110 protein-coding genes and 2 riboswitches (1 of these 112 only partly in view) are annotated in these 115,343 nt (G+C 36.6%); of the genes, 73 read left to right on the top strand and 37 right to left on the bottom strand.

The genetic code is table 11. The features are described from left to right. The 6 genes from JF75_RS09680 to JF75_RS09655 form a co-directional block, all read left to right on the top strand. Positions 1-1,279, top strand: partial view of a glycoside hydrolase family 125 protein gene (locus JF75_RS09680; protein WP_141639335.1) — the 3' portion only. Its footprint begins 623 nt before the window's first position; the window shows 1,279 of its 1,902 coding nt (coding positions 624-1,902); its start codon lies off the left edge, out of view; the stop codon is at positions 1,277-1,279. A gap of 1 nt (position 1,280) precedes the next feature. Next, positions 1,281-1,760, top strand: coding sequence for a PTS sugar transporter subunit IIB (locus tag JF75_RS09675; RefSeq protein ID WP_045928833.1), 480 nt, complete (start codon positions 1,281-1,283; stop codon positions 1,758-1,760). After that, a complete protein-coding gene (locus JF75_RS09670; protein WP_187160788.1) occupies positions 1,757-2,554 on the top strand; it encodes a PTS mannose/fructose/sorbose/N-acetylgalactosamine transporter subunit IIC in 798 nt (265 codons plus the stop codon). The genes JF75_RS09675 and JF75_RS09670 overlap by 4 nt, the downstream gene beginning before the upstream one ends. After that, the gene (locus tag JF75_RS09665; protein ID WP_379854800.1) at positions 2,532-3,371 is read left to right on the top strand and encodes a PTS system mannose/fructose/sorbose family transporter subunit IID; all 840 of its coding nucleotides are present in this window, start codon (positions 2,532-2,534) and stop codon (positions 3,369-3,371) included. The genes JF75_RS09670 and JF75_RS09665 overlap by 23 nt, the downstream gene beginning before the upstream one ends. Positions 3,372-3,380: 9 nt before the next feature. Further along, positions 3,381-3,797 (top strand): PTS sugar transporter subunit IIA, encoded by a 417-nt coding sequence (locus JF75_RS09660; RefSeq protein ID WP_045928830.1) that lies wholly within the window; start codon positions 3,381-3,383, stop codon positions 3,795-3,797. Positions 3,798-3,955: 158 nt separating this feature from the next. After that, on the top strand, positions 3,956-4,663 hold the full coding sequence (locus JF75_RS09655) for a DUF975 family protein (protein WP_052726921.1): 708 nt from the start codon (positions 3,956-3,958) through the stop codon (positions 4,661-4,663). 71 nt (positions 4,664-4,734) lie between these two features. Here the strand turns inward: JF75_RS09655 and JF75_RS09650 are convergent, their stop codons facing one another. Continuing rightward, positions 4,735-4,968: a hypothetical protein gene (locus tag JF75_RS09650; RefSeq protein ID WP_046332832.1), complete on the bottom strand. Its 234-nt coding sequence runs from the start codon at positions 4,966-4,968 to the stop codon at positions 4,735-4,737. A 149-nt stretch (positions 4,969-5,117) separates the two neighbouring features. Between JF75_RS09650 and JF75_RS09645 the strand changes: the two genes are divergently transcribed. From JF75_RS09645 to JF75_RS09625, 5 genes are all read left to right on the top strand, one after another. Beyond that, positions 5,118-6,425 carry a PTS sugar transporter subunit IIC gene (locus JF75_RS09645; protein WP_046333016.1) on the top strand — a complete coding sequence of 436 codons (1,308 nt, stop codon included), beginning with the start codon at positions 5,118-5,120 and terminating at the stop codon, positions 6,423-6,425. Further along, positions 6,418-7,284 (top strand): alpha/beta hydrolase, encoded by an 867-nt coding sequence (locus tag JF75_RS09640; RefSeq protein ID WP_046332831.1) that lies wholly within the window; start codon positions 6,418-6,420, stop codon positions 7,282-7,284. The genes JF75_RS09645 and JF75_RS09640 overlap by 8 nt, the downstream gene beginning before the upstream one ends. Then, positions 7,284-9,815, top strand: coding sequence for an AAA family ATPase (locus JF75_RS09635; protein WP_046332830.1), 2,532 nt, complete (start codon positions 7,284-7,286; stop codon positions 9,813-9,815). The genes JF75_RS09640 and JF75_RS09635 overlap by 1 nt, the downstream gene beginning before the upstream one ends. A gap of 208 nt (positions 9,816-10,023) precedes the next feature. Then, the gene (locus JF75_RS09630) at positions 10,024-12,120 is read left to right on the top strand and encodes an ATP-dependent Clp protease ATP-binding subunit (RefSeq protein WP_046332829.1); all 2,097 of its coding nucleotides are present in this window, start codon (positions 10,024-10,026) and stop codon (positions 12,118-12,120) included. A gap of 254 nt (positions 12,121-12,374) precedes the next feature. After that, on the top strand, positions 12,375-13,397 hold the full coding sequence (locus tag JF75_RS09625) for a branched-chain amino acid aminotransferase (RefSeq protein ID WP_046332828.1): 1,023 nt from the start codon (positions 12,375-12,377) through the stop codon (positions 13,395-13,397). A 102-nt stretch (positions 13,398-13,499) separates the two neighbouring features. On the opposite strand, the gene JF75_RS09620 is transcribed toward JF75_RS09625, so the two are convergent. Beyond that, positions 13,500-14,057, bottom strand: a complete 558-nt coding sequence (locus JF75_RS09620) for a TetR/AcrR family transcriptional regulator (RefSeq protein WP_046332827.1) — start codon at positions 14,055-14,057, stop codon at positions 13,500-13,502. A 101-nt stretch (positions 14,058-14,158) separates the two neighbouring features. On the opposite strand from JF75_RS09620, the gene JF75_RS09615 reads away from it, so the two are divergent. After that, positions 14,159-14,908 carry a sulfite exporter TauE/SafE family protein gene (locus JF75_RS09615; RefSeq protein WP_046332826.1) on the top strand — a complete coding sequence of 250 codons (750 nt, stop codon included), beginning with the start codon at positions 14,159-14,161 and terminating at the stop codon, positions 14,906-14,908. 83 nt (positions 14,909-14,991) lie between these two features. On the opposite strand, the gene JF75_RS09610 is transcribed toward JF75_RS09615, so the two are convergent. Further along, positions 14,992-16,842, bottom strand: coding sequence for a glucose PTS transporter subunit IIA (locus JF75_RS09610; RefSeq protein ID WP_046332825.1), 1,851 nt, complete (start codon positions 16,840-16,842; stop codon positions 14,992-14,994). A 19-nt stretch (positions 16,843-16,861) separates the two neighbouring features. Continuing rightward, positions 16,862-18,337, bottom strand: coding sequence for a glycoside hydrolase family 1 protein (locus tag JF75_RS09605; protein ID WP_046332824.1), 1,476 nt, complete (start codon positions 18,335-18,337; stop codon positions 16,862-16,864). 120 nt (positions 18,338-18,457) lie between these two features. On the opposite strand from JF75_RS09605, the gene JF75_RS09600 reads away from it, so the two are divergent. The 3 genes from JF75_RS09600 to JF75_RS09590 all read left to right on the top strand — a co-directional run bounded on the left by JF75_RS09600 (position 18,458) and on the right by JF75_RS09590 (position 21,743). Beyond that, positions 18,458-19,453 carry an AraC family transcriptional regulator gene (locus JF75_RS09600; RefSeq protein ID WP_052726920.1) on the top strand — a complete coding sequence of 332 codons (996 nt, stop codon included), beginning with the start codon at positions 18,458-18,460 and terminating at the stop codon, positions 19,451-19,453. 227 nt (positions 19,454-19,680) lie between these two features. Then, the gene (locus JF75_RS09595; RefSeq protein WP_045928809.1) at positions 19,681-20,571 is read left to right on the top strand and encodes a DUF3737 family protein; all 891 of its coding nucleotides are present in this window, start codon (positions 19,681-19,683) and stop codon (positions 20,569-20,571) included. A 5-nt stretch (positions 20,572-20,576) separates the two neighbouring features. After that, positions 20,577-21,743: a MalY/PatB family protein gene (locus tag JF75_RS09590; protein ID WP_046332822.1), complete on the top strand. Its 1,167-nt coding sequence runs from the start codon at positions 20,577-20,579 to the stop codon at positions 21,741-21,743. Here JF75_RS09590 and JF75_RS09585 read toward each other — a convergent pair. From JF75_RS09585 to JF75_RS09555, 7 genes are all read right to left on the bottom strand, one after another. Beyond that, positions 21,691-21,945 carry a hypothetical protein gene (locus JF75_RS09585; protein ID WP_046332821.1) on the bottom strand — a complete coding sequence of 85 codons (255 nt, stop codon included), beginning with the start codon at positions 21,943-21,945 and terminating at the stop codon, positions 21,691-21,693. The two genes, JF75_RS09590 and JF75_RS09585, sit on opposite strands and share 53 nt — an antisense overlap. A gap of 561 nt (positions 21,946-22,506) precedes the next feature. Next, complete coding sequence (locus JF75_RS09580; RefSeq protein WP_046332820.1) at positions 22,507-22,992, bottom strand: hypothetical protein; 486 nt, start codon at positions 22,990-22,992, stop codon at positions 22,507-22,509. Continuing rightward, a complete protein-coding gene (locus tag JF75_RS09575; RefSeq protein WP_046332819.1) occupies positions 22,985-23,803 on the bottom strand; it encodes a DUF3100 domain-containing protein in 819 nt (272 codons plus the stop codon). Before JF75_RS09575 ends, JF75_RS09580 begins: the two co-directional genes overlap by 8 nt. Before the next feature lies 1 nt (position 23,804). After that, positions 23,805-25,070, bottom strand: coding sequence for a M20/M25/M40 family metallo-hydrolase (locus tag JF75_RS09570; RefSeq protein WP_046332818.1), 1,266 nt, complete (start codon positions 25,068-25,070; stop codon positions 23,805-23,807). Between the two features lie 250 nt (positions 25,071-25,320). Further along, positions 25,321-25,878 (bottom strand): hypothetical protein, encoded by a 558-nt coding sequence (locus tag JF75_RS09565; RefSeq protein ID WP_046332817.1) that lies wholly within the window; start codon positions 25,876-25,878, stop codon positions 25,321-25,323. Positions 25,879-25,987: 109 nt separating this feature from the next. Further along, the gene (locus JF75_RS09560; RefSeq protein WP_046332816.1) at positions 25,988-26,248 is read right to left on the bottom strand and encodes a hypothetical protein; all 261 of its coding nucleotides are present in this window, start codon (positions 26,246-26,248) and stop codon (positions 25,988-25,990) included. A gap of 251 nt (positions 26,249-26,499) precedes the next feature. Further along, entirely contained in the window at positions 26,500-26,865 is a 366-nt protein-coding gene (locus JF75_RS09555) for a DUF805 domain-containing protein (RefSeq protein WP_046332815.1), read from the bottom strand. A 160-nt stretch (positions 26,866-27,025) separates the two neighbouring features. Here JF75_RS09555 and JF75_RS09550 point away from each other — a divergent pair, with 160 nt between their 5' ends. The 5 genes from JF75_RS09550 (at position 27,026) to JF75_RS09530 (ending at position 31,253) form a co-directional block, all read left to right on the top strand. Then, positions 27,026-27,913 (top strand): SDR family oxidoreductase, encoded by an 888-nt coding sequence (locus tag JF75_RS09550; protein WP_046332814.1) that lies wholly within the window; start codon positions 27,026-27,028, stop codon positions 27,911-27,913. Between the two features lie 144 nt (positions 27,914-28,057). Then, positions 28,058-28,543, top strand: coding sequence for a GNAT family N-acetyltransferase (locus JF75_RS09545; protein WP_046332813.1), 486 nt, complete (start codon positions 28,058-28,060; stop codon positions 28,541-28,543). 45 nt (positions 28,544-28,588) lie between these two features. Next, positions 28,589-28,981: a cytidine deaminase family protein gene (locus tag JF75_RS09540; protein ID WP_046332812.1), complete on the top strand. Its 393-nt coding sequence runs from the start codon at positions 28,589-28,591 to the stop codon at positions 28,979-28,981. Further along, positions 28,981-29,424 carry an ASCH domain-containing protein gene (locus JF75_RS09535; RefSeq protein ID WP_046332811.1) on the top strand — a complete coding sequence of 148 codons (444 nt, stop codon included), beginning with the start codon at positions 28,981-28,983 and terminating at the stop codon, positions 29,422-29,424. The genes JF75_RS09540 and JF75_RS09535 overlap by 1 nt, the downstream gene beginning before the upstream one ends. 275 nt (positions 29,425-29,699) lie before the next feature. Further along, positions 29,700-31,253, top strand: a complete 1,554-nt coding sequence (locus tag JF75_RS09530; RefSeq protein WP_046332810.1) for an ATP-binding cassette domain-containing protein — start codon at positions 29,700-29,702, stop codon at positions 31,251-31,253. Here the strand turns inward: JF75_RS09530 and JF75_RS09525 are convergent. Beyond that, positions 31,240-32,361: an SLC13 family permease gene (locus JF75_RS09525; RefSeq protein ID WP_046332809.1), complete on the bottom strand. Its 1,122-nt coding sequence runs from the start codon at positions 32,359-32,361 to the stop codon at positions 31,240-31,242. The two genes, JF75_RS09530 and JF75_RS09525, sit on opposite strands and share 14 nt — an antisense overlap. A gap of 213 nt (positions 32,362-32,574) precedes the next feature. Between JF75_RS09525 and JF75_RS09520 the strand changes: the two genes are divergently transcribed. Further along, positions 32,575-33,303: a gamma-glutamyl-gamma-aminobutyrate hydrolase family protein gene (locus JF75_RS09520; RefSeq protein WP_046332808.1), complete on the top strand. Its 729-nt coding sequence runs from the start codon at positions 32,575-32,577 to the stop codon at positions 33,301-33,303. A 9-nt stretch (positions 33,304-33,312) separates the two neighbouring features. After that, positions 33,313-34,716: an APC family permease gene (locus tag JF75_RS09515; protein WP_046332807.1), complete on the top strand. Its 1,404-nt coding sequence runs from the start codon at positions 33,313-33,315 to the stop codon at positions 34,714-34,716. 59 nt (positions 34,717-34,775) lie between these two features. On the opposite strand, the gene JF75_RS09510 is transcribed toward JF75_RS09515, so the two are convergent. After that, a complete protein-coding gene (locus JF75_RS09510; protein WP_046332806.1) occupies positions 34,776-35,672 on the bottom strand; it encodes an alpha/beta hydrolase in 897 nt (298 codons plus the stop codon). Positions 35,673-35,801: 129 nt separating this feature from the next. Further along, complete coding sequence (locus tag JF75_RS09505) at positions 35,802-36,719, bottom strand: LysR family transcriptional regulator (RefSeq protein WP_046332805.1); 918 nt, start codon at positions 36,717-36,719, stop codon at positions 35,802-35,804. Between the two features lie 138 nt (positions 36,720-36,857). Between JF75_RS09505 and JF75_RS09500 the strand changes: the two genes are divergently transcribed. The 3 genes from JF75_RS09500 to JF75_RS09490 are packed head-to-tail and all read left to right on the top strand — an operon-like array spanning position 36,858 to position 40,886. Next, the gene (locus JF75_RS09500) at positions 36,858-38,111 is read left to right on the top strand and encodes an MFS transporter (RefSeq protein WP_046332804.1); all 1,254 of its coding nucleotides are present in this window, start codon (positions 36,858-36,860) and stop codon (positions 38,109-38,111) included. A 9-nt stretch (positions 38,112-38,120) separates the two neighbouring features. Next, positions 38,121-39,608, top strand: a complete 1,488-nt coding sequence (locus JF75_RS09495) for an FAD-dependent oxidoreductase (protein ID WP_046332803.1) — start codon at positions 38,121-38,123, stop codon at positions 39,606-39,608. A 39-nt stretch (positions 39,609-39,647) separates the two neighbouring features. Then, complete coding sequence (locus tag JF75_RS09490) at positions 39,648-40,886, top strand: MFS transporter (protein ID WP_084605788.1); 1,239 nt, start codon at positions 39,648-39,650, stop codon at positions 40,884-40,886. A gap of 74 nt (positions 40,887-40,960) precedes the next feature. On the opposite strand, the gene vprA is transcribed toward JF75_RS09490, so the two are convergent. Continuing rightward, the gene (gene vprA / locus JF75_RS09485; RefSeq protein ID WP_046332801.1) at positions 40,961-42,400 is read right to left on the bottom strand and encodes a vinyl phenol reductase; all 1,440 of its coding nucleotides are present in this window, start codon (positions 42,398-42,400) and stop codon (positions 40,961-40,963) included. A gap of 102 nt (positions 42,401-42,502) precedes the next feature. On the opposite strand from vprA, the gene JF75_RS09480 reads away from it, so the two are divergent. Next, the gene (locus tag JF75_RS09480; RefSeq protein WP_046332800.1) at positions 42,503-43,393 is read left to right on the top strand and encodes a LysR family transcriptional regulator; all 891 of its coding nucleotides are present in this window, start codon (positions 42,503-42,505) and stop codon (positions 43,391-43,393) included. A 200-nt stretch (positions 43,394-43,593) separates the two neighbouring features. Here the strand turns inward: JF75_RS09480 and dapF are convergent, their stop codons facing one another. Together dapF and JF75_RS09470 are read right to left on the bottom strand one after the other, a co-directional pair. Beyond that, positions 43,594-44,580: a diaminopimelate epimerase gene (gene dapF, locus JF75_RS09475; protein ID WP_046332799.1), complete on the bottom strand. Its 987-nt coding sequence runs from the start codon at positions 44,578-44,580 to the stop codon at positions 43,594-43,596. A gap of 21 nt (positions 44,581-44,601) precedes the next feature. Further along, entirely contained in the window at positions 44,602-45,951 is a 1,350-nt protein-coding gene (locus tag JF75_RS09470; protein WP_046332798.1) for an aspartate kinase, read from the bottom strand. A gap of 281 nt (positions 45,952-46,232) precedes the next feature. Beyond that, positions 46,233-46,411, top strand: a riboswitch (Lysine riboswitch). An 84-nt stretch (positions 46,412-46,495) separates the two neighbouring features. On the opposite strand from JF75_RS09470, the gene lysA reads away from it, so the two are divergent. From lysA to JF75_RS09405, 13 genes are all read left to right on the top strand, one after another. Continuing rightward, a complete protein-coding gene (gene lysA / locus JF75_RS09465; RefSeq protein ID WP_046332797.1) occupies positions 46,496-47,809 on the top strand; it encodes a diaminopimelate decarboxylase in 1,314 nt (437 codons plus the stop codon). Between the two features lie 9 nt (positions 47,810-47,818). Further along, positions 47,819-48,529, top strand: a complete 711-nt coding sequence (gene dapD, locus JF75_RS09460) for a 2,3,4,5-tetrahydropyridine-2,6-dicarboxylate N-acetyltransferase (protein ID WP_046332796.1) — start codon at positions 47,819-47,821, stop codon at positions 48,527-48,529. Between the two features lie 8 nt (positions 48,530-48,537). Further along, positions 48,538-49,677, top strand: a complete 1,140-nt coding sequence (locus JF75_RS09455; RefSeq protein ID WP_046332795.1) for an N-acetyldiaminopimelate deacetylase — start codon at positions 48,538-48,540, stop codon at positions 49,675-49,677. Between the two features lie 18 nt (positions 49,678-49,695). Further along, positions 49,696-50,616 carry a 4-hydroxy-tetrahydrodipicolinate synthase gene (dapA, locus tag JF75_RS09450; protein ID WP_046332794.1) on the top strand — a complete coding sequence of 307 codons (921 nt, stop codon included), beginning with the start codon at positions 49,696-49,698 and terminating at the stop codon, positions 50,614-50,616. A gap of 1 nt (position 50,617) precedes the next feature. After that, positions 50,618-51,376 (top strand): 4-hydroxy-tetrahydrodipicolinate reductase, encoded by a 759-nt coding sequence (dapB, locus tag JF75_RS09445; RefSeq protein ID WP_046332793.1) that lies wholly within the window; start codon positions 50,618-50,620, stop codon positions 51,374-51,376. Positions 51,377-51,394: 18 nt separating this feature from the next. Further along, positions 51,395-52,582, top strand: a complete 1,188-nt coding sequence (locus tag JF75_RS09440) for an aminotransferase class I/II-fold pyridoxal phosphate-dependent enzyme (RefSeq protein ID WP_046332792.1) — start codon at positions 51,395-51,397, stop codon at positions 52,580-52,582. After that, positions 52,579-53,646 carry an aspartate-semialdehyde dehydrogenase gene (locus JF75_RS09435; RefSeq protein WP_209423250.1) on the top strand — a complete coding sequence of 356 codons (1,068 nt, stop codon included), beginning with the start codon at positions 52,579-52,581 and terminating at the stop codon, positions 53,644-53,646. Before JF75_RS09440 ends, JF75_RS09435 begins: the two co-directional genes overlap by 4 nt. Before the next feature lie 264 nt (positions 53,647-53,910). Next, complete coding sequence (locus tag JF75_RS09430; RefSeq protein WP_046332790.1) at positions 53,911-54,741, top strand: ABC transporter permease; 831 nt, start codon at positions 53,911-53,913, stop codon at positions 54,739-54,741. Next, entirely contained in the window at positions 54,734-55,522 is a 789-nt protein-coding gene (locus JF75_RS09425) for an ABC transporter permease (protein ID WP_045928780.1), read from the top strand. Before JF75_RS09430 ends, JF75_RS09425 begins: the two co-directional genes overlap by 8 nt. 12 nt (positions 55,523-55,534) lie before the next feature. After that, positions 55,535-56,578 (top strand): ABC transporter ATP-binding protein, encoded by a 1,044-nt coding sequence (locus JF75_RS09420; RefSeq protein WP_046332789.1) that lies wholly within the window; start codon positions 55,535-55,537, stop codon positions 56,576-56,578. A gap of 25 nt (positions 56,579-56,603) precedes the next feature. Next, entirely contained in the window at positions 56,604-57,656 is a 1,053-nt protein-coding gene (locus tag JF75_RS09415; protein WP_046332788.1) for an ABC transporter substrate-binding protein, read from the top strand. Between the two features lie 60 nt (positions 57,657-57,716). Further along, positions 57,717-58,772, top strand: coding sequence for an ABC transporter substrate-binding protein (locus JF75_RS09410; RefSeq protein ID WP_046332787.1), 1,056 nt, complete (start codon positions 57,717-57,719; stop codon positions 58,770-58,772). Positions 58,773-58,828: 56 nt separating this feature from the next. After that, positions 58,829-60,529 (top strand): adenine deaminase C-terminal domain-containing protein, encoded by a 1,701-nt coding sequence (locus JF75_RS09405; RefSeq protein WP_046332786.1) that lies wholly within the window; start codon positions 58,829-58,831, stop codon positions 60,527-60,529. 109 nt (positions 60,530-60,638) lie between these two features. Here the strand turns inward: JF75_RS09405 and JF75_RS10455 are convergent, their stop codons facing one another. The 4 genes from JF75_RS10455 to JF75_RS09385 all read right to left on the bottom strand — a co-directional run bounded on the left by JF75_RS10455 (position 60,639) and on the right by JF75_RS09385 (position 64,193). After that, entirely contained in the window at positions 60,639-61,652 is a 1,014-nt protein-coding gene (locus JF75_RS10455; protein WP_084605786.1) for an SLAP domain-containing protein, read from the bottom strand. A 46-nt stretch (positions 61,653-61,698) separates the two neighbouring features. Further along, positions 61,699-62,301 (bottom strand): hypothetical protein, encoded by a 603-nt coding sequence (locus JF75_RS09395; protein ID WP_046332785.1) that lies wholly within the window; start codon positions 62,299-62,301, stop codon positions 61,699-61,701. A 43-nt stretch (positions 62,302-62,344) separates the two neighbouring features. Continuing rightward, positions 62,345-62,890, bottom strand: coding sequence for a hypothetical protein (locus JF75_RS09390; protein WP_046332784.1), 546 nt, complete (start codon positions 62,888-62,890; stop codon positions 62,345-62,347). A gap of 310 nt (positions 62,891-63,200) precedes the next feature. Then, positions 63,201-64,193: a GMP reductase gene (locus JF75_RS09385; protein WP_046332783.1), complete on the bottom strand. Its 993-nt coding sequence runs from the start codon at positions 64,191-64,193 to the stop codon at positions 63,201-63,203. Between the two features lie 194 nt (positions 64,194-64,387). Here JF75_RS09385 and JF75_RS09380 point away from each other — a divergent pair, with 194 nt between their 5' ends. From JF75_RS09380 to JF75_RS10845, 11 genes are all read left to right on the top strand, one after another. Next, positions 64,388-65,677, top strand: a complete 1,290-nt coding sequence (locus tag JF75_RS09380) for an adenylosuccinate synthase (RefSeq protein WP_046332782.1) — start codon at positions 64,388-64,390, stop codon at positions 65,675-65,677. 3 nt (positions 65,678-65,680) lie between these two features. Continuing rightward, positions 65,681-66,976 carry an adenylosuccinate lyase gene (purB, locus tag JF75_RS09375; RefSeq protein ID WP_046332781.1) on the top strand — a complete coding sequence of 432 codons (1,296 nt, stop codon included), beginning with the start codon at positions 65,681-65,683 and terminating at the stop codon, positions 66,974-66,976. A gap of 188 nt (positions 66,977-67,164) precedes the next feature. Continuing rightward, entirely contained in the window at positions 67,165-68,976 is a 1,812-nt protein-coding gene (locus JF75_RS09370; RefSeq protein ID WP_046332780.1) for an FAD-binding protein, read from the top strand. Between the two features lie 230 nt (positions 68,977-69,206). After that, positions 69,207-69,860: a deoxyribose-phosphate aldolase gene (deoC, locus tag JF75_RS09365; protein ID WP_046333014.1), complete on the top strand. Its 654-nt coding sequence runs from the start codon at positions 69,207-69,209 to the stop codon at positions 69,858-69,860. A 196-nt stretch (positions 69,861-70,056) separates the two neighbouring features. Continuing rightward, positions 70,057-72,135: a BglG family transcription antiterminator gene (locus JF75_RS09360; RefSeq protein ID WP_046332779.1), complete on the top strand. Its 2,079-nt coding sequence runs from the start codon at positions 70,057-70,059 to the stop codon at positions 72,133-72,135. A 21-nt stretch (positions 72,136-72,156) separates the two neighbouring features. Further along, positions 72,157-72,462 carry a PTS sugar transporter subunit IIB gene (locus JF75_RS09355; protein ID WP_046332778.1) on the top strand — a complete coding sequence of 102 codons (306 nt, stop codon included), beginning with the start codon at positions 72,157-72,159 and terminating at the stop codon, positions 72,460-72,462. A 23-nt stretch (positions 72,463-72,485) separates the two neighbouring features. Continuing rightward, a complete protein-coding gene (locus JF75_RS09350; RefSeq protein ID WP_046332777.1) occupies positions 72,486-73,817 on the top strand; it encodes a PTS sugar transporter subunit IIC in 1,332 nt (443 codons plus the stop codon). A gap of 21 nt (positions 73,818-73,838) precedes the next feature. Beyond that, positions 73,839-74,276: a tetratricopeptide repeat protein gene (locus JF75_RS09345; RefSeq protein WP_046332776.1), complete on the top strand. Its 438-nt coding sequence runs from the start codon at positions 73,839-73,841 to the stop codon at positions 74,274-74,276. A 45-nt stretch (positions 74,277-74,321) separates the two neighbouring features. Further along, positions 74,322-75,164: a class II fructose-bisphosphate aldolase gene (locus tag JF75_RS09340; protein ID WP_046332775.1), complete on the top strand. Its 843-nt coding sequence runs from the start codon at positions 74,322-74,324 to the stop codon at positions 75,162-75,164. A gap of 5 nt (positions 75,165-75,169) precedes the next feature. Next, positions 75,170-75,778, top strand: coding sequence for a P-loop nucleotide/nucleoside kinase family protein (locus tag JF75_RS09335; protein ID WP_071196439.1), 609 nt, complete (start codon positions 75,170-75,172; stop codon positions 75,776-75,778). 114 nt (positions 75,779-75,892) lie between these two features. Continuing rightward, complete coding sequence (locus JF75_RS10845) at positions 75,893-76,153, top strand: hypothetical protein (RefSeq protein ID WP_141639334.1); 261 nt, start codon at positions 75,893-75,895, stop codon at positions 76,151-76,153. A 102-nt stretch (positions 76,154-76,255) separates the two neighbouring features. Here JF75_RS10845 and JF75_RS09325 read toward each other — a convergent pair whose 3' ends face one another. Together JF75_RS09325 and JF75_RS09320 are read right to left on the bottom strand one after the other, a co-directional pair. After that, on the bottom strand, positions 76,256-76,573 hold the full coding sequence (locus JF75_RS09325) for a type II toxin-antitoxin system PemK/MazF family toxin (RefSeq protein ID WP_046332774.1): 318 nt from the start codon (positions 76,571-76,573) through the stop codon (positions 76,256-76,258). A 12-nt stretch (positions 76,574-76,585) separates the two neighbouring features. Then, the gene (locus JF75_RS09320) at positions 76,586-76,858 is read right to left on the bottom strand and encodes a type II toxin-antitoxin system RelB/DinJ family antitoxin (protein ID WP_046332773.1); all 273 of its coding nucleotides are present in this window, start codon (positions 76,856-76,858) and stop codon (positions 76,586-76,588) included. A 269-nt stretch (positions 76,859-77,127) separates the two neighbouring features. On the opposite strand from JF75_RS09320, the gene JF75_RS09315 reads away from it, so the two are divergent. The 4 genes from JF75_RS09315 to JF75_RS09300 are packed head-to-tail and all read left to right on the top strand — an operon-like array spanning position 77,128 to position 79,563. Further along, the gene (locus JF75_RS09315) at positions 77,128-77,589 is read left to right on the top strand and encodes a LytTR family DNA-binding domain-containing protein (protein ID WP_046332772.1); all 462 of its coding nucleotides are present in this window, start codon (positions 77,128-77,130) and stop codon (positions 77,587-77,589) included. Continuing rightward, complete coding sequence (locus JF75_RS09310) at positions 77,589-78,350, top strand: LiaF transmembrane domain-containing protein (RefSeq protein WP_046332771.1); 762 nt, start codon at positions 77,589-77,591, stop codon at positions 78,348-78,350. The genes JF75_RS09315 and JF75_RS09310 overlap by 1 nt, the downstream gene beginning before the upstream one ends. 15 nt (positions 78,351-78,365) lie before the next feature. After that, complete coding sequence (locus tag JF75_RS09305; protein ID WP_046332770.1) at positions 78,366-78,701, top strand: hypothetical protein; 336 nt, start codon at positions 78,366-78,368, stop codon at positions 78,699-78,701. A gap of 22 nt (positions 78,702-78,723) precedes the next feature. Then, a complete protein-coding gene (locus tag JF75_RS09300; protein WP_046332769.1) occupies positions 78,724-79,563 on the top strand; it encodes a hypothetical protein in 840 nt (279 codons plus the stop codon). A gap of 47 nt (positions 79,564-79,610) precedes the next feature. Here the strand turns inward: JF75_RS09300 and JF75_RS09295 are convergent, their stop codons facing one another. Next, the gene (locus tag JF75_RS09295) at positions 79,611-80,342 is read right to left on the bottom strand and encodes a LysR family transcriptional regulator (RefSeq protein ID WP_052726918.1); all 732 of its coding nucleotides are present in this window, start codon (positions 80,340-80,342) and stop codon (positions 79,611-79,613) included. A 104-nt stretch (positions 80,343-80,446) separates the two neighbouring features. Between JF75_RS09295 and gap the strand changes: the two genes are divergently transcribed. Beyond that, positions 80,447-81,466: a type I glyceraldehyde-3-phosphate dehydrogenase gene (gap, locus tag JF75_RS09290; protein ID WP_046332768.1), complete on the top strand. Its 1,020-nt coding sequence runs from the start codon at positions 80,447-80,449 to the stop codon at positions 81,464-81,466. A gap of 101 nt (positions 81,467-81,567) precedes the next feature. On the opposite strand, the gene thiE is transcribed toward gap, so the two are convergent. Genes thiE through thiM form a run of 3 tightly spaced genes read right to left on the bottom strand, consistent with a single transcriptional unit; the run spans position 81,568 to position 83,847 of the window. Then, positions 81,568-82,233 (bottom strand): thiamine phosphate synthase, encoded by a 666-nt coding sequence (gene thiE / locus JF75_RS09285; protein WP_379859268.1) that lies wholly within the window; start codon positions 82,231-82,233, stop codon positions 81,568-81,570. Positions 82,234-82,243: 10 nt separating this feature from the next. Continuing rightward, positions 82,244-83,047: a bifunctional hydroxymethylpyrimidine kinase/phosphomethylpyrimidine kinase gene (gene thiD, locus JF75_RS09280; protein WP_046332766.1), complete on the bottom strand. Its 804-nt coding sequence runs from the start codon at positions 83,045-83,047 to the stop codon at positions 82,244-82,246. An 11-nt stretch (positions 83,048-83,058) separates the two neighbouring features. After that, complete coding sequence (gene thiM / locus JF75_RS09275; RefSeq protein ID WP_046332765.1) at positions 83,059-83,847, bottom strand: hydroxyethylthiazole kinase; 789 nt, start codon at positions 83,845-83,847, stop codon at positions 83,059-83,061. Between the two features lie 75 nt (positions 83,848-83,922). Then, positions 83,923-84,021, bottom strand: a riboswitch (TPP riboswitch). Positions 84,022-84,220: 199 nt separating this feature from the next. On the opposite strand from thiM, the gene tenA reads away from it, so the two are divergent. The 6 genes from tenA to JF75_RS10620 all read left to right on the top strand — a co-directional run bounded on the left by tenA (position 84,221) and on the right by JF75_RS10620 (position 88,439). Then, a complete protein-coding gene (gene tenA, locus JF75_RS09270) occupies positions 84,221-84,880 on the top strand; it encodes a thiaminase II (RefSeq protein ID WP_046332764.1) in 660 nt (219 codons plus the stop codon). Positions 84,881-84,986: 106 nt separating this feature from the next. Continuing rightward, positions 84,987-85,226, top strand: a complete 240-nt coding sequence (locus JF75_RS09265; protein WP_046332763.1) for a hypothetical protein — start codon at positions 84,987-84,989, stop codon at positions 85,224-85,226. A 123-nt stretch (positions 85,227-85,349) separates the two neighbouring features. Next, on the top strand, positions 85,350-85,766 hold the full coding sequence (locus JF75_RS09260; protein ID WP_046332762.1) for a hypothetical protein: 417 nt from the start codon (positions 85,350-85,352) through the stop codon (positions 85,764-85,766). Between the two features lie 1,162 nt (positions 85,767-86,928). Further along, positions 86,929-87,351 carry a helix-turn-helix domain-containing protein gene (locus tag JF75_RS10450; RefSeq protein ID WP_084600369.1) on the top strand — a complete coding sequence of 141 codons (423 nt, stop codon included), beginning with the start codon at positions 86,929-86,931 and terminating at the stop codon, positions 87,349-87,351. Continuing rightward, entirely contained in the window at positions 87,344-88,039 is a 696-nt protein-coding gene (locus tag JF75_RS09250; RefSeq protein ID WP_071196438.1) for a Fic/DOC family protein, read from the top strand. Before JF75_RS10450 ends, JF75_RS09250 begins: the two co-directional genes overlap by 8 nt. Positions 88,040-88,301: 262 nt before the next feature. Further along, entirely contained in the window at positions 88,302-88,439 is a 138-nt protein-coding gene (locus tag JF75_RS10620) for a hypothetical protein (protein ID WP_167334219.1), read from the top strand. A gap of 249 nt (positions 88,440-88,688) precedes the next feature. Here JF75_RS10620 and JF75_RS09240 read toward each other — a convergent pair whose 3' ends face one another. Next, positions 88,689-89,366, bottom strand: coding sequence for a type 1 glutamine amidotransferase (locus JF75_RS09240; protein WP_046332761.1), 678 nt, complete (start codon positions 89,364-89,366; stop codon positions 88,689-88,691). A gap of 65 nt (positions 89,367-89,431) precedes the next feature. Continuing rightward, positions 89,432-90,244, bottom strand: a complete 813-nt coding sequence (thiD, locus tag JF75_RS09235) for a bifunctional hydroxymethylpyrimidine kinase/phosphomethylpyrimidine kinase (protein ID WP_046332760.1) — start codon at positions 90,242-90,244, stop codon at positions 89,432-89,434. Positions 90,245-90,391: 147 nt separating this feature from the next. Between thiD (JF75_RS09235) and glpK the strand changes: the two genes are divergently transcribed. The 12 genes from glpK (at position 90,392) to JF75_RS09175 (ending at position 105,715) form a co-directional block, all read left to right on the top strand. Beyond that, a complete protein-coding gene (gene glpK, locus JF75_RS09230; RefSeq protein ID WP_046332759.1) occupies positions 90,392-91,894 on the top strand; it encodes a glycerol kinase GlpK in 1,503 nt (500 codons plus the stop codon). Between the two features lie 26 nt (positions 91,895-91,920). Continuing rightward, positions 91,921-92,694 (top strand): tyrosine-protein phosphatase, encoded by a 774-nt coding sequence (locus JF75_RS09225; protein WP_046332758.1) that lies wholly within the window; start codon positions 91,921-91,923, stop codon positions 92,692-92,694. A gap of 12 nt (positions 92,695-92,706) precedes the next feature. Further along, positions 92,707-93,657 carry a LacI family DNA-binding transcriptional regulator gene (locus JF75_RS09220; RefSeq protein ID WP_046332757.1) on the top strand — a complete coding sequence of 317 codons (951 nt, stop codon included), beginning with the start codon at positions 92,707-92,709 and terminating at the stop codon, positions 93,655-93,657. Between the two features lie 280 nt (positions 93,658-93,937). After that, on the top strand, positions 93,938-95,605 hold the full coding sequence (locus JF75_RS09215) for an alpha-glucosidase (RefSeq protein ID WP_046332756.1): 1,668 nt from the start codon (positions 93,938-93,940) through the stop codon (positions 95,603-95,605). Positions 95,606-95,616: 11 nt separating this feature from the next. Further along, entirely contained in the window at positions 95,617-97,341 is a 1,725-nt protein-coding gene (locus JF75_RS09210; RefSeq protein ID WP_046332755.1) for a glycoside hydrolase family 13 protein, read from the top strand. Positions 97,342-97,485: 144 nt separating this feature from the next. After that, a complete protein-coding gene (locus tag JF75_RS09205) occupies positions 97,486-99,759 on the top strand; it encodes a glycoside hydrolase family 65 protein (protein ID WP_046332754.1) in 2,274 nt (757 codons plus the stop codon). After that, entirely contained in the window at positions 99,744-100,421 is a 678-nt protein-coding gene (gene pgmB / locus JF75_RS09200) for a beta-phosphoglucomutase (RefSeq protein WP_046332753.1), read from the top strand. Before JF75_RS09205 ends, pgmB begins: the two co-directional genes overlap by 16 nt. A gap of 4 nt (positions 100,422-100,425) precedes the next feature. Continuing rightward, positions 100,426-101,532, top strand: a complete 1,107-nt coding sequence (locus tag JF75_RS09195) for an ABC transporter ATP-binding protein (RefSeq protein ID WP_046332752.1) — start codon at positions 100,426-100,428, stop codon at positions 101,530-101,532. Between the two features lie 70 nt (positions 101,533-101,602). Beyond that, positions 101,603-102,826, top strand: coding sequence for an extracellular solute-binding protein (locus tag JF75_RS09190; protein ID WP_046332751.1), 1,224 nt, complete (start codon positions 101,603-101,605; stop codon positions 102,824-102,826). Positions 102,827-102,892: 66 nt separating this feature from the next. Beyond that, positions 102,893-104,251, top strand: coding sequence for a carbohydrate ABC transporter permease (locus JF75_RS09185; RefSeq protein ID WP_046332750.1), 1,359 nt, complete (start codon positions 102,893-102,895; stop codon positions 104,249-104,251). 2 nt (positions 104,252-104,253) lie between these two features. After that, positions 104,254-105,111 (top strand): sugar ABC transporter permease, encoded by an 858-nt coding sequence (locus JF75_RS09180; RefSeq protein WP_045928744.1) that lies wholly within the window; start codon positions 104,254-104,256, stop codon positions 105,109-105,111. Positions 105,112-105,208: 97 nt separating this feature from the next. Beyond that, positions 105,209-105,715 (top strand): O-acetyl-ADP-ribose deacetylase, encoded by a 507-nt coding sequence (locus JF75_RS09175; protein ID WP_046332749.1) that lies wholly within the window; start codon positions 105,209-105,211, stop codon positions 105,713-105,715. A gap of 166 nt (positions 105,716-105,881) precedes the next feature. Here the strand turns inward: JF75_RS09175 and JF75_RS09170 are convergent, their stop codons facing one another. The 8 genes from JF75_RS09170 to JF75_RS09140 form a co-directional block, all read right to left on the bottom strand. Next, positions 105,882-107,498: a glycoside hydrolase family 13 protein gene (locus JF75_RS09170; RefSeq protein WP_046332748.1), complete on the bottom strand. Its 1,617-nt coding sequence runs from the start codon at positions 107,496-107,498 to the stop codon at positions 105,882-105,884. Positions 107,499-107,581: 83 nt separating this feature from the next. Continuing rightward, a complete protein-coding gene (locus tag JF75_RS09165) occupies positions 107,582-108,655 on the bottom strand; it encodes a P1 family peptidase (RefSeq protein WP_046332747.1) in 1,074 nt (357 codons plus the stop codon). A gap of 109 nt (positions 108,656-108,764) precedes the next feature. After that, the gene (locus tag JF75_RS10235) at positions 108,765-110,723 is read right to left on the bottom strand and encodes a MucBP domain-containing protein (RefSeq protein WP_052726917.1); all 1,959 of its coding nucleotides are present in this window, start codon (positions 110,721-110,723) and stop codon (positions 108,765-108,767) included. Positions 110,724-111,023: 300 nt separating this feature from the next. Continuing rightward, a complete protein-coding gene (locus tag JF75_RS10230; RefSeq protein WP_052726916.1) occupies positions 111,024-112,730 on the bottom strand; it encodes an SLAP domain-containing protein in 1,707 nt (568 codons plus the stop codon). A 163-nt stretch (positions 112,731-112,893) separates the two neighbouring features. Further along, positions 112,894-113,043 carry a hypothetical protein gene (locus JF75_RS10825; RefSeq protein ID WP_167334223.1) on the bottom strand — a complete coding sequence of 50 codons (150 nt, stop codon included), beginning with the start codon at positions 113,041-113,043 and terminating at the stop codon, positions 112,894-112,896. Between the two features lie 3 nt (positions 113,044-113,046). After that, the gene (locus JF75_RS09150; RefSeq protein WP_280682953.1) at positions 113,047-113,835 is read right to left on the bottom strand and encodes a MucBP domain-containing protein; all 789 of its coding nucleotides are present in this window, start codon (positions 113,833-113,835) and stop codon (positions 113,047-113,049) included. 2 nt (positions 113,836-113,837) lie between these two features. Further along, positions 113,838-114,410 carry a BspA family leucine-rich repeat surface protein gene (locus JF75_RS09145; protein ID WP_046332745.1) on the bottom strand — a complete coding sequence of 191 codons (573 nt, stop codon included), beginning with the start codon at positions 114,408-114,410 and terminating at the stop codon, positions 113,838-113,840. A 292-nt stretch (positions 114,411-114,702) separates the two neighbouring features. Then, positions 114,703-115,343, bottom strand: a 641-nt coding sequence (locus tag JF75_RS09140) for a MucBP domain-containing protein (RefSeq protein ID WP_046332744.1), incomplete at its 5' end; no start/stop codon positions are given.

Here is a 115,343-nt window from a genome sequence, read left to right as displayed (position 1 = left end):
TACCCCGGCAACTGAACAAATTTGGAACAAGGATATGTTTTATTCGACACTGCCTTCCATTTTCTTTGATGCTAGATTATGCCGAAAACAGATTTTATGGTTTACCAAATACGGTGTGAGATTCAAAAGTAAGAAATTTAAAGGTGGGATAGAACACTCTTTAAGTAATTCTATGTCAGCAATTATTCTTGCAGGACTTTATTACGAATATACCAATGACCTTTCATTTTTTGTAAATCATCCAGTTATATTACAAAAAGCTCGCCAAATTATAGATACGGAAGTCAGCACGAAAGTTCCAGGGGATGTAATGCTATTTTCCTCTACTTGGATTAGTGATGCTTATTCATTAGGTAAATATCATACTGGTAGCAATATCTGCTTTTGGAAGGCATGTGATTCACTGGCAAGAATCTATCAAGGTTTAGGAAAAGTAGAACTTGCAAACTATTATGAAAAAATTGCCTGCAAAGTAAAAAAAGCCATTTTGGAAAATATGACTTTTAAAGGCCATTTTGGCGAACAGTTTTTGGAAGGAATTGGGGATCAAGAAAAAGAATTTTATGACGTCAATAATTATGATAGACCGATTTTAGATCAAGGTATGATTTTTCTGACTGACGTTATTAAAGACCAAAAAATAGATTTAAAAATGCATGATGGTGAAGAATCAGACACTACGATGATTCCCTTTTACGGCTTTTTAGATTTGAAAGATCCGAAATATCAAAATTCTATGAAATTTGCTGCAAGTACCTATAATCCAACCTATGGAGCAAATATTAGAGGAATACGATGGGGAGATAAGTCCGGTGCAACCTTCCCGGGCTTCGTCACTGTTCTTATGGGTTTTATCAATGATAAAGAAGAAAGAACAAAGCAACTGACCGAATTACTGCATTTATCTGATCTTGATGGTTCATGGTGGTGGTGGCCATATGATATTAATGGCAAACCTGGGGATGTTTATAGAGATATTGGCTGTGGTAAGTGTGGCTGGGCTTCTGGAACATTTGTTAGCTTATTTATTACACAATTTTTAGGCATACAAGTAAAAAACAACACTTTAAATATTCGGCCACTGTCGCATTTTAATTATTGTTGGGAAAATGCCCATATAGGCAATATCACAGCAAATATTAGTTGTCACGATAACGAAATAATAGTTACAAATCTTTCAGGCCATGACATAAATATCAGTCAATGTAACGAGAGTGAGCAATATTTGTTGCAATTAAAAGATAAAAAAACTGTGAGTTTCAAAAGAAGTGAGAAGTAGTATGACAGTAGTATTAGCAAGAGTTGATCAAAGACTGGTTCACGGAGTAATAGTTAATGCTTGGTATCAGTACTTGCAAGTCAACAGATTTATGGTTATTGATGATGAAGTTAGTAAAAATGAAAATATGAAAACAAGTATGAGAATTGTGAAGCCGGCTGGTACAGGGATGTCAATAATTGACACTGAAAAAGCGCTTAATAATTTCAAAGCTGGAAAATATGATAATCAACGAGTACTTGTTTTGGTAAAAGAGCCAGAAACTATAGTTAAAATGCTTGAAGCAGGTATCAAAATACCCAAGGTAAATTTGGGAATAATTTTTAAGTCGGATGATCGTACGCAAATTACTAAATTTATCGCATTAAATGAAAAAGAAAAAGCTGATTTAAATAAAATCCATGAATATGGTGTTCCGATAAAATTACAATTTGTTCCTAATGATCCTGAGAAAGATTATTTCGATAAAAAAGGAGAATAATAATGGAGATTTTACAAGATATCCTGATCATTATTTTAGCTGGATACATGACTATGGATGAAGATGGGATAGTTTTATTGACATATTTTCCCGTAATAGTCGGTTTGGCCACTGGTTTAATTATGGGTGATTTACATACAGCTATGGTTGTTGCAGGTACATTCCAGTTAATGATGTTAGGGGTCGCAGCTTTAGGAGGAGCTTCAGTTCCTAATTATGGGTTAGCAACTATTGTAGGTGCATTTGTCGCAATTAGAACAGGTACAGGTTTAAAAACTGCCATTGCTGTTGGCATACCTGTTGGCTTATTAGCAATTCAGTTAGAAGTTTTACGGAGAATTATAGCCAACTTTGTTGCTCATAAAATGCAGACTCTTAATGAAGAAAAAAAGTGGAAGCAAATGCTACGCTGGGGATACGCAGGACCCGTTTTATGTTTTGTTGAGACAGCTTTACCTACTGCAATAGTAGTTTTAGTTGGACCAACTGCAATTAAAATGATTTTGAAATTTATACCTACTTGGATAACAGATGGATTAACAGTTGCTGGTGGCTTATTACCTGTAGTTGGTATTGCAATGCTGCTACACTATATGCCAGTGAAAAAGTTCTTACCTTTTCTAGTTGCGGGATTTGTTTTGGCAGCTTTTATCAAAATACCAATAATTGGTATAGCATTATTAGGTTTAGCAGCAGCATACTGGTACTTTAATTCTGAGATTGACAAAAATAAATATAGCCAAAACCAAGCAGTAGCTAAAAATGATACAACTGGAGAAGATTATGATGAATAAAAATGTTGAAAACAAATCAAGCTACCACGTTACAAAAAAAGATTTGACGTGGGCATCGTTACGATTTAATTGGATATGCGTGAATCTATTTAATTATGAGTCACAACTGGGCCCGTCACTAGTATGGTCTATGGCTCCGCTATTGCGTAAAATTTATCCGAAAGATTCAGATTACCAGGCCTCACTAAAAAATCACTTTAACTACTTTAATACTACTCCGTATTTAGCAAATATAGTGCTAGGTACCACGGTAGCTATGGAAGAAAAAGATGGAGTCAAGGCATTGCCAACAGTTCAATCTTTTAAAACTAGTATTATGGGACCGTTAGCGGGTATTGGTGATACAATATTCTGGGTACTATGGCCCACTATTATGGGATCAATCGCTGGATATATGGCTTTGCAAGGTAATCCGCTTGGAGCAATAATTTGGTTTTTGGTTAATATTTTATTTAATATTATGAAAGTTTGGCTGTACCATGTTGGCTATTCATCTGGAACAAGACTAATTGACACTTTAGGAGATAAGATAAATACTTTTACCGAGGCTGCATCAGTAATGGGGGTCACAGTTATAGGTGCCTTAGTTGCTACGGTAGTCAAAGTTTCAGTACCGTATGTCTTTAAGTTTGGTAAAGTATCAATGAATATTCAAACCGACATTTTAGATAAAATAATGCCAGCATTATTACCAGCTGTGTTTACTTTCTTTATTTATAAATTATTGGATAATAAAAAATGGACTCCAACTAAGATTATATTTTTAGTTATCTTAATAGCACTCGTTGGAACCTTTTTAGGAATTTTTAAAGCTTAAGGTTATTGAATGGATAGAAAAATTGTAATTGCTTCACATCATGCTATGGCTAAGGGTATTGAGGATACTTTAAAGTATTTGACCCATACAGATCTTGATGTTTGTGTACTATGTGCATATATGGAAAACAAAAAAATCGATTCAGAAGTTGCAAATGTAATGAGTAAATTTAAAAAAGAAGATGAGGTCTTCATTTTTACGGATATTGCATCTGGTAGTGTGAACCAAAAATTTTATAAGTATATTAATCGACCGCATACTCACATAATAGCTGGAATGAATTTGCCTATTATAATGAGTGTAGCTTTAAATAGTTCGCAGGAATATTTTAGTGAAGAAGCAATCAAGAAGTTAGTTAATCAAGCAAAAGATTCTTTGGTTTATGTTAACCAAAGTAAAAAAAGCTTGGATAAAGAAGACGAATAAATGTAAAATTTCTATAATGTGGTCAGTAATGGTGACACAAACACTGTGTGAGCTTAGTTCCGATGTTGGTGGAACTAGGCTTTTTTTGTGTTTTCTTTGCTAACTGCTATTGCTAGGGGGTAAAATATATTTAATATATACTAGATAAGGAGATAAGTATGAACAGAGCAGAACTAAAACTAGAAGCTAAGAATCAACTGCGTCATAACTGGGGCTGGGCTATTAGTATTGGTTTCGTAATGACGCTATTTGTTGGTTTCTTTTTTGCCAGACCAGTAGTAAATGGTTCGCTTAAGACTGTGAATAGTGTGAATGATGTCATGGGAACTGGCTCAATTGATTCGCTGTTTAAGCCAGCATTTTGGGCAGGACAATTAGGTCCTGATACGGGTTTAACTTTTATTGGCAGCTTTTTTATGCTGAGTATGGTAGTTACTTTCTTACATTTTGCTCGTGGAGAAAGACTAGGCTTTTTTAAAGGTATTTTTTCTGCTTTTACTGATGGCCGGTTTGTACCGGAATTTTTGAATTATCTTTGTGGGTATATTTTTCAATTTCTGTGGTCTCTATTATTAGTTATCCCAGGCTTAATTAAGTCTTATTCTTATGCCATGACGCCATATATTGTTAATGACTTAGTGGAAAGTGGACAAGAAGTTCACGCAACAACAGCGATTACTGCAAGTCGCCAGTTAATGAACGGGCATAAATGGGAATTATTTGTATTAAATTTAAGTTTTATTGGCTGGTATCTTTTGAGTGTACTAACTTTAGGCATTGGTTATATTTGGTTAGTTCCGTACGAGCAGACAACTAAAGCTAATTTTTACCGCAGGCTAGCCGGTGATCGTTATTTAAAAAAATAAATTGATAACAAAACAAATTAAAAGAGCAAGATGTTCATTATCTTGCTCTTTTTAAGTGTCCATTTAAAAAATTAGTATTTGTTCAAGTCTTCAATACTTTCCTGAAACCATTTGCCAGCGTATTTAGAGTTAAAATCATCGGTCTTTTTAAGGGCTTCTTTGATTTGACTGGAATTCAAGTGATCCATCAGGTATAGCTTTAATGCCTTGTTAATTAAGTCATTAAAATCGGTATCGTTAACTTCTAAATATTTTTCTGTTAACTTTGCTACTTTTTCAGTTAATTCGATTTTCTTTCTGCTCATTTTTAAACCCCTTAAAATATACATTCATTATACCATTTTATTCATAACTAATAAGAAAAAATAATTAACGGCATAAAAAATAGCTAGCAATAAAAAAATAGAGTATTATTTTATTTTAAATACAATATTCAATGTTAGGATCAGAATTAATGAAAGAATTTACTATCGATATCGTAGCACGTATGCAGGAATTTTCTTTTTTTCGTGCGACAAGACATACCATGGCAATACTGATGCCGATTGCAGTGGTTGGCTCATATTTTAAGCTGTTTAATGATCTGATTTTTACACCCAATGGTCTGATTTATAATATTTTTAATTTAGATACAGTTTTATCAGATCACATTTGGTATGGTGGTTCTTTTGTATGTCGCGGAATGGTAGAAATTACTTTTGGTGTTTTTGGCGTCTATGCCAGTTATTTTATGGCCCGTTATACTGCACGGCTTTACCATAAAGATTCAACCATGGCCGGCTTAACAGCGGTTTTAATTATGCTTTTTTGTTCATATGCATCTAGTAGTGGTCGTAATGCCCGCATGCCGTTTACTGCCAGTTTGTTACAAATTAATGCGGTTTTTATAGCCTTAATTATAGGATATTGTGTGGGACAAATATTTCATTTATTAGGGAAAGATTTTTCTTACGTAAAAGATGAGGGAACAAAGATAATTCAAAAAAGGGCAGGGGATGCTGCTTTACCTAGTGGTATTTCATTAATGCTGGGCATTCTTTTGGGTATTTTGATATATGAACTACAACTTAAGTTGCTTAACTCTGCCAGTTTTAATGAAATTGTCAGTCGAGTTCAGACAACTAATAATTTTGGCGAAGTATTAATACTTTCTGCCGTAATTACTTTTTTAGACTGGCTTGGGATTGGTTATCCGTTGCGGTCTTTATCGGGAACGGTTAACAATGCTTTTACCGCTGAAAACTTAACTTATACATTAAAACACGGTAATTCTTGGAATGTGCCGTATAAATACTTGGGCAGTTCACTCATTAACAGCTATGGCATAATGGGTGGTGCTAGTGTTGCTTTAGCTGTGATTGTATTGCTTTTAATAAGGCGAGGTAATAGAGAAAATGAAATAAATGCTAAAATTAATTTATTACCAGCTGCTTTTGGTTCTACCTTAGGGTTTACAATTGGTTTGCCTTTAATCTTAAATCCTGTGTTCGTATTGCCTAGTGTTTTAATTCCGATTATTAATATGACCTTGGCTGCTTTCGCTATCAGCGTACATATTATTCCTGTTAGTGTTTATCAAATATTAAAAGGAACCCCGGGAATTTTAGTTTCATTTTTCGGTACTAATGGTAATTGGCCAACGCTGATTTTTACATTACTGCTGTTTCTGTTAGATATAATTTTGCTTTTGCCAGTAATTAGAATTAATGAAAAAATCGGAATAAGAATTGCTTATCAGAAGAAGGAACGATCAGATGAGTAAAAATCCTAATTATAAATGGTTAGTCTTGGTCATAATTGTTTTAATTATGCTGGCTGTCCCCAGTTTCTTTTGGATGAAAAAGGATAATAAATCAAGAGCAGAACTTAGCAAGTCGCTGCTTTCGCCTGTAATAATGGTACCTGGCTCCAGTGCTACAACTGAACGTTTCAATGATTTAATTGATGAGTTGAATAAAACTACTCTCAATAGACACAGTGTAATAAAAATTAAAGTTTCACGTGAAGCAAAACTAACTTACAGTGGCTCTATTGGTAAAAACGATTTGGAGCCCTTTATTATTATTGGCTTTGATAACAATAAAGACGGTTATACAAATATTAAAAAACAGGCAAAGTGGTTGGATGTGGCATTTGAATCACTAATTCAAAACTATAAGTTTAATAATTTTAAAGCGTTTGGTCATTCTAACGGTGGTTTGATTTGGACTTACTGGCTGGAACATTATTATTCTGAATATTCTGATAACATTAAGATAAAGAAGTTAATGACTTTAGGAACTCCTTATAATTTTACGGAAAGTAATATTAATAACCGGACGCAAATGCTAGCAGATTTTATAAAAAATCGTGAAAAACTACCAGCATTTTTAAAAGTTTATTCTCTTTCTGGGGGCAAAAATTATGAATCAGATGGGATCGTACCCGAAACAAGTGTTGCGGCCGGAAAATTTATTTTTCAAAATCAGGTCAAGAACTATACTGCAATAACAGTCACGGGTGAAAAAGCTGATCATTCAGACTTGCCGCAAAATAAGCAGGTAATTCAAGCAATTAGGCAATACTTGTTGAAGAAACCCAATAAGCCATTAAAGCCAATTAAAAGAAAGGATAATCATTAATGAAGTACCAAGAACAACCGTCAAAAATTGAAGTTATCGGTGGTAGAGTTAATAATCTCAAAAATATTAACGTTAATATTCCCTTACATAAATTTGTAGCCATCTCTGGCTTAAGCGGTTCTGGAAAATCCAGCTTAGCAATGGGTATTCTCTATTCAGAAGGTGCTAGACGTTATCTTGATTCTCTAGCAGCCTATACTAGGCGACGAATTAGTCAAGTTGGTCGTGCACAAGTTGATGAGGTCAAGCATATTCCCTCAGCACTGGCATTAAGACAGCGACCGGCTGTTCCGGGAGTGCGCTCAACTGTTGGCACAGTAACGGAAGTCTTTAATATCTTACGATTAATTTTTTCCCGTTTAGGTTCACCTGTATGTCCTAATGGTCATAGGGTTCCACCAACCATAAAAATTGCTGAAGCAATGGATTTAACTGGGAAAGCAATGGGTCGCTTGACGTGTCCTACATGTGGCGTACAATTTTATGCTTTCAGCGCTGAAGACTTTGCGTTTAATTCAGATGGGGCGTGTCAAAAATGCCAAGGTCTAGGAACAGTTGAACAGATCGATGATAGTAAAATTATTGCTGATGAAAATTTATCACTTGAAAAAGGTGCAGTAGCCACTTGGCAAATTCCTGGTCGAAATTGGATGTGGCGTATTGCCCGTGAACTAGGTGTACGGACTGATATTCCATATAAAGAATTGAATGCTAAAGAAAAAGATATCGTGCTCCATGGTAAAGAAAGAAAAATCCCCATTGACTTGCCAACTTCAACTGGTCGGGTTTATCATCTTGATGCGCTATATGAGAATGCCTATAATGCGGTGGCTAACTCGCGTAAAACTACAAAGTCGGAGCGAGGATTGCAAAGAATTAACTCTTTTTATAAATTTAGCACTTGCCCACGCTGTCATGGCTATCGGATTGATCCTAGTCGCTGGCAGCAGCTAGTTGCCGGTAAAAATATTGTTGAAGCTGAGAAACTGACTTTAGGTGAATTAGAGCACTATATGGATAAGATTTTAGCTAGTTTGCCACAAGACATGCAGGACTTAGCAGCAAATTTAACTGGTGAATTGCTGCACCAAGTAAAGCCTTTATTAAAATTAGGACTAGATTATTTGAGCATAGATAGACAAGCAAGCAGTCTTTCCACTGGGGAACTTCAACGTATCCAGCTTGGCAGAACGCTACGTACCGAAACTACAGGAGTGCTCTATGTTTTAGATGAACCATCGGTCGGCTTACACCCAGACAATGTAGCCGGGCTAATTGACGTATTTCATGAATTGGTTAATCAAGGCAATTCCTTAGTTGTTGTTGACCATGAAACTGCCATTATTAATGCGGCTGATTGGGTAATTGAAATTGGTCCAGGTTCAGGTAGTCAGGGTGGAAAAATTATTTCCCAGGGAATACCTAAAGAGATAGAACATGACAAAAGATCTTTGATTGGGCCTTATTTAACTGGTAAGGCACCACTATTTGTTCGCCCCAGGGCTGATAAAAACCAAATTTTTAAACGCGGCAAAGTAGAACTTGATGTTACTGAACGTTTTAACTTAAGAAACTTGCATGTGCAAATACCTGTCAATCGTTTAACTTCTGTTACTGGATTTTCGGGTGCTGGTAAAACTACTTTAATTCTTGATTCCTTAATTCCAGCGCTTAAAGCACAGAAAAATCAAAATGATGGGCCTAGTTGGGTTAAGAACTTAAAGAATGGTGACATTAAAAATATAGTTAGTGTTGATTCTACGCCAGTTGGTAAAAATCAGCGCTCAACTGTTGCAACATATACAGATGTTATGGACAACTTGCGTAAGCTTTTCGCCAAACAACCATTGGCTAAAAAGTTAAAATATCGCGCATCTCATTTTTCATATAATAATAAAGAAGGTGCATGCCCTGCATGCGGTGGCACGGGAGTGATTGCGCTTGATATCCAATATTTGCCTGACATTGTTGAAACATGTTCAGTCTGTGGAGGCCATCGCTTCAATCAAGATGTCTTACAGGTAAAATGGCATAATATGAGTATTGCTGATGTTTTGGACTACTCGGTAGATGATGCCTTAAAAGAAGAAATTTTTAAAGAGGAGCCAAAAATTAATAAAACAATTACAACATTGCATGACATGGGATTAGGTTATCTTCATTTAGGAGAATCTACTCCGGCTTTGTCAGGAGGAGAAGCACAGCGTTTAAAGTTAACGAGCCATATTCATCAAAGACAAAAAGGTACTTTATTTGTTTTTGATGAGCCAACAGTAGGTTTGCATCCACAAGATGTTAGAACTCTCTTACAAGTGTTTCAAAGACTGCTTGAACAAGAAGGCACTATTATTACTATTACGCATGACCTGGATATTATGGCTAACAGTGACTATATGATTGATATGGGACCTAGAGGAGGACAACAAGGAGGAAAAATTATTGCAAGTGGTGTACCTGTGGATATTTCTCGAAAATCTAATAGTTTGACTGGTAAATATTTAGCAAAGCAGTTTAATTTATATCAAAAATAGAAAACAAAAGCCTTAAAAGAAGTGATCAAATAACCTTTTAAGGCTTTTTCTGATCTTCTGTGGAAAAATATCAAAAACTGTGGAAAAAGTTAATCAAAACTATTGCTTTCTGTGGATAACCTGCTATAATATTATATGTAAGTAATTAGCAGTCGAACACATCGAGTGCTAATTACAAGTTTATAACCTATCAAAGGGGTGTTTACATATGGCATATTTTGATAATGATTTTGACGATTTATTTAACGAATTAAACAATTCTTTCTTTAACAATACTAATGATAATGGTGGAGCTATTCCTATTCACTACTCTAGTAGCATGAATATCTCACCGCAAGACTTAAATCAAAACGGACAAATGGGACAAAAGCAAGGACAAAAGCCAATTGGCGTTGACCTGGTTGAACAAGCTAAAAAGAATAAATACGATCCTGTAATTGGGCGTGACGAGCAAATTCAGGAAGTAATAGAAATTTTAAGCCGGCGTAAAAAGAATAACCCAGTATTAGTTGGGCCGGCTGGAGTTGGTAAAACTGCTATAGTTGAAGGATTAGCACAAAAGATCGCTGCAGGAGACGTTCCTGACAAAATGAAAGACAAGCATATTATTGCAATCAACATTAATGATATGGTTGCTGGATCAAGTTTGCGTGGTAGCTTTGAAGAGCGCCTGAAAAAAGTGATTGATGAAGCTAAGAAGAACCCAAATATTATTTTGTTTATTGATGAATTGCATAATATTGTTGGAGCAGGTTCTACTGATTCTGAAAATAACAATGGTGATGCCGCTAATATTTTGAAGCCAGCTTTAGCTAGTGGTGACTTGAACTTAATTGGTGCAACGACTACAAGTGAGTACCGCAGAATTGAAAATGATGCGGCACTGGCACGTCGGTTCCAACCAGTACAGGTTCCAGAACCATCAGCTGCAGTGACTGTCAAAATTTTGGAGGGTCTCAAAGATAAGTACGAAGCTTTCCATCATGTGAAATATAATGATAGTGCCTTAAAGCTTGCAGTCACATTGTCACAACGTTATATTCAAGGACGCTATTTACCTGATAAAGCTATTGATTTAATGGATGAAGCTGGTGCTAAAAAAGGCCTTGACACGCTTCCTAGTGATGAGGCAACTTTAAAGAAAAAGATTAAGAAACTGGAAGATGAAAAAGAAGAGGCTGTCAAAAAGGAAGATTACAGTAAAGCAAGTGAGCTGAAAAAGCAGATTGAAGATTTACGTAATCAGGCTGATCACGTAGATGCTGCTGCTACTCCTCGTGTTACTGATAAAGATATCTATGCTTTAATTGAAGCTAAGACCAAAATTCCAATGAGTGAATTACACGCAAGTGCAGGACAAAAGAATCTTGATTTGGCTGAAAAATTAAAGAAAGTGGTAATTGATCAGGATAATGCAGTTGATGTTATTACTGATGCAATTGCCCGTAAACAAGTTTTTAAAGACAATGATCGTCCTACTGGTACGTTCTTGTTAACCGGACCTACTGGTGTAGGTAAAACGGAATTAGCTAAACAATTGGCCATTCAATTATTTGGTGGTGAAAATCATCTTATTAGACTTGATATGTCTGAATATCAAGATCAAATGGCAGTTAACAAACTAATTGGTTCTGCTCCAGGTTATGTTGGCTACGGCGAAGGCGGCCAACTGACTGAAAAAGTTCGTCACCAACCATACAGCTTGATTTTATTCGATGAAATTGAAAAAGCCAATCCGCAAGTATTTAATGCTTTGCTTCAAATCATGGACGATGGTCGTTTAACTGATGCTCAAGGCAGGACTGTTTCCTTTAAGGATACAATTTTAATCATGACTTCTAATGCTGGTTATTCTGACCAATTGCTAAAGGACGGTAAAATAGATCATGATAAATTAATCAAGGCTTTGGAAGTTTACTTCAGACCAGAATTCTTGAATAGACTTGATGCGATTGTACCATTCAACTCATTAACTGAAGATGATATGAATAAAATTATTGACATTTACTTAAGTAAAATGGCACATGTTTTGGCCAAAAAGAATGTTAAGGTTGACGTATCCGATGAGGCTAAAGCTTATTTAGCTGAAAAGGGCTATGATAAGAAATTTGGTGCTAGACCTTTACGTAGGGTAGTTGAGCAGGACTTGGAAACACCGATTGCTAAATTATTGCTGAAAGAGCCTGAAACCAAAGAAGTCAGATTTACTGCGGACGACAAGCATGTTTACTTAAATGATGCTGCAGTATTAGATATTAAACCAAAAGAAAAAACTGAAAATAACGATAAAACAAAACAAGATTAGTGTTAAAAAGGGATCATTCAATAGAGGATGATTCCTTTTTTTGGCTGTAATTGTTTCATGTGAAACCTTATATATGATAACAAATTTGCATTTTTGTTTTATTAGTGGAAATTTATATTATTTTATTAAAATTAATGCAATTTTACTATTGACATCAACAAAAATATGGTTTAAATTAGGTAGCAATTAAATTATTATTAAAAAGCTAAAAATTGTTTTTTAGCTTTTGTAGTTTTATTATAGGGGACAATCAAATGAAACAACGAGTAGAAGACCTGGATTGGAAGAATCTGGGATTTAAGTATCGTGATCTGCCTTATCGATATGAGGCGAAATATAAAGATGGTGAATGGCAGGAAGGAAAACTGACCGAAGATTCATCAATGACCTTTTCTGAAGGTGCAGAAGTACTGCATTATGGTCAGGAAGTTTTTGAAGGACTAAAGGCTTACCGCAGAAAAGATGGTAAGATCAATCTCTTTAGGCCTGATCAAAACGCTCACCGTTTTACTCTTTCAGCAAAGCGGTTAGCCATGCCACCATTTCCTGAAGATAGATTTGTTGATGCCGTAAAACAAGTTGTTAAGGCTAACGAGGAATTTGTACCACCATATGATAGTGGCGCAACTCTTTATTTAAGACCACTTATGGTGGGAACAACTAAAGTTTTAGGCGTTGAAGCAGCCAGCGAATATACCTTCCGCGTTTTTGCGGTTCCAGTTGGCGCATACATTAAAGGATTGAACCCTGCAGATTACGTTGTTAGTGAATACGACCGTGCCGCATATGCTGGTACTGGTCAAGCAAAGACAGCAGGTAACTATGCCAGCAGTTTGCTTCCGACAGTTGAAGCGCACAAAAACGGTTTTGCCGATAGTCTTTACTTGGATCCACGTGAACATAAATATATTGACGAATTTGGTGGTGCTAACTTCTACGGCATTACCCAAGAAGGACAGTTTGTCACACCAAAATCACAATCGATTTTGGTTTCTATTACTAAGCGCTCACTTTTGGAAGTCGCTAAGTGGCAAGGTCTAAACCCAGTTGAACGTCAGATTACTTTGGAAGAAGCGTTCAACATGAAAGAAGCTGGTGCGATGGGTACAGCTGCTGTAATTTCTCCTGTAGGTTCCATTACCTATGAGGGTAAAAAGCATGTCATCTATAGTGAAACTGAAACTGGTCCAGTTACTAAGAAGCTTTATAACGAACTAGTTGATATTCAGTATGGAAACAAGAAAGGCCCAGAAGGCTGGGTCCAAACATTGGATTAAATTACAAATTGGGAACAAAAAAGCGAGGTTGAAGCCTCGTTTTTTTCTGCTCAAAATAAATTGCCACTATTCTTTATCAGTAAAGTGCTGTTTTATGATATGTTATTCTGCAATCTTGCTCAGACTTTGTTTCAGCAGTTTGCGAAAACTTTTGTCAGCTGGTAACGATTTATCCGCAAACCAACCAGTTCCCACGTTCACAATATCTCCTATTGCTAAATCTCTAATGCACCTGCTTGCCAATAATTGCTTTTGAGGATCAGTAAATTTCGTTCCTATTATCTGATTAAAAATAGTTTTTAATTCAGCAAAAGCCATATCAACTTCTGGATAGTTATCAGTGCGTGGCATTTTTAAAACAAATTGAGTTAAGAGAAAATGATTCAGTGCTCTTTCACGAAATGCCATTGCAAAATCAATAATCGCTGTCAGGCCAGCTTTGCCAAACAAATCTTGGCGTAATTGATCTGTTAGTAGGTTAACAGCCCACGCAACTATGGCGTAATTTAGTGCTAACTGATTGGGAAAATAATTATATAGAGCTTGCGATTGAGTGCCAAGTTTTCTGGCAATGGCCGCAAAATTGTTTTCTTTATTGTCTTCAATTAGCATAATACTTGTTTTAATAATTATTTCTTTAGACAAAATTTTTCGTGGCATTTTGCACTCCTTACTTAATTTGACTTTTACAACATGTAAACTATAATTACATAATGTAACTATACCATATAATATTATAAAAATTAAGAAGGTCAAATAATATGAAAATTTTTTTGCTGGGACTAATAGGATTGATAATAGGAACCTTCGTTATTCTTTTTGGCGGTGGTGGAGCAGCCATTTACCTGGCAATTTTGACGGGTTTATTTGGTCTCAATGCGGCAACAGCATCTTCAACTTCCTTAGTGACAGCTTTGCCTTCATTAATTATTGGGGCAATTAGCTATTATCATCAAAGACAAATAAATACCAAAATAGGTAATCAAATGTTAATGACAGCAATTCCAGCTGTGATAATAGGCGCATTACTATCAAAATATATTCCTGCCCAAATTTATAAATGGCTGATAGGAATCGTTTTGGTAGTTCTTGGCATTAATATGCTACTTAAGAAGAAAACGCAAACTGCCGCAACTGTTAAAAAAACGCAATATGCTAGACTACAAGCAGGGATGTATGGTATTTTAGGTGGCTTAATGGTTGGCGTTGCTGGTATGAGCGGTGGCGCTGTTATTATCGGCGGCTTATTTTTACTGGGATTACAAGATTTTCAAGCTACTGCAACTTCAACTTATGTTCTGGTTTTTATGACCATCACGGGTGCAATTTTTCATATTGCTGATGGACGAGTAGATTGGACAGCTGGCTTACCCTTGATGATTGGTGCCATCGTTGGTGCAATTATTGCACCTAGACTCGCCCAAATTCTAGCTAAAACTAAAATTACTCGTTATATGAAACCGACAATTGGTGTCTTGCTGGTATTATTAGGAGTTAAGTCTTTGCTCTGAATCCTGAAAAATACGGTTTATTAGAATAAAAAACGTGATCCTGCTATGAAAACAGAATCACGTTTTTGGTGTATATTTAAATTTTATAATTGCACAGACATTATCTCGTCGAAATCTGCGGCAGGTTTATTTGTCAGAGTGTATTTAATATTTTTAACCTTGTCTTTTGAATTTGTAATTACCACGATGACAGTTGGATCCTTGCCACTATCTTTAACTTGCTTAATATCCATGAATGCAATTTTTTGACCAGAGACAACCTCATCGCCTTCTTTAATAAAGAGCTTAAAGGGATTGCCTTTTAGTTCAACTGTATCAATTCCTAAATGTATTAAAACTTCTAGTCCATTATTTGTGGTAATACCGATTCCGTGTTTTGTTTCAGCCAACATAGTAACTTTACCTGAAACTGGAGCATAGATGCTGCCTTCAGAAGGCTTAACTGCAAAACCGTCACCAATCGTTTTGCTGGCAAAAACCGAATCAGCTACATCTTCCAATGGAATTACAACTCCAGCAGCAGGAGTAGAAAAAGTCATGCTTTGTGTAGAAGTAGGTTTTGTTTCATTTTCCCTAGCAACTTTTCCACCTAAAATTACTGCTACTAGAGCACTAGTTAAGAAAGCTGCTATTAAGCAGATAATCATTAACAAAGCATTGGTAAAACCTTGACCTGCCTTGACATAAACAGGCAGAGAAGTGATGCCGGGCATTACAAATGCATAGCACTTAATACCAAGTAAAACGGTTAGCATGCCACCAACTCCAGAACCACACATTGCTGCTAGCATGGAACTTTTATGAACTACATTAACTGTATAAAGAGCAGGCTCAGAAATGCCTATGAAAGCAGAGAAACTGGTAGATAATCCTGCGGCACGTAATTCTTTATTTTTCATTCTTAAAGAAGTGCCAAAAGCTGCTCCGGATTCGGCCAAATTGTGTACAAAAGACACTGGCAATAAGTAGTCATAGCCTAATGTAGCGATGTTCTGAATTTGAATAGGAGATGTTGATTGATGCATACCTGTTAAAACAATTAATGGCATGAAAAATCCTAATAAAAATCCTGCTAACAAACCTGCTTTATGGAATAACCATACTATGCCATCAGCTAGATACTGACCGCCGTATGCTCCTAGTGGCGCTAAAATCCACATTGCAATTGGCACAGCAGTAATTAAAGTTATGGCAGGAACTACCACCAACTTTAATACGTCGGGTATAAAGCGATCAACAAAATGGTAAATAATGGCCATTAATCCCACGCCTAAAATAACTGGAAAAACAGAAGAGGCGTAGTTAAATACTGGAATATTTAAGCCGAATAATGTCAATCCAGAATGACCACTAGCTATTTTGGCAACAAACGTCGGATAAAGCAATGCACCGGCCATACAAATACCGAGAAATTCATTTAATTTAAATTTGCGTGCTGATGAAATTGCCAGTAAGAATGGCAAAAAGTAAAAAGGAACATCAGCGATTAAATTAAATAGGGCCATTGTGGTGTTTTTTTCGAGTCCTGGTGAAATTGCTAGAACTATTGCCAAGATCCCCTTTAGCATACCTCCTGCAACTAATGCCGGTAAAATTGGTTGAAAAACTCCTGAAATGACATCTAGAATTACTTTTCCAGTGATTTTAAACCTGTGTTTACCTTGATCTTGGCTATTATCACTTTGCTGAGGACCTAGGATTTTCTCAATTTCTGCAAAAACTGAATCCACGTTTGGACCAATTACTATTTGATATTGATTGCTTTTGATAGTAGTTCCAAGAACGCCTTGTAAATTATCAATTTTTGCTAATTTTGCTTTGCTAGCATCTTTTATAGTAAATCTAAGCCTAGTAACACAATGCCAATAGTTATTGATGTTATTATTTCCACCCAGATAATCAATTATTTGGCTAGCCAACTCCTTCTTTTTCATAAATTCTCCTCCTAGATATTTATTTCTTTTTCGACCTAGCTATGTGTTCTTCAATTCGATTCTTATACCAGTAAAATGAGTCCTTTTTGTATCTTTTTCCTGTGCCTTTACCGCCATTATCTAAATCAACATAGATTACACCGTATCGTTTATCCATGGTTAACGGACCGCAAGAAACAATATCGATTATGCCCCACATGGTGTAAGCAATTAAATTTACGCCATCTTTTACAGCTTCATCTAATTGATCTATATGGGCACTAAGATATGCGATGCGATAATCGTCGTGTACTTTGTGATCTGAAGTCAATTCGTCATGAGCACCAATACCATTTTCTGCAACAATAATTGGTAGGTGATAGCGATCATATATTTGGTTAAGAGTGAACCTTAAGCCAATAGGATCGATTTGCCAACCCCACTCGGATTCTTTTAAATAAGGGTTTTTCTTAGTCATAATCAGATTGCCAGCAGTTTGTTCCCAATTATCATCATTGGTAGATACTTGTGAAAAGTAGTATGAGAAGGAAACAAAGCCTACAGTTCCGTCTTTTAATAATTCTTTATCACCGGGCTCAAAGTGAATGTGAACGTTGATTTTATCAAAATAACGTTTCATGTATTCTGGATAATAGCCCCTTGCTAAAACGTCTAAGTAAAACCAATTTGAATACTGGTCATCTTGGATGGCTTGCAAATTGTCTTCCGGCTTTGAAGTAGCTGGGTAAGTAGTGAAACGGGCAATCATACCGCCAATTAGTTTTCCGGGCACAAGCTCGCGTCCTAGTTGCACTGCTCTTGCACTACATAAAAACTGGTGATGTAGGCATTGGAAAATCTCCTGATCCATGTTTTTTTCTGTACCGGGTATTAGGCAAACCCCATCCCAAGGAGAAAATTTAGCAGCGTTTATTTCATTGAATGGCAACCAGTAATCTACCAAGTCACCTAATCTTTTATATAAAACAGTTACATAATTTTCGAAAAATGAAATAATTTTTCTGTTTTTCCAGCCACCGTACTTTTTGACCAAATTAACGGGGATGTCATAGTGAATCATTGTGGCAAAAACTTTTATGCCGTATTTTTTACACTCAGTAAACATATCACGATAATATTTGATTCCTTCTTCATTTGGTTCTTGGTCATCACCATTAGGAAAGATTCTTGACCAACAAATTGAAGTACGAAAAATTTGCAATCCCACTTCTGCCAGCATTTTTATATCTTCTTTATAATGATGGTAAAAATCAATACCTCTTCTGAGGGGATAATATTTTGTTCCCTGATCTTTTAAAGCTTGATCAAATTCTTCTTGTGAAAAAGGATTATTTTGGTGCTTATCTTCAATTTGCTCTGGTGTCCAGCTAGGATCTAGGTAGCGTAAATCTTGCGTAGAAATTCCTTTGCCTCCTTCTTGAAAGCCTCCGTCTGCTTGAGAACATGCAATTGCTCCTCCAAGCAGGTAATTTTTATCATAATCTTTTTTCTTCATATTTATTTATCTCACTTTCTAAGTTTTTGTACCGCTTACAATGCTATAATAATTGGAGTTGTAAATCATTTAAATATCATTAACAGTTTTATTTTTTATCATATTCATTAAGGTAACATTGTGAGCAAATTATTACAGCAAAAAATTTTTCAAACTACAGATAGCGAAGAATGGCATTTACGAAATAAGAACAAATTAAGTCCTTTTTACAAAACATTAAAAACTAAAAATTATCATGGTCATCAAGTATTCTTCTTTGATTTTGTCAATACGTTAAAGGAAAACAAAATAGGTATGATTCGCGAAACAAGATATACAACAATACCACCGCATTTACATAAAGATATGGAAATGAATTATATTTATTCCGGGAAATGTACATTTTTTATTAATGGTAGAAAAATTACTTTGAGGAAAGGTGATGTATGTATTTTAGATACAGATGTTATAAATAGTGCCGCATATAAGGGAACTAAGGACATAGTTTTTAATATAATATTTAAAAAAGAATATTTTTCTTCAAACTTTTTATCACAGTTTAACGGTTCAGATACTTTGAGCAGATTTTTGTTGAATGCAATTATAGGTAAACAAAGCTCCGATAACTTTTTAATCTTTCATACAGAAAACACAAAAAAATTTGCGCAAATTTTTGATATGCTTTTAGAAGAGCATTATTTTCCTAAATCCAATAGTATTAACATAATTGAAAATTATTGTTCGATTTTATTTTTTTATTTGAGCAGGATAATTGGTGATGATAATCAAAATTTAATTGTCAATACGGCCGATAAGAATGTTTTACAGATTTTGCAAACTATTGAGAAGAAAGATGGCAATTGTTCACTCAATGAAGTAGCAAAAGAACTTCATTTTTCTGTTAGCACAATTTATAAGTTGTTAAAAGAAGTAACTGGTAAAAATTTTTCTCAGATTAAAATTGAAACACAGTTAAAAAGAGCAAAATTTCTTCTATCTGAAACGTCATTGCCTATCACTGAAATTATGTTAAACGTAGGTATTAAAAATACAACTTTTTTCTATAGTAAGTTTTATGAAAAATTTGGTGAAACCCCCAAACAATTTAGACAGAAAAATCAGCATTTGCAGATTTAAAAAAATAATAAATGTAATAATTATTTAATAACATTATCATATAGCTTAAAAATATACAATGAGTTTTTAGGCGAATGCTAAAATAAATATGCAGCTAGCGATAAACTTGCTATAACTATTTGTAATAAAAAGACCTAATCAAATAGCATTTTAAGTTGAAAGGTTTTCAGAGGATAATAAAGAATAGGTTTTTTCTATTAATAATACAAAAGAGGAAAGAGATCGGAATGAATATTATCAAAAATCATTTTTTTGAAGGTGAAAGAATTCTTTTTGGACTAAAAGATTCACAGCTGGAAGGAATAACTTTTGGTGAAGGTGAGTCGCCGCTTAAGGAAGCCAGCAAAATTGATATCAAGGATTCTATCTTTAAATGGAAGTATCCATTATGGTACGACAAGGACATTAATGTGGATAATACTGTATTTGAAACTATGGCTCGCAGTGGTATTTGGTATACCAAAAATATTGCTGTTAAAAATTCGGCTTTGCAGGCTCCAAAATTATTTAGAAGAGCAGAAAAAATAGTCCTAGATCATGTTCATTTTGCTAATGCTGCAGAAACAATGTGGACCTGTAAAGATATTAGGATTACCAATAGCCAAGTTAACGGTGACTATTTTGGTAAAGACAGTCAAAACATCTATCTTGATCACGTTAGTATTATTGGTAATTATGCTTTTGATGGTGCCCAAAATGTTGAAGTACATCATTCCACTTTTATTTCTAAAGATGCCTTTTGGAACTGTGAAAATGTTACTGTGTACGATTCAATAATAGATGGTGAATATTTGGCGTGGAACGGACAAAATATCAAATTTATCAATTGTAAAATTGAAAGCGACCAGGGGCTTAATTATATCGACCATCTGGAATTGAAAAATACCAGCTTAATTCACACGGATTTAGCCTTTGAATACGTTTCTAATATTAATGCTAGGGTTTCCAGCAAAATTGACAGTGTGAAAAATCCCATTTCTGGTAAAATTTCTGCTCCTGCAATCGGTAAATTAATTTTGGATCCCCAAAAAATTACTCCTAGTGAAACTGAAATTGACTGTGCTAAAATTGATGCGAAAGTTAATCATTCAGATGAAAATCAGAAACCGAAGGACTAAATATCATGAATAAGTTTGATTTTGTTAATGCACCAGATAGAAGCAATACAGATTCAGTCAAATGGCATGTCAAAAAGGGCGATTTACCGATGTCAATCGCTGATATGGATTTTAAAACAGCACCGGAAATAGTTGCCGCAATGAAAAGGAAAGTTGATCTCGGTGTTTTTGGCTACGAGTGGCCTGAAGATGACTATTTTAAAGCAGTGGCGGACTGGTACGAAAAAGAACATGGTCATCGGCCTCAGCAGGAATGGCTGATTTTTACTACTGGGGTAGTACCCGCAATTTCTTCAATTGTACGGCGGGTTTCCCACATTGGCGATAACGTTTTAGTCCAAGCTCCCGTATATAATGTTTTCTACAATTCAATTGAAAATAATGGTCGACATGTTTTATCCAATGACTTGCAATTTGATGGTGAAAATTATGCAATCAACTGGGATGATCTCGAACAGAAATTAACTTTACCTTTGACAACACTAATGATTTTTTGTAATCCGCATAATCCTATTGGTAAGGTATGGACTCAAGAAGAGGTACAAAAAGTTGCAGAACTATGCTATCAGCATCATGTCATACTTTTGTCTGATGAAATTCATGGCGACTTGGTACGCAAAGGACCAGATTATACCCCAACTTTTTCAGTAAATGGTCCTGCACGCGAAAATGTCATTTCATTAGTTTCACCTAGTAAAACTTTTAACGTTGCTGCACTACACGCAGCAACAGCGATTGTACCAAATAGTAATTTGCGCGCTATGGTTAATCGCGGCCTTAATAGTGATGAGGTAGCTGAACCAAATTTGCTGGCTATACCTGGAACAATTGCAGCATATGAACATGGTCACAATTGGCTAAAGGCGTTGATTAAGCAGCTAAATGTTAATTTCACTTATGCTGAAGAGTTCATCAATAAGAATCTTCCGCAAGTCAAAGTAGTTACAGGCGCAGCAACATACTTAATTTGGCTTGATGTAAGTCAAATTAGTAGCGACTCGCAAAAATTAGCGGAATACTTAGAAAAAACAACTGGTCTGGTTTTGTCACCGGGAAGCATTTATCGTGGAAATGGTCACGACTTTTTGCGTATGAATCTTGCTTGTCCCTTAACCATGGTCAAAGATGGCTTAGAACGATTAAAGGCGGGACTGACAGAATATTTGGCTTGAGAGCTTGCTCCTTAAAATTACTTGTATAAGCAGTGTAAGGCTGATCTAAAATGGCTAGACCGTGACGGTCAATTAAAGCCAACAAGTAACTAATATTAGTCCTGCCAACCCGATAACGCTGACTTAACTCAGTAAAACCGATTTGATAATCGTGCCAAAGATGATAGATTTCAATTTTATCTTGTTTAGATAATTTAGACATAAAAATGACCCCCAAATTTGTCCTAAATTTGGGGGTCACATCATAATTATCATAGTCATTTTTTATTGCCTAAAAATTTTAAGCGTATCAAAAATATTTATAGTATTTTTTGATCCTTACAGATGTTGAAACTATATGTTTCTAAAAATCATATTGTTTCATGTGAAACTGGAAAAGTAACGAGCTAAATAGTTAAAGTAGGAAATTATGTAATATTTCCTGGGAAATATTGCCAAATTGGTTAATACCTGGATAAATCGGTTAAAAGGATTTACTGTCCAGGTATTAAATATATCCTCAAACTCAGTCTATGCAGACATGAATTAACCGGCTTAGATTGATGTTAATTAGTAGTATTGTTTTCAAGTCGGAAATAATGTCATCAAACTAAAAACTGCAGTCAACCATAGAATTCTAAGGTAACTGTAGTTTGTTTCGGTAAAATATATTGCGTAAATAGCTTTTTCTTTCAATCCATATAACATTATATATGTGCAAAAAGAAAAAGCCGTTTAAACTAGTTAAAGTTAACGCGACTTTTAACTTTTCAAAAAAATACTTTTAGCTAAGATTAAGGGCAATTTGTGAGATTAAGGTGTCCATAAAGTACATACCAAAGAAAACAAAAATTGCTACGATTAAAATCTTCCAAGATATTTTAGTCAGTTCTTTCAAACGATGGGTAACTGATATTCCTGCAAATGCTAGAACAGAAGTTGTTAATGAAAGAAAGTCTACAGCATTAATAACGCGAACACAGTAGGGACTAAGCAAACAAAAAATTAGAGAAACAATTGAAACCCAGCCTAGAATAGGGAAGCCCTGAATGATTTTCCAAGGTACTTTTTTCATCAGCATACTGATAACTATGCCTAATAGCGAAAAAAGCCATAACATTCCCAGGCCAATGAACGTATCAGTGGTGATTGGCGTGCTTTTGGGATTTCTAATTAATTTAATCCATTGAACAAATAGTACAAAGCTAATACTGAGTAAAAGGATTACAGCGTCTTTAACTAATTCGTATAGGTTATTTTCCTTAGTCATGATCTGGATAAACTTCTTTCTTTTTATCTAACAAGCTGGTAATGTGGGTGTACATAAATCTTTGCAGAGGTACTGCGAGGAAGTACATGATATAAGTGCCAATAAAACTAGTTAGTAACTGACTAGCCGCAGCAAATGACAAAATAGTATCACTGTGCTTTGGTACTAAAGCTGCTAAGGATGTCGAAGCAGCAGTCATCATTGAACTAGAACCAACACCAGCACTCATTGCGACAGCTTTATAGTTAAAGCCCATACCTAGAAGCAGTGGAGCAAGGATTGAAAAGATAATTGAACCGAAAATAGTACCAATTAAATAAATTCCGAGTACTCCACGACCTTCGGGAGAGTTTAACGTGTATTTTTCACTGATATATGCTAGTTCTCCTTCACGACCTAAGCCTAAGGTTGAACCTATAGCTTCTTCTCTTAAGCCAAGTAATAACGCTACAGGTAAGCCGAAGATAATTGTGCCTAAATTACCTAACTCATGGACTAGAAAAACCCAACCAACAGAAATAATTTCATTGATTTTAGGGGCCACATTAGCACCATAACGTGCCATTAAAGGCAACATGATAAGAATCATGTATTTGCCGGCAAATTGCACTCGCTTATCGTTATAGAGTTTTTTAATAGGCTTTGCTGGGATCAGATAAATTAAAATTGCAATAATTACTGCAAATACAAGGGGGAGAATAGAGATTTCTATTTTGCCGATTTTAAATACTTGGGTACTGATCATTTCAGAAACGGTATCTATTAACAACACTAAAATGATTAGCGGGCCATATACTTTTAAATATTTCATTTTATTTTTCCATCTTTTCTAATTCAGTTAGATATTCTTCTTTTGTTTTCTTATAGGTTTTTACCTGATCTAAGTTATTTGAAATCTTAAGAATACTGTTAAAGACAAACTCAGGAAAAATTGCAAGTACAAATTCAGGATCAACTAAGGTAAAATCATCACCATGAATGGTTCCGTTCCAACCGCCATAACCGATTTGAATGGTTGGTATTAAGAAACTGACATCTCCAATATCACCTGCTGCCATTGTGTAGCCGCGGTCTTCTATTAAACCAGGAATTTTTTCATTTGCAGAAAAGACGTCTTTTACAATAGCACTCATACTTTTACTGGAGATCAGAGGCAGATAGCCAACTTGCCTTTCAGATTCAACAGAGCCACCAAGTGCCGATGCGCAGCCTTCCGCTGCCTGTTTAAACCGATTCATTAGTTTTTGTGCGTTGTCTATATCGAAAAATCTTAAGTCTGTACCCATTTTAATGTGATCAGGTATGACATTAATTGATTCATGATTTTCGCCGACAATTACTGGATTAAATCTTATGCGATTGGGATCTTTAACTTGTTGACGCTGCAAGGCTAAAGCGGTATTAAATAGTGTTGCTATACTTTGAGCATTAATACCTGCATCAGGGGCAAAGGCTGCATGACTGGCCTTGCCATAAAAATCGAAATATTCAAAGTTAAAACCAGCAAGATCACAATTAATTTCGATAGTGCGTTCATCAAAATCTTCGCCGATTGCATGAACTGAAACACAATAGTCAATATCGTCAAAAATGCCGAGTTTGATAGCTTCTTGCTTGCCACCGAAGTAATCTATTTTACCTGCCTCTTTTTGTTCTTTTCTCCAAGCAAGATCAACAAACTCTTCTGAAGGAGTGAAGATAAATGCTAGATTAGCACCAAAATCTTCAAGTCGGTGATTGCTAATTATTTCATTCAAGATTGCAAGTGCGGTAGTGACTTGGGTGTAATGACCACAAGCTTGAGCAGCACCGGTATTTGTATCTGCTAGTTTGTGATTAGGCTGATAGAGTGAATCTATTTCAGCGATAATGCCAATGGTTTTCTGGCTGCCATTAGTTAGGTCCACTTTTAAACCAGTATCTAGATAATGTTCGACTTTTAATCCGGGACTAATTTTGTGAATCTCATCTTCAATCTTTTTAGATGTTTTAAATTCTTTATAACCAAGTTCTGGATTATGAAGTAAAAAATCAGCAGTTTCAGTTAGTTTAGCATAGTATTTTTGAAAACTTGACATTGTATCCTCACTTTTTGTTTTATTATTATCATATGTGACAATAATAAGAATAAAATAAAATTAGCAACTATGCAAGAACAAAAATATTAGCTTGTGTTATTAAAGTTCGTATTTTATAATTTTTTCTATCAAAATATGTTACTAGAGGGTAGGTATTAATATTTGGACGAAAAGAAAAAACAACTACCACAATGTAGTTACTTTACTGGATAACTGATTCATACTTTAAATTAAACTAAAAAACAGTTAATTACTTTTTAGAGTTATTTTTCTGAAAATGTTGCGCAAGCTGTAGAGCAATTGTGACATAATCAAGAATAGTTGAAACAGCTAGAATAATGCCTTTGAAATCAAATGTATCTTCAAAAATTAGTGGTAATTGCGCACCTAGCGCAATAAATAAAACAATAATTAAGAGTTTAGCTGGAGAAATTTTACCGTTATTGCTCATAAATTTATCTAATAAGGTTTCAATTCTGTTTGTTGTTTGTGGTGCCAGTTGCATTTTCTTAGTAAGCTGCTTTAAAAAGGTTTTGTTTTTAAAGACAGAAACCAGCTGATCACTAGTTTCTGCAGATAATTTTTTTAATTGGGTTGCAATATGCTTATTGTGTTTTGCACAGACTTGTAATAAATTTTGAATTTGGTGTAATTTAGCTATATTCCACGAATAATTATTTAAATTAAATCTATCCCAAAATTGTGGTATGTCTGCAGCTGTCTGATTTAATTGATTACTAATCTGCTGCAAACTTCCAGTGTGCCATAAATGTTGTGACCAATTTACTAACTGGTTTTTAATATTCATAAATATACTCCAATCGCCTTAATTATATCAAGAATAAAAGATATACAAAGTTTATATGCTCGGCTAAATACTCAATTCTTGTTTCATGTGAAACATCATCTTTAGCTAATTAATAACAGCGATTTAGTTGCTTTTTGTCGATCCATTGCCTCGAAGGCTTTCCCAAAATTTTGATTAATTCACCGTTAGCGTTAGGAAAGTTAAGATAGTCTGACTGATAATTGCCATTTCTAAAGTTAGGCTTGTTAAGATAGTTACCATAGAATTCTGCTAAACAGGCTGGACATTGATCACAACCATTTGTAAATGGTGCAATAACGAAGGCTATAGTTTCAAGCGTGGCTGAAAAATCATGGCATTCGCCAATCAATGTCTTCTAAGTAAAATGCCCTTGATGAAGGATTAACTGTTTTTGTAATTGCCTTTTAGTTGAAAAATGAAGCTGCAAAAACATAGTATGGACGTATGCAGGGATAAGCGCAAAAAGTGGTTAACGGAAATATTGGTTGGAAAAGAAAAAGTGCAATAATTGCACTAAAGGTACACTATTGCACATAGTTTATATTATTTTATATTAAACAGAGTAGCACGGGTAGGTTGAAGCAAAAGATTAACATTATTTTAATCATAATTATTTGCTTTTGACGGTAGCAGCATTAGAATAATAAACCAAATATCTCCAATGATTGGTATTATCATAATTAGAACCCACCAGCCAGAGCGATTAGTATCATGTAAACGACGAAAACGCAGAGATAGCATTGCAATCCAGACAACGAAGGAAATAATGAGAGAACTAGTCTTAATACTCCAATCGCCCCAATTATAAATATCATTAATTGAATGGCCTAATAAACCTTCGACTAAATGCATTAAAACAAAAGCTAATACCCAGTTAATAATTACTGGCCACCAATATTCAGAACGATTAGCAGTACCAGAAAAATTAAAGATATTCTGCCAGAATTTTTTATAAGAATTAAGCATTAAATTTTTCCTCCTGTTTATACCTCATAAATTCATCATAGAACAAAGAAAGTAATAGAGCAAAGATAATGTACTTTTGTGCATTAATAAGCATTATTTTTGTTTTATTATTATAAAAGCGGTATCTTGAACTTGAATTCATTGAAGGGAGAAAGTACAAATGGACAATAAATTATCAGACCCGTTAAAACGTTATCATCATGATGATTTTCCAAAGCAATCACAAGAATATCCAGGACTGCAAAGTAAAATGGATCCAGTACCTGCTGGAGACATGAATGACTATGAAGGCCACGGCTTATTAAAAGGCCGTCATGCCCTTATTACTGGAGGTGACTCTGGTATTGGTCGTTCTGTAGCAATTGGCTTTGCTAAAGAAGGAGCCGATGTCGCCATTCAGTATCTGCCAGAAGAAGAATCTGATGCTAAAGATACAGCTGAATTGATTAAAAAGGCTGGACGTAAAGCAGTTTTGCTGCCAGCTGATTTCCGTAAACGCGGCGAAGCAACGAAAGTTGTTGAAAAAGCTGTCAAAGAATTGGGCAGCTTAGAATTATTGGTAATGAACGCAGCTATCCAACAAAATGTTGATGGCATAGAGAATTTATCAATGGATCAAGTTCACGATACTTTTGAAGTTAATATCATTTCAATGTTTGAGATGGCTAAGGCTGCAGTACCGCATATGAAGCCTGGCAGCGTAATTCTGACCTCAACTTCTTTAGAAGGCTTCAGTCCATCACCAATATTGCTTGATTATGCAGCTACCAAAGCAGCAATTGTCAGCTTTTCAATTAATTTGGCTCAAAGTCTTGCTCCTAAAGGAATTAGAGTTAACAGTGTTGCACCTGGTCCTGTTTGGACACCTCTGCAAGTTTGTGGTGGTCAGCCAACCGATGCTCTTGCTACATTTGGTCAGCAAGTACTGTTGAAACGCGCAGGACAACCTGATGAAATAGCTCATGTTTATATTTTCTTGGCTTCAAACTTGGCAAGTTATGTGACAGGCCAAGTATATGGTGCCACAGGTGGACCAGCTATTAATTAAGGAATAATAAATAAAATTTAATTTCCGTTTTTGCTTCCGTGTAAGCAAAAGCGGATTTTTTATGCAAAATTTGCTTTTTGGATAGGGCTTCAGTATATTAAATAATTAATTAGTATTTAATATCCAAAGAATAGGGGTGAAGAAATGAATAAAAGTATTTTTCGAAAAATAGCACTACTGTCGCAAAAAAATGCCAGGATTATCGCAGATGAGTGGCATTACGACGGACAATATGCTTTTTACGATATGAAAAATGATCAAGAAGATTATGATGAAATAATTTCTCCCAAATTGCGTAAAAATAACTACTTTCAGGTTTTGGATACAAACGACAACTTAGTCGCCTTCTTTTGTCTTGATCCAGATAAGAAGAAAAGAGAACAAGTTGAAGTTGGGTTGGGACTAGCTCCTAATCTAACTGGTCATGGTCTAGGCAGCGAATTTATAACTGTCATTGAAAATTTTGTCAAAGATAACTATGACTATCAAGTAATTGTTTTATCCGTTGCTGACTTCAATTTGCGTGCAATTAAGGTCTACCAAAGAGCTGGTTATGTCAAAAGAAATACTGAGATGGTACATTCAAATGGTGGCAGCTATAAATTTGATATCATGTCAAAGAAAATTTGAGTTTAGCTTTATAGATATTTTATGAAAGAATTGCAGGTGGAAATAATGGACAAAACATGGCAAAAAATGTCTGAAGCAGCGAAAAAAGTGCAAGGGTTCACTGCTATTGGTCCTCATATGGAAGCTGGTGGTGTCGCTGCTGCTGTTCTAGCTGAATCAGGAAAAATTTATACGGGAGTTTGTGTTGACACAGCGTGCGGATTAGGCGTCTGTGCGGAACGCAGTGCTCTTTTTAATATGATTACCAATGGTGAAACCAGAATTAGCCGGGTTTTAGCTTTAATGGCAGATGGTAAAAATGGTGCTCCATGTGGAGCCTGTCGCGAATTTATTGTTCAGTTAATGGAAAAAGATTATCAGCAAGTTGAAATTATGCTGGACTATGAAAAGGACAAAGTCGCTACAATGGGCGAACTAACTCCAGAATGGTGGCTGTAATGGATAATGATGTAAAACAATTTTGGCAGGATTTTTGCCTTAAGCATAATTTGGCTACTGGCACTAAAGTTGACGCTTGGGCTTTTGGTTCTAATAAAAAAGATGCAGATGAATTGGCTGAGCTAGTTGACAAAGGGATTAAAACTGCCACAACTTCAGAATATATACCGGGTGATGAAGATATGCCTAAAGCTGGCGATTGGAACATAATTCTTGATAGTCAGGGTGACCCTGTCTGTGTTGTTCAAAATAAAGTGGTAGAAATTATCCCTTATAATCAAATTTCCGCAGAGCATGCTTATCATGAAGGTGAAGGAGATCGCAGTTATCAGTACTGGCGCAAAGTTCATGATCAATTCTTTGAAGATGAATTTAAAGCCAATGGTCAAAAATTTTATCCACAGGCACCAATGGTATGTGAGATTTTTGAAAAAGTTGAATAATTGAGCTGTTGAAAAATGAAAGAAATATGATATAGTTAAGACAATTTAGGAAAAGAAGGTATTGCAAAAATGGAGAATTAATTTCTGATTTTATTAGTAAGCAAAAAAGTTTGATAACCAATGCTTTTATCACGCATTTTTGCCGATAATCAGAAATTAGTACTGTTCTCTATTAAGGTGGTTCTTTAGTTTCACTGGCTTTTTGTGCACTGCTAATCAAATTATGGGCAATTTGGTTATCAGTGCTTTTTCTTTAGCAAAAAGCAGGTGTTAATATGGAATACATTAAAATTACTAATCTTAAAGTAGATTATCAAGGTGAGGTTTTATTTCAAGCTCCTCATTTAAATGTTCAAGACCGACAAATAGTTGGTTTGATAGGTGATAATGGTGTAGGTAAAACTACGTTGGTCAACATTATTGCTGAAAAGCCTATAATTTTTGGGATAGAAGGGCAAGTTAAACGAAATTGTCATATTGTTTTAGTACCACAAATTTTAAATAACAGTGAGCAAAGTGGTGGAGAAAAGGAAAAAGCAGTTATTATTCAAGCATTACTTCAGATAAATCAAACTCAGAATTCTCTGCTAATTTTGGATGAGCCGACATCTAATTTAGATATTGAGCAACAGAAATGGTTAATTAAAGTCTTAAACGGCTTAAAACAGCCACTTTTAGTAATAAGTCATGATCAGACTTTTTTAAGCAAGCTTGTCAATGTTATTTGGCAGATCAAAAACCAGCAAGTTTATGAATTTAAAGGTACTTATGAAGAATACCAGCAATTTCTTAGAGCACAAGAAAAAAGGCAGAACACTCAGTATTTTCAAAAACAAGTTGAGATTAAAAGACTAAAAAAGAACCAACAAGAATTTGCAACTAGGGCTAAAAAATCTACTAAGAAAAAGAAAAATATTTCCTGGTCTGATTGGAAAATAAAAGATAGTAGCGGTTTAGAGAAAAGTCTTTTTCGTAAAAGTACTTTACTGAAAAGGCGTATAGCTAAAGCAGAAACAACGCTGGAAAAGCCGCAAGTTCATCAGCCAATCACTTTAGGCAATATTGAAAATATGAACCTGGAGTTGTCACAGAAAAGCAGCATAGTCAGATTCGAAACTCAAAGTGTTACTCTACATAAAAAGCAATTATTTAGTATAACTAAAGAGTTGAAGATTAAAGGAAAAGAAAAAATAGCGTTAACCGGAAAAAATGGTGCTGGAAAATCAGTTTTTTTAGCAAAATTATTTCACAAAGAACTGGCTGTTTGGCTTAATTCGCAGCTAAAAATGGGCTATTTCAAACAAAATATGGCGCAGGAAACTGAAGAAACAGCTACAGTAAAAGAGGTAATATATAAAAACAGCATTTTTAATAAAACCACTACAATGCAGCTTTTAGGTGACTTGCATTTGCAAAGATCTTTGGATAATCACGTTAGTTCTTTGAGTGGAGGACAGCTTGTTTGTTTTAAATTGGCAAAAGTGCTTTTAGGTGAACATAACTTGCTGATACTTGATGAACCGGACAATTTCTTAGACATTTCATCTATTAATGCTTTAGAAGAATTTCTAAGAAACTATCCGTTTGCTGTTATTATAGTTTCTCACGATCAGAACCTGTTAAAAAACTTAAACTTTACTTCTTGGAAAATAAAAAATCACAAGTTAATAACTCCCAGTGATTTCTCGAGTAAAGAAAATGCTAAAATTGCTAATCAGATCAGTTTATTACAATTCAAATTAGACCAACTGATTTCCGATCCTAATGCTTCATTTAATGACATTGAAAATATTTCCCGGGAAATAAATAGAATTTCTAAAAAGAACTAAGTTTTATTAATTGGGGTAATAGCAGGAAAATTATTGTAGCTAAAACAATTAAAAAAATAAAATTAATTGTCAAAAAGCCTAATAATACTTGCCTGCCATGTACGTGGGCTTGCTTTAAAGCTAATAAATTTGCAAATGATGCTAATGGAATCCCTAATCCACCGACATTAACGCCAAGAAAGATTGCTGTGATATCTGTGCTGAAGCGTGTAATTAGGAAAGTAGCCGGAACATTGCTGATTACTTGGCTCAATAATATACCAGTTAAATAGGTGATAAAGAAACTCTGTTTTAAAAGCTGGGTTACAAGCGTAATGATAAATTTTTGTCTTCCTAAAATGCCTACTATCAGGAAAAAGCCGATAAAAGTAATTAAAGTACCATAATCAACTTGTGTAAAAACAAAACGGTTTGTAATTAAAATGACTGCCACAACAGCAATTGTAGTATAAATTAGCGGTACGAAATGAAGTACTCCTGCAAGTGTAACTATTAGTAGTGCAAAAGCAATGATTAGAGAAATTGGTTTTACCTCATAGTCTGTTTGTTTTAAAACTGGAAGTGGAGTTGCTGGAATTACAAATGTTGTTAACAAAATTAAAACAAAACTAATTAGGAACAATGGGAGTGAAATTTTGAAAAAATTAGCCGTAGAAAGCTGATAATGATTATAGAGATAGAGGTTCTGCGGATTACCGAAAGGAGCCAATGCACTTCCTAGATTTGCTGCAATTGTGATTAGTGCCAAAGGAAAAGTAAATGGTCCATGAACCTGCTTGTGAATAACTAAAAATAATGGTATTAAGCTTAGGATCGCAACATCATTAGTTAAAAACATAGCTAAAAATCCTGCTAATAGAACTAATAACTGAGTAACTTGTCTATGGGTATGAGCTAGATTGATGATTTTTTGACTTAAGTAGTCCAATGCCTTAATGTTAATCAAATATTGTGTGACAAGCATTAAACTAAATAAAGATAAAATTGTTTGCCAGTTAACATCGGATATTTTTGGCAGGGTGCGACAAATCACACAAACTAAAAATAAAATTAGAAGAGTAGCCCACATTATTTTTTGCTGCTTAATGATTTTATTGACTGCTTTCATGCTGCATCACTCTTTTAGAAATAACCTGCTCAAAATTTTTAACTTAAATATTTTACTACGAAAAGTAAACAAGAGTTAATTTTTTACATAAATAACTATAAATTATTACTATGCTTCTGGTAAAAAAGATTTAAAAACAAAAGATACACTTAAATTGATAATAACTATTATAATATTAATAACTATTAGTATCAGCTTAAATGAGGAGAAAAAATGACGAAACCAATTATTGGCATTGCCGGATCTGAAATGATTGATTCTGGTGGAATGTTTCCAGGATACAGACGTAGTTATGTTAATGAAGACTATGTGGATTCTGTTGTTAAAAATGGCGGAATTCCGTTTATAATTCCATTTACCGAAAATGACGACATTATAAAGAGCCAAATGGAATATGTTCAGGGTCTTATTTTAAGTGGCGGTCACGATGTTGACCCTCATCTATATGGTGAAGAATTATCGCCCAAAATAGGGCCGATTTGGCCTGAGCGAGATCATTTCGACATGCTGTTATTAAAGATTGCGGAAGAAACCAATAAACCGGTTCTTGGAGTTTGCCGAGGTGCTCAGATCATTAATGTAGCACATGGTGGCAGTCTTTACCAAGATCTTAGCTATCGCCCAGAGCAAACCCTGAAACATGAGCAGGGTCATACGCCTGATTTACCTACTCATAAAGTCACTATTAAGAAAAACAGCTTATTAGCTAAGACTTTAGGCAAAACTGAATGCATGGTTAACTCATTTCATCACCAGTTGATAAAAGATGTTGCTCCAGATTTACTTGAAGTTGCTGATGCAAGTGATGGCGTGCCCGAAGGGCTAGAAAATAAACAAGGTACGGTTCTAGCAATTCAATGGCACCCTGAAATGTTACATAATAATCCGAATACAAAATATATGAATAATTTATTTAAATTTGTGGTTAAAAACGCCAAGTAAGGAGTAATAATGACTCAAAATAAAAACGCTGGGGATAAACTAGGCTTTTGGTCAATTGTCTTTTTAGCAATTAATTCGATTATTGGCTCGGGTATTTTTTTAACTCCCGGGAGCGTGGTTAGCCAGGCAGGGAGCAAAGCATTAATTGTCTATTTCATCGCTGCAGTTTTTGCTTCAATTTTAGCTATTTCATTTTCAGCGGCAGCCAAATACGTCACTAAGTCTGGCGCTTCTTATGCTTATTCTAAGGCGGCATTTGGTGACAATGTTGGCTTTTACGTCGGTATCTTGCGCTATTTTTCTGCTAGTGTTGCTTGGGGAGTAATGGCTGTCGGTGTAATCAAATCGACTATTTCTATTTTTGGTGGCAATCCTGATAATTTTTTAAATGTCACCATTGGTTTTATTATATTAATGATTGCAGTAACTGTAATTAACTTATTTGGGCAAAAATTTGTGAAACTTGTAATGAACGTGGCTACAGCAGGTAAGTTAGCTGCATTAATTTTAATTATTGTGGCGGGTGTTGTTTTACTTATTAAAACTGGAGCTACACATAGCTTGTCATCTGTTGACCAAATAACGCAGAATGGGCATAAAATAGTACCAGCTTTAACCATAACGGGATTTGTGATGGCTGTTGTTTCAGCGTTCTATGCTTTTACAGGTTTTGAATCTGTTGCTTCTGGTTCAGAAGATATGCAAGAGCCAGAAAAAAACTTACCAAAGGCTATTCCACTAGCAATTTTAGTTATTGCTGCTATTTATATTGGGGTAGTGGCAGTAGCGATGGTTTTGGATCCTAAGGCATTGATGACAACTAAACAAGTGGTGGCAATCAGTGCGATTTTTAAAAATGATATATTGCGGGATGTAATTTTAGTTGGAGCGCTTATTTCGATGCTGGGAATAAATGTTGCCTCTAGTTTTAATGCACCACGCATTTTGGAGGCAATGGCCCGTGAACATCAACTGCCGGCTACTTTAACCAAAAGGACTAAAAATAATTTTCCCATTAAAACTTTCTTTATTTCTGAAGCATTAGCAATCTTAGTGCCCTTAGCTTTTCAATATAACATGACTAACTTGATTACGTTGAGTGCTATGGTCAGATTTTTAGGATTCATAATTGTTCCTCTGGCAGTAATCTGCTTTTATTATGGTAAAAATAAGCAGCCAATTTTGCCGGCTCCTAAGAATATCATAACTGATATATTTGTACCAATTTTGTCAATAGTTTTAGTAATCTTTTTGCTGGTTAAATATAACTGGCAAGCACAATTTGGTATTATTGAGAATGGTAAAGTCGTTGGTGTTAACTGGTATGCAATTTTCATGATGATCTTTGGGTTCATAATTTTACCACTATTTATGTTTTGGTTCTCTAGAAAAGAAAGGAACCAGCAGCAGTAGCTCTAAAAATTTACAGTAAAAAACCGGACTAGACAATACTAGTTCGGTTTTTTGCGCTGTTAATTGATGTATTTACGGAAGAAGTTTAGTTCATCTTCATTACATTTTTTGGCCAAGTCATCCTTTTGATTAACATGGAAAACGTGGCCCCGTGGGTGTTCCTTATCACCATAGAAATGAAGTTCATGATAAATATTTTTGGCCTTCAGGTAGCCTGATAACATGTAGGCGTTATCACGCAAGAAATCATCTGTGCAGGTCATTAAGAAAAGCGGTGGCAGTGCTTGAGTTAAAAATTGTTCTACATTTAATTCATCATGTTTATTTAACCGAATTTCTGGACGAAAATAGGCTTCTGGTGCCCCAGTATATGAGGGAATTGCGGTTAGGAAGTAGGCACCACAATTTAAAGCGGCAGCTTTAATTGTTAACTTTGGTACTGAATATCCAAAATACTTGCGGTATTCATTGTTAGTGTAAGCTGCTAAAATTTGTTCTCCCATTTGGCCACCTGCACTGTCTCCAACAATAAAGACATTATTTAGATCGAATTGATATTTTGTTGCATTTTCCTCTTGTGCTACCCAGTGAAACACGCGATTGATATCATCCAGTTCTCCGGGATAGACCACATCTGGTGCTAAACGATAATTGGCGTTAACTACGGCAAATCCTTCTTTAGCCAGAGCCAAGCAATAAAACTGATAGGTTTCTTTGGTGCCATATATCCAGCCGCCACCGTGAATATTTACGATTACCGGTAATTTAGCAGAAGTTTTATTCTTTGGTAAATAAACATCAAGTATCTGATATTTAGGATCTTCACCATAGGATATATCATCAAACCGTTCTACTTCCGGAATTTGTGTTGGCAATCCAGCATCGCGCTGATCATCACCTTTTTTAATTGCATTTCGTGTTTCTTCAACTAATTTTCGATAGTCAGGTTCTGACATTTTACAGCTCTCCTTTTTTGTAATCGCTTTAGTATTATATTTTACTTCAATATAAGTAAAAAAGAAGGTCATAAATTAACTTAAAAGTGATTATTGAATACGTTTTTAAGAAATAAACACAACCTGTAACTAGTCAATCCAAGTGCTTTTTTCAGATAGTTCCGCATGCTTTAAAGCTGTGAAAACTTGTTGAAAGTATTCCTTTTTTTCATATCCTTTGCGATAGGCAATGCCATTGGCAAAAGAAATATTGTAATTCAATAAAATAAAATTCAAATTTTCATTGACCTTGTCGTAAAGAATACTCGGAACGATTCCTAAACATCTGTTACTGGCACAAAATATTTCTAATACTACTTCATCGCTGATACTTTTGAAGTCAAATTCAGGATATTTAAGAGTTAATTCAAATTTAAAGTGATTGATTAAAGGTAAAGGTGGAATAGAGTTCCAAATGTAGACTTCTTGTTTTGATAAATCTTTGATTTTTAAAGATTTATTTTTGCTAATCGGGTTCTTTTTAGAAGCAATAACTGATAGACCAGTTGAAAAAACCGGTTCAAAATTTATTTCCTTTTTGTCTATAAAAAAATCTTTCTGATATAAAACAAAATCATATTTTCCTTGAATCAATGATGTGGAAATATCATTGCCGTCATTAGGATCAAAAATTTCCAGATTTATTCTGGACTGCAATTTACTATCTAGGTTTTGAATAAACTTTGATAAAAATTCAATTTCAAATAGTGATCCTGTGAAAGCGATTGTAATAGGTTCAGTAGCCCTTAAATTGCTGTTTTTAATATCTGTAACTGTTTCATTGATATCTGCATATATTCTTTTAGCCTTAATATAAAAGAATTCACCACTTGCCGTGAGTTCAATACCACGTCGGCCGGGTTTTATTAATTTCATCCCTAAGAAGGTTTCTAATTTATGAATATTTTTTGAAACTGTTGAAGGGGCCACAAATAACTGATTTGCAGTCTGAGTAATATTTCTGGTTTGAACTAAAGATAGAAAATATTTAAGTTGATTAGTATTCATGTAATTTCCTTATTTCATTAACAAAAATAAATTAGCAGCTTTGCCAAATTGGAAAAGCTGCTTTCTTTATTATCTGCTGAAAGTGCTTTACACCATGCTACCATAAATTTAATTAAACTAGAGAAGGAGATAGAGGAAATGAGTAAAAAGCAAAAAATATATCCTTGGTTGATGATTGTTACTACTGGTTTGCTTTGCGGTGTAGTCTCTGGTGTTTTTACACAAGTAATGGGACTATTTTTGACACCGCTTGCTAATTCTATTGGTGGCGGAAAATTAGGTTCAGTTTCTTACTACTACACTGTTTTAATTTTAGCCACTGCAGTTGGTACAACACTAGTGGGAAAATTTATTCACAAAGTTAACGTTTCATTAATCTTATTAGGTGCTATTGTCGTTACGGCAGCTTCGACTTGGTTATTTTCCATGGCCAACAATGTGATGGCTTTTTATGTTTTGGCGGCAGTTGTAGGTATTTGCTGTGGTTTCAGCGGTTATGTAGTTCAAGGAGTCGTTATTAACAATTGGTTTGTTAAACGCAAAAACTTTGCTTTCACTGCTGGGGCATTCTTTAATACTATCTTTTTGGCAATTATTACTCCAGTTGCATCTCAAATTATTCAAAGTAATGGTTGGCGCAGAGCTTTTATTATATTAGCAATTATTATGTTGGTTGTTGGTGTTCCGTGTTCATTGTTTACTAAAGTAGAACCAGCTAAGTTGAATTTATTGCCTTATGGAGTTTCTTCACAGGCTGAACTGGATCAAGTAAATAATAATAGTGAAGTGGAAGAAAGTAGTAATTCCAGTACAGGTAAAGTACTTTTATCAGTTTCATTTGTTCTTGTTTTAATTTTCTTCTGTTTCAATGAGTTTGCCGGCAATATGACATCCTTGTGGCCGTCATTTGCTGAAGGTGTTGGATTTGGCGCAAATGTGGGTGGTTTAATTGCAACTATCATTACTGTAGCCGATTTGATTATGACTCCATTATTTGGGGTTACCAGTGATCACTTTGGTGGAAGAAAAGCTTTGCCTTGGTGGCTATTTTTGACAATTCTAGCTCCAGTATTGATGATTATTGCAAATCAAACGAGGCTGATTCCATTGGCTTTGATAGCTGCAGTACCTGCAGATGCTATTTCTGTCATTATGGGCTCAGGAGAACAAATTTTTGCTAAAGATATTTTAGGCAAAGATTTTGATGCCGGTTATTCTTATGCAAGTTCTATTACATATGTAGTAAGTGCTTTTGCTACGCCAGTTTTGAGTAATATTGCTGATGCAACACATAATTGGAATATTGTTGTTGGTATTGTAGCAATCTGTGAAGTTATAGTTCTGTTTGCAGTTATTATTGGTGAAAAAAGAGCAGATAAATTAGCAAAATAGGAGGAGATTATGAATATGAACGAATATGATGTTATTGTTGTTGGTGCAAGTAATGCTGGCGGTATGGCAGCTTGTGCAGCTGCTGAAAAAGGCGCTAAAGTTTTAGTCATTGATAAAATGAATAGTACGGGCTTTTTATACCGTTTAAGTATTGCAGCTGTTGGAACAAAGGCTCAGAAAAAAGCAGGAATTGAAATTGACAAGTATAAGTTAATTAACTATTTGTCAGCATTTGCTCAAGATAATGTAGATCAAAAATTATTGTGGAAGTGGGTTAATAATAGTGCCGAAACTGTTGATTGGCTCGAAGATAATGTTTTAAAGCCTCATGGTTCACATCTTTATGCACAACCAGATGCTGAATATCATACTTTGATTAACACGGCTTTTCCAACTGAACATGATGTTACAAATGATAAGCATGAAGATGTTTTCTATGGTAAGTGGGTCGTTGAAAAAGCCAAGGAACTTGGTGCCGAATTTTTATGGCAAACTAAGTTGGAACATTTGATTACTGAAAATGGTGTGGTAACCGGTGTGGTAACCAAAAATACCAAAACCTCTGAAGTAAAGAAATTTAGAGCTAAAAAGGGTGTCATTATTTGTACAGGTGGTTATGGTTCAAATGAAGCCTTAATGGCAAAATGGAATCCATTAGGCCTAAAGAAGAATGTATACTCTGATAGTCCACGAGATGATGGTTCAGGTCAAGTAGCTGCCTTAGAAATTGGTGCCTGGAGGGATGAAGAACCTGCAGAAATCATATTTGATCGTGGGTCAGTTCCAGTTGGCACTAATACAAATGAATATTATGTTAAGTCTTGGGAAGATGTCGGCTATTTTTGGATGGGAAGCTATCCATTGTTAAAACTAAACTTAAATGGTGAACGTGTAGGAAATGAAAGTGCGCCATATGAGTTTGATATGAATAGGGCAACTAAGCAACCAGGATATTTACAAGTAGCGATTTGGAATGATGCTACAATGGATAATTTGCAAAAATTTCATACTTTGGGTTGTGCTCGCTTAAACTGGCCAGGCTTTTACAATACTGAAGAAAATAAGCAAGAAATTGCAACTAGGATTAAAGAAGGTTTTATACAAAAAGCTTCTACAATCGAAGAATTAGCTGAAAAATTGAACCTTCCGGTAGAAAATTTAAAGGCCAGCGTGGATAATTATAATAAAATGTGTGCAGAAGGTAAGGACACCGAATTTGGTAAAGAAGATTTCAGACTTTTACCAATTAAAGAAGGTGCCTTTTACGGAGCAGTTTATGGTGGCCGGTTGTTAGCAACACTTGATGGTTTGAGAGTTAATACTAAGATGCAAGTACTTAATAAAATAGGAGAAGCGATTCCTCATTTGTACGCAGCTGGTAATGCCAGTGGCGGCTTTTTCTGGGGTTCATATCCAGACCATGTTCCCGGTTTAACTTGCAGCCATGCTCAGACTTTTGGCAGACTAGCTGGGCAACAAGCTGCTTGTAATAATTAATTAGACTTTTAAAAAGTTCAATAATTGTTTAGTTGAAAAATGACAAAAATAACAAAATTACAAAAAACATACCCGTGGATAATTATTATTGCTTCAGGCTTACTGATGAGTTTGCTGGAATATACCTACACTTTGTTATTTAGTCTTTTCCTAAACCCTTTAGTTCATTCTCTAAATAGTAGAATGTCAATTGTTTCACTTTATTATACGTTAATTAGTTTTTCCATTGCGGCAATGCTGCCATTAATTAATAAAATAATTGCTAAAATCAGTTTAAGTAAAATAACTTTGACAGCAATAGTTGTAGGCTCACTCAGTATTTGGTATTTTTCACATATCACTCAAGTTTGGGAATTATATATTCTTGCCGTTATTGTTGGCATATGTAGTGCGACCTGTGGAACCGTTGTTCAAGGTATTGTCCTCAATAATTGGTTTGTTAGTAGAAAAAATTTGGCTTTTAAAATGGGCTCATTTGTTTCCACCATTTATTTGTTGATTATGACACCAGTTTTAACTTATCTAATCTCTATTGCAGGTTGGAGACAAACAATGTTTATGTTGTCTTGGTTGACATTAATTTTAGGAATACCTTGCTCGTTAATAATGAAAGCCAAGCCTCAGGATGTAGGTCTAAAGCCGTACGGTTTTGATAAGTGTTCAAAAAGAAATACTAATAGTAAAACTGTAAATAATTCAAAGCGGTTGAAAAAGCTTTGGCTCTCGCAACCATTTATACTCACATTGATTTTCTTCATTGCAATTACTTTTGCTTCAAACATGAATCAGCTTTTTCCTACTTATGCGGTTAAAGTTGGTTTTGGCGCAGCAATAGGAGGCTTAATGGAAACAATTATGACAGGAATTGATATTCTAGTTACACCAGTGTTTGCCATCACTACCGAAAAATTTGGTGGAGCCAAGTCTCTGCCAGTTTGGTTATTTTTGGGTTTATGTACATTTCCTCTTCTGATTCTGGCAACAGTTAAACATGAGCCAATTTTTGCCCTAGTTAGTGCCATTGGCGCTGACATCTTGACAGATATTTATGGGCCGGGAGAGCAGATTTTTGCAAAAGATATTTTAGGTAAAGACTTTGCGGCAGGATATTCATGTATTAATTCTATTACTTATTTAGTCGGAGCCTTTGCAGTACCAGCAGTTAGTCTAGTTTATGAACTTTCATTAAACTGGAACATGGTTTTTATTTTAGGAATCATTTTGTTAATAATAATGCTATCAGTACTCTTTTGGGGCTATCACAAAGTAAGAATATAAGTAGAATAAAAGGGATTGTTCAGTAATCTACCGTACTGATCAATCCCTCTTTTGTTAAATGGGTGATTTCTGATTTATTTAACAATATCGTTAATTGCATTTCTTGCAGAATAGATACAGTAACCTGCGTGTGTACCGCTAACTTCGACACCATATGTATCTCCATAAATAACGCCAGAACCATCGCTTCCGACAGCATATAAGTGTTTTATAGCTTTGCCATTAGTATCAATAACTTCGTTTTTCAGGTTAACTTTTAAACCATCACCTGTTGTAAAGGCTCCAACTTGCATTTCCAAAGCATAAAATGGACCTTCTTTGACCGGTAGCAAATATTCTGCAGATTTACCGAAGTCATTATCACTTCCAGTTTCTGAAAAATGATTGTATCTTGCAATACTTGTTTGAAGATTAGGAGTATTTAATTTTTCTGCTAAGTCAGATATTGTATCACTTTTAGTTATAAAACTGAGTTTTTTGTCTAAGGCAGTTTTAATTTCTTTTTTCAAGTTGGGATAGTTAGGTAATTCATAAAATGGATGTAAATCAAGAGGAAACTGTTTATTAGTAAAATCATCGATTGTCTTTTGATCAAAAATCGCAAAAATCCGATCTTGACGTAACATAGAATTCCCTTCATTGGCCCAATTTGTTACACATGCATATTCATTAACGAAACGATCGCCATTTTCGTTAACCCATAAAACGGGTTCATCACAGACAGCACTGCCTAAGTTCCAATCAGATAGTTCATAAGCAGGTACTTGATTAGTTTCATCATAAATTTGTCCACCAAAATTCATTGTCATTCCGGTGAAAAATTTACGTGCACCAAGTGACCAGGCCAATTTTAGACCGTCACCTGTACTTTTACCAGAATTGACAGCAACAATTTTTTGAGGATTATATTTATGCGCATGTTTCATTAGCTCTTTATTGTTTAAATAACCTCCAGAAGCCAAAACAATATTTTTAGCTAAAACAGTTTGTTCGGAATTATCGCTAACGTTAACAAGTTTAAGACTAAATTCTCCTGTTTCTGTCTGACTTATTTCAGTTGCTCTGGTTAAAGTTTTTATCTCAGTGTCTTTACTTTTGATATAAGGTTCTAAGCCATTGTGAATAGCTTTATCACCATATCCATCAAATAAATGCCATGTGGCAAAGCCAGTGCCCATGTTAACGACACCTTTAAATTTTACGCCATGTTTTTGTAACCAGCTGACATTTTCAGCAGAATGTTCAATATATTTTTTCCAGATTAATCCATTAGCTTCATAATGTGAGTATTCTAGTTCGGTTTGGAGGATGTCTTCAGGCTTAATGTCGATCCCTGCTTCTTTTTGCATTTGCGATTGGACAGCAAAAATCCCTTCAACATAGTTGCCTGTTCCACCAGTAGTATGGCCCTTTTCTACAAGAAGGGTTTTCAGGTTTTTATCAGCAGCTTCAGTGGCTGCAGCAAATCCAGACAGGCCACCACCTATAATGACTACATCATAATTATCCAACATTTCAAATATCCTTTCTTTTATTCTTTAAGTTAATGATAGACTGCAGAATATAGAACTGACTTTTATAGTTTGGAATAAGTTATCACTAAGAGGAATAGTAAAATGAATTTTACCCAACTTCGTTGTTTTATCACTGTCAGTGACAATTTAAGTTTCACGATTGCAGCTCGCAAACTTAATTTTTCTCAACCTGCAATTTCCAAAAATATCAATGACTTGGAAAAAGAATTAAAAACCCAACTTCTTGTTCGTAATCCCCATCAAATCGCGTTGACAACTGATGGTATCTATTTTTACAATGTTGCCCTCAATATTCTCAAGGAAAAAGATGCTGCAATTGCTAATATTAAAAATATTCACAAAGAAAAGTCTTTCCGTGATATTAAAATAGGCTTGGATTATTCACCTTTTGAAAGCATCTTTTTAGCAGACTTTTTAAAGGGATTTGAACCAACAAGTTTCAATTTCATTATTAATTATTTAGGAAACTATGTTTCTCAAATTGCTAATAGTAAAATTGATATGGCACTACTTTCTAGTGATCTTGTTAATAATGCTGTAGGAATAAGCTTTAACCAATTACTATCGGGAAAGTTTTTACTGATGTTTAATTCTAATAGCAAATTACATTTTAAAAAAATAGTAAACTTAGATGAACTTAAAAGTTATAGAGTATTAGTTTTATTCACAGATCAAACTTATCCTAGTCTTTTTAAACTTAATCAACTTCTTTATCAAAAACTTGAGAAGAAAAATATTAAAGCAGTTGATAACTACTTTTTGATGTACAATTACGTCTTGTCAACGGAAAGGGTGGTAGCGATTATTCCTAATTTTGCGATTGATCCTACTCAAAAAGGGATCAGTTACCGGCAACTAAATTACTATGATGATTTTTCATATGGATTAGCATACTCATCTTTAAGGGAGAACGATCCGTTAGTTAAAAAAATAACGGCAAATTTAAGGCAAAGTATCAAATTTGATTTCTAAATATAATTCTTTAAAGAAAACCCCAACCTAAAAAGCTGGGCAAGTAATATGCTTTTCAAAAGATGTCTATGTTCTGATGATTTTGGTCAAAAATCATAATAAATCATCAATATATTAATTAAAAATGATAATAAAGATACTATAAATATAATTCAAAAAACCAAACTTGTTTAAGTTTGGTTTTTAAAATATCAGCTACTTTAGTTATTATTCATAGCAATAAAATTCTGATATGCTTCATTCTCTGAAGTAGTGGTAATCTTAAAATTATTAAAATCAGGCTGCTTCTGGTGCAAGGTACTTTCTGCAACGTCAATGTAATGTGTAACTGTCGCATTTCCAATTAATTCGATCCAATAGCTATTGGCGGTGCGATGTACCTTTGTTTGGACAAATCCTCCAGGATTTAAAACAGTCAGCAATTTATCAAACAAATTCTCTGACTGGTTAGTCAAAGCGTAAATTAAGCTTGTTGCAGACATGCCAGTACCGCAGGCATTGGTAAAACCAACACCGCGCTCAAAAGTGCGAACGAAAAGGTGGCCAGAAGACAAAACTTGAGCAAAACTGACATTTACTCCATCTGGAAAATAAGGATTTTTATGATTTAATTTTGTTCCTAAATTTGCTAACAAGTCACTTTTTAAAACATCATCTGAAACTAAACTAATCAAATGTGGGTTGGGAACAGCGACTGCTGAAAAGGTTAACTTGGGTGCAAATTCAGGTACTGCTTGGTTTAGTAGTTCAGAGCAGCCTAAGTTGGTAAAAGGAAGATCTGCAGCTGCAAAACTAACCGGACTAATTTCGACACTGACTGCTTTAACGTTTTGCGCCCAGTCCGGCTGACAACTAACACGTAAATCACTTTGCATTGTTTCAACCTTGAAAGATTTTTTGTGAAATTTTTCTGCTAGATAACGGCCTACAGTACGTAAACCATTGCCACACATGGAAGCAAAAGAACCGTCAGCATTAATGACCTGCATTTTGCCTATGGCTTGTGAGTGCTGCGAATTGCTGATCACTAACAAACCATCAGCTCCCTTTAATAATCCTGTGGCGGAGTTAGTTATTTGTTGGGCCAAATTAACTAATTCATTTTTAGTTAAAGGGTTTTGCAATTGTGTTTGATCTAGTAGAAAAAATTTATTCTGTGAACCGTGAACTTTTTGTAGTTGTACCATAAAAATTGCTCCTTAAATTAATTAAAAAAACTGGTGGTAAATTTCTCTAACAGCAGCAGCTGCGTCCGCTTTTTTGGTACCCAGCATAATTGAGATTCGTGAAGCACCTTGGTTAATCATATGAATTGCAATATGCTTTTGTGCCAGAGGCAGCGTGATATTCTTCATTACGCCAATTTTGTTTTTCATTCCTTCTCCTACAACCATGATAATGGCGTAGTCATCAATCCATTCTAATTGGTCAGGATTAAGTGCCTGTTGAATTTCAAAACACATTTGCTGGCGAATTTGCTCATTAAATTGGCGTTTGTCAAAAATCACAGTTAAATCATCAATTCCTGAAGGCATGTGCTCATAAGATATATTAAATTTATAAAAAATTTGTAGTAATTTAAGAGTAAAACCAACCTGTTTATTTAGCAAGTATTTATGTAAATATAATGCTGCAAAATGACCAGAACTAGCTACTCCTGTAATTGTACTTTGAGGCTGGAAGTTATTTTCAGGTACGATCATTGTTCCAGGTAAATCTGGGTGATTGGTATTTTTGACATTAATTGGTATTTGTCCTTCAATTGCAGGAATAATAGCTTCATCGTGAAAAACTGAAAAGCCTGCATAGGACAGTTCTCGCAACTCGCGGTATGTCATAACATTAACAGCGTGGGGATGCGTAACTATTCTAGGATCAGCAGCGTAAATAGCATCGACATCAGTGAAGTTTTCGTACAAGTCTGCATTTAGCCCACGTGCCCAAATGGCACCAGTAATATCAGATCCACCTCGAGAAAAAGTAGCAATTAAACCGTCTTGAGTAATACCGTAAAAGCCGGGAACAATTAATAAATCTGAAGTTTGAGCCCACTTTTGCAAATTGTTGTAAGTTTCCGGTAAAACCTGGGTGTCATTAGGATTATCAGTCACTATAAAGCCAGACTCTTTCGGGTCTAAGAAACGAGCGGGTAGATGTAGACTTTGTAAAATTAAAGTCAGAAGCTGTGCATTTAGTTTTTCTCCATGTGCTTTAAAGCCTGCCATTAAAAAATCTTTACTTGGATAAGAAACTTGAGGCAGATTATGTAATTCCTGCAATAGAGGCTTTAATAATTGTTCGGGTATTTTAAAATAAGCAGCAATGTCATGATACCTGGACCAAATTTTTCTAACAGTTGCACTATAATTTTGTTTATTAATTGCTTTTTGGGCATATTCTATTAATAAATCTGTTACTTTAGTGTCATTGTTATATCTTTTTCCTGGCGCTGAAGTAACTACAATTTTACGAGCCGGATCAGCATTAATAATTTTTAAAACTTTTTGAAATTGTTCTCCATCAGCTAGAGAACTACCACCAAATTTTACAACTTTCATGTTAATACCTTTCACAATTAAATTTAATTTAAGTAATTAGTATTGGATTTTAACATTAAAATTTTAATCTTCAACCGTAAAAGAAAGTTGCTAATTAATAACGCTATTATTTTTCTTAAGAAAACTTTGGTAAAAAAACTGTCTGTAAACGCTGAGTTTAATAGCCTTTGATACAACTTTTAAATAATTAATTGCAATAAATAATTTTGAGGAATTGAAAGTTAAAAAATATTTGTCGGTAAAAATGGTTGACAATCATATTAATTAATAATAATATTTTAATAAATCGAAGAGGTTGCAACCAACAAAAGTAGCTGGTGGAGTTTCTGCAAAAGCTAAGAAACCGGTTAAAGGGGCGGTTGCCGAAGCATTAATTATTGCGGTAATTAATTAGCTGGGACGTAATCTAACAGGTTACGGACTGTCGCAATTTTATATTCGCGGAGCGCTATCGACAAAATTGATACCAGATAATAACTTGAAGGACTCTTTTGTTAAGCACAACAAAAGAGCCTTTTTTATTTAACAAAAGGGAGAGACTTAAATGGCTGCTAATGATTATTACCAGACTAACGCTCAAGGTCACTTAGCAATTGGTGGAGTAGATGCATTGAAACTGGCAAAGGAGTTTGGTACCCCATTAGTTGTTTATGACGTACAAAAAATCAAACAGCAATTTCAGGCTTTCCAAGATGCATTTGCAGAGGAAAATGTGAATTATGCAATAAGTTATGCCAGTAAGGCTTTTGCTACAATTGCGATTTATCAGGTAATTAATGAACTTGGTGGACATGTTGATGTTGTTTCTGGCGGAGAATTGTACACGGCTCTAGAAGCAGGATTTCCAGCAGAGAAAATCAGTTTTCATGGCAATAATAAGACAGCTGATGAGTTATTAATGGCCGTGCAAAACCATGTCGGTGTGATTGTTCTGGATAATTTTTATGAAATTAAGTTGCTAACGCAGATTTTGCAAAAAACAAGTGCTCAAGTGCAAGTAATGCTGCGGCTAACTCCAGGGGTCTCAGCTCATACTCACGAATACGACCAAACTGGTCAAGAAGATAGCAAGTTTGGTTTTGATATTAGATCAGGACAAGCCGAGCGGGCATTTTTAGAGGTAAAAGCTAATAAACAGATGAATTTGATCGGCTTGCATGCACATATCGGTTCACAAATTTTGGCAACAGCGGGTTTTAAGCTAGAAGTTGAAAAACTGATGCAGTTGGTCAATAACTGGCAGCAAAAATATGATTACCAGCCGCGCATTTTAAATTTAGGTGGCGGCTTTGGCATTAGATATACCGAACAGGATGATACTATAACTGCTCAAACCTTCATCAGTCAAATAGTGCAGACAGTTAAAAAATGTGCGCAAATAAGCCACTTAAAAATGCCGGCCATCTGGATTGAGCCGGGTCGTTCAATTGTAGGAGAGGCTGGCTATAGCTTATATACAATCGGTGCACGCAAAGAAGTGCCGGGACTATTGCCTTACGTTGCCGTGGATGGTGGCATGGGTGATAATATCAGACCGGCCCTTTATGAAGCACAATATGAGGCATTATTAGCAGAAAATCCTCATGCCAAGCCAGTAGAAACTGTCAGGCTGGCAGGACGCTATTGTGAATCTGGCGACATTATTATTAACAAATTGGCACTGCCTAAAAGCAAACCCGGAGATGTAATTGCGGTTTTAGCAACTGGTGCTTACGGCTATAGTATGGCATCTAATTATAATCGTGTTCCTAGGCCAGCAGTTGTGTTTGCTGAAAATGGTCAAGCACAAGTAGTAGTTACACGTGAAACTTATGCGGATATAGTTAGTCATGATCGCTTTTATCAAATGGAAGGATAAATTATAAATATGAAAAAAATGACGGCAACCGAAATCATTGACTTTATTGCTAATTCAACCAAAAAAACACCAGTTAAAGTATATGTCAAAGGTGAAATGGCTAAATTGGACTGGCCTGAAGACAGCAAAGTTTTTAGTGAAACTCATACTGGAGTCGTTTTTGGAGATTGGCAAATTTTAAGTCCTTTTTTAGAAAAAAACGCCGAGAAGATAACATATTATCAAGTGGAAAATGTCAGTCGGAATTCTGCTATCCCTTTATTGGACCTGAAGAACATCTCTGCCAGAATTGAACCGGGTGCCCTTATTCGTGAAAACGTTGAGATAGGCAAAAATGCTGTAATCATGATGGGGGCTGTCATTAATATTGGTGCGGAAATTGGCGAAAATGCCATGATTGATATGAATGCTGTTTTGGGTGGTCGAGCAATTGTTGGTGAGAATAGCCATGTTGGAGCTGGTGCGGTAATTGCCGGAGTCGTGGAACCAGCTTCAGCACAACCTGTGAAAATTGGCAAAAACGTTTTGATTGGTGCTAACGCCGTGGTTTTAGAAGGAGTCCAAGTTGGCGACCATGCAGTGGTAGCAGCTGGTGCGGTGGTAACTAAGGATGTCCCAGCAAATAGTGTCGTCGCTGGAGTGCCGGCAAAAGTTGTTAAAATGCGTGATCAAAAAACTGCCTCTAAGACAGGAATTGAACAGGGATTAAGAAAGCTGTGAATTAATTAATGTTAACTTCTGAGCAACTTGTTAAAATTCGTCGCGATTTACACCAAATCCCTGAATTAGCTCTGCATGAACACCAAACACAAAAATATTTATTACAGGTCATTGGCAATTTTACTCAAAAACATATTGAGGTTCGCACATGTCCGGAGCTGCCCACAGCAATATTGGTCAGAGTTCAGGGAAGTGAACCCCAAAAAACAATTGGTTATCGTGCAGATATTGATGGCTTACCGATCGAAGAAAAAACGGCTTTGCCATTTGCTTCTCAAACTCAAGGTCAAATGCATGCCTGTGGTCACGATATCCACATGACGGTGGCTCTAGGAATTTTGGCTTATTTTTGTGATCACCAACCCCTGGATAATTTACTTTTCTTTTTCCAGCCGGCTGAAGAAAGTGAAAGTGGCGGCAAAAAAGCCTATGAAGCTGGAATTTTCTCTGGTAAATGGCGCCCCGACGAATTCTTTGCCTTGCACGTTACTCCTGATTTGCCTACTGGCACAATTGGCTGCCGTTTAGGAACATTATTTGCGGGAACAACTGAAATCAATATTGATTTATATGGTAAGGATGGGCATGCCGCATATCCGCAACAAGCTAATGATATGGTAGTAGCTGCAGCTGCTTTAATAGAACAAATTCAGACAATTATATCTCGCAGTATTGATCCCATTGCAAGTGGAGTTATTACAATAGGAAAGATCAGGGCTGGAACAGTTAGAAATGCGATTGCCGGCCATGCTCATCTTGAAGGAACTATTCGCGGACTAACCCAAAAAATGATTGAAAGAATCGATCAACGCCTGCGAGATGTGACTCAGGGAATAGCGCAAAGTTTTAATGCTAAGGTTGATTTGCAGCTTAATCAGGGTGGTTATTGGCCAGTAGAAAATGATCCACAAATCACAAGCGAGTTTATTAATTATATGAAGGAAAATTCTCAAATTGATTACCAAGAGATGCAGCCGGCTATGACAGGAGAAGACTTTGGCTACTTGCTGGCACAAATTCCCGGTACCATGTTCTGGCTGGGCGTGAACGATAATTCTCAACTCCATTCTGCAACATTTAACCCACACGAAGATGCAATAGTAATAGGAATTAAAGCAATGGTAGGTTTTTTATTGAGTCATATGTAACTCAAAAGGAGAGAAAGCATGACTAATTTTGACAAGGCAGATTTAATGACTGCGATAATTACGCCCTTTAATAAAGAAGGAAAAGTTGACTATCCTGGTCTGAAAGAATTAACAGAACATTTAATTAATACAGGCAGCAATGGTTTTGTCATTGGTGGCACTACTGGGGAAACGGCAACCATGACTCATGATGAAAAAATAGAACTATATACTAAGTTTGCTCAAATAATTGCAGGACGAGTACCTGTAATTGCGGGCACAGGCAGTAATAATACTGCACAAACCGTTGCGTTTACCCAGGAAGTAGGACAAATTCCCGGCATTGATATGGCTTTGGTAGTAGCGCCATACTATAACAAGCCGAATCAAAGAGGAATTACAGCTCACTTTGAAACAGTGGCAGCAAATTCTCCCGTACCAATTATCATTTATAATATTCCAGGACGAACAGGAATTAAGATTAGTAAAGAAACCTTGGTTGACCTCTCACATAATCCTAAAATTGCTGGCGTTAAGCAATGTACTGATTTAGAAGACTTAGAATATATTGTTGAACACGCAGCAAGTGACTTTTTAGTGTATACAGGCGAAGACTTGCAGTCTTTAACAGCTAAAGTTTTAGGGGCAAAAGGAGTGATTTCGGTAGCTTCTCATGTTTATGGGTCGGCCATGCGTGAAATGTATGATAATTTAGATCAGGGTAAAGTAGCTGCAGCAGGGAAATTACAAAGACGGCTAATGCCGAAGATGCAAGCCTTATTCATGTATCCTTCCCCGTCGCCAGTTAAAGCCGTCTTAAATGCACAAGGGCTGCCAGCTGGTGGTTGCCGCCTGCCTATTGTGGACTTAAATGAAGCAGAAAAGCGGCAATTAGCTGTTCATTTAGGTTTAGCTGAATCGGCTTTATTGCATAAACTGCCGTTAGAACTAGGAGTATAATATGAAAAGAATTTTGGTAGCTGGAGCTACAGGATCTATGGGCAAGCAAACTGTCCAGTTGGTAGAAAAATTACCTGATTGTCAATTGGTAGCAGTTTTGGCACCAACGGCATCTAAAAGTGCAGAATTTGGAGCTTCAGTTAAATGCTTTGACAATTTGACTGCTGTCGATATTGATGCCGATATTTGGATTGATTTTACCACTCCACAAGCCGTTTATGAAAATACTAAATTTGCTTTAAAGCACCATATGCACCCCATTGTTGGAACAAGTGGTTTAACCCCAGATCAAACAAAAAAGCTGCAAGCAATTGCACAAAAAGAAAAAATTGGTGGCATTATTGTTCCAAATTTTGGTTTGTCGGCTGTCTTATTAATGAAATTTGCACAAGAAGCTGCCCGTTATTTTCCTGATGCAGAAGTAATTGAAATGCATCATGCTGATAAAAGGGATGCACCTAGTGCAACGGCAATAGCAACTGCAAAATTAATTGCAGAAAACCGCAATCCAGAAAATTGCTCTCAAACTACGAACGATTCTGCAGCTCGCGGTGCTGATTATGATGGCGTTCCTGTTCATTCCGTTCGCTTACCAGGATACGTAGCTCACGAACAGGTGCTTTTTGGTGGGCCCGGAGAAGCTTTAACTATCAGACAAGATTCATTTTCTCGTTCTTCATTTATGCAGGGCGTGAAAGTGGCCTTGAGTCGGGTAATGGACTTACCAAATTTAGTGGTCGGTTTAGACCAAATTTTATAATTTATAAGGAGAACAAAAATGCCACAATTAGCTACTGATTTAACTTCAATTATTCATACACCATTAGAAAAAATTCCTCCCTCTGGTATCCGTGCTTTTGCTCAAAAAGTTGATGATATTCCTGATTTAATTAAATTAACCTTAGGAGAACCTGATTTAAATACACCTGAACATGTTAAAAAAGCAGCTGCTCAGAGCATTTTAGATAATGATTCACATTACTCAGCCCAAAAAGGAACACCCAGATTACGCAAAGCCATTAGCAACTTTTTACAGCGCAAGCAAGGCTTAACTTATGATCCTGACAGCGAAATTGTAGTCACAGTGGGTGCAACTGAAGCTATAGCCGCAACGATGCTAGCTTTGTTTCAGCCAGGGGATGAAATTATTGTACCGACCCCCTCTTATGCCCTTTATTTCCCATTGATTCAATACACTAAAGCTAGGTTGGTTGCTATCAATACGGCAGGAACCAATTTTGTGTTGACTCCTGAAGATTTGGAAAAGACACTGAATGAGCACCCTCATGCTAAAGCAATTTTACTGAATTATCCTACTAATCCAACCGGCAGGGAATGCCCCAGTTCTGTTTTAGAGCAAATGGCACCAATCATTAAAGAGCATCACCTTTATGTGATTTCTGATGAAATATACAGTGAGCTGACTTATAACTTTAATCACGTATCGATTGCGCATTATTTACCCGATCGTACCCTACTAATTAATGGTTTGTCCAAGTCGCATGCGATGACTGGTTATCGTTTGGGTTATGTGACTGGACCGGCTGCTTTAATTAGTTTAATTGCAAAAATGCACGCATTCTTGGTTACAGCTCCATCAAATCCAGCGCAAGCAGCAGCTACTGAAGCTTTGGAAAACGGTGATCAGGATCCGGCTGCAGCACGACCAATTTACCAAAAGCGGCGTGATTATATTGTTGGTGCATTAAACAATATGGGCTTAGAAACTCATGCCAGTGAAGGTGCATTTTATGTTTTTGCTAAAATACCGGAAAGTTATGGTAAGGACGATGAAGCTTTCGCACTGGATTTGGCCCATAAAGCTAAAGTTGGAGGCACTCCCGGAAATGCTTTTGGCCCTGGTGGTGAGGGCTATATCCGCTTTTCTTATGCTGCCAGTGACGAAAATCTTCATACTGCTATGAGTCGAATCCAAAAGTTTTTAGCAGAAAAGAGTGAAATTTGATGAGAGAATACACAGTTGCAATTTTGGGTGCTACAGGTGCAGTAGGTCAACGTTTAATTAGTGAATTGGAAAAAGCAGCAATTCCAGTCAAGCAAGTTAAATTGCTGGCGTCTAAGCGTTCAGCAGGCAAGAAATTACAATTTAAAGGCCAAGAAATTACAGTTGAAGAGGCACATCCTGATTCATTCACTGGTGTTGACTTGGTTTTATCATCTGCTGGTGGCGCCGTTTCTAAAAAGTTATTGCCTGAAGCGGTCAAAAGGGGGGCAGTGTGTGTAGATAATACTAGTGCTTTCCGGATGGCTGATGATGTTCCACTAATTGTTCCTGGAGTTAACGATGACCAATTAGTTAATCATCATGGCATTATTGCTAATCCTAATTGCTCGACCATTCAGATGGTTGCCGCGCTTTATCCGCTTCACGTTAAGTGGGGTATTAAGCAAATCATCGTTTCAACTTACCAAGCGGTTTCTGGTGCTGGCAAAGCGGCTTGGGATGAACTGTTGCAACAAGCACAAGATAGGCTGAATAATCAAGAAATTGAAGCCAAAATTTTGCCAACTGCGTCTGCTAAAAAGCATTACCCTATGGCGTTTAACCTGTTACCGCAGATTGATGTTTTTGAAGATGATGGTTACACTCACGAAGAATGGAAAATGATTCATGAAACTAAAAAGATTTTGTTTAATGATCAGGACACAAAGCAAATAAAAGTTACTGCTACTTGTGTCCGTGTGCCAGTTGAAATTGGTCATGGCGAAACAGTTTATTTCACTTTAAAAGATCAGTCAGCAACTGCTGCTGCGATAAAGCAGGAAATTGAGCGGACTCCCGGGCTAGTTTTACAAGATGATCCGCAAAACCAAATTTATCCACAGCCGCTTTTAGCAGCAGGTAAAAAAGAGACTTTTGTTGGCCGTATTCGTCCAGACCAAGAAAATCCTGGCGCGTTTAATATGTGGGTAGTAGCTGATAACTTATTAAGAGGTGCTGCCAGCAACACCGTGGAAATTGCTGAGTGTCTAGTCAGAGATAATTTGGTTCGTGTCCCTGATAAGTAATGTTTTTGTTAATAATAAGCCAAACTTTGGGCTGTTCAATCTTTAATATAAAAATTAACTCTTTTAAACTGATTTAATTCAGTTTAAAAGAGTTTTTTATTTAATGTTCGTAATTTTATTGATTATACGCGTATCGCTATATTAAGCACTTTCATTAATTAAAAAATACAAACTATTTAATGAATAAGTATAAATTTTATTCGTATTTGATGTTGACAGTAGATTAAAAGTTCGATACTCTAATATACAAAGCGGAGGTAATATATGAATCGCAAAACAGCAGTATGGTTGTTAATTCCTGCATTCTTGGGAGTATTGGTATTCACTTTTTTCCCTCTAATTCAAATTGCAATACCAACATTCCAAAGTAAAAGTGGCTTCTTTTCACTTTACGCACAATTTTTAAAGAGTTCTTTCAACTGGGCAGTTCTTGGACGTAGTTTTTTGATAGCAATTATAACAGTGATTGTTGTTTTGATCCTTGGGATACCTATCTCTATCTGGGTAGGAAGACAAAAAACAGTAGTCAGACAGGTACTGAATTTGCTAATTCTTTTTCCCATGTTAACCAATGCGGTTGTGAGAAACTTTGCATGGATTATTATTTTGGGTCATGACGGAATCGTCAATAAGATTTTACTGGCGTTGCACCTAATTAGGTCACCGCTAAATATTCTTTACACTAATGCTTCTATTATTATTGGTTCAGTTTACTTATTTTTACCAATTATGATTAATTCATTAATTGGCAGCGTGGCTGAATTAAATGTGGAAGTTGAAGAAGCTGCAGCCGTTCTTGGTTCCAGTCCTTGGCGCACATTGTTTAAGGTGATCATTCCTCAATTGACTACCGGCATTTTAACTGGTTGTATTTTAGTTTTTGCTGGAACGATGACAGCTTATACTACTCCAGAAATTCTTGGTGGCAACCGCCATTTGGTAATGGCAACTATGATTTATCAGCAAGCAATGACATTAGGTAATTGGCAAAATGCCAGCGTTATCTCAATAATTTTAATTGTTATTTCTGCTCTTTCGATGTGGCTTATGAGGAAGCTTAGCCAGCATTTAGATCGGAGGCCAACTAATGCTTGATCGTAAAAATAAAACGTTGACTGTGATTTCGATTATTATTTTGGCTTTAATCATGTTGCCACTAATTTTAGTCGTAATTACATCCTTTAATACGCAAAGCTCGATTTCATTACCAATTACCGGCTTTACCCTTTCTTGGTACAGCAATATTTTCCAACAGCCTGATTTTATTGCAGGTTTTGAATCAAGTTTAATTGTAGCTTTAATTGCCAGCATTTCGGCTTTAGTTATTGGCATTCCTGCTGTCTACGCCTTAACGCGTTACAACATTCATCATGCCGCTTGGTTTCAATCATTTTTTCTCAGTCCAACTTTAATTCCCGAAATTGTTATTGGCTTTGCGCTCTATCAAGCCGCAGTTATTACTATGAGAATTCCGGTATTTATTGGCTTGATTGTCGGACATTTTCTTTTGTGTTTACCGTATGTCATTCGTTTAATTACAGCCAGTATGCTGTTAATGGACAGTCACATCGAAGAAGCGGGCTGGATTTGTGGCTGCTCTCGCAAAAAAGGATTTTTCCTAATTGTTTTGCCAAATATTAAGGCCAGTATCATTGCTGCGTTTATGATGTGTTTCATCAATTCCTTCAACAATATTCCAGTTTCTTTATTCATGAGCGGCCCTTCTTTAACCATGTTGCCACCGGCAATTTTGAATTATTTGCAAAATAATTATGATCCCACTGTGTCAGCAATTTCTGTGCTTTTGATGATCTTTACAGCACTCATGATGTTCTTGGTTGAAAAAGCGATTGGTATTAAAAATATTACAAAGTAGAGGAGTAGGGCAGTGGCAAATTTAGAAGTACAAAATTTAGCAAAATCATACGATGGTAAAACTAAAGTTTTAAAAGATATATCTTTTGCTGTCAATAACGGTGAGCTGGTTTCCATTCTTGGACCTTCTGGCTGTGGCAAAACGACCACACTAAGAATTATTGCTGGTTTAATTCCAGAAACTGCCGGACAGGTTTTAGTTAACGGTAAAGATATTACTAAAGTACCTGTTTACAAGAGAAATTTCGGGATGGTTTTTCAAAGCTATGCACTTTTTCCCCATATGAATGTTTTTGATAACGTTGCTTTTGGACTAAAAATGCGCAAGTTTGACAAAAATACTATCAAGAAAAAAGTGACTGAAATGTTGGCAACTACGGGCTTAAGTCAACTGGCTAAACAATTTCCAGCGCAGCTTTCTGGGGGGCAGCAGCAAAGAGTTTCGTTAGCAAGAGCTCTGGTTACCAATCCTGAATTGCTATTAATGGATGAACCTTTAAGCAATCTGGATGCTAAGTTGCGGCTGAAGATGCGGGAAGAAATTCGTGACTTGCAGCAGAAATTAAAAATGACCGTACTATTTGTCACACACGATCAGCAAGAATGTTTCGCAATTTCCGACAAAGTTTTAATTATGAAACAAGGACGCATTGATCAGTTTGATACGCCACAGAATATTTTTCATCATCCTCGAACAGAATATGTTGCTCGTTTTATTGGCTATGACAATTTTATTACTGTCACTGCTGCTAATCGTCAGGATGACCATCATATCAAAGTAGGCGATACGGTTTTGACCACGGTTGAGCCAAATCAAAATGCAAAAGTGCTAACCATTCGTCCGGAAAACATCCACTTGAATTTAGCGGATGTTTCTGAAAATACGTTTACCGGTAAAATTATAAGTCGTGAATATCTAGGACAAAGTTTTAAGTATGCTATTCATTCAGCCATTGGGGACTTTCAAGTTGAGGAAGCACGGCAAAAGATGCGCAGTTCAGGAGAAGAAGTAACGCTGACTCTTCCTGCTAAGCATCTTCACCCGTTATCAGAATAGTCAGTGTTTTTAGAAAGGTATGGTTATGAAATTTAAAAAAGCTTGTTTGTTAGCAGCTAGTTTTATCATTGCCGGCACAACTTTGGCAACTTCCGCTTGTTCGTCCAATGCTGGTAGCGGTAAGCTAACGGTTTCCACTTTTGGCTTAGCAACTAAGCAGATGCGCTCGGACGTGCTTAACCCGTTTGCTAAGAGAAATAATGTTAAGGTGTCTACACAGTTTGGGGACAGCTCAACTCGCCTAACGCAGATTGAGCACAATTCTAATTCACCGGTAGATGTCATTGAATTGGCCCAAAATAATGCGATTACTGGAGCTAAAAAGAAACTCTTTAAAAAATTGGATTTTTCCAAACTCAAGAATTTCAAGTATTTATCCGCTGACCAGCAAAAGCTGGCAAAAGACACAAATACTGTTCCGTACACTGTTAATAGTTTTGGCATTATTTATAATCCGAAAAAGGCCCACATTAAAAGTTGGGATGACTTGTGGTCTAAGAAATTAAAGGGCAAGATTGCAATTCCGGATATTGTAACAACTTTTGGTCCCGCAATGCTTTATGTGGCAGGGGATCATGCTAAAGTCAGTGTAACCAAGGACAATGGCAAGGCTGCCTTCAAAGCGTTAAAGCAACTAAAGCCGAATGTGGTTAAAACCTATTCTCAAAGTTCAGACTTAAGCAATATGTTTAAAACGGGAGAAATTACCGCAGCGGTTGTTGGTGATTTTTCAATCAGCATGTTGCAAGCTACTAATCCTAGTTTGAAGTATCTAGTGCCAGCTTCAGGAACATATGCTAACTATGATAATATTGCAATCTTGAAAAACAGTAAGAATACTCAAGCGGCATATAGGTATATTGACTTTCGTATAAGTGAAGCTAACCAAAAGAAAGTCGCCAGTGCAAAATCGCTTAATAATGCCCCGGTTAATTCACAAGTAAAATTGACTGCTGCTGAAGCTGCCAATAAAACATATGGTGCGATCGCCCAAAGAGCAAAAACTATTGACTTTTATTACGTGAACAAGCAAATGCCTTCATGGATCAGTCAATGGAATAAAATTATGAATCAATAATTGTCAAAAAAGAACCTGCCTTCATTATTAAGGCGTTTTAGATTTACGGAAAGGTCTATCATGAAAATCAAAAAAGTATGTTTAATGGCAGCAAGTTTAATTGTTGCGGGAGCAGCTATTGCTACTTCAGCTTGTTCTTCTAAAGCAAACGGTGGCAAGTTGGTTGTTTCTACATTCGGCATCTTAACTAAGCAAATGAGATCAGATGTACTCAATCCTTTTGCCAAGAAAAATAACGTTAAAGTTTCCGCACAATTTACTGCAGATACAACTACGAGCTTAACCCAAATTGAGCATAATCCTAATTCTTCAGTTGACGTGATTGAAGTGGCACAAAAGAATGCTTATGCTGGTGCGAAAAAGAAGTTGTATAAAAAAGTAGATTTTTCTAAAATCAAAGATTTTAAATATTTATCCAGTAGTGAACAAAAGCTGGCTAAAGATACCGGAACTGTTCCTTACACTGTTAACAGCGTAGGTATTATTTACAATCCTAAAAAAGTTCATATTACAGAGTGGGATCAACTGTGGTCTAAAAAGCTAAAAAGCAAGATTGCGATTCCTGACATTACTAACACTTTTGGTCCTGCAATACTGTATATTGCGGGTCGCCATGCTAAAGTCAGTGTCCCAAGTGATGGCGGTAAAGCAGCTTTCAAAGCCATGAAAGAATTGAAGCCTAATGTGGTTAAAACATATGACCAAAGTTCAGATTTATCCAATATGTTCAAAACAGGTGAAATCAGTGTGGCCGTTGTTGGTGACTACGCTATTAGCATGTTGCAGGCTACTAATCCTGAACTTAAATACATTGTTCCAGCATCAGGCACATATTCTAACAGCAACGTTGTTGCTATCTTGAAGAATAGCAAGAATACAGATGCTGCCTATAAATATATTAATTTTAGACTAAGTCAAGCTATTCAAAAGAAATGTGCTAGTGCAAAATCACTTAATAATGCCCCTGTTAACACGCAAGTTAAGTTAACACATGCTGAAGCAGCTAATAAAACTTATGGGGATGTGGCTAAACGCGCAAAGAACATGAATTTCTTCTATGTTAATAGCCACTTGCCTTCTTGGGTTAATCAATGGAATAAAATTATGAATAAGTAGATATAAAATGAAGGGTTGGAATATTTCAACTCTTTCGTTATTTATGGAGGAGAAAAATGACACAAGTTGATCTTTTGATAAAAAATGGCCATGTTTTTAATGTCTTTTTACGTAAATTTGTTGACACTCAAGTTACAGTGAAAAACGGTAAATTTTATTGGATTAATCAAGACTTACCAGGAATTAGGGCTAAAAAGACAATTAATCTTAAGGGTAAATATCTAATTCCAGGATTTGTTGATGCCCACATGCATATCGATTCATCCATGACTACTCCTGCGATTATGGGACAAACGATTCTAAAATACGGTACGACAACGATTATTGCTGACGACCATGAAGTAACAAATGTTGCTGGCATCAAGGGACTAAAAAATTTCATTGCTGAGCCGTCACCGATTGATATTTTCTTTGGCATTCCATCTTCGGTTCCATCAACGAATCCAGATATGGAAACAACAGGTGGCAAAATTGGCGTGAAAGAAGTACAAGAACTGCTTAAAGATCCGCGCTTTATTTGTTTAGGCGAAGTGATGAACTTTAAGGATATGACTTCTCCGCATAAAACCTTGATCAAAGACATTATCAAAGTTTGTCGTGAGGAAAAACCTACAATGCCTCTTGAAGGTCATGTGCCAGCATATGCTGGTGAAGATCTGGCTAAAGTTATTTATGCTGGAGTTACTACTGACCATACGGAACAGACAGCTGCCTTAGTTAATGAAAAAATTCCTAATGGCATGTTTGTCGAGGTGCAACTGAAATCAATGTTGCAGGAAGTAATTGATACGATCATTAAGAACAATTACTTTGACCACATTGCCCTGGTAACTGATGATTCTATGCCTGATACCTTGCTTCATGGCCACTTGAACTATTTGGTGAAAAAAGCAATCAAAATGGGGATGACACCAGAAGAAGCAATTTACATATCTACCTATACACCGGCTCGCCATATGGGATTATGGGATAGAGGTGCAATTGCTCCCGGCCGAGTAGCTGATTTTGTTATCCTCGATGATCTGCATGATTTGTCAATAGCAGCTGTTTATAAAAATGGGATAAACGCGGCAGATATCAAGGAGCAGACAGGTTACCAATTTTTGCCAGAGTTACGTCACTCAGTTAACGCGCCTAAGTTACTACCCGATGATTTTGTGGCAAAAACAGATTTAGTTGCAAACGGAGAAGTATTGGCAAATATTATTCAACTTAATCCAGCAGGTACTTTTACCAACCATATCCAAGAAAAACTGGAAGTAAAAGATCACATAGTTCAATGGCAGAAAGCCGGCTTAGCATTGATTATGGTGCAAGACCGTTATAGCGGCGATGGACACTATAGTCTGGGCTTTGTTGACCGCGGTATTGTAAAAGACGGTGCGGTAGGAGCAACTTGGGCGCATGATCACCACAACATAATGATCATGGGCACTAATACTGCCGCAATGCTCAAGATTCAGCATCAACTGGTTGAACAGCAGGGCGGCTATATTGCAGCAAAAGGTGACAAAATAGTTGCCAATGCAAAATTACCGATTGGCGGCGTTGCCAGTGACCAACCAATGTCTGTTTTAGGTACAGAAATTGGCAAGGTGCGCAAAACACTGCAAGAACTAGGTTATAAAAATCCTAACGAGATTATGTCGTTTTCTACTTTGTCTTTACTGGTTTCACCAACCATTAAAATTTCAGATAAGGGTCTATTTGAAGTCAAAAGTCAGAAAAAGATTCCGCTTTTTGAAGAAATTAAGTAGGAAGTGCAGAAATTAATTAAATAGTGATCAAAAAAATCTGCTAGTAAGATATTGTGAAATTTCACAATATAAACTAACAGATTTTTTCATACTTAAGAAGTGAAGACGTTTATTTCTTTAACCATTCTTTTACTATAGCCTTATATTGAGCCAAAGTAATTGCGCTATCTTCTCCTTCATTAGTTGCATTAAAAGCATCAGCAGCACCATAAGGAGTTTGCGTCATATGAGCCATGCCCATTACGCGATGTCCCTTATTTAATAAGTTGGTATAGTGTCCTGCCATTCTATAACCGTTTGTTCCTAAAACGGCCTGATTGTATACAGGGTCTTCCCAATTAGGGGTGAACTCATAAGGCGCTAGGCTAGGGCTTTTCTTTACGTCCCATTCCCAGTCAACTTTTTCAGTCATCCAGTTGCTAATTGGCTCAGCACCGGCAGAAAGATTTTCCAGGTTGAAATGATAGCCGTAAAAGCCCGGATGGTTTAAGGAACCCTGTTTTTGATAATCCGCATCAATCATGGAAATGGCTGTAGAAGTTGGGGAAATTTTTAGCTCACCAACTCCAGCTTTAGTTCTTTCCTTGTTTGCATTAGCAAGACTTTGAAGGGAAGCTTTAATATTAACGTTGCTAGTAGCATCATCTTTGCCACCTAGTTTGACATAAGTATTGAACCATGATGGTGCGCCTTTTTGCGCTTGACTATCAATTTTGCCTGTTCTAAGTAAAGTGGCTGCTTTTTGTGCTTCCTGTCTTTGTGCAGTGGTTAGTGAAGTATCATTTGCCATAAAATCCATCAAACTTGCCCCGTTTTTAGCAGGTCTATTTTTTGGTGTTTTGACTATATTGAGCGGTAAACCATCGTAGTAGTGGATGTATTTATTTTTACCGATGCGATAATATTTATAACCTTTAATCTTTTTAACAGAAGTATAATAAAGACTTTTGCTCTTTTTATATACTTCTTTGGTTTTTTTACCCTTGTGATCGTAGACATATGTTTTACTAGACACAAATATTTGATGTTTAGCAGCAGATACGAGTTGCGGGCTACTAAATGAACCAGTACCTAGTAATACTAAAATACTGGCAATTATTGCAATAAGACTTTTTTTCTTCATTGGTTCTCCCTTCATAAAATAATAAAATCTATGTGCTGAAAAAATATTAATATAATTTTATTTTCGAATCAACAATCTTTTTATTATTGCGCATTACCTTTTTCAAAAAGGATTTCTTGGCGCCACAGTTGACATACAGGTCTACCTGAGGAAGGTGAGTACTATTGGAAAGATTGCCTTTGCGTGAAGCCTTCTGAGTAAACCACCGATATTTAACATAATGTGGGTTATTGAAGTGCATGTCATTTTTAAAACGATATTTTTTCCCGGGCTTAAGGTGAGAGAGATCAAAGCGAAATCGCATTAAATAAACACGACCATGTACAAACCTTTTGTGGTCGATTGTATTTATGTAAATACCATCTTCTTTAGCAGAAAGTCCCGTCGCCTTTTTATTAACAACATATATGCTTGGAGTAAAGAGCATTGGCTTTCCCGTGTTAACTTTTAGATGTCGAGTGAAAAAAGTAACATTTCCTACCCAATTACCATAAGCCTTTTTAGTAGAATTAACGTTATAATATTTTTTATCAAAAGCTGCTTTAATTGTTATAGCAGATGCACTAACGCTTTTAGGTGAAAATAGAATAAGGCCAGTCAATAGCACAAAAATAGTAGCAATAAATTTAACAACTGATTTTTTCTTCATTATTTATTCCCTTTAAAAACAAAATAAAAATATCCGGATAAATTTATAAGTCATCGCCGCCAATAATAAAGTCGTAATTTGGATATTTGTGATCTTTTAACTTTTTTGCAAGTTTAGCTGTCTGATACCAGTGACTATCTACATACCAATAAACATTCTGATATTCTGCATAACCTAAAACTTTATTACCATCTAATTTAGCAACATTATACCAATCAAGTGTACCTTCGTCAGGGTAACCCCAAATGCCAACTCCAGTCCAAGTATAGCCTTTTTGAGTCATTTTATTTGATAAATAAACCCAAGATCTTGTTTTTTTACTTGGTTTAGGCATAACCTTAGGTTTAGCTTTTAACAATTTAGGATACTGGTGACCATTTTCGTAATAAATTTGTTTTGTTTTAGTGAAAGTCATCTTATCGATTTTCTTTGTCTTGGAATTGTATGAGTACCATGTACCACGCCAGCTTTTAGGAAAAACAGCCTGGGTTTGCTTAGCTTGCACATTACTTGGCGTATTAATAAAATTGCCAATCGTGCCGACACCTATCAAGGCAGCTACCAACATAATCACTTTTTTAAATTTCATTTTTATTACCTCTATGAAAAATTCAACTTTACTACAAACAAATTATACGCTTTCTGTACTTCGTGTAACACTTTAAAGCGGATAAAAAAACATAAATAAAGAAATATAAGGCAACTAAATGAAAATGGTCGAGTTCTTTTTTTCTAATTGGTGCCAGTAGAATAGGCTTTAATTAGGGTACAACTCCTTAAAATTTAAATACAAAAATTCCCAGCACTGACTACCTAACAGAACTGGGATAACATTATTTTAACGAAAAATACAAACTACTACCCATACTTAAAAATTTAGGGAGAAGAAAACAACCTACTTATTTGTCACCATTCATGATTGTGTTTTTGACAATTACATAATCAACTAATTTAATTGAACTAAGATCCTTACCACCGGCATAGGAAATTGAAGATTGCAAGTCTTCCCGCATTTCTCTTAAAGTATCGGCAATGTGGCCACGGAAGGGAACGAGCATTTGTTTACCTTCAACATTGCGATACGCACCTTTTTGGACTTCGGAAGCAGAGCCCCAATATTGCTTGTAGGTTTTACCGTTAATTTTGATGACATTACCCGGGGACTCTTCATGTCCTGCAAGCATTGAGCCAATCATAACTATGGTAGCGCCAAACCGAATTGACTTTGCTATATCGCCGTTATAACGGATACCGCCATCAGCAATCAAGGGTTTACTGGCTACTTTACTGCACATTCTTAAAGCGGCTAGTTGCCAGCCACCAGTGCCAAAACCAGTTTTGAGTTTGGTAATGCAAGCGCGGCCAGGACCAACACCAACTTTTGTGGCGTCTGCTCCTGCACCTTCTAATTCACGAACTGCTTCTGGGGTCGCAATATTGCCTGCTGTTAAAAAAGTATCTGGCAATTTTTCTTTGATGTATTTAATCATATCAATAACATAGACAGAATGCCCATGAGCTACATCAATCGTGATATATTCAGGCTTAATGTTTTCAGCAACCAGCTGATCGATAAAATCATATTCGCCTTTTTTAATACCAACAGATATAGAAGCAAATAGACCTTTTTCATGCATCATCTTGATAAAAGCGAAACGCTTTTCAGGTTGAAAGCGGTGCATGACATAATAGTAGCCGTTTTGGGCCAGCCAAACCGCCAAGTCATCGTTAATTACGCTTTCCATGTTGGCAGGTACGACTGGTATTTTAAATGTTCGGTTTCCGAACTTAACACTGGTATCTGCATCATGACGGCTCTTAATGATCCCTTTATTCGGAACAAGCTGGATATCATCATAATCAAATGCTTCCATACTGAAATAATTGCTCATAAGTAAATCGGCTCCTTATTAACTATCTTTACAAACGAAATCACTATAATCAAAAAAGCTTTTTTTGTCAATATAAAAATCGAACTATTAAAAATAAACTTGCTATAATAATTCGCATTTAAATTTGACTAAAGAATGGTAAATTGCTAGACTATTTACGTGATATTTGTAGAAATTTAATGAGGTGAATAAAAATGACAGCAGTTGCAGTCGTTGGTAGCCAATGGGGCGACGAAGGAAAGGGCAAAATTACTGATTTTTTAAGTAATGACGCTGCCTATACTGTTCGTTCCAATGGTGGTAATAATGCTGGCCATACTATTGAAATAAATGGTCAAGATTTTAAGATGCGTTTAATTCCTTCAGGTATTTTTGCGTCAAAAGAAGGGGCCGTAATCGGTAATGGCGTTGTTATTAATCCCGAGGTTTTATTTAGCGAATTAGAGAATCTGGCTGAAAAGGGAATCGATACCAGTAAATTAAAGATCTCTAACCGGGCTCATATCATCATGCCTTACCATATCAAGCAAGATGAATACCAAGAAGAAGCAAAGGGCGATCAAAAAATCGGTACTACTAAAAATGGTATCGGACCGGCTTATATGGACAAAGCTTCCAGAATTGGTATTCGTGTTTGTGATCTTCTTGAAAAAGATACTTTTGCAGCAAAATTACGCGTTAATTTAGAGCAAAAAAACGAAGTATTTACCAAAATTTACGGCAAGCCGGCACTGAAATTTGAAGATATTTTTGCCAAATACTTTGAATATGGTCAGAAAATGAGAAAATACGTTACAGACACTTCAGTGTTAATTAACAATGCTCTGGATAATGATGAAAAAGTACTGTTTGAAGGCGCACAAGGAACTATGCTTGATATAGATGAAGGGACTTATCCCTTTGTTACTTCATCGAACACAATTTCAGGTGGAATTGCTAGTGGTATCGGTGTTGGTGCTAACCGGGTCAAAAGTGTCATCGGTGTTTGCAAAGCTTATACCACCCGTGTTGGTGCTGGTCCTTTCCCGACCGAATTATTGGATGAAACTGGTGACCATATTCGCGAAACTGCTCATGAATATGGCACAGTTACCGGTCGTCCTCGCCGCGTGGGCTGGTTTGATTCAGTCGCTTTGCGTCACGCCAAACGTGTTTCTGGCATCAATGGTTTAAGTCTTAACTTGCTCGATATTTTTAGCGGTTTTGACACTATTAAAATTGCAACTGCTTATGAACTTGATGGTCAAAAAATTGATTACTATCCTGCTAGTCTAAAAGAATTGGACCGCTGTCAACCTGTTTATGAAGAATTACCTGCTTGGAAAGAAGATATTACGGCTGCTAAAACATGGTCTGACTTACCAGAAAACGCACAAAAATTTTTAAACCGCGTTTCAGAACTTGTAGGCATACCTTTAGTTACTGTTTCGGTAGGTCCTGATCGTGAACAAACAATTGTTTTGCAAAATCCGTGGGAAATGTAATTTATGTTAGAACGTTATACTCGCCCTGAAATGGGTAAAATATGGTCTGACGAAAATAAATATGAAGCATGGCTAAAAGTGGAAATTGCTGCTACTAATGCCTGGAGTGAATTAGGCGAGGTTCCAAAAGCAGATGCTGCTAAAATTGCCCAAAATGCCAGCTTTACACCAGAACGGGTGGCAGAATTGGAGCAGGTAACCCACCATGATGTGGTTGCTTTTACACGAACGGTTTCTGAAAGTCTGGGCCCAGAGAAAAAATGGGTGCACTTTGGCCTGACTTCGACTGATGTTGTCGATACTGCGCAAGGATACATCCTAAAACAGGCAGATAGAATTATTCGTCAGGATCTGCATAAACTAAAAAAGACGATTGCTGAAAAAGCACGTAAATATAAAAATACGGTGGAAATGGGGCGCACGCATGGTGTGCAAGCTGAACCCACTACTTTTGGCTTGAAACTAGCTCGCTGGTATGCGGAAATTAAGCGTGATATTGAACGCTTTGAACATGCAGCAAAAGGAGTAGAATCAGGAAAAATTTCCGGTGCCGTTGGGACTTTTGCTAACGTACCGCCAGCTGTTGAAACCAGTGTCTTAAAGCAGCTAGGCTTAACTCAGCAGCCAATTACCAGTCAAGTATTGCCACGCGATTTGCATGCTGAATATATTGCTACTTTGGCGCTAATAGCCACAAGTATTGAAAATTGGGCAACCGAAATTAGAAGTTTGCAACGCTCTGAAATCCACGAAGTAGAAGAACACTTCCGTGCAGGGCAAAAAGGTTCTTCAGCAATGCCTCACAAACGTAATCCTATTGGCTCAGAAAATCTTTGTGGTATGGCACGGGTTATACGGGGCCATATTATAACTGCTTATGAGGATGTATCACTTTGGCATGAACGCGATATTTCCCATTCCAGTGCTGAACGTGTAATTTTACCTGATACTACAATTGGTATTGATTATATGCTCAATCGTTTTAATCGCATTTTGACCAATCTTGATGTTTTTCCAGAAACCATGCTTAAGAACATGGATAAGACTTATGGACTGATTTATTCACAACGCTTGCTGTTAAAATTGATTGATGAAGCTGGTCTTTCTCGTGAAAATGCCTACGATATGGTCCAAAAATTAACCACGAGATCTTGGAATGAGGGAATTTCCTTTAGAAAATTAGTTGAAGACAGTCAAATTATGAATTATCTTTCTGAAGACGATGTCGCTGATGCTTTTGATTATCATTACCATTTGCGGCATGTAGATGAGATTTTTAAAAAAGTTGGTTTAGAATAAATTAATAAATAAAAGTTCACTTGAATGTGAACTTTTTTTATACTCAAAATTAAATTTTGGATAAGTCCGGTTTAATGTAAGCGGCTATGTGATATTATTAACATAAACGCAAGATAATATTTAAAGATTGAAAGGCAAAAATTTAAGTCTTTTAAGCTAGAATAAGATTTTTTAAAAGAGGCAATCATATGATAGTTAATGATCATACATATTATGATGCAAGCTATGATGTAGTAGTTTTAGGTTTTGGTGGAGCCGGAGCAACTGCAGCTCGTTTTGCGGCTGATAGTGGTGCTAAAGTGCTAATAGTTGATTCTGCTCCGGAAGGTCACGAAGGTGGCAATACAAGGTATGCTGCTGAACTTGTAGGTTATAGCAGCAGCGAAGAGGATTATCGCGCTTACTATGAACATTTGGCCCAGCACTTTAATATTGATCCTGAAATAGAGGATACAGTTGTTCATGGCATTACACACATGAAAGAATATTTTAAAAAATATCTGGATGTTAATGAACCTGTTAGCTATAAAACTATTTTAGGGCTGCCAGAAGATGCTGTAATTGCCGATCATCCTAATCTACCAGGTGCTAAAAGCTATGACATGATCACAATAGAGAAGGGTATTTTTAACGCTTCATTGTGGAACATTTTACGGCAAAAAGTACTTGATCGTAGTGATAAGATTGATGTTTGGTATTCTGCACCTGTTAAGCATATTTTGCAAACTCCTGGTAAAAAAGTTGTCGGAGCTCAAATTGAGCGTGATCATGTTTTATTAAATGTTTACGCTAAAAATGGTGTCGTGTTGACCACTGGTGGTATCGAAAATAATCCGCAAATGGTTCAGGATTATATTGGTTCACACAAGTTAGTGCCACTGGGTTCACTTTATAATAAAGGTAAGGGTATTGACTTGGCTCACGAAGCAGGTGCGGATATGTGGCATATGTCAATGTATGCGGCCGGTGGAATGCAACAAGCTTTTGCTTTTTATGAACCTGGGATGAAGCGTGCACCATTTTATATGGGTAACCCAATCTTCTATACAGGCAGTATTTTTACGGTTGGCGATGACGGCACACGCTACTTTAAGGAAGATCAAGGAGCACGTGAAGGCTATGTAGAAAATCATGGTTCATGGTATAAACCATTGAATCCAATTCACCCTTACTTTGTCTTTGATCAAAAGCAATATGACAAGATCAGTGAGATTGATACTTTCCCTGATAATAAAGCACTTAATTCCGTTCTTAAAGCTGATTCTGTTTCTGAATTAGCAGAAAAGATGGGAGTTGCTGCGGATAAACTGCAAAGTACAATTGATGAATTTAACTTTTTTGCCGAAAAGAAGCATGATTATGCTTATCATCGTGATCCTGCTACTTTAAGTGCATTTTCTGAAGAGGGTCCGTATTATGCTATACCGCTAGTACAGACTATTGGCTGGTCTGAAGCTGGTCCTAGAAGAAATGCCCGAGCTGAAATTCTTGATCCTGAGCACAAGCCGATTCCTCATTTATATGGTGCTGGTGAGCTGGGCAGTAATATGTCTAACTTATATCAAGGTGGTTCGGATTTGGGCGACTGTTTGATTTTCGGTAAAATTGCCGGTCAAAATGCAGCCCATCCTAAAGACGATATCGCAGAAGTTAATGTACCTTCTCCTAAGCATGAAAAGCCGTTAAAGCCACGACCACTAGATTCTGATATTAAGAAAGAAGAGTTTCCAACTGGACCTGAACAATATATCGGCAAATCTACTAAAGGAGTGGGAGATGAAATAGTTGTCAGAGTAACAGCTGATAAGCAAAAGAACCTCAAAAAAGTTGAGGTGCTGAAACAAGCTGAATCTGATGATTATGGTCAAAAAGCAATTAACGAATTACCTCAAAAAATGGTCGATGAAAATAAGGTTGACGTAGATGCGGTTTCGGGCGCCTCTAATACTACTAGAGGATTAAAAGATGCTGTCAGGGATGCATTAAGCAAAATTAAATAGACATTTATCAAGAATTTAATAAGTATTTAAAGCAGGTCATAAATTTGGTTAAAACTTATGACCTGCTTTTTGTATTATGAACTTGGGGCAAAATAACTCATAATTAGCAAACTGAAACTTTGTTTATGAATTTACCTGGAAATTTTGAAAAAGAAAGTGCTTTTAAAAAATTTCTTAACCAATTAGGCTATATTTATAACTACGCTATTTGCGGAAAAGGAGAAAAGGTAATGGAAAAACTTAATAAATATATTGATCATACTTTATTGGAACCAAATGCAACTCAAGAGCAAATTGATAAGGTAATTGCAGAGGCTAAAAAATATCAATTTGCGTCTGTCTGTGTAAATCCTTTTTGGGTAAAATATGTTAGTGAAAAACTACAAGGAACAAAAATTAATACTGTAACGGTGATTGGCTTTCCCCTTGGAGCAACTACTACTGAAACTAAAGTTTTTGAAGCAACACAAGCAGTTGCCAATGGTGCCGATGAATGCGATATGGTACAAAACATCGGGGCGTTTCTTTCAGAAGACTATGATGTGGTACTTAAAGATGAAAAAGCAGTTGTCGAAGCAGTACATTCAAAGGGAAAAAAGGTAAAAGTAATTCTTGAAAATTGTTTTCTTAATTCGCAGCAAATTAAAAAGGCATGCTTAATAGCAGAAAAATCTGGTGCTGATTTCGTCAAAACGTCAACTGGCTTTGCAAAATATGGAGCTAGAGCAGAAGATGTTAAGATTATGGCTGCAACTGTCGGAACTAAAATGGGCATCAAAGCAGCAGGCGGTATTCATACTAAAGCTGACGCTTGCCAAATGATTGCTAGTGGAGCTACTAGATTAGGGGCAAGTGCAAGTCTAAAAATTATAAAAGAATCGTAGATTTAGCACAAAAATAAGTATGTAAAGAAGACACTGTGTTTGTTAATGCAAGGTGTCTTCTTTTTTAGTGTAGTTTTTTGCAAAATTTTATTGAAAGCAGGTAGACTATGTGTCTTATTTTTCCAAAAAAAGTGGAAACAATAAACTCTTTTTTATATGTAAGCGGTAACGTATTATTTGAATTGAGGTGAGGAATATGAAAGACCGGCAATTACTGATAATAAATGAATTGCTTGATAAAGAAAATTTATCAATCGCTGAATTGAGTCAAGCCTTGAATGTTTCTTCCAGAACTATCAGAAATGATGTGGATGATATTAACCGAACTTTAAGTGACCTTTCAATTACTGGAATTTCTAATAAGCGAGGGCAACTTTATTTTTGCCTTGATTTGGATGCTAGACATTTCTTATCTCACTCTTTAAAAATTAGTTCGGATACGTTTCTTGATCCTAAAGAAAGGCAGCTTCATATCATTATCAGCTTTCTAAAAGCTCCTCACCAGGTAAAAATTTATGAAGAACAAAAGCAGCTGAATATAAGTAAAAGCACGATGGACAAGGATATGCGCCAGGTTAGAGAATTTCTTGCCAAATATTCTCTGACCTTGGATACGCAGCAAGGAGCAAAAATTGAAGGTGCTGAAAGAAATATCAGAACTATGATTCAACAATTAATTGTTGAAAATATTGATATTTCGCAATTAGCAGAAAAAGGCAGCTTTGAAGGAAGTGATAGTTACCAAATAGTAATTGATTATTTAAATCCAAAGATACTTGAGCAAACTAATATAGTTGCTAAGGAACTAATACTTGGTGGTCGTTACGAAGGAGTTTCTGCCAGAGAAGCACAAATTTCTGTTTTAATGGCCATTTGGATTAGACGTTTGCAGGAAAAGCAATATCTTGATGACAGTCAGGTTTCTAATTTAGAAATTGCTAACACTAGAATTATGAAATCTGTAAACAATTTGTTGGACAAGTTAAAACTGACAGTTCCGGAAAATGAAAAAAGCTATATGACTTTTATTCTTAAAACATTTTTGGGTGAAAAAGAGGTAAGAATTGACAAGTGGGCTGAATCGGAACTTCTGACTTTACGCTTAATAGATTATATGAGTGATGTAGAAAAAATTAATTACCGTGATTCTGAACAACTTTATGAACAACTTAACTCACATGTTTCAGCATTTTTGCAAAGGCAAGAAAATCATATTGAAGTATTTAATCCGTTAACTGATGTGCTTAAAACTAGTTATGCAACTATTTATCAAGATATCTCAGCTTTTTTTAAAAGCAAATACAGCAAAAATGTTTCAGCAGGAGAAAAAGCATTCATAACCGTTTACTTTAGTACTTATTACGAAGAAAGCGTCAAAGAAAACAACTTTTATAGAATTGCGGTTCTTTGTAATTATGGCGAAGCTACCGGTCAGCTATTGGCTGCCAATATTTCCCGAAACATGAATGTCGAAGTTGTGGCAGTTTTAGGATTACAGGATATAAATTCTTTAAGAAAGCTAAACATAGATTTTGTTGTTAAGACAATTAATGAATCAACGGGAATGGTTCCCAGTTTTAAAATGCCTCCTGTTCCCAGGAAGCAAGACTATCAAGAGTTAAAGAAATTTATTGCTAAAGCAGATATTAAAAAACATATGCTGTCTTTAAAGCAAAATCCTTCAGCTAAGAAAAATTTGCTTAAAGACACCATTTCGCTAATTGAATCAGAAACCAGAAAAAATGTTTCAGCTCGCTTAGTGGACAAGTTAATTGAAATTTTTTCTGAACATAATATTGAAATAAAAGAGAGGGAGGTGAGGCCAATGCTTCAAGATTTATTAACTGATGACAAAATCCAAATACACATAATGGCTAATAATTGGTGTGAAGCGATTGAAAAAACCAGCCAACCGCTAATAAAAAATAAATCAATTAATGATGATTATGTTGTCGCAATGGAAGAATCAGTTAAAAAATTCGGACCTTATATTGTCATAGGTCCTGGAATTGCTTTGGCCCATGCAAGACCGGAGGACGGGGTTGCAAAATTGGATGTCAGTGTAGCATCACTGGCTGAACCAATAAAATTTGGCAATAAGGCAAACGATCCAGTAAAAATCATTTTTGTTTTGTCTGCAATTGACAGCTATTCACATTTAAACGTTTTAAAAGCAATTGTGGATTTAATAAATAAGCCAAATAAGATTGAAGAACTATTTAACAAGGAAGATAAAGCAAGCTTTAAAAAGACCTTGTTTGGCGTAGAAAATTAATAGAGTTAGGAGCGTAAAAATATGGCAAAAGTACCTACAGTTTTCTTTATTTGTGGAAATGGCTTGGGCTCAAGTCTAGCTTGTCAGATGGAAGCGGATGATGTTTTTAGTGAAGCAGGTATCGAAGTTAATTCAGATCATGATTCGATTTCAGATGCACCTTCACTCAATGCCGATGTTATTGTTTCAGCAAGCAATTTTGAATCTCAATTTGCCAATATGCAGATTGATCCTAAAACAAAGTTTGTCTATTTAGACAATATCGTGGATAAAGACGAAATTAAAGCAAAAGTTTTACCGGTTGTGAAACAAATTGCAGATAGTTAAGTTTATAAAAAGGAGTGAGAGAAATGGTCGTTATTCAATGGATAATTAACAATATCCTTACTCAAGCAGCAATTTTAATTTCATTAATTGCGATGTTGGGATTGATATTACAGGGTAAAAAAATAGGAGCAGTCATCAGTGGTACGCTTAAAACTTTGCTTGGGTTTGAAGTTTTGTCCGCTGGTTCAACAATTATTCAACAAAGTTTAGCTTATTTTGCAGTAATTTTTCAGCATGGTTTTCACACTAAAGGTATTGTACCTAGTATTGAAGCCATTAATGGTCAGGCAATGAACAAGTTGGGTTTAGGTAATAGTATTGCTTTAACACTTTTAGGTATTTTCATTGTGAACATTATCATAGCAAGATTTACTAAATGGAAGTATGTCTTTTTAACCGGACAAGCTTTATTATGGATGGCAACTATGACTGTTATTGGTGGTCACTTTGCCGGTTTAAAAGGTTTTCCGTTAATCTTAATGGGCAGTATTATTGGTGGTATTTTTGCCATTGCAATGCCGGCATTAGCGCAACCGATTGTTCGTAAAATTACTGGCAGCAATGCAATTGCCCTTGGTCACTTTTGTACAATTGGATATCTGGTTGAAGCTGGCGTAGCCTGGCTAGTCAGAGACCGTAAAGTTGATCAACATGTAACTAACATTAAGGAAAGAAAAGATTCTTGGGAACACGTTAAGCTTCCTAAGAGTATGTCATTTTTACAGGATAATTCTCTTTCTATTATGGTAGTAATGGTTCCTTTATACATTATTACTGCTGCTTTTGCTGGTCCTTACTGGTCTATTAAAGCTGCTGGAGGAGCTGCAGGAAGCGTAAACTACATTATTTATGCTTTTTTACAAGCTATTGAATTTACAGTAGGTGTTTATGTAATGCTTTCAGGGGTTCGTTTGATGTTAGGCGAAATTGTTCCTGCCTTTCGTGGTATTGCTATGAAAGTAGTTCCTAACTCAGTACCTGCCCTTGATTGTCCAGTTTTATTCCCATATTCACCAAATGCAGTCATTATTGGCTTCGTAACGACAACTATTGGGACGGTGATTGGTATGTTCTTATCCCCGTTAGTAGGACTAGCAGTAATCTTGCCAGGCATGACTACTAATTTCTTTGCGGGCGGTACTGCAGGAATCTTTGGTAATGCAATTGGCGGTAAACGTGGCGCCATCATTGGTGGTATTGCGCACGGCTTGTTTATTACCTTGCTTCCGGCTCTTTTAGTCGGTGCTTTATCATCAGTTGGTTTTGTTAACGCTACAGCTACAGATGTTGATACCATCACTGCTGCTCTATTATATCTGTGGGTTATTGCACCGGCCTTTCATGCCTTTGGTTAATTACTTTGGAGGTGTTTAATAATGTCGTTTTGGTCGAAAATTTTTAAATCTAATGCAACGGAAAATAATTCGGCTGCAGATAAAGAAACTAATGAAACAAGTAGCCAGTTAACAGAAGATGAAAAGCAACAAATCAAGAGTCAAATCAAAGACTTAACTGAACAACTTAATGACAATGACTCAGAGTCAGTAGCAAGTAATAAACAAAAGGCCACTATTTTAACCCAGTTAGGGCAGAACTATCAAAAGTTGGGTAATGTTGATGATGCTATTGATGCTTATGAAAAAAGCTTGAAACTCAACGAGGATTTTGGTCCTGCTTTTGATGGTTTGCTTAAACTTTATGATAGTAAACGGCAAAAAGCTGCTTATGCTAAAAATAATGATGAAATACAAAAATGGCTCAACAAGGGTGACGAATTGACGGCATTATCTAAAAAAATAATGCGTTCTAAATAAATTTCTGGATTATATAGTTGAGATTATCAATTAAAAGGAGAAAAAATGGCTTATAAAACGTTAAAAGAAGTACTAAAAGAAGCAGAAGAAATGGATTTCACAGTTGGTGCTTTTAATGCTCATAACTTGGAAATGGTTCCGGCTATGATTGAAGCTGCGCACGAAGAAGGTGCTCCTATTATTATTCAAACTTCTGTTGGTACGGCTGATACGGAGGGAATGAGAAACTTTGTAGCTGTTTGCAAAAGCATGGCAGAACACGAAGCAGTAGATGTTGTGCTCCACTTAGATCATGCCCGTGATATTAAAGACATTGAAAGGGCAATTGCAGCCGGATACAGTTCGGTTATGTTTGACGGTTCATTACTTTCATTTAAGGAAAACATTGCCAAAACTAAGCGAGTTGTAGAATATGCCCATAAACGCGGTGTCTCAGTTGAGGGTGAAATTGGAACGATCGGTGGAACTGAAGAGGGTTTTACCGTTAAAGAAGGAAACTATACTCGTCCTGAAGATGCTATTAAATTCTTGCAAGAATGTGACGTTGATGCCTTAGCTGTCGGCGTTGGTACACATCACGGGCAATTTCAATCTAAAACCGAATTGAACTTCCCACTTATTGAAGAATTGCATAGTAAACTGGATAAGCCAATGGTTATTCATGGTGGAACGGGAGTTAACGAGGAAGATTACCATAGACTGACCGAAAATGGTATTCGCAAGTTTAATGTCGGTACTGAACTATTAGTTTCATGGACGAAGAAAGCAAAAGAGATGTTTGGCAAAACAGAAGTTAATGAATCTCTGAGAAATAACATTATTCCATGTAACGAAAGCGTTCATAACATTATTAAACATAAAATTGAATTATTCATGAATAAAGGGTGATCTCGTTGAAAAAAACGATGTTGCTTTTAGCCGGCTGTCCTGGCACCGGCAAATCTTACTTGGCAAAACTGATATGCGAAGCCATTCCTGATTATTTTAATGAGGTTTCTATAGATCTGTTTAAAGAGCAGCTTTATGAAAGTAAAGGTTTTGATAATCCGTCTGAAAAAACAGAGTTAGATAATCAAGCATATAATATGTTTTACCAAAATGTCGCAAGCTTTATGCAAAAAGGTCAATCAATTATTTCTGATTACCCATTTTCCTATCGCCAGCACGATACCTTAGAAAAATTAGCTAACAAGTATCATTTTCAAGTAATTACAATTACGCTGACCTGTGATTCAGACATTTTATATGAAAGGCAAAGAAAACGTGATCTGGATCCTGAGCGTCCTTTAGGATTCATAATGAACCATTATCATAAAGGTGATACTTTGACCGACAGGACAAAAATGGATATTCAAAAAACAAAACAGGAATTTGAAAGCTTCAATAAAAAAAGGGGATATTCAACTTTTAAATTAGGTAAAACAATTTTTCTTAATGTTTCTGATTTTAGTAAAGTTGATTATGACGGTACAGTTGCTAAGCTAAAAAGCTGGGTTAACTAGGTACAATTTTTACTTCTTAAATATTTTGCTTAATATTCATTTAAAAATAGTATTTTAGCCGTATTTCGTATTAAAACGAATTATGGCTTTTGTGGTTCGGATTTGGGCGACTGTTTGATTTTCGGTAAAATTGCCGGTCAAAATGCAGCCCATCCTAAAGACGATATCGCAGAAGTTAATGTACCTTCTCCTAAGCATGAAAAGCCGTTAAAGCCACGTCCACTTGCTTCTGATATTAAGAAAGAAGAGTTTCCAACTGGGTCTGAACAATATATCGGCAAATCTACTAAAGGAATGGGGGATAAAATAGTTGTCAGAGTAACAGCCGATAAGCAAAAGAATCAAAATCAAACTAAAAGGACTAACTCCGCTTGAATATCGTCAGTTAGTCCTCAGTTAATAGCTAATATAAAGTGTCCTAATTTTGGGGTTCACATCAAAACTCAGTGCCTTTTTCATACTTGTCCTTGTTGTTCTCTACCACATAAATTTCTTAAGATTATTCAAATCAGTTACCGTTAAGTTACCAATACCTTTTAGTCTTGTTTTATCAATTCTTAGCTGATAACGTTTATTACAGTCTATCCACGATTCCTTGTTAAGGCCAGATTTTTGCCAATCGATAATTTTAGCATACTTTGCGCGAATGTGTTTTGATTTATTTTGATATTTACTGGTAATTTTAAATACATAATAAAATTCAGCATCCTGCTCAATGTATAAAACTGGCCGACTTTTTCCGTTTGGTACATCTTCATATTCAAGGTATGTTATAAAAATATCGCCCAAATTCATTAACTGGTCTCCTTAATCTGCGAAAAAGTCAGCTATTTCTTTAGAGGTTTCAACCTTTTGTGCAGGAATTTTACGACTAGCTGCAATAATTTCATCTTTTAGATGGTCATAGTCGTCAACTGAAAATGCTACGGGTAGTTTACCTTTGTCAGCAATCTGTGTAAGCATCATTGAAATCACATCATTAGGTTTAAGACCAATTTTTCTGATAACTAGCTCTGCAGTATCCGCTATTTGTTTGTCTATATTAACAGAGTATCTTTTAGTAACAATCTTAGTTGTCATAATTTGCCTCCCGAAATTATTTTATTACATAAATAATATCATAAAAATACCTAAAATAGCATATTTTAGGTATTTTTGATAAGTTTTAGTCTAAAATTGTCTTAAATAAAATACTATATTAAAACTAACTTTGAATTTTTCTGCTTCTTCTGAATCAAAAAAATATGCCACTTAGTTTCTTATAATTACCACTTAGTCAAAAGTGCTAGATTTTACATAAAAATAAGAGTTTAATTAAATCATCAAGTGATGAAGGGCAGGTGAGAAGCGTGAAAATAAAAATAGAACTGAATCCGGATATGGAAGATGACGATACCAGTGTAACAATTCATGCTAAAGCTGTAACGTCAGAAGTTGAACAGATATACCGACAGTTGCAAGGTATCAGTGAACATCCTGACCAGATAGAAGGCAAAAAAGATAATGTGTCCTATTACTTGAGCATGAATGAGATTTTATTTTTTGAAACAGAAGATAAACAGGTGATTGCACATACTGCCAAGGATGCCTTTACCGTAGACTACAAACTCTATGAACTAGAAAATTTGTTAAATAATCAGTTCATGCGGGTATCTAAGTCAACAATTTTAAATTTAAATCAAATTTATGCGTTAACACGTTCGATTTCTAACTGTAAGATTAATTTTCGCGATTCTTATAAAACTGTCTATGTTTCACGTCACTACTATCACAATTTGAATGATAGGTTAAACGAGAGAAGGTCATCATAATGAAAAAATTTAAACTTAGAGAAGTATTTTGGGGCATTGCTCTAGTAGCAGCTGCCGTATTCTTAGTCCTTAATCAGCTGCATCTGCTTTCATTTCATTTAAAAGTAAGCATGATTATTTGGACGATAATATTCGGAGCAGCACTGATCGAAAGCGTGGCTAATAAAAGTTTGTTTGGTACAACTTTTTCCATTGCCTTTTTATTAATTGTTTACGCTGAACCCTTGCATATTACCAAAATTGTACCGTGGACGGTCTTAGTGGCGGCGTTATTAATTTATTTAGGCTTAACGCTGATTTTTAAGAGAAGCTGGTTTCCCAGGATAGTCTATTTTAACCAAAAAAAAGACGGCAAATGGAAGAACTTTAGCAATAATCGCTCAAGAATTGATAATAACGTATTCAGTAGCGGTACTGGAAAAGTTGATGGCGAAGATATAGTAATCAATCAGCGCTTGTCATCAGTTTCGCGCTACGTTCATTCACAAAATTTACGCAGTATAACAATTAATTCTTCTTTGGGTGAAGTAGAAGTCTACCTTGATCAAGCTAAAGCTGCAGGCGATGTAGTGACCGTTGACATTAATGGCACTATGGGTGAGATTGAAATTTACGTTCCAACTTCATGGAAAGTCAACAGTGATAACTTAAACCTAGCTCTGGGAGAATTAGATATTAATGACGAATCTACCGGTGACGGTCCTACATTAATGCTAACTGGGCATTTCAGCATGGGTGATGTGGAAGTTAATTATATTTAACTTGGGGAAAATAAAATGGTTAATTTAAAACAATTACATGATTATGTCAAAGAAAATTATGAAGCCGGAAACTATAAAGAAGCTGAAAAAGCGTATAAAAAATGGCGTGATACCAATGATTATACCTATAATGCAGCAAAAACAACTGTGAAAAAGAGTTCTCTCAGTGATTATCAAATGGGTTATGAACAAGCCAAAAAGGACTATGCAGAGAGTCATTCTTTCAAGGATTTTCCTAAAAAAGGTGTTAACTTAGTTAATCGTGTTACCCAGAATAAAGCAATTGAAATAGAACGCTACATTGACGGCTACAATGATGCCAAGGCCAAAATTTTACGGGCGAAAAAATAGTCCATAAAGGAGATTATTAATTATGTATGGCTCATTATTAGCCAATGTAAGTCCAGATAGAAAAATTAAGGAAGCTGTAGAACAATTTCCTCAACATACACAAGCCTATTATCTCGAAAATAAGCCAGTCGGGTTAATGACCTGTTGGCAAAATGCTTTTCACCCTTATTCCTTAAATTTTGCGGGCTATCTTGCACCTAAATTAACCAGCGGTGAACAAATGCAGGTTTATGAGCAAATATTGACAGATTTAAAGGCAAAAGCCCAAAAGAATCACCAAAACGCATTAATTACTTATGATTATGCACCGCAATTACTCTTTAATGCCATTGGTCAAAAAAATGGTTTTAAATTAATCAGAACTACTGTAGAACCCCAGATGCCCTTGAAAAGGGTACTGAAAAATATTCTGATAGATACTGATTTACAGTTGATCACTCTACACGAAATAAAAAAAGATTCTGTAATGATGAATAAGCTGGCACAAGTGAGTTTCTCCGATTATCAAAAAAATCATTTAGCAAATCCGGTTGCAAAGATACCTCTTAGTGAGTGGAGCAAAACCATTTTCACTGATCAACTTGAACACGCCCCCTTAGCACTAATTGCTGCTGGACAAATTAAGGCTTATTGCTTTTCTTTTGAGGATACCCCTCAAGAATTGACTTTAGGATGGATGGGTGCTGTTAAGCCTAATTTATTAGACCAGTTGCAACAGCAATTGCTAAATTGGGCACAAGCAAAATATCAAACTTTAAGTGGTGAATTTGATTCTACAGACCCATTAGCAACGCGGACTTACAGCAAATATGCGTTTAATCTGTGCCCAATTTATGAAACGTATTTAAAGAAACTGAACTAGAAATTTAAAAGACACCGTTATTCAACTAATGGCGTCTTTTTACTTGTCTATAATTGGTAGCGGTAAAAATAATAGGGGATATTCCAACTTTGCGAATTAGCTGCAACTAAATCATCATTCATTAAGTATTTAGGCAATAATGCAGTTGCCTGGCCTTTTTTGACCAGCTCTAAAATCATTTCCAGCGAATCAATTTCAGTGACGCTGTTTTTATTCTGCGTTAATTTGAGAGTCAAGTTACGAAACGGACAATTTATGTCTGCGTTTATGGCAACCGGTACATTTTTACTTTCCTGCTTTTTGCCTTTTAAAAAACAGGCTTGTAAATGACTTTTCTTGATTAACGAATATTGGGGTAAAGTGATCGGAGTAAAGGCCCAGACCATGTCATAGGGATGCTTAGTTAATAATTCTTGAATTTCATTAGTACTTTTAATAATGACTTCATATTGATCAAGTGCAAACTGTTTCTTTTGGGTAATAACATAGCCAAAAAGCAACTCAGAGATTAAAACTTTGGGTTTGTTACTGGTTAAATCGTCTTTTAAATTCTGATAGTTTTGTAGTGCCTTAGTCGCAAAATGATACATTTTTTGCCCATTTTTAGTTGGTCTGACCCCTAAATTAGAACGCACAAAAAGTGGCGTTTTCAGTTCTCGCTCCATTGTTTTGAGCCTGGCCGTAATATTGGATTGAGTGTAGCCCAGTTTTAATGCCGCTTTATTCAGTGATCTAGTTTCATAAATTGTTTGGTAAATATATAAATCGTTAAAATTCATAATACTCCATATCATTAAAAGTGATAACCCTATTACAATCTCGGATTATGCAAGGTGATTTAGTTTTAATATACTAATTTTGTAATCTAAAGGGGGAACTTATTATGACTACAAAAATTGGTATTAATGGTTTTGGTCGCATTGGTCGGCTTGCTTTACGGCGAATTTATGAAGTGGCCAGTGACGACATCGAAATTGTCGCAATCAACGACTTAACCTCACCAGCTATGTTAGCACATTTATTAAAATATGATACTGCGCATGGTCAATTTAACCATGAAGTAACTGCTACAACTAATAGTATTGTAATTGATGGTAAAAATATTCCGGTTTATGCGGAAAGAGATGCCAGCCAAATTCCGTGGGTTAAAAACGACGGAGTTAAAATAGTACTTGAATGTACCGGATTTTACACCTCAACCGCAAAATCACAGGCTCATCTTGATGCCGGTGTTAAAAGAGTATTAATTTCTGCTCCCGCAGGCAATATGAAAACTATTGTCTATAGCGTAAATGATGATCAACTAACTGACTCTGATCAAATTATTTCCGCAGGCTCATGTACCACTAATTGTTTAGCACCATTAGCTCAGGCAATGAACGATGAATTTGGCATTCAAGTGGGAATTATGTCTACAACGCATGCCTACACAGCTTCACAAATGTTGCAGGATGGCCCTGATCGTGGTGGCAACGTCCGTAATGCTCGTGCCGCTGTCGCTAATGTTATTCCGCATTCAACTGGAGCAGCTAAAGCTATTGGACTAGTTATACCTGAACTGGATGGCAAACTTACGGGTATTGCGCAACGAGTCCCTGTTATTTCTGGTTCTATTACTGAACTAGCTGCTATTTTAAGAGAAAAAGTTACGGTTGAAGAATTTAACGCTAGAATTAAAAAGCATACTGAAGGCAATGCTTCTTTTGGCTATAATGACGACCAAATTGTGTCATCAGATATTATTGGCACTGAATTTGGTTCGGTCTTTGATCCAACTCTTACCCAGGTTGAAACTGGAGATAATGGGGTACAGCTAGTCAAAGGTTACGCATGGTATGATAATGAGTCCGGTTTTGTAGCCCAAATGATCAGAACACTGCAAAAGATTGCCCAGTTAGGTTAATTATCAATATAACTCATATTTTTACAATTAAAGACTGTTTATCATCAATAAAAAAATGGTTCTGTCCAGTGCAGAATCATTTTTTGTGTCTTTAAAATATGCTAGTCATTTTTCATCCATGGTGCTGTAAGCATTTGACTAACGGTTTGCTTAATATCATTGCTTTGGGCAATCAAAGAAATTACTGCAGCTCCAGCTGCTTTAGTTTTAGCAATTGCTTCTAAGTCGCTAGCAGTAATCCCACCAATAGCAACAATTGGCCGAGCAGTATTTTTAACCAGTTGGCTTAAGCCGACAATACCAATTTCGGGATCAGCGTCACTTTTAGATTGGGTGGCATAAATGGGTCCACTGCCATAATAATCAATTCCACTAATTTTATTGGCTTGTTCAACTTGAGTTAAATTCGAGCAAGAATAGCCGATAATCATTTGACTGCCAACTTCTTTAATGACCTGTCTTATTTCTTCATCACTTTGACCAACATGGACACCTTCGGCATGAACTTGTTGTGCGAGCTGAACATCATCGTCAATGAAGAAAGGCACGTGATACGTTTGACACAATTGGTGCAGCTTTTGTGCCATGGGGAGTCTCTCGGCTTCACTTAAAGTTGAATTAGAACCCTTGTCCCGAAATTGAAAAGCAGTAATACCTGCAGCAAGTGCTTCTGCGACAATGCCCGGTAATGTTTTACCTTCTGGAACGTCTTGACTGCCACAAATAAAGTAAGCATGTAAAAAATCAGTGTTAAAGTCTTTCATTATTTCTCCTAAATTACTGAGCCCAATGATTTAAAGGGCCATGACCATGACCAACTTGAATAGTTTCCTTAATAGTTTTGGTAACGTACTTTTTAGCAATTTTAATTGCTGACGGTAAACTTTGACCTAAAGCCAGCTGGGCTGTAATTGCTGCGGCTAAGGTATCACCGGTACCGTGAGTGCGCTCGGTATGTATTCTGGAACTGCTGACCCAAAGATCGGAACCATCAGCAAATAAAGCATAATCTTTTACTTGCTCGCTACTTGCGTGGCCGCCTTTAATTAGCACATTTTTAACGCCTATGTCTTGTAATTTATGAGCTAATTTTGGATATTGGCTTTGATCTTGTACCTTAATGCCAGTTAAAGTTTCTGCTTCTGGCAAGTTAGGTGTGATTAAATCGGCTAAAGGCAGCAATTCGTTTTTAACGGTAGCGACAGCATCTTGACTTAATAATGGTGCGCCACCCTTAGCAACCATCACTGGATCTATCGTAATAGGACCAAAGTCATACTTTTGCAAATTGAGTGCAACTTGGTGAACGTGAGCCGCATCGCCCAACATTCCCGTTTTACAAGCACGAATATGAAAATCTTCTGCTAGAGATGCAAATTGGGCATCGATCATTTCTAAGGGCAGTAAAAAAGATTTTTGGACGCCCAAAGTGTTTTGTGCTGTCACTGCCACGACCACTGCTGTCCCAAACACCTTTTGCATTTGAAAAGTTTTTAAGTCAGCCATGATCCCGGCACCACCACCAGAATCTGTACCGGCAATGGTTAAAACTTGGGGAAAAGAATTAATTTTTTCAGTCATCATAAAGTTCCTTAATCAAAATCAGCAATTTGCTTAATATCAGCGACTGTTACTTTATACAAATAATCCATGAGATACATGCCAAAAGTAGCGGGCCCGACATTGGGATGATCTTTAACTACTAATTGACCAGCGCAACTGAAAACTAAAGCACCTATTTGTGCTGCTTCAAACGGATCATCAGTGACTGCTGTAAAAGCTGTCACAATACTGGTTAACATGTCACCAGAACCCACATGGGTTTTAAAAAGGGGTGAACCATTATGAACATGGGCTATTCTTTTACCGTCGCTAATTGTATCTGTGGAGCCGCTGGCAATGACCGTACAATGATATTTCTGAGCAGTTTTCATAGCAATTTCATCAATATCACCAGAGCCGGAGCCTGCATCAATGCCCTTTGAACTCCAATCAAAGCCACCTAAGGCAGCTATTTCACCAATATTGCCCCGAATAATACTGGTATGAAAAGCCCATAAAAGTTTATCTGTGATTTTATAACGATACTCTACGGCACCAACGGCTACAGGATCAAATACTATGGGTTTATTGTATTGGCGTGCCAAATCTTCCACTTTTTTAATGTGGTTAATTTGCTCTTTGGTTAAACAGCCAATATTAACTGCTATGGCGGAAGCCATTCGCACTATTTCTTCGGCTTCAGCGACCTCATTGCTCATAATTGGCGAAGCACCAATAGCATTAACGGCATTGGCCACATCTTGAACTGTTACAAAATTAGCAATGTTGAAAATAACCGGGTTTTCTGCTCGCAATTTGTCTAATAATTCTAACTGCATTTTATTACTCCTAATTTAATATCCTTAAAATTTTTGACTAATAAAAAAACTTTGGCATATGGAAATGCCAAAGCTAAAGCAGTTTTGACACGTTCCTACGCAAGTATTAACTTACAGGTTCAAAGGGTCTGAAAAATTTTCATCTCAGCCTAAAAGGCACCCCTCGTGTTATCGCTTACAATTATAGCGTATTTTATTGCTTATGACAATGCTAGGTTAATAAAGATAATATTTGTTTATGTCATAAGTACTAGAATTTTAGTTATTATTAAAAATGTGCTAAAAAGCAAAAAAAGGATAGTGATTATAGTTAATTTTGAATAAAGTGTAGTTAGTAATAATTAACAATTATTTAATTTGGAGGAGAATAATCATGAATTTCACTGATCGACTACACGAAGCGGGGAAGGCATTGTGGCATAAAAGTATGGTGCATCCATTTATTAAGGAATTGCAAAGTGGCGAACTTCCAATTGCAACTTTTAAATTTTATCTGTTGCAGGATCGCTATTATTTAAGAGAATTCAGCAAGTTGCATAAATTAATTGCGGCAAAAACGGATAATCAGGAAGTAAAGGAATTTTTACTGGCAGGGGCACAAGACTTGAAAGATGTCGAAATATCAGTGCGAGGCCATTTTTTTGAAGAATTAAACATAACTGCGTCTGAAATTGCTGAAACTCCGGTGGCGCCAACAGCTTATAACTACGTTAACCATATGCATATGACATTAAATCGATCTGGTGTTAAACCAGCGGTTGCAGCACTTTTACCATGTTACTGGCTCTATCAGGAAATTGGCGAAAAAATGGCAGAAAAGGGCTCACCGGTTTCTTATTATCAGGAATGGATTGATACTTATGATGGCGAATGGTATGGCGCCAACGTAGCCAAAATGCTGCATTTAACCAACTCTTTGGCTGAAAGTGCGACTAATGAAGAACTTGAGCAAATGCAAACTGCGTTTGTGCGCAGCAGCTATTATGAATTGCAGTTTTGGCAGATGGCTTATGAAAAGCAAGATTGGAAGTAACTTCTGTAAAAACCGCTTTTATTTTATTCTTACTTGTCTTTAGTCAATTTCATAATAAAATTTTGATATTGGACAATGTAATTATTGTTCAAAGTCCCAGGAAAGTGTGCAACTTGGAGAAAATAATGTAGATTTACCTAGTACTGTTAATGGTGATTTAGGAATTTCTAAAATGTGGGTTACTAGTGGCAGCATATATTATGCACTAAAAGCAACTGATCTTAAACCTGTATTTCTAGTCTATAATTGGTCTAGAGAGCTAACAATGCACTACTATGCTAGTGGAAGCAAAAAAGCAAGAACCGTCAGTTATAGTGCTCGCGGTATAGGCCGATGCCAAACTTAGTCGCAATATTCTTATTCTTGCATTCGTAGATGACATGGCTATGCCACTTTAAGCGGCAAAATTGATGGCTTCATAGGAGATATAATGTTTCCGAGCACCGCCTTTTAAATGAGAATAATAAAAATGAATGATGAACAATTTTTTAAATTAAGAAAGATACTAGATTTTTTTAAAAAGCAAGCTCCGACAGCTATTATTGAAGAGAATGTAAATAGCGTTGAAAATCATAAGGCAGAATCTGCTGATGAGTATAATAGGGCAAAAAGTTATCTTGGCGAAAATAATAATTCGTTTAAATCTTTTCATGTAAGTGTGGATTCAGCAAAAGATTTCTTGCGTTTATTGAATTTGCTGGGTGCAATACATGCAAATTTTAATATACGTTCAAAGCCTTTTATAATAGAAGGAGAAGAAAGCAGCAAGGCGCTAAAAAAGGAGAACGACTATTATAACCATTGGATGGAGTGTTTTTCAAACTATGAATTTATGATAGTTGATTTTGATGAAACTGCTTTAGACCAAGATCAACATTACGGTTAATTTCATTAATTCATCAAAAAGGCAGTAACTGATATGACCCCAAATTTGTCCTAAATTTTGGGGTCATATAGCTTAAGCTGCCTTTTTAGTTCAGTCATTTCGCATTGTTAAAATCATTATATTAAAAGCTAATATGCTATTATTCATCAATTTTTTTAATATAAATTAATTTTGCTTTTCTTAATATGCCACGATCTTTAAATAGAAAGCCATAATATCTATTATTAATTTTTCCGACATAATAAAGCGTATCATAAGATCCTTGATTATCAGTAGTTATTTTAACAGAAGCAATTTTTTATTATGTAAGCATTTATATGTGTCTAAGTTATATGAATATTTTCTTTTGCCAGCACTAAAATAAACGGCTTTTTCTAAAGAATTAATTCTATAATAATGTATAAAGCTTATTCCAATGCTTATAAAGAGAAATGTTAAAATAAATACAGTTATAGTTTTTGTTATTTTTTCATTTTTGCTCATTTTTAATATGTTAGGAAGAGAGAAAAAATTATGAAAACAGAATTTAAAAAATATAAACAGTCTTCTTTATTAATAGTAGCCTTAATTATATCACTTTTGGGGTTTTAAGAATTAATACCGTTTTTGCATCAAATGATAATATGCCTGAGATGAATAATACATCGGCAGAGCCTTTTGAGCTTGTTGCAATATATAAAAAATCTGATATAGACTCTAATACTTTTTCTATTATTAAAAAATATAGCAACAATTGACAACACAGTGGTTATTGAGGTCAAAGGTGACGATGTAACTCTCATTAAAATATATGGAAAATAAAGATATTCCTGAATTAGCCTACAACAAAAAAATCATTCCTTTTGTAAATAATCAAATTCGAAAATTGCAATTTTGACCACTACACCCCAATTCAGCAATTTACAGCCTGCCAAAACTATTGGTAAAGATTGGAACGATGTGCTAGTTAATAGTAAAAAACAAGAAAATTCTACTAAGCGGAGATACAATTAAATAAAGACAAAAAAGATAGTGTTGTGATTTCCAATAAGCAGGTAATACAATCCACAGGTATAGAACTTGAATAGCACTACTTTAAAATCTAATATCGCTTTTTACCATATATCACTATAAAAGTGATTAAATATGGTATAATATAAGTAAAGATATTGGAGGCTTTAAAATGAGTGCAACAATCGTTAAACTACTCAAAAGCAAAAATATAAGCGTCGCTAAAGTCGCTGAGGCCAGCAACGTCCCACTTAGTACTTTAAGAAACTCAATTGTTAAACCAATTGAGACCTGGTCAATTAGGGTCCTTAATGCCTTTGCAATCGCACTTAAAGAGAAACCAGGAGATTTACTCAATATGCTAGAAACACAACCATATATTTTAGATATAAACGATGAAACGCAGACTATCCAAGGCGTTTTCATTGCTAATAAAGAAATTTACCAACAAATTAGAACTGTCGTGGAAGTCAACCACCTGGAAGGGTGGAATCCTACAGAATCAGATATCCAGGAGTTGCTTGATGAAGCTATCCAGCCTGATCCAGTAGTAGCTGAGCGCTTTGAAGAAATTTGGGGCAAGGATAATGAGTGATTGGATTAGTGAAACCTTGTATTCAAATGGTGTCCTAAAAAATAAGCTCCATATCCATGACCCAAAGGAGTTAGAGAAAAAGGAATATGAGCTATCCGCTCGGAATGCTTTGTTCTTGTTGCAAAAAAAGCCCCAAATAAACGATATCGGAGACCTTAAGAAGGTACACCAATTCTTATTTGGTGAACTATACGATTGGGCTGGTAAATATCGCCCCGGCAATTTCAATAAAAACGGGTATGAGTTTTTTGATCATACCAGATTCGATTTTGCCGAAAAAGATATTAATAACATGCTGCACAAGCACCCCGCGGGCAAGCCTTTGGCTAACAAAGACTATGCTGAGCTGCTAGACGCAATTAATTTCATGCACCCGTTTAGAGAGGGCAACGGCCGTAGCTGCAAAGTTTTTCTTTCTGCATACGCGGCTAATCATGGCCAAGTAATTGACTATCCGCGAAGAAACAAAGAGATGATTGAAGCGCAAAATGAAGCTAACGTTGACAAAATTGCTAAACTGATTAAAGTTGAGAACACCCCCAGCCGCAATCGGGCGTTCCAAGTACTAGCCTCGCAGCAAAGTGCTGGAAAGACACTTAGCCAAGCTGAACTTGCCCAAAAATACGCTGAACAACAGAACAAAGAGCAGCAGGAGTTTGATCAAGATGAAGGCCTTGAATTAGAGTAGAAAGCAGGATAAATCAATTGAAGTATGAAGACAAATTCAGGATAACGCCTGAAAAAATAGACGCTTTGCCAAAACCAATCTAACCAAATTAGTCTTCACTAACTCACGCTTTGAAGGCCTGACTACCACCATGCCGCAAACCTAGACAATCATTGAAGGCCTGGGTGTTGACGGCATTCCAATCGATGATATTAATATTATTGTTCAATTGAAGCGAGGCTGGCAGTTTGCTATCAACGAAAAAATGCTCCTGGACTTAAGCATGGAAAAGAGGCTTAATGCGATTGTTGCCCGCGATACGGCGGCCTTTCAAGGATATTTGCGTAATGGTTCAGGCGGTGTAGCAACTTACCGGGGCGAGTTTGAACCACCTATGATTGAAGAGGGCCAGGAACAGTAATACTTAAAGCAGTTGTTAGTCAGTGATCGTATTGCCACTGATAAGGCACTGACCCTGATGTATCACAATATGCGCTAGCAAATGTTCTACGATGGTAACAAGCGAACTGCTCCAACCTGATAGTTCTGCCAAAGATAATAGATTTCAATTTTATCTTGCTTAGACAATTTAGACATAAAAATATGACCTGCGAAATTGTCTTAATTCAGGGGTCATATCATTTACTACGTCTAGTAGCTTTTTTTGCAATTAATTTGTTTTAGCTGCTATTCGCTCATCATGCCATTCAAGAATCATCTTCACTATGGCGTTGGCGACATTCAAGTTTTTAAACAATGGTCCGTGAGAGTAGGTACCAATGAAATTGCGATAACGCAGGCCTTCAACGTGGTCTTGCGGGTTGTTGCCATAACCCTCAATCATTTCTCCTAGGGGATGCAACTTATCCTGATCGTCAAAATAAGTTTGCCCGGAATGATTTTCAAAGGCCTTGACTTCGCCCCATTCACTCATGTAGCGGGTGTCGCCAATCATCCGCTTATCTGCCTTAAAAACGGTATGGAAAGGTAGAATATCTAACCCTTTGATTGTCACACCAGCATTAGTTTTGTAATAAGTACCAACGAGTTGGTAGCCACCGCAGACCCCTACCATAGGTTTGCCTGCGTTAATATATTTGGTTAAAGTTTCCTTATGACGCGGTAAATCTTTGGCAATAACAGTTTGCTCAAAATCTTGTCCGCCACCAAAAAAGACAAAGTCATAGTCAAAAGCATTGAACTCACTACCAAGAGAAATATTATCCACTTGCGTAGTATAGCCTTGCTTTTTAAGTAAAAAACTTATGATTTTAACATCTCCGGAATCACCATAGGTGTTCATCAGGTCTTCGTATAAATATGCAATCTTGATTGTTTTGTTTGCCATTGTTTACCAACCCCTATTTTCTTGTTTAAAGTATATCTTAATAGTTAGAAGTGGGCAAAGAATAGTTATTTAAGATTTTGCTGCGCTGCAAAATGGTTAATTGGACCGTATTTAGAACCAACTGCAATTGGGTGGGCGATCGCTTCATAAGTAAAATCTTTGGCAGTCTGGACACTAGCAATAATTGATTGTCCCTTGGCTAATTCAGCAGCAATTACCGCAGATAAGGTGTCACCGGTGCCATTAATTCTGTCTGTATTAATAAACGGCTTGGTAAATTCGTGAAATTTTCCGTCTGCAGTGAGTAAAATATCTGTTACTTGCGACTGCGCAGAATCATCATGACGGCCTTTCATTAAAACATTTTTGGCTCCCATATCCTGCAATTTTTTGGCTCCCTGATGAATTTCATCTTTGCTAGCTAAATTCAAACCGGTTAATTTTTTCTGCTCGTAAAAGTTAGGCGTAATAATGTCAGCCAGTGGCATTAACTGCTCAAGAAAAGCCTGGTAGGCATCGTCATCAAGCAAGGTATCACCGTGTTTAGTCATAATAACCGGATCGAGTACGATCTTACCCATATCATACTTGTGCAAATTAGCAGCAACACAGGCAATTACGTCCTTGTTAGCCAGCATACCGGTTTTAAGTGCGTCAATTTTAAAATCATCGTTTAGTACGTCAAATTGTTCCTGAATAAAAGAAATAGGCATAACTTCTTGTGCATATATACCAGTTGTATTACCAGCAACGGCAGCTGTTAAAAGCCCCATACCATATACTTGACGGGCATAAAATGAATGTAAATCAGCAGTCATCCCCGCACTGCCATCGCTGTCATTTCCTGCGATTGTTAAAGCAATAATTTCTTTTTTCATTTTTATGTATCCTCTTTTTAACCTATGCTCTATGTAACCAGTATAACTTAAAATAAGGATAATGTTATAATAATTTCTGGTAAAAGCAAGTCCGGGTAGTAAAATTAGTATAAACCGCTTTCTGTCGGAGAGGATACAAAAGACAATATGCTAAAACAATATATTATGGCAATCGATGAGGGAACTACTTCAACTAGAGCGATGATAATTGATCATCAGGGCAGAAAAATAGCTTCATCACAAAAGGAATTTCCCCAATATTTTCCTCAACCTGGTTGGGTAGAGCATAAACCTGAAGAGATTTGGCACGCAGTTCAAACAACAATTGCCAATGCGATTATTAATTCTGGTGTGCGTCCGGGGCAAATAGCAGCAATTGGTATTACTAACCAGCGTGAAACAACGGTAATTTGGGATAAAAAGACCGGCAAACCCATTTATAATGCAATTGTTTGGCAGTCACGGCAGACAACCGACTTGGCTGAAAAGTTAAAGACCGATGGCTATAGTGAATTGATCCATAAAAAGACGGGACTAATAATTGACCCGTACTTTAGTGCTACCAAAATTCGCTGGATTTTAGACCATGTTGCTGGTGCACAAGAAAAGGCCGAAAATGGTGATTTGCTTTTTGGTACAATTGACAGCTGGCTTTTGTGGAACTTAACTGATGGTGAAGTCCATGTGACTGACTACACTAATGCTTCGAGAACGATGCTGTTTAATATTCACGACTTAAAATGGGATGACGACATTTTGAAACTGCTCAATATTCCCAAAGTAATGTTGCCAGAAGTTAAGTCCAATTCTGAAATCTATGGTTATACCAAGTCTTATACCTTTTTTGGTGGTAAAGTACCAATTGCCGGTATTGCCGGAGATCAGCAGGCAGCCTTGTTTGGTCAACTGGCTTTGAAAAAAGGCATGGTTAAAAATACTTATGGTACTGGCTCCTTTATCGTGATGAATACCGGTGAGCAGCCGACAGAGTCGGACAATAATTTGTTGACGACTATTGCTTATGGCTTAAATGGTAAAATTTCCTACGCTTTAGAGGGTTCTATTTTTGTTTCGGGCAGTGCTATTCAGTGGCTGCGCGACTCGTTAAAAATGATTAAGACGGCTGCAGATTCGGAAAAAGCAGCCAGACAATCGAAGTCTGAAAATGAGGTTTACGTTGTTCCGGCTTTCACAGGTTTAGGTGCACCGTACTGGGATTCAGAAGCACGTGGCTCCGTTTTTGGAATTACACGTGGAACAAATGATAAGGATTTTATCAAGGCGACGTTGCAATCGCTGGCTTATCAAACACGGGATGTAGTGGATACGATGCAGGTTGATTCCGGCATTAAAATTCCAACCTTGCGCGTTGATGGCGGAGCGTCCAATAATGATTATTTGCTCCAATTCCAGTCAGATATCCTGGGCATTAAAATCGAACGTGCTAAAGTATTGGAAACAACTTCAATGGGCGCAGCCTTCTTGGCTGGCCTCGCAGTCGGCTATTGGCAAAATGTGGCTGAATTAAAAGATATTTTTGTTGTAGGCAAGACCTTTGAACCTCAAATGCCTGAAAGTGAAAAAGAACATTTATATCAAGGCTGGAAGAAGGCCGTAAAAGCTACTCAGGTTTTTGCACATGGTGAATAAGTTATTTAAAAAAGGGGGACAAGAAATTGGCACATGATCGAATAGTTGCACTAGATAGTCCGATGAACTTTCGTGATGTTGGCGGTTATCAAAGTGTGACTGGTAAAACAGTTAAATGGAATAAAATTTATCGTTCAGATTCGCTTAGTTCTTTAACAGCCAGGGATCAAGTTAAGTTAGCTAAAATGCGTGTCACTGTCGATTGCGATTTACGTTCTGAATACGAGAAGTCCTCTTCACCGGATATGTCTTGGCCCGATGTGGAATATGTGGACTTGCCGGTATATTCTGATAACGTCAATGATGCCCAAAACAATCGTTCAATCTACCGTTTTTTGCACCATATTCCTGATATGCACAATAATTTTATTGGTCGCATTTACCAGCAAACTCTGCTTAGTTCGCACAGTCAGGAAATGTTTGCCCGTGTTTTTGCGGAGTTGCTGGAATTGCCCGCAGATGAAGCACTGGTCTATCACTGCAGTGCTGGTAAGGACAGAACAGGAATGGTTTCGGCTTTAATATTAATGGCACTTGGAGTAGATGATGATACCATCGCCCGCGATTATTTATTAACTAACGAGTTATATGATTTTGCTGTTTCTCGCCAATTGCCAAGTAATGATGAAATTACGCAAATGGTTTCAAAAATGAATGTAACTAAAGGTGAAGGTATAGCTATTCGCGGCATTACAGAAACAGTCCGTGGCGGCTGGGGCGATTTTCCCACCTTTTTCAAAAAAGTATTGGGCTTTAATGATGATGACTTGGCTCAACTAAAACGAATGTACTTAGATTAGGGGCGAATCGTGATGGTAACCTTGCTTGATGTTGCTAAAAAAGCTAATGTTTCAAAGATGACGGTTTCTCGTGTAATTAATCATCCCGAGCAGGTAACAGAGGAACTACGTATATTGGTTGAGCAGGCGATGGATGAACTTGATTATCATCCTAATTATGTTGCCCAGGCTTTGGTAAATAAGCGTACAAATGTTGTTAAGTTTGTCACGCTGGAGGATATAGATACGACAGAGCCATATTATATGAACCTGTTATTCGGCATCGCACGTGGGTTATCTAAAAAGCAGTACGCTATCCAACTTGTTACTGATAGAGGTCAGATAGAGGATGGCAACTTTGACGGTTATCTCATTACCGGCGCCCGTTCTAGCGATTATGCTTTTTTTGACAACCTTAAAAAGCCCTTTATTTTATTTGGTGAAAATCACCATGGTTATGATTATGTGGATAATAATAATCAGTATGGTGGAGAATTAGCGACAAAATATGCACTTTCGCGGTTATACCAAAATATTATTTTCATTGGCATTGATGTCAGAGAGCCATTTGAGTATTCACGTGAAACGGGCTACGTCAATACTTTACAGAAGAATAAAAAGGTGCCTCAAATCTATCGCATTGCTAATCATAGTCACGCAGCGCAAGAAGTAATTAAAAATAATTTCCATAAGTTTCCTAAAGATACCTGTTTTATCTGTGCCAGCGATCGCATTGCTACGGGGGTAGTCAGACAATTGCTGGATGAAAAGGCTAAAGTCCCAGCTGACTTTGGTGTGATTGGCTACGATGGCGTTTTTCTCGATCAGGTTTCCAACTTAAAGTTAACTACTGTCAAACAGCCAATTTTTAAAATGGGAGAATTGCTAGCCAACATGCTCTTACGCAAAATTAATCAAAAAGGGTCTCCTCAAGGAGAGGCATTAATTAAGCCTTCCTTAGTTAAAAGAGAATCAACCAGGTAAAATATTTAAGTACAAATAGAAAATACACATAATAATCAGATATCGGACTGATTATTATGTGCTTTTTTAATGGTTAAAAAGGCTAGTCTGTGAGAATTGAAATGATATAATTGAACTCACAAAAAATGCAATAGTTTTTTAGGAAAAAACATACCTGAATATAACGAACTACGCTAATTTAATTGAACTAGCGACGATTTTTTCTGATAGCGGTAACATTGCTATTACCATTGCCTCTCACCAGCTTTCTCAGCTAAACTTTAAGTGGAGGTATAAATTTATGACGCATTGGTATGAGCATGCAATAATTTACCAAATTTATCCCAAGTCTTTTCAAGACAGTAATGATGATGGTATTGGTGATTTAAATGGAATCAGGCAGAGATTACCTTATTTACAACAGCTTGGTATTAATACTATTTGGCTAAATCCTATCTTTGTTTCCCCGCAGGTTGATAACGGCTATGATGTGGCAGATTATTTTAAAATCGATCCCCGAATGGGAACAATGAAAGACATGAAAGCTCTAATTTCTGCTTGTCATCAAGTAGGGATTCATGTGCTTTTAGATTTTGTTTTAAACCATACTTCTGATCAAAATGAATGGTTTAAAAAGGCCAAAAGTGATCCGCATAGTCAATATCGCGACTACTATATTTTTGCAGGTGCAAATAATCAGCGTCCCAATAACTGGGGCAGCTTTTTTGGCGGCAGCGTTTGGGAGCCGGACCCGGCAGGTACGGGCCAATTTTATTTCCATTTGTTCGACAAGCACATGCCCGATTTAAACTGGCGTAATCCTAAAGTAAGACAAGAAATGCTCAAAATTGCGGAATTTTGGCTGGCTCAAGGAATAGATGGCTTGCGCCTTGACGCTTTTATTCATATTGCCAAGGCAGATTTACGGCAAAGTTTTCCGGTAAAGGAAATAGCAAACGAAAACGACCAAACGATAGTTGCCGAACCCTTTTTTGCTAATTTGCCTCAAGTTCAGAAATGGCTGCGACCGTTTTGTGAGGAAATAAAAAAGGATTATCCTGAAGCTTTGCTTTTGGGGGAAGCTGCCAGCGCTAATGTTAACTTAGCAGCGGACTATACGGCAAAAGACCACCATCTTTTAGATAGTGTTGTTACTTTTCGTTACTTTAAGGATGATCAAAGACACATTGATCCCAACTTGCCTGCAGCTGTTCAGCCTAAAGGACTTGACTGGGATGCTTTTAAGAAGACGCAGGTTATTTGGCAACAAACTCTGGGGCAGGTTTCTCAACCTACACTATATTGGAGCAATCACGACATGCCGCGGCTGGCTAGCAGAATAGCAAAAACTGAAACACAGGCACGTAGCTTAGCAATGCTGATGTATTTGCAACGGGGAATCCCCATTATCTATTATGGCGAAGAATTGGGCTTAAAAAATCTGCTTTTTACTGCTAAAGAAGAGTTTAATGATCAAGAAGCGGAACGTTTTATCACGAAAGCTGCAGATTGGGGTCTAACAAAAGCGGAAGCACTAAAAATGGTCAGTCAAGCGCACAAAATGCCGGCACGAGGGCCGATGCCATGGACAGCTAAAAAGCCAAATTATGGTTTTTCAAAAGTGAGTCCGTGGCTTGAAGGGCAAAGTCAAAATAACGCTAATGTTCAGGCTGAACTGGATGACCCTGACAGTATGTTTAACTTCTACAGACAACTGCTTAGTTTGAAAAAAACGGCTTTGTTTCAATCAGGTAGTTTTTACTTGCTAGCAACCGCTAATGACAGCTACGTTTACCAGCGGGATTTAGCAAATGATAGTGCAATTGTGGCAGTTTCACTAAGCAGTCAAAAATTAAGAATTAAACTACCTAGTGAATATAGGAAAGTCATGCTAACTGCCGGACAGCATTATTTGAATAAGGATGAATTGATTTTGATGCCGTATTCTGGTGTGGTTTTAAGTAAATGATGGAGGAAAAAATGCAATTAGCAGCCCTGAAACATAGAACGGAAAGCGAAGACTGTTTTGTCATTAGTCAGCACCATGTGCGGATTCGGTTCCATAGTGCCAAAAATGATGTTAAAAAAGTAATAGTTCATTATACTGATAATTATCTTGATACCAAGACTGATAAAACCGTGGCCATGACTAAGGCAGGGCAAGGGCAGGTAACTGATTATTGGGTAGCAACTTTGAAAGCTCCTTATCGCCGCCTTAAATATACTTTCGAAGTCGTTGGCCAGGATGACAGCCATAAAATTGTTGGAGACCGCGGGATCAAAGACTTTACCGCAGCAAATTTAGCAGCTGACAGCAGCTACTTCAAGTTGCCTTACTTGCATGAAATTGATCAAACCAAAACTCCTGACTGGATTAAAAATACTGTTTGGTATCAGATCTTTCCTGAGCGCTTTGCCAATGGTGACAAAAATAATGACCCTCAAGGCACAAAACCCTGGAATCCGCAAGATCATCCCGGACGAGAAGACTTTTACGGGGGCGACTTACAGGGGATTATTGACCATCTGGACTATTTAAAGGAATTGGGCGTTAATGGGTTATACCTGTGTCCGGTCTTTAAGGCCAGTTCCAATCATAAGTATGATACGATAGACTATCTGCAAATTGACCCTGATTTTGGTGACAAGGATTTGTTTGCCAAGTTTGTGAGTGAAGCTCATAAAAGGGGAATGAAAGTAATGCTGGACGCTGTCTTTAATCATTTAGGCGGCCAGTCAATGCAGTGGCAGGATGTAATCAAAAATGGCACTAAGTCGCGGTTTGCATCCTGGTTTCATATTAATCATTTTCCAGTTAAACCATATCAAGGACCTGAGGCAGGCGGTCCAAATTATGATACCTTTGCTTTTGAAGGACAAATGCCCAAATTAAATACTGCCAATCCTGCAGTCCAAGATTTTCTGCTGGAAATCGCAACTTATTGGGTAAAATATTTTGATATTGATGCCTGGCGGCTGGATGTTGCTAACGAAGTAGACCATCATTTTTGGCGAAAATTTCATGATGCACTTACTGCAATTAAGCCCGACTTCTATATTGTAGGTGAAATTTGGCATAGTGCACGGCCTTGGCTCAACGGTGACGAGTTTTCTGCAGTGATGAATTATCCGTATACTTTACAGATTGAGGAACATTTTCTGCACAAAACAAAAACAGCCCAGGAACTAGTTGCGGCTCTTACTGATCAACTAATGATGTACCGCGACTGCACGAATCAGGCAATGATGAATATGCTTGATTCTCATGATACCGCCCGTTTACTGACGCTTGCAGGTGAAAATAAAGCGCTGGCTTTGCAAACCCTGACATTCATGTTCATGCAAACTGGCAGCCCGTGCATTTATTACGGTACTGAAATGGGAATGACGGGAGGAGAAGATCCTGATTGCCGCAAGCCAATGGACTGGCAAAAAGAGGGCACGCCTTTTTGGTATAAAGTGCAAAAGCTGATTGCTTTTAGAAATAATCATGCTGCTACTTTAGGTAATGGCACAATCAGTCTAAGCCTTACGTCTACCGGCTTAATCAAAGTTAAGAGAATTGGTACAGAAAAGATCACTGCTCTTTTTAATACAAGTCCTGATAAGATTGCCGTTTCCACAAACGGCCAGGTAGCATTAAGTCAGAATTTTGCAGCTGGACAACTTGCCGAGCACGGATTTGTCATTGAACTTGCAAATTAATTTTAAAAACAACTAGTTGATGCTAGTTGTTTTTTTAAACATGATTCTGATACCGTTAACAGCGATTTTGCTATTGCCAAATATCCCGTTTTTGCGAATAATGAAAGCGTAAACAAAAACCTCACAAAGAGGGAGAGAAAGTAAATGAAACGAATTTTTGAGGTTGACCCATGGAAAGTTGCCACGCACAAGTTTTCCCCGGTGGATAAAAGGCTGCAGGAAAGCATTACTGCGATTGGCAATGACTACATGGGGATGCGCGGTAATTTTGAAGAAGGCTATTCTGGAGATCAACTGCAAGGTACATACTTAGCAGGTGTCTGGTTTCCAGATAAAACGCGAGTAGGCTGGTGGAAAAACGGCTATCCGAAATATTTTGGCAAAAGCATTAATGCCCCCAGCTTTATTGGAATTGGCATCACAGTTAATAATGAAAAAATTGACTTAGCCAAGATTAAATTTACAGATTTTTATTTTGAATTAGATATGCATCAAGGCTTGCTTAGCCGCAGTTTTATTTATGAGGGTGCAAATACTAAAGTCAAGTTTGAATTTCAGCGTTTTTTACACATTAGGTTAAAAGAAGCGGCTTTAATCACTGTTAAAGCTACTGTACTTGCAGGTCAGGCAGAAATTGAGTTTAATTCAACGCTTGACGGCACAGTTACTAATGAAGACAGTAACTATAATGAACATTTTTGGCTTAGCTGCAATGAGAATGCTGCAAAGCGTTCTATTCAAGTTATAACCAAGCCTAATCCTTACGATGTGCCCCAGTTTACGGTTTTATTAAAAGCAGGCCTGAGAAATAATAATCATATTGTTAAGGGTACTGTTAAAACTGCAACTGCAAAGTTAAGTGAGAAGTTGGCAGTTACTTTAAATGCCGGAGAAAGTTACACTTTGGAAAAAGATGTGATCGTAATTACCAGTCGTGATGTAGCACCCGAAAAGCAAAGTGATCGTGCGGATAAGTTGATGCAACAATTGCAATCAAAAAGTTTTGCAGAAAATTTGGCCGATCATACTGCGGTTTGGCAGGATCGCTGGACTAAAAGTGATGTAGTTATTACTGGTAATGATGAAGCGCAACAGGGTATTCGTTTTAACATTTTACAGTTATTCATGACGTATTACGGTGAAGACAAGAGGCTTAATATCGGTCCTAAAGGTTTTACTGGTGAAAAATATGGGGGAGCCACATATTGGGACACAGAGGCTTTTATCTTTCCGATGTACCTTTGTATTACTAAGCCAAATGTCACGCGGGCGCTATTACAATACAGGCATGATCAACTTGACGGTGCCTATTATAACGCCCAGCAGCAAGGCTTAGCCGGAGCGCTTTTCCCGATGGTAACCTTTAACGGGATTGAATGTCATAACGAGTGGGAAATTACTTTTGAAGAAATACACCGTAATGAAGATATTCCCTTTGCAATTAAACGATATACTAGTTATACGGGAGACGAATCATACGTTAAGAACGAAGGCATGGATGTCCTGGTAGGCACTGCCAGATTTTGGGCTGATCGAGTCCATTATTCCAAGTGGCGACAGAAATATGTTATTCACGGAGTAACAGGACCTGATGAATACGACAATAATGTTAATAATAATTGGTTTACCAACATTATGGCGCAATGGGTACTGCAATATACTTTAGAGCGACTGCCACTTGCGGATAAGGCTGCCCAAGAGCGTTTAAACGTAACTAAAGAAGAACAGGCAAAATGGCAGGACATTATTGAAAATATTTATTTGCCTGAAGATAAAGAACGCGGCATTTTCTTGCAGCAAGATGATTTTTTGGATAAAGATATTAGACCAGCCACAGAAATTCCGCTTGACCAAAGACCAATAAATCAGCATTGGTCTTGGGATAAAATCTTACGGTCACCTTTCATCAAGCAGGCCGATGTATTGCAGGGTATTTATTACTTGGATGACAGGTTTACCAAGGAGCAAAAAGAGCGTAACTTTGCATTTTATGAGCCGTTGACGGTACATGAAAGTTCACTTTCTGCCTGTATCCATTCAATTTTGGCCGCGGAATTAGGGCGTAAAAAGCAGTCAGTAGAATTTTATGAACGCACGGCCCGCCTAGATCTCGATAACTACAATAATGATACAGATGACGGCCTGCACATTACTTCAATGAGCGGTTCTTGGCTGGCAATAGTCCAGGGATTTGCCGGCATGCGTTATGGTCACAATCAATTGAGATTTAATCCTTTTGTGCCAGATAATTGGACCGGGTATAGTTTTAAAATTAATTATCGCGGCCGCTTAATTCAGGTAGAAGTGACGCAGCAGGAGACACGCATTACGTTAATTAGCGGAAAGGAACTAACGATTTTAGTTAAAGAGCAAAAGGTTACTTTAAAAGAGGGTGAACAAAATTGCTTAAAGGCCTGATTTTTGATTTAGATGGTGTGCTGACAGATTCAGCCAAATTTCACCTGGCAGCGTGGAATAATTTAGCTCAAGAACTGGGAATTAAATTAACCAGCGTGCAGTTAGATTCTCTGCGGGGAATATCACGGATGGATTCTCTTAATTTAATTCTGAAGTATGGCAAGCAGGAAAGTAAGTACACTGAGACCCAAAAAGAAGAATTTGCGGCAGAAAAAAATGAAAAGTTTTTAGAGCAGGTCGAAACCATGACGCCAGCTGATATTTTGCCCGGAATTACAGCATTATTAGCAGATGCCAAAAAAGCAGGTCTGACAATGTGTATTGCTTCTGCTTCTAAAAATGCTCCCAAAATCTTGAGTAAGCTGGGTATTGCTAGTCAATTTGATCAAATTGTTAATCCTGCTTTGCTGAAACGCGGCAAGCCGGATCCGGAAATTTATCAAAAAGCACAGCAATTATTGCAGTTGCATAATGATGAAGTAATTAGCTTTGAAGATGCAGCTGCCGGTGTTGCAGCAATTAAGGCTGCGCACCAGTTTGCAGTAGGAATTGGAGATAAACAAATACTTAAAGGAGCTGATTATATCGTTAAATCTACAAAAGAATTAAAGCTGGATCAAATTGTGGCTGTATTTAAGAAAAATAATAAGAAGGTAGGTTAAAGATATGGTTGAAGTTGACTTAAACCATATGTGTAAAAAATATGAAGGCAATGATCACTATTCAGTGAAAGACTTTGATTTACACATTAAAGATAAAGAATTCATTGTTTTTGTCGGCCCCTCAGGTTGCGGTAAATCAACTACTTTAAGAATGATTGCGGGATTAGAGGATATTAGCGAAGGTACTCTTGAAATTGATCACAAGGTAATGAATGATGTAGCACCCAAAGACCGTCACATTGCCATGGTTTTCCAAAATTACGCGCTTTATCCGCACATGTCAATTTACGATAATATGGCATTCGGCTTAAAACTGCGCCATTATCATAAAGATGAGATTGATAAAAGGGTACAAAATGCTGCCAAGATTCTTAATTTGCGTGAATATTTGGATAAAAAGCCGGCAGAACTTTCTGGTGGTCAGAGGCAAAGAGTTGCTCTGGGACGTGCAATTGTGCGGGATGCACCTATCTTCTTGATGGATGAGCCGCTGTCCAACTTGGATGCGAAACTGCGTGTTTCCATGCGGGCAGAGATTGCCAAGCTGCACCAGAACTTAGGGACAACTACAATTTACGTTACTCATGATCAGACTGAAGCTATGACCTTGGCTGATCGGGTAGTGGTAATGTCAGTTGGTAAAATTGAACAGATTGGTACACCGCAGGAAGTATATAACCATCCGGTCAACCAATTTGTCGCTGGCTTTATTGGATCACCGCAAATGAATTTCTTTAATGTCCACTATCACGATGGTCAGGTATCTGATGGCAAGGGTCTTAATCTGGGGATACCTGAAGGTAAGTCAAAACTGCTTAATGAGCAGGGATATAATGACCGCGACTTGATACTGGGCGTTCGGCCAGAGGATATTCACGCAGAAGAGGCCTTTTTAGAAACTTGGCCTGATGCGGTGGTCGAATCTGAAGTCGTTGTTTCTGAACTCTTGGGAGCGACTATTCAGCTTTACCAAAGAGTAGATGAAACTGAGTTTGTTGCTAACATCAATGCCCGCGATGTTTATCAGCCAGGGCAAAAAGTCAAGATGGGCTTTGATTTGAACAAAGCACACTTTTTCGACAAGGATACAACCTTGGCGGTAGTTAATTAGGGAATAAAATCAGTGGCTTTAGTTGTCATTGATATAAAAACATGTTGTTTTATATTAGGAGGTAAATAACATGAGTATTTGGAAGAAAGTAGCTTTAGGAAGTACAGCAGTTTTAGCTGCAATGTCACTTGCAGCGTGTTCTAATAGTAAATCAGATTCCTCATCAAGCAGTAGCAGTAATCAAAATACCAAGCTGACTTTATGGGTTGATACTAACCAAGTATCGTATTATAAGAAAATTGCCAGTGATTTTACTAAATCACATAAGAATATTTCAGTTCGCGTTACACAAAATCCAACCGGATCAGCTAATGCCAAAACTGATGTGGGCAAGGACCCTTCAAAAGCAGCCGATGTTTTTGAAGCACCTAATGATCAATTAGGTCAAATGGCAGATTCCGGTTATATTAATCCTCTGTCACCAAAAGACAGTAACAATATTAAATCTAATTACATTGACGTTGCAGCTAAAGGTGTAACTTGGAAGGGCAAGATCTATGCTTATCCTTATGCACAACAGGCACAAACAATTTATTACAACAAGTCTAAATTGTCAGCAAGCGATGTAAAAGACTGGAAGACTTTAACTTCTAAGGGAGTTGTGGCAACAGACTTTACTAACGCTTATGTTATGTGGCCGGTATTCTTCTCTGCTGGTACAAAGCTTTATGGTGACAGTGGTGAAGATTTAAAGGGCTCAACCTTTAATTCTGCTAAAGGCGTTAACGCATTGAAGTGGTTTGCAGAGCAAAAGAATAATAAGGGCGTAATGCAGACCTCTAATGCTTTGAACCAATTAAAGAAGGGCAACGCTCAAGCCATCTTGGATGGTCCTTGGAACGCTGCTAACATTAAGAAGATTTTAGGTAAAAACTTTGCTGTTGCCAAGTACCCAATGATTAATGTTGGTGGCAAGAATGTGCAAATGCAGGCCTTTTTGGGAATCGAAGGGTTCGCTGTTAATGCTCATACTAAGAACCCTAAGGCTGCATCACAATTAGCAGCATTTATTACAGACAAAAAGTCACAATTAATTGCGCACAAAGAAGCTGGTCAAATCCCTGTTCTTAAGGAAGCAGTTAATGACCCAGTAATTAAGAATGATCCAGTTGCTGATGCGGTAACTGAAATGTCTAAACCTGGCAATTCAGTCTTAATGCCGAAATTACCACAAATGTCTGTCTTCTGGAACGATGTTCCTCCTCTAATCAATGGTGCATATGATGGTAAAGTTAAACCTGATCAATATAAAGCACAACTTGATAAATTAGCTAAGCACTCATCAAAGAAATAGTTAATTAAATTACTTAAAGGTTGGACAAGTAGTGCCCAGCCTTTTTGTTCAAGAAGAGGAAGAATTATGTTTAGGAAGAAAAAACATGCGGCACCTGAAGCAACCTTTAAGGAAGTATGGTCTAAAGGCAATATTGCTACCAAATTATCATTCTTTTTCATGGGTTCCAATGCTCTGGCAAATAAGCAATGGGTAAAAGGCATAGCATTATTGCTGGCAGAAATAGCCTTTATTGTTTGGTTTGTTTTTAGTGGCATATCCGCAATTAGTATGTTGTCAAATTTGGGACCAATTAAAAATAAAAAGGTTGTTTATGATAGCGCCCAAGGCGTTTATATTACCAAGCAACCTTCAAATTCAGTTTTGATTCTTTTGTTTGGCTTACTGGCAATAATTGTATGCATTGCAATGGTCTACTTATACATTGTCAACCTGCGCTCTACCAGAAAAAATTATGTGCTCAAGCGGGATGGTAAACATATTTTAACCAATAAAGAAGAACTGGCAAACTTGTTTGATTCTCGTTTGCATGATACTCTGATGACTTTTCCAATTATTGGTATTCTCTGCTTCACCATTTTGCCAACAATCTTTATGATTTCAATGGCGTTTACCAACTATAACCGGCAACACCCAATTGCCTTTTCTTGGACAGGGTTTCAAGCTTTTGGCAATGTCCTTAGTGGTGACCTCTCAGGCACGTTCTTCCCGGTTTTGGGTTGGACACTCGTCTGGGCGGTAGCTGCTACGGCAACAACATTCTTTTTTGGAGTTTTGCTTGCCTTACTGATTGAATCTAAAGGAATAAAACATAAAGGCTTCTGGCGGACAATCTTTGTGATTGTCTGGGCTGTACCTCAGTTTGTTTCTTTGTTAATGATGGCTCAGTTCTTAGATTATCAGGGCGCACTCAACAATATCTTAATGAATATCGGCTGGATTTCTCATCCGCTACATTTTATTGACAGTCAAGCCTCACCTTTGGTAGCACGAATAACGGTTATTATTGTTAATATGTGGATCGGTATTCCAGTTTCAATGCTGGTTTCGACTGCGATTATTCAAAATTTGCCAACCGATCAAATTGAAGCCGCAAAAATCGATGGTGCTAATGCACTACAGGTATTCAAGTCAATTACTTTTCCACAAATATTATTTGTGATGGCACCTTCTCTTATTCAACAGTTTATTGGTAATATTAATAACTTTAACGTGATCTTCCTGTTAACTGGAGGAGCACCAATGAATAACAAGTATAATGGTGCTGGTTCTACCGACCTGTTGGTAACGTGGCTGTACAACTTAACCTTTGGTCAGGAGCAGCGCTACAATGCGTCAGCGGTCTTGGGTATCCTCATCTTTATTATCAGTGCGGTATTTTCATTAATTGCATACCGCCATACCAATGCTTTTAAGGAGGGCTAAAAATGAAATCATATCAAAATCAAAAACGCCTTTCACTCATTTTTCGTTACCTATTATTGATTATCCTGGCTGTGGTTTGGATTTTGCCAATTATCTGGATAATATTAGCCAGTTTTTCCTATAATGATACGGGATTTGTTTCAACTTTTTGGCCTGACAAATTTACTTTTGACAACTACATTGGTATTTTTACTAATTCACAGTACCCACTAGTCAGCTGGATTATTAACACATTGATTGTTTCTATACTATCAATGATCATTTCTACTTTTTTAACGATTTCAGTTGCTTATGTTTTGTCACGGTTACGCTTTTCGTTTAGAAAGCCGTTCATGCAGATTGCACTGGTCTTGGGCATGTTTCCTGGATTTATGTCAATGATCGCTCTTTATTACATTTTAAAGGGCTTAAACATGTTAAACCTGGGCGGCCTGCTACTGGTATATGTCGGTGGCGCCGGACTGGGATTCTACGTTGCCAAAGGCTTCTTTGACACGGTACCATTTTCAATTGATGAAGCAGCTGAAATTGACGGGGCCACTAAATGGCAAATCTTCATGCACGTTGATTTGCCATTAGCTAAGCCTATGATAGTTTACACTGCTTTAACAGCCTTTATTGGTCCGTGGACTGACTTTATTTTCTCGGGAATTATTTTGTCAACCTCAGGCAATCCTAAAACATACACAATTGCGTACGGACTTTATAACATGGTGCACAACACTAAGGGCAATGCTACCGCGTACTTTGCGGAGTTTGTTGCTGGTTGTGTGATTATCGCTATTCCAATCACGATCTTATTCGTCTTCATGCAGAAGTTTTACGTCAACGGTATTACTGCTGGTGCAGAAAAGGGATAGGACTTAGTAAGAAAAATGCGGCTCACATGAGTCGCATTTTTTGTTTTGGCAAAAAAATAATTTGGGCTTAAAATGAAATAAAAAAGAGGCCAAGTTTATGAAAAATATCAAAATTGTTCAAGGGGATATAACTAAATTAACGTTAGATGCAATTGTTAATGCTGCCAATAAGACATTGTTAGGTGGCCTGGGTGTTGATGGGGCAATACACAAGGCAGCCGGGCCTGAATTATTGGCAGAGTGTCGCCAGCTTCATGGCTGTGAAACGGGTCAGGCTAAGATTACCAAAGGATACAAGTTACCTGCTAAGTTTGTCATTCATACCGTGGGGCCAATTTATTCTGGTTCTAAACAAGATAATGAGTTATTAAAAGACTGTTATATAAACTCGTTAGCTTTAGCTAGAGATCATAACCTGCATAGTATTGCTTTTCCGGCAATTTCTACAGGAGCTTACGGTTTTCCGGCTGCACCAGCTGCCCATATTGCTTTTACTGCCGTGCAAAATTGGCTTACGGAGCATTCTGACTATCAAATGAAAGTTATTATGTGTGCCTTTGATGCCAAAACGGCAGAATTATACCGAGCAGAAGTTAAAAAATAGGCTTGCGTATAAATTAAAAAAGTTGCTTTCAATTGCTTTTCGAAAATTAATCTTCCTGACATCGAACCATCCCTTTAGTTGCTACATCTTATTTTGATGATTCAGCCACAATAATACCCCTAAATTTAGAACAAATTTGGGGGTATTTTTCACGTAAATACTGTTTTTATTTTACGACCACAGCGAAGGCTTCATATGGCCTTAAGTTAATGTTATTAAGTGATTGCGGTGCATTATAGTTACTAATTAAAACCTGGTTAATTTTATCTGGTGCAGAAAACTGTTCAATGCTGCCTGTCAAATTGGCAACAACTAACCAGCGCTTACCAGCGAGTTCACGGTAATAAGCCAAGACGCTAGGGCTGGCGGAAACAGGAGTGAAGCTGCCATTAGTGATAATTTCGTTTTCATGACGTAATTTAATGAGTTTTTGATAGGTATAAAAAACTGATTGTGGGTCAGCCAAAGCGGCTTGAACGTTAATATCCTGATAATTGGGATTAAGTGCTAGCCAAGGCGTCCCGGTAGTAAAGCCAGCAGCAGAAGCTGCTGACCATTGCATTGGCCTGCGCGCATTGTCGCGCCCTTTGGTATTGATTGATCGGATCAGTTCTTCTTTAGTATACCCTTGCTTGAGTCGCTCATTATACATATTGATACTTTCGAGGTCTTCAACTTCAGAGATATCTTTGACTGGGCAGTTAGTCATACCAATTTCTTCACCATTATAAATATACGGAGTACCACGCATTAAATGTAAGGCAATGCCAAACATTTTGGCAGATTGTACGCGGTATTTGCCGTCATCACCCCAACGTGAAATGACACGGGGAAGGTCATGGTTTTCCCAAAATAAACTATTCCAGCCATGATTATAATCGATTTGTGTCTGCCATTTAACTAAAACCTTTTTAAGATCGCTGGCTTTAAAGGGCTTGAGATCCCATTTTGGTTTTCCCAGTTGTTTATCAATATTCTGATCTTCAAATTGAAAAATCATGGAGAGTTCATGCCGGTCAGGATCAGAATACTTGCGGGCACTGTCAAGGTCGGCACTCCAGGTCTCACCAACAGTGACTACGTCGCGGTTAGCTAAAACTGCTTGGTTCATTTCCTGAATATAATGATGAAGCTGTGGACCATTTTCGCGAATTTTGCGATCAGGCTCTTTGCCAATCAGTTCAATTACGTCCATGCGGAAGCCGCCAATGCCTTTATCAAGCCAGAAGTTCATCATGTCGTATATTTTGTGTCGTAATTGTGGATTTTGCCAATTTAAATCTGGTTGTTGCGGGGCAAAAAAGTGCAAATAATATTGACCGGTTTGAGCATCAAATTGCCAAGCAGAACCTGAAAAGTCAGATTTTAAATCGTTAGGTTCATGACCGGCAACAGGATCACGCCAGATGTAAAAATCACGGTAAGGATTATCTTTACTTTTGCGTGCCTCAATAAACCATTGATGTTGATCAGAGGTATGATTAACAACTAAATCCATGATGATCCGAATGCCGCGTTTTTTAGCCTCGCAAATCAACTTATCCATGTCTTGCATGGTGCCATATTGCGGATCAATTGCTTCATAATCAGCAATATCATAACCATTATCGATGCCGGGAGATTTGTAAATTGGCGAAAGCCAAATTGCATCGATCCCCAATTTTTGCAAATAATCCAAGTGACTCATAATGCCGGGCAGGTCTCCAATACCGTCACCGTTACTGTCTTGGAAAGACTTGGGATAGATCTGATAAATTACTGCATTTTTCCACCATGGTGTCATCTTAATTCTCCTTTGCAATCGCTAACATTATCAGTTAATTATAACACTGCAAAATAATGAGAATTAATGTTACCGGTATCTGATTAAAATCCTAAGTCCGCAATTAGCTGCAGCGCTTCTTTATCATCGTCCAGTTGCAATAGGGCATCTTTTAAGCATAACATTGGCTTGCCGTCACGGTCGGGCGTTGTTTGGGCATGAGCCAAAGAACTGAGAATGGCTTCGTGCACAATATCTACCGTAATCCTAAAGTAGCGGTCAATTTTGTCATCAGTAATTGCCTGAATCGTGCTTAATTCATGGTCAGGGAAATGACTTACACGGTTAGCAGTAGAAAAAGCCAGAGTAATCTCGCCACTGCCGTTGCCGCTAAATGAGCCGCTGCGTGTGATGCCGATACCGGAACGTTTGGCAATGCGTTTTAATTGTCTTGAGTTGAACGGAATATCGGTAGCAATTATTGTGATAATACTGCCTTTTTCCTTACTGTCTTTGTTATCCACAAACTTTTTACCAATGGCATGACCATAAATGTTCAAATCAGCACTGAGGCCAAAATTGGACATGACTAGCGCGCCCATTGTAAAGTTCTTGCCGTCAATCTCGACTTGTCTTGAAGCAGAACCAATGCCGCCCTTAAGTTCATAGCAGCGCATACCTGTACCGCCACCAACTCCGCCTTCAGCGAAATCAGTTGCTGCAGCGGCAAAAGCATCGTTGACATCGTTTTCAGTGACGCCTAGATCGCGTATATGATTAATTGAGCTGTCATTGCATTCCATAATGATCGGATTGACACTACCAGTGGAAAGGCCAATTTCAGGATTTTCAGCCAGCATTCTTTTGACTAAAGCCATTGAGGCGGTACCGACACTGAGTGTATTGGTCAAAACCAGGGGTGTTTCAATTGTGCCCAGTTCGTTAACTTGAACAAGTCCTGTGCTTTTGCCAAAGCCGTTAATTACATGTGTAGCGGCCGGCATTTTTTCGCGAAAGATATTGTCCGGGCAAGGATTGATTACAGTGACACCAGTTCTGAGTCTGTCAGTGACAATCGTCTTGTGGCCAACGGTAATGCCGGCAACATCAGTGATTAAATTTTTTGGTCCAGGCTTAGTATCGCTAAGCGCAAATAAAAGTGGTTTGTTAAGTCCCATTTTTACTCCTTTTGTGTTTAAAAATTTTCTTCTTTTATTAAAACGGTTCGTTTATTTTTATGCAAGACAAAAAATTCCGTCACTTATGACGGATTTTTTGAATTTGCAATTATCCTTTTTTCTTTTTACTAAAGTAGTGGGGAAGCAGGCTGCTAATGAGCGACAACAGGCCTAACAGCAGCATGATTATTTGTGAATGTTCATTAATGCCAGTTTGTGGCAGCTCTTCATCTTGGTCATTGTGGGTGATAAGTACTGGATTTGTAGGGTCAGAATCGTTGTTAGCTGGTTTGAAAATAGTATAGTTCTCAATAACACCATTAGTGTGTGGCTTGTGTTTATTTTGGGATTTATTTGTTTGAGAAGTACCATTTTGACTAGGATTATGACTGGATGAATTTGTGGGACCGTTTTGATCATTTTTTTCAGGAATGATATCAGTTTGGGAGCCATTTTGAGCATAAATATAAGTTACGCTTTGCGGTTCAGTGCTGAAAAAACCGGTGGCATTCTCAGGCCTTACTTTTAAAGTATAACCCGGGACTTCGACAACACCAGTAGTATAGCCGTCACCCATATTTCCTTGTAATACCGTTTCAGGTGCAATTTGATTGCCGTTTTCATCTTGATAAGAGACGGTAACATCTGCAGCTTTAATTGGTGTGATGGTAGAGTTGGATTCTGGGTCAGCAGAATAAATAAATTCGATGTTCTGCGGCTGATCAGTGAAAACCCCAGTGGCATTATCTGGAACTTTCTTTACGATATATCCCGGAATTGTCTTCGTTGTCACTTTATAATCAGCGTCCATTTTGCCCTTCAAACTAATATCGGGTGCAATTGATCTTTTACTAGTATCCAAGTAAGAAACAGTAATAGGATTACCTGGTCGAATATAGGTGTCACCAAGAATGTCGTAAGCATGGGCAATTAAGTCTTCAGACAGATATTTATTGTTTGCCTGTGGTGCATCTTCTTTTCCATTGCCGATATTGACCCAAGTTCCTGAAGTGTTAAGATGCGTATCATTAATATATATACTTTTACCTAGTTTAAGGGTATTTAATTTAGCGAGTCCATCTAACATATAACCCTTATCAATATTAGGATCTATGACAAAACTTCTGAGATCAAGTTCTTTTAAGCTACTACAATTATTAAACATTCCATTCATATCAATTACGTTAGACGTGTCGAATGATGATAAATCCAACTTGGTTAAGCTGGAGCAATCCTTAAAAGTCCAAATCATTTTTTTAACTTGGCTAGTATTAAACTTACTAAGATCTAAAGCAGTTAAGCTTGAACACCCACTGAACATGCGATTTATGTTGTTCACCTTGGCTATTGTGAAATTAGGTGAAAACTTAATGCACTGTAAATTTTCACAATCCTGAAACATGCTCTCTACCTGGCTAGTATTAGCAGTATTAAAACTTGATAGGTCCAGACTAGCTAATTTACTGCAGCCCGCAAACATAAAAGACATGTTAGTAACTTTGGTGGTCTGCAAATTATCAATGCCAGCTATGCTGGTTAAATTTTGGCAATTCGCAAACATGTACCGCATATCACTGGTAGCAGATGTATCCAGATTTTCCAAACCAGTGATTTTAGTTAAATTAGTTAAGTCTTTAAACATTTCAGAAGCTGAGCCAATCTTTAGTTGACCTGTAAATTTAACTTCTTGCACATCGTCACTATTAATGCCGTTAATGTGAGCTAAAGACCCCGGTTGATCCACACTGCCACTTGGGATGGTAATTACATGATTATTGTAGCTAACATCGAGATTGCCCCATTTAAATTTAGTAGCACTTGGAGCAGTCGACTCTGCAATTTTTGGCTGAAGTTGTCTTTGAGAGTTTGGTTGCTTCTTACTCCTTAACTTAGAATTAGCATAATTGGTATTATTAGTTTGTTTATTCTTGATTTGTGCTGAAGAGGGTAGGGATGGATCTGCTTTAACTGTTATAGAGTTAACAGTTAGTGAACTTAAAATTGCTGTAGCAATACTGAAAAACATTGTTGCTGTTTTGGTTCGCATGGGTTTCTTTTTCTGGCTCATTTTGCTAGTCATTCCTTGATTATAAAATAAACATATATATGATTAATATTTTTCTTATACTTAATTGCCCTTATTATACAATTCATTAAACTTAATAACATCATTTATACATTCTGAGGCCATAGCTTGTGATTTTATGGCTTCTGCATGTATAAATAATTTGATGCTAGATAGAAATATTGAAAAAGAGTCAATACTCTTAAATAAATTTATTAATTTTTGAGCATAGAAAAAGAACTCAATTAGCAGTTTTAACTACTAGTTGAGTTCTTTCTATTTATAAAGTAAATCTCTTAATTTTTAAAAGTTTGCTTTCTTGACAAATTGGTTCTTGCCTACGATGTAGTATAACTTATTGTGCATCTTAATAGCACCACCGTAAGTTCTAACTTTCTTATTCTTCTTAAGGACTTTGTGACCATAACGTTTAACTTTGTTATTAGCTTTCTTAGTGTAAATAAAGGCATTATGCTTTAATTTACGGTTGATGCCAGTAACATTATTAGCCTTAACAAAACGGTTCTTGCCTAAAGCATAGAACTTCTTGCCGTTAATGGTCTTAGTACCATAAGTGGTAATAGTTTTGCCAACGAAGTATTCACCTTTTACACGCTTGCCTTTTTGGTTAAAGATATAAGCGTTGTGGGTAACAACTCTCTTAACACCTTTTTTGGTATTCTTAACTGGCTTCTTGTTGTCAGCAGTAGGCTTAGTTGTATCTTGCTTATTAGTATCCGTCTTATTAGTGTTTTGTTTGTCAGTCGTATTAGATGTGTTGTTACCTGAGTTGTTAGTAGTATTACTTGGAGTTGAAGGTGTGCTTGGAGTGCTTGGAGTTGAAGGTGTATTTGGTGTAGTTGGAGCAGGTTTGGTGGTAGTGTATTCACCTACATAATCAGTAGCATCATTTTTACCGTCAAACTTCTGCATAAGTTCTACTGAACTTAATCCTTTGTCCTTACTGTCCTTACTATCCTTTAAGAACCAGGTAGTCTTTCCATTCTGTAGACTCTCTTCTACTGAACCACGGAGTCCTGAATTGTTAATGATATTGCCTGCACCAAGTGTAATATCACTTAAGCTATCCATACCTGATAACATATCTTGATCAATGGTATATGTTTGATGAGATGGCTTTTCAGTACCTTTATTATCGTCGGTTTTGCTAGTGTCAGAAACATTATCTTGAATGTTTTCATCATGTTTAGCCATCTTAAAATTACTAATGTCTAGGGATGTCAAAGCCTTATCACCCTTAAACATTTCCCACATCTTAGTAACTTTTTCGGTGTTGAAATTTTTCAAGCCATCAATTTTAGTTAAACTTGAATCATTACTAAACATATAAGACATGTCTTCTACTAAATCTGTCTTAAAGTTGGATACATCTAAAGTACTTAATGCTTCATCATCAAAGAACATACCCATCATGTCAGTTACACTACTAGTGTCAAAGTTTGACAGGTCTAATGAAGTTAATTTAGGATCACTAGCAAACATTTGTTTCATGTTAGTGACTTCTTTTGTATCGAGATTCTTTAATCCCTCAATTTTCTCTAAATTTGGTAAACCGGCAAATAAGGAACTAGCATCACCCTTGAAAGTAACGGCACCGTCAATTTTAATGGTTTGAATTTGATCTGTATCAACACCATCAATGTTCCAAGCTATTTGGGCAGGATTGATAGGGTTATCTTCACTAACTTTGTAATCATTGTCAATTGTACCGGCTTTAATAGTTAAAGTCTTAGTCTTTTCATCATAACTGCAATTGTCTTTAGTCCATTTTGAAGGCAATAGCATATTTGAATCATCTTCGCCAGCGTTATCACCAGAATTAGCTGGTATTGTCGGCTTTGCGTTAGCAGGCTTAACAGGTTGCTCTTCCTGTGATTCGGCAGCCTTAGCTGCAACTGGATTTGTAGCTAAGACACTTAAGGCAGCAACTGCCATACTAGTAAATAATATTTTTTTACCTTTATGATAAAAATTATTGTGCTTACTCATTATTTGTCCTCCCTTTTTTCATCTTAATTTCATAATTTCACAGTTAAGTATACACACATATCTCTTATAAATCAATACTTTTATAAGTAATTTCGTATATATAAAAAATTTTTACATCATACGAGTAAATAAAACTTGACTCATATTCATAAAATTTGCTTACTCACGGAAAAATAGATGTAACTAAATCTAAACTAATATTTTTACGGTTAAACCAAGTTCCAATTGAACTGATAAATATGGCTAAGTTACCGAAAAGTAAGGTAACTAGTCGACTTTTTTCATATAAACCAGTCTGCGGTAAAGCTTTAATATTTTACTTATGAGCAGCAGCTACAGTTTTAACACCATTTTCATTATTAGAAAGCTTGGTTGACTTTAATGATGGTGTAATTTTAGCGGGGGAATTATCACCTGTTACTTCAGAATTAGGGTTAGATTCAGGAGTAAAGCTCTGCCCGTTTTTATCAGTAGGTGTTGTATTAGGTGGGGTATCTGCTTGATTAATTTCATTTTCTGATGCCTTGGTATAAACGTAAACAACATCTTGCGGACTTTTGGTGAAGAAACCAACAGCATTGTTTGGTCGAACCTTCAAAAGGTAGCCAGCAGCAGTTGCAGCAGAAGTGACATATCCGTCACCTACATATCCAGTGATAATTTTGTTTGGAGCAATTTCGTTGCCATTTTCGTCTTGATAATGAACAGTGACAGATGAAGAGGACAAGTTAGGTTTAACCGGAGTTGGCTTTGGTTTAGGATCGGGCATAACAGGTGTCGGATCAACAGGCTTAGGACCGGGATCCGTGATTGAAACAGCAGTATAAGTACCAGGTTTTGAACCATCATATTGCTCAATTAGTTCAGCTGATGAGAACTTTTCGCCATTATATGACCATGTGACTGGTGTATTTAATCCTGTATTTTTAATAACTGTATTAGAACCGAGTTTTAAAGTGTTGAGACTGGATAAATCAGATAACATATCATCTGTATTAACACCATTAGATATAGTAAATTTGCTAATATCAAGGTTTTTGAGATTTTTGTCACCTGTAAACATTTTTTGCATATTATAAACTCTGCTCGTATCAAAGCTTGACAAATTCAATTAATTAGTTTTGAGCAATACGCAAACATTGCCTGCATATTGGCAACTTTTGATGTCTTAAAATTGGCTAAATCAAGACCACTAAGGCTTTGGCAGTCATAAAACATGTTGGACATATTGGTGACAATACTCGTATTGAACTTGCTGGAGAAAGTTATGTTTGCTAGTTGCCTGCTGGAAGCAAACATATATGACATGTCAGTTACGTTAGTTGTGTCAAGCTGGTCGAGATTTTCAATTGTTACTAAATTATTAAGCTCACTAAATAGCTCAAGTGCCGAACCGTTAATTGATAATTTACCATCTAGGTTGATTTTCGTAATTTGGCTTGTGTCAACACCTTTAATGTTACCAGCTATTCTTTTGGGATTTGTAACAGTACCACTGTGAATTGTTAAAACATGGTTATTGTAACTAACTTCCAAGTTATTCCATTCACTTTTAATCGCGGAATTGTCAATTTCAGAATTAGATTTATTATTCAGATAATCGGCAGAAACTGCGTCATTGTTTGTTTTGGTAGAAGCTAAAGTGGAATTAGATTTAGGATTAACAACTTTCTTAGTCAAAGTGCTGTTAGTTACCTAGTTTTCCGGTAATTTATCCGCTTGAACAACTTGCGAATTGATACAAAACAATCCCAATGTTGCGACTGCTACACTGCTATATAATGTTTTTTGTTTATTCATAATTTTTCCTATACTACTAATATAAAAAGTGTTCATAAATAGTATATTAGGATATAAATTACAGGCCAAATAAACATTTTTAATATATAAATAAGTCGATGTTTACATAAAAAATACTTCGAAAAGCGATATATACTTCACGAAGCATTTTTGCAATTAGTATTGATTTTAGTTATTCTTTCTTTTTCCGATTAAACCAAGCACCTACTGTACTGCTAATAGTTGCCATAAAACCAAGTAGCAAAGCAGCCAATTGTGAATGTTCATCAGATCCGGTTTGTGGTATTTTTTCATCCTTTTTTGCATTATTATTGTTTGCTAGCTTGGTAGCAGTTTGACCATTATGGTTGTCAGTGTTAATTAAATTACCGGTACTATCATTATTTTTACCACTATTATTACGCTTATGATTTCCGGTTCCTGTTATCTTATTGGACTTTCCGGTTTTATCAGTTTTATCAGTTTTATCCTTTCCCGTATCACCGTCATTAATTTGAGGATTATCCTGATTGTCTTTGGCATATACGTAAATTACGCTTTGTGGGTAAGCACTAAAGAAGCCTGTGGCATTATCTGGTCTAGTTTTTAAAGTATAGCCTAAAACAGGCTCGGAACCAGTTGTATAGCCATCGCCAACGTAACCATTTAAAACTATGCTTTCAGCTAAAGTATTACCGAATTCGTCTTGATATTTTACAGTAACTGGTGCAGCTTTTTGGCGATAGTTTGGAGTAACAGTATCTTTGAGGTTATCTGGTTCAGGCTTTTTGTCTTTTTCGTAAATGTAAATTACCTTTTGTTCATCGGTCGTAA

This window comes from Lactobacillus kimbladii, assembly GCF_000970755.1.
In the GTDB taxonomy this organism is placed as follows: Bacteria; Bacillota; Bacilli; order Lactobacillales; family Lactobacillaceae; genus Lactobacillus; species Lactobacillus kimbladii.
Note: the sequence above shows the minus strand (reverse complement) of the source record. Positions and strands in the feature narration are given on the sequence as shown.

What these genes read in the sequence shown, in the direction of transcription:
- JF75_RS09675 (WP_045928833.1), top strand. Translation starts at nt 1,281, where the DNA reads ATGACAGTAGTATTAGCAAGAGTTGATCAAAGACTGGTTCACGGAGTA.
- JF75_RS09660 (WP_045928830.1), top strand. Translation starts at nt 3,381, where the DNA reads ATGGATAGAAAAATTGTAATTGCTTCACATCATGCTATGGCTAAGGGT.
- JF75_RS09655 (WP_052726921.1), top strand. Translation starts at nt 3,956, where the DNA reads ATGAACAGAGCAGAACTAAAACTAGAAGCTAAGAATCAACTGCGTCAT.
- JF75_RS09650 (WP_046332832.1), bottom strand. Translation starts at nt 4,968, where the DNA reads ATGAGCAGAAAGAAAATCGAATTAACTGAAAAAGTAGCAAAGTTAACA.
- JF75_RS09645 (WP_046333016.1), top strand. Translation starts at nt 5,118, where the DNA reads ATGAAAGAATTTACTATCGATATCGTAGCACGTATGCAGGAATTTTCT.
- JF75_RS09640 (WP_046332831.1), top strand. Translation starts at nt 6,418, where the DNA reads ATGAGTAAAAATCCTAATTATAAATGGTTAGTCTTGGTCATAATTGTT.
- JF75_RS09635 (WP_046332830.1), top strand. Translation starts at nt 7,284, where the DNA reads ATGAAGTACCAAGAACAACCGTCAAAAATTGAAGTTATCGGTGGTAGA.
- JF75_RS09630 (WP_046332829.1), top strand. Translation starts at nt 10,024, where the DNA reads ATGGCATATTTTGATAATGATTTTGACGATTTATTTAACGAATTAAAC.
- JF75_RS09625 (WP_046332828.1), top strand. Translation starts at nt 12,375, where the DNA reads ATGAAACAACGAGTAGAAGACCTGGATTGGAAGAATCTGGGATTTAAG.
- JF75_RS09620 (WP_046332827.1), bottom strand. Translation starts at nt 14,057, where the DNA reads ATGCCACGAAAAATTTTGTCTAAAGAAATAATTATTAAAACAAGTATT.
- JF75_RS09615 (WP_046332826.1), top strand. Translation starts at nt 14,159, where the DNA reads ATGAAAATTTTTTTGCTGGGACTAATAGGATTGATAATAGGAACCTTC.
- JF75_RS09610 (WP_046332825.1), bottom strand. Translation starts at nt 16,842, where the DNA reads ATGAAAAAGAAGGAGTTGGCTAGCCAAATAATTGATTATCTGGGTGGA.
- JF75_RS09605 (WP_046332824.1), bottom strand. Translation starts at nt 18,337, where the DNA reads ATGAAGAAAAAAGATTATGATAAAAATTACCTGCTTGGAGGAGCAATT.
- JF75_RS09595 (WP_045928809.1), top strand. Translation starts at nt 19,681, where the DNA reads ATGAATATTATCAAAAATCATTTTTTTGAAGGTGAAAGAATTCTTTTT.
- JF75_RS09590 (WP_046332822.1), top strand. Translation starts at nt 20,577, where the DNA reads ATGAATAAGTTTGATTTTGTTAATGCACCAGATAGAAGCAATACAGAT.
- JF75_RS09585 (WP_046332821.1), bottom strand. Translation starts at nt 21,945, where the DNA reads ATGTCTAAATTATCTAAACAAGATAAAATTGAAATCTATCATCTTTGG.
- JF75_RS09580 (WP_046332820.1), bottom strand. Translation starts at nt 22,992, where the DNA reads ATGACTAAGGAAAATAACCTATACGAATTAGTTAAAGACGCTGTAATC.
- JF75_RS09575 (WP_046332819.1), bottom strand. Translation starts at nt 23,803, where the DNA reads ATGAAATATTTAAAAGTATATGGCCCGCTAATCATTTTAGTGTTGTTA.
- JF75_RS09570 (WP_046332818.1), bottom strand. Translation starts at nt 25,070, where the DNA reads ATGTCAAGTTTTCAAAAATACTATGCTAAACTAACTGAAACTGCTGAT.
- JF75_RS09565 (WP_046332817.1), bottom strand. Translation starts at nt 25,878, where the DNA reads ATGAATATTAAAAACCAGTTAGTAAATTGGTCACAACATTTATGGCAC.
- JF75_RS09555 (WP_046332815.1), bottom strand. Translation starts at nt 26,865, where the DNA reads ATGCTTAATTCTTATAAAAAATTCTGGCAGAATATCTTTAATTTTTCT.
- JF75_RS09550 (WP_046332814.1), top strand. Translation starts at nt 27,026, where the DNA reads ATGGACAATAAATTATCAGACCCGTTAAAACGTTATCATCATGATGAT.
- JF75_RS09545 (WP_046332813.1), top strand. Translation starts at nt 28,058, where the DNA reads ATGAATAAAAGTATTTTTCGAAAAATAGCACTACTGTCGCAAAAAAAT.
- JF75_RS09540 (WP_046332812.1), top strand. Translation starts at nt 28,589, where the DNA reads ATGGACAAAACATGGCAAAAAATGTCTGAAGCAGCGAAAAAAGTGCAA.
- JF75_RS09535 (WP_046332811.1), top strand. Translation starts at nt 28,981, where the DNA reads ATGGATAATGATGTAAAACAATTTTGGCAGGATTTTTGCCTTAAGCAT.
- JF75_RS09530 (WP_046332810.1), top strand. Translation starts at nt 29,700, where the DNA reads ATGGAATACATTAAAATTACTAATCTTAAAGTAGATTATCAAGGTGAG.
- JF75_RS09525 (WP_046332809.1), bottom strand. Translation starts at nt 32,361, where the DNA reads ATGAAAGCAGTCAATAAAATCATTAAGCAGCAAAAAATAATGTGGGCT.
- JF75_RS09520 (WP_046332808.1), top strand. Translation starts at nt 32,575, where the DNA reads ATGACGAAACCAATTATTGGCATTGCCGGATCTGAAATGATTGATTCT.
- JF75_RS09515 (WP_046332807.1), top strand. Translation starts at nt 33,313, where the DNA reads ATGACTCAAAATAAAAACGCTGGGGATAAACTAGGCTTTTGGTCAATT.
- JF75_RS09510 (WP_046332806.1), bottom strand. Translation starts at nt 35,672, where the DNA reads ATGTCAGAACCTGACTATCGAAAATTAGTTGAAGAAACACGAAATGCA.
- JF75_RS09505 (WP_046332805.1), bottom strand. Translation starts at nt 36,719, where the DNA reads ATGAATACTAATCAACTTAAATATTTTCTATCTTTAGTTCAAACCAGA.
- JF75_RS09500 (WP_046332804.1), top strand. Translation starts at nt 36,858, where the DNA reads ATGAGTAAAAAGCAAAAAATATATCCTTGGTTGATGATTGTTACTACT.
- JF75_RS09495 (WP_046332803.1), top strand. Translation starts at nt 38,121, where the DNA reads ATGAATATGAACGAATATGATGTTATTGTTGTTGGTGCAAGTAATGCT.
- JF75_RS09490 (WP_084605788.1), top strand. Translation starts at nt 39,648, where the DNA reads ATGACAAAAATAACAAAATTACAAAAAACATACCCGTGGATAATTATT.
- vprA (WP_046332801.1), bottom strand. Translation starts at nt 42,400, where the DNA reads ATGTTGGATAATTATGATGTAGTCATTATAGGTGGTGGCCTGTCTGGA.
- JF75_RS09480 (WP_046332800.1), top strand. Translation starts at nt 42,503, where the DNA reads ATGAATTTTACCCAACTTCGTTGTTTTATCACTGTCAGTGACAATTTA.
- dapF (WP_046332799.1), bottom strand. Translation starts at nt 44,580, where the DNA reads ATGGTACAACTACAAAAAGTTCACGGTTCACAGAATAAATTTTTTCTA.
- JF75_RS09470 (WP_046332798.1), bottom strand. Translation starts at nt 45,951, where the DNA reads ATGAAAGTTGTAAAATTTGGTGGTAGTTCTCTAGCTGATGGAGAACAA.
- lysA (WP_046332797.1), top strand. Translation starts at nt 46,496, where the DNA reads ATGGCTGCTAATGATTATTACCAGACTAACGCTCAAGGTCACTTAGCA.
- dapD (WP_046332796.1), top strand. Translation starts at nt 47,819, where the DNA reads ATGAAAAAAATGACGGCAACCGAAATCATTGACTTTATTGCTAATTCA.
- JF75_RS09455 (WP_046332795.1), top strand. Translation starts at nt 48,538, where the DNA reads ATGTTAACTTCTGAGCAACTTGTTAAAATTCGTCGCGATTTACACCAA.
- dapA (WP_046332794.1), top strand. Translation starts at nt 49,696, where the DNA reads ATGACTAATTTTGACAAGGCAGATTTAATGACTGCGATAATTACGCCC.
- dapB (WP_046332793.1), top strand. Translation starts at nt 50,618, where the DNA reads ATGAAAAGAATTTTGGTAGCTGGAGCTACAGGATCTATGGGCAAGCAA.
- JF75_RS09440 (WP_046332792.1), top strand. Translation starts at nt 51,395, where the DNA reads ATGCCACAATTAGCTACTGATTTAACTTCAATTATTCATACACCATTA.
- JF75_RS09430 (WP_046332790.1), top strand. Translation starts at nt 53,911, where the DNA reads ATGAATCGCAAAACAGCAGTATGGTTGTTAATTCCTGCATTCTTGGGA.
- JF75_RS09425 (WP_045928780.1), top strand. Translation starts at nt 54,734, where the DNA reads ATGCTTGATCGTAAAAATAAAACGTTGACTGTGATTTCGATTATTATT.
- JF75_RS09415 (WP_046332788.1), top strand. Translation starts at nt 56,604, where the DNA reads ATGAAATTTAAAAAAGCTTGTTTGTTAGCAGCTAGTTTTATCATTGCC.
- JF75_RS09410 (WP_046332787.1), top strand. Translation starts at nt 57,717, where the DNA reads ATGAAAATCAAAAAAGTATGTTTAATGGCAGCAAGTTTAATTGTTGCG.
- JF75_RS09405 (WP_046332786.1), top strand. Translation starts at nt 58,829, where the DNA reads ATGACACAAGTTGATCTTTTGATAAAAAATGGCCATGTTTTTAATGTC.
- JF75_RS10455 (WP_084605786.1), bottom strand. Translation starts at nt 61,652, where the DNA reads ATGAAGAAAAAAAGTCTTATTGCAATAATTGCCAGTATTTTAGTATTA.
- JF75_RS09395 (WP_046332785.1), bottom strand. Translation starts at nt 62,301, where the DNA reads ATGAAGAAAAAATCAGTTGTTAAATTTATTGCTACTATTTTTGTGCTA.
- JF75_RS09390 (WP_046332784.1), bottom strand. Translation starts at nt 62,890, where the DNA reads ATGAAATTTAAAAAAGTGATTATGTTGGTAGCTGCCTTGATAGGTGTC.
- JF75_RS09385 (WP_046332783.1), bottom strand. Translation starts at nt 64,193, where the DNA reads ATGAGCAATTATTTCAGTATGGAAGCATTTGATTATGATGATATCCAG.
- JF75_RS09380 (WP_046332782.1), top strand. Translation starts at nt 64,388, where the DNA reads ATGACAGCAGTTGCAGTCGTTGGTAGCCAATGGGGCGACGAAGGAAAG.
- purB (WP_046332781.1), top strand. Translation starts at nt 65,681, where the DNA reads ATGTTAGAACGTTATACTCGCCCTGAAATGGGTAAAATATGGTCTGAC.
- JF75_RS09370 (WP_046332780.1), top strand. Translation starts at nt 67,165, where the DNA reads ATGATAGTTAATGATCATACATATTATGATGCAAGCTATGATGTAGTA.
- deoC (WP_046333014.1), top strand. Translation starts at nt 69,207, where the DNA reads ATGGAAAAACTTAATAAATATATTGATCATACTTTATTGGAACCAAAT.
- JF75_RS09360 (WP_046332779.1), top strand. Translation starts at nt 70,057, where the DNA reads ATGAAAGACCGGCAATTACTGATAATAAATGAATTGCTTGATAAAGAA.
- JF75_RS09355 (WP_046332778.1), top strand. Translation starts at nt 72,157, where the DNA reads ATGGCAAAAGTACCTACAGTTTTCTTTATTTGTGGAAATGGCTTGGGC.
- JF75_RS09350 (WP_046332777.1), top strand. Translation starts at nt 72,486, where the DNA reads ATGGTCGTTATTCAATGGATAATTAACAATATCCTTACTCAAGCAGCA.
- JF75_RS09345 (WP_046332776.1), top strand. Translation starts at nt 73,839, where the DNA reads ATGTCGTTTTGGTCGAAAATTTTTAAATCTAATGCAACGGAAAATAAT.
- JF75_RS09340 (WP_046332775.1), top strand. Translation starts at nt 74,322, where the DNA reads ATGGCTTATAAAACGTTAAAAGAAGTACTAAAAGAAGCAGAAGAAATG.
- JF75_RS09325 (WP_046332774.1), bottom strand. Translation starts at nt 76,573, where the DNA reads ATGAATTTGGGCGATATTTTTATAACATACCTTGAATATGAAGATGTA.
- JF75_RS09320 (WP_046332773.1), bottom strand. Translation starts at nt 76,858, where the DNA reads ATGACAACTAAGATTGTTACTAAAAGATACTCTGTTAATATAGACAAA.
- JF75_RS09310 (WP_046332771.1), top strand. Translation starts at nt 77,589, where the DNA reads ATGAAAAAATTTAAACTTAGAGAAGTATTTTGGGGCATTGCTCTAGTA.
- JF75_RS09305 (WP_046332770.1), top strand. Translation starts at nt 78,366, where the DNA reads ATGGTTAATTTAAAACAATTACATGATTATGTCAAAGAAAATTATGAA.
- JF75_RS09300 (WP_046332769.1), top strand. Translation starts at nt 78,724, where the DNA reads ATGTATGGCTCATTATTAGCCAATGTAAGTCCAGATAGAAAAATTAAG.
- JF75_RS09295 (WP_052726918.1), bottom strand. Translation starts at nt 80,342, where the DNA reads ATGAATTTTAACGATTTATATATTTACCAAACAATTTATGAAACTAGA.
- gap (WP_046332768.1), top strand. Translation starts at nt 80,447, where the DNA reads ATGACTACAAAAATTGGTATTAATGGTTTTGGTCGCATTGGTCGGCTT.
- thiD (WP_046332766.1), bottom strand. Translation starts at nt 83,047, where the DNA reads ATGACTGAAAAAATTAATTCTTTTCCCCAAGTTTTAACCATTGCCGGT.
- thiM (WP_046332765.1), bottom strand. Translation starts at nt 83,847, where the DNA reads ATGCAGTTAGAATTATTAGACAAATTGCGAGCAGAAAACCCGGTTATT.
- tenA (WP_046332764.1), top strand. Translation starts at nt 84,221, where the DNA reads ATGAATTTCACTGATCGACTACACGAAGCGGGGAAGGCATTGTGGCAT.
- JF75_RS09260 (WP_046332762.1), top strand. Translation starts at nt 85,350, where the DNA reads ATGAATGATGAACAATTTTTTAAATTAAGAAAGATACTAGATTTTTTT.
- JF75_RS10450 (WP_084600369.1), top strand. Translation starts at nt 86,929, where the DNA reads ATGAGTGCAACAATCGTTAAACTACTCAAAAGCAAAAATATAAGCGTC.
- JF75_RS09250 (WP_071196438.1), top strand. Translation starts at nt 87,344, where the DNA reads ATGAGTGATTGGATTAGTGAAACCTTGTATTCAAATGGTGTCCTAAAA.
- JF75_RS10620 (WP_167334219.1), top strand. Translation starts at nt 88,302, where the DNA reads ATGGAAAAGAGGCTTAATGCGATTGTTGCCCGCGATACGGCGGCCTTT.
- JF75_RS09240 (WP_046332761.1), bottom strand. Translation starts at nt 89,366, where the DNA reads ATGGCAAACAAAACAATCAAGATTGCATATTTATACGAAGACCTGATG.
- thiD (WP_046332760.1), bottom strand. Translation starts at nt 90,244, where the DNA reads ATGAAAAAAGAAATTATTGCTTTAACAATCGCAGGAAATGACAGCGAT.
- glpK (WP_046332759.1), top strand. Translation starts at nt 90,392, where the DNA reads ATGCTAAAACAATATATTATGGCAATCGATGAGGGAACTACTTCAACT.
- JF75_RS09220 (WP_046332757.1), top strand. Translation starts at nt 92,707, where the DNA reads ATGGTAACCTTGCTTGATGTTGCTAAAAAAGCTAATGTTTCAAAGATG.
- JF75_RS09215 (WP_046332756.1), top strand. Translation starts at nt 93,938, where the DNA reads ATGACGCATTGGTATGAGCATGCAATAATTTACCAAATTTATCCCAAG.
- JF75_RS09210 (WP_046332755.1), top strand. Translation starts at nt 95,617, where the DNA reads ATGCAATTAGCAGCCCTGAAACATAGAACGGAAAGCGAAGACTGTTTT.
- JF75_RS09205 (WP_046332754.1), top strand. Translation starts at nt 97,486, where the DNA reads ATGAAACGAATTTTTGAGGTTGACCCATGGAAAGTTGCCACGCACAAG.
- JF75_RS09195 (WP_046332752.1), top strand. Translation starts at nt 100,426, where the DNA reads ATGGTTGAAGTTGACTTAAACCATATGTGTAAAAAATATGAAGGCAAT.
- JF75_RS09190 (WP_046332751.1), top strand. Translation starts at nt 101,603, where the DNA reads ATGAGTATTTGGAAGAAAGTAGCTTTAGGAAGTACAGCAGTTTTAGCT.
- JF75_RS09185 (WP_046332750.1), top strand. Translation starts at nt 102,893, where the DNA reads ATGTTTAGGAAGAAAAAACATGCGGCACCTGAAGCAACCTTTAAGGAA.
- JF75_RS09180 (WP_045928744.1), top strand. Translation starts at nt 104,254, where the DNA reads ATGAAATCATATCAAAATCAAAAACGCCTTTCACTCATTTTTCGTTAC.
- JF75_RS09175 (WP_046332749.1), top strand. Translation starts at nt 105,209, where the DNA reads ATGAAAAATATCAAAATTGTTCAAGGGGATATAACTAAATTAACGTTA.
- JF75_RS09170 (WP_046332748.1), bottom strand. Translation starts at nt 107,498, where the DNA reads ATGACACCATGGTGGAAAAATGCAGTAATTTATCAGATCTATCCCAAG.
- JF75_RS09165 (WP_046332747.1), bottom strand. Translation starts at nt 108,655, where the DNA reads ATGGGACTTAACAAACCACTTTTATTTGCGCTTAGCGATACTAAGCCT.
- JF75_RS10235 (WP_052726917.1), bottom strand. Translation starts at nt 110,723, where the DNA reads ATGAGCCAGAAAAAGAAACCCATGCGAACCAAAACAGCAACAATGTTT.
- JF75_RS10230 (WP_052726916.1), bottom strand. Translation starts at nt 112,730, where the DNA reads ATGAGTAAGCACAATAATTTTTATCATAAAGGTAAAAAAATATTATTT.